Raw genomic sequence first — 114091 nt, forward strand, 5'->3', positions numbered from 1 at the left:
GATCATGCCGTTTAAGGGAAACCAGCCCACGTGATAGGCAAAAATCCAGATAAACAGCAGGGCGATCCAGGGAAGAAACAGGGTGTGGCAGACCAGGGCCAGGATCGTGACCCAGGTGTCAATGGGCCGGCCCTTGTACCATGCCACGAGTTTGCCCCAGAATACCCCGGCTGCGGCCGACAGGATCACTGACGTGGTAAACAGCAGGATGGTGTTGGGCAGGCGGCGGCCGATGATATGGATCACGGGCTGGCCGTAGTGAAAGGAGATTCCGAAATTGCCGGTAAAAAAATTTTTCACGTAATATAGATACTGCAGCCACAAGGGCTGGTCAAGCCCGAGCTGGGAGATGAGCATGCTGGCGTCTTCTGCGCTCATGCCCGGCTGAACCATCCTGGAGACCGGATCACCCGGAGACAGGTGAAACAGGAGAAACAGCCCGGTGAGAATCAAAAAGAATATGGCCATCACCTCAATAATGCGGCGGAAGATCAGCTTGCGAAAGTGCATACGGGTCCCGGGCTTATCCTGTTATTGGGGTCTGACGCTGCAAAACGACCAGATATTGCCGATTCCTTCCACCATGGGAACCCATCCGCTAAAGGTTCTGGTGTCCACGGCCTCGATGGCGGCCGGGTTGTAGAGGGGGATGTAGGGCACGTCTTCCATGATGATTTCCTGCATTTGATAAAGCCGTTTCCGCCGTTTTTTTGTATCCATTTCCGCAATGGAGGCTTCTGCCAGTTTGTCGAATTCCGGGTTGTGATAGCCGCTCATGTTCCATCCACCGGGCTTGTCGTTGCCGGAATGGAAAAAACTGCGCAAATAATCCGGATCCAGGGCCAGCCGGCCGTAGCCCAGGATAAAGGCGTCAAAATCATGATTTTTTTTCACGGTTTCCAGCAAAGCGCCAAAGGACATGGGCCGTGCGGATGCGGGAATGCCCAGTTCCTTTAGCCATTCCTGGATCAGGATGCCGCAGGTGGCCCGGTTGGGGTCATAATCGGCCGGCGGGGTCAGGATGGTGAATTTCTCCATCTGATTGCCGTCAGGCCGCACAATTGTGGATGGCGAAACCATTCGGCCGTTTTCATCCACAGGCGGCCGTTTCCAGCTGTAGCCGGCTTGAGCCAGGATTTTCCAGGCTTTTTTGGTCCGTTGCTCCCGGTCCAGTCCCCTGCCGTATTCGGGCATGTCCGGGGCGCACCAGAACCGGTTTTCAGACGGAACAATGGAATCCATCCTGGCGCCGTAACCCTGCAGGACCCGTTTGACAATAAAATCGCGGTCAATGATCACAGCTGCGGCCCGACGCAGGGCCGGGTCGGAAAAGGGTTTTTTTCTCACATTAAAGCCCATGTAGTACAGGGCGCTTTTTTCATTGATCATCACCCGGATGTTTTTGTTTTGTTCCAGATCCTTGAGATAGCCGGGCTGAATGGACCACCAGAGAAAATCAATGTCGCCTTTTTTCAAAGAAAGGATGGCCACATCGGCTGTTCCGTATACCTTGAAAAGCACGGCATCCACATGGGGGCCCAGTTGGTGGCCCTGGATTGTCTGCCCCCGGCCGAAAAAATGGGGATTTTCCGTGAGATAGACGAAATTTCCCTCCTGCCAGCGCTCCAGCACAAACGGGCCGCACCCCAGGGGTTTTTCCACCCGGGCGTTTAACAGCGCACCCAGGGGTTTTTCCTGCTCTTTTGCCTGTTTGACAATGGGCGCCCATTGTTTTTTTGGCATGACATAGTTGATCAGGCTTCGGGTGAGAAACGTGGCCCGGGGTTCTTCCAGATAGAACCGTACTGTCTGCTTGTCCACGGCTTCGGCCTTTTCCACGAACTGCCATTCCGAGTGATATTTGGGCACTTTAAAGGATTTGATGGTATTGACCGTAAACACCACATCTTCTGCGGTCACAGGGGAGCCGTCCGACCATTTGGCTTCCCTGAGTTCCATGGTGTAGGTGTTTGTATCCGCGTCCCACTCGGGCATGGCCTTTGCCAGCCAGGGGGTAAGTTCCAGGGTTTCCGGGTGCTCGGTGTAAAGGGGCTGATAGATCAGAGACAGAATCTTGTTGGAATTGGCATCGGTTGCCATCCAGACATTCAGTGTTCGCGGCTCTTCGGCAATTCCCACCCGAAGCGTGCTTCCCGCGGCATGGCCGGAGGCGGGGGGCCAGAGCAAAACCATGGCGGCTGCCATAAAAATTAGAGACGAAACAAACAGTTTGGGAAAAAAGCGCATTTGCATTTCCTTTTTATTTGAGCGCCGCCTGCCGGGATTGTTTTCGGGCAAGGGCCATTTGTTCCACAAAGTCTATGACACGGGTTTCCATGCGGATATTTTCCAGCCGGTTGATCCGGGGAATACCCCCGGGACTGACGCAGTTGACCTCGATTAATTTTTCATCTATCAGATCAAGGCCCACAAAATAAAGACCGTCGGCAAGAAGGCGGGGCCGGATCTGCTCGCATATCTGCCGTTCCCTGGCGGTGATGGCATGGGCGAAGGCCTTGCCGCCGGCATGAATGTTGGTCCGGAAGCTGCCGTCCGGGGGTTTTCTGCACATGGCCCCCAGAATTTCCCCGTTTAGCATTAAAATGCGGACATCCCCCTTTTCCTTGACCCCTTTTAGGTATTCCTGGACCATGATCTGTTCGCGATCGGCATAGGGCTTGTGAGCGCCTACGTAATAGTGAATCAGGGAGTTGAGGTTTTCCGGGTCCCGGGTGCTGACCTTGATAATGCCCTGGCCCCCGAAGCGGCCCAGGGGCTTGATGACCATGTCACCGCCGAAGTTATCGATGATTTTGCGCAGCCGGGACGGGTCACGGGAAATGTGGGTTTCCGGGGTCAGGTCCGGAAAATTCAGGGTATAGAGCTTGCTGTTGCCCAGAACCATACCGAAGGGATCATTTACCATAAAGACCTGGTTGCGGATCGGGGCCAGAAATTCAACCGAGCTGTAGTTCAGGGGCGGATCTTTGCGAAGGAAAAGGGCGTCGAGTTCCGTGAGTTCCTCAAAGCTGATCGACTCCTCCTGCTGCCGGGCGACGGCTTTGTCCCAGTATTGTTTTATGGAAAGATCCCGGGCCACTGTGACATCTTTCATCCGGGCCACGATATGCTGTCGGCGCACATAGATGTCATGGGGTTCGAGAAACAACACCGAATGTCCCCGCTGGTTGCATTCATACATAAGGGCCGCAGTGGTTTCAAAAACCGGATCAATGCCTTCCAGCCGATCCATGACAAAAGCTATTTGCATGGCGTGTCCTTTTGCGAACCGGTTCTTGTCTCAGCCTCTGCCACCATGGACTGTAAATGGCGCAGGCGCTGGCTCAGTGCCGTGCAGATCTGAAGGGCGATGCCCGGGTACTCGCGTACCAGTTCGTTGAACTCCGGTTTGTCAAGAAGCAGAAACCGCGCGGGTTTTAGTGTGCGAATGGTGGCGGACCGCTCGGTCTCCTCGAAAAGGGCCATTTCACCAAAATAATCCCCCGGACCCATGGTGTCGAGGCGGATCTGCTTTTCCGCCTCCCGGCCTTTGCAAACAGCCACCTCACCGTCGATGATCAGATAGATCCGGTCGCCCGGGTCGCCTTCGGCAATCACTACCTGATCGGGAGGATAGGCCACTTCCCTTGTCACAGCAGCGATGGCGCCGAGTTCGCTGACGGTCAGGCCGGAAAAAATGGCAATGTTTTTCAGCAGCAGAATTTTTTCCGGAACTGTGAGTTCAGTATCCATGATTTGCTCCTTTGGGTCAAGCGCTCCGGACGCACCGGAAATAATTTTTTGGGCCATCTGCCGGATATAGGGATTTTGAGCGTTTTTGAGCTGTAAGATAACGGTTTTTTGCCGGTCTGCGGCTTCGGCGTGATATTCCAGGACATAAAGCGCCAGCACGGGCTCCAGCCAATCATCGGCTTCTTTGAGCAGTTCCGGGAAAAGATCCCTGGCAACAGATGAAAACCGGGGCAATTTGAAGTATTTTTTGCCCTGGTCAAGGCTCTGGGAGATGGAGGCGCTTTCGAGCAGTGGGCTGACCATCTTAAAGAGCTTATGATCCATGATATCGCTCAGCAGTTCGATGCTGTTTGCCCGGTGGCGGGAGCTGGTGGAAAAAAGGCCCCTGAAAACAGTCCACATGCGGCCCTTGCGGTCGTGGATGGCCAGCACCCGGAAAGTGTTTTCCAGGATAAGTTCCTTTTTTTCAAGCAGGTGTTCCACTAGCAGGTTCTTGGCCCGGCTTTCCGGAAGCTTTTCAAGGGCCTCGGCCCTGGCCAGGCAGGTATAGGCGTGAAAAAGTCCCTGCCGGGTAAAGCGCGTAATGTCCAGGTCTTTGATTTTCAGCTCTTCCAGCAGCTCAAAAATCGCTTCGCGCATCCGGCGGTCAGGCCGGTTTAATGCTTCGATGAGAATTCTGCCGTTGATGTAGCCGGCGTTTTTGATCTTCTCCCGTGCCATATGGGCAATGTCCGTATCTGAATCCCCCAGGTGCCCGATAATTTCGGACAATGATGTGTCATCGGTGATTTCCATGCTCTCTATGGCCGCGCGCCGAAGGCCGGCATCCGGGTCATTGAGAAAAGGGGCGGCAATGTCATTTAAATTGCCCGGCGACAGCCGCGACAGGCAACGCAGGATATCGCTCCGGATGGGCTTGTTGTCAGCATCTGAAAGCATTTCTGTCAAAATCCCGGCATAGCCCTTTTCCCCTGTCTGAGCTGCGGCGATAACACCCGCCCTGCGGTGATCGATGTCCTTGGCGTAAAGCCAGGTATCAATTTTGGGTTTGAGCTTGCCCGGGCTTTTCATGTACAGGCATCCTGCCGCGTTTCCCCGGACCTCGGGGTGGGGGTGCTGGATCAGGGTTTCGAGCCGGTCCCGGATTGCAGGGTTTGCAACGCCTGTTCTTCGTATGGTGTTGATCACGGCAACTGTGAGTTCGGGCGCATTGGGGAGAAAAAGCATCCTTTGCAGCATCTCTGCGGCCCCGGGGCCGGGGTTGTCTGAAAGCATTTCCAGCAGCCGGATCCGGGTGGCTGTATCCTGCCGGTCAATGGCTTTGGCCACAAGATCGTTAAAGTTATTCACATCCAGGGTCTTGAGCAGCCGGGCATACCAGAGCGCGTCTTCGCCCCGGGCGTTTAAAAAGGCTTCTGTCAGTCCCGGATCCGCCTGGTCCCTTTTTAAGAGCTTGCCCAGATTCTGCTGTTCCATGCTTTTTAAATCCAGCATGTTTTTCGAAATGAGGTCCATGAGAATAGCGGCATATCTGCGTTTGAGCACAAACGGGGCCGCCAGCCAGACCAGCACAAAAGGCAGGGCCACCAGGGAGAGATAGCGCGGATGAAACAGGTTTGCAGAGGCCAGAATCAGACCCGAGCCGACAAACAGAGCCACGCGGACCACGGTTCCCCGCAGGAAGGGCCGGACCATGGCCCTGTAGGATTCGGGAAACAGCCCGATTAAAATGGAGTTGGCCGGCATGTTGACGGTGGTGCGGATGATGTTTGTGGACATGCGGGCATATACGGCGGAAAAGATGTCAAAGCGCGCCAGAAAAGCGATAAATGCAATAATGTAATTAAAGGGGTGAAACATCAGGGCCACGGGCAGGCCGAAGCGGCCGTATAGCCGGCCCACAAACAGCAGCAGCACCAGGCTGATAATATTGAGCACTCCCCGGAAATAGGAAAAAAAGCCCAGTAGTCCGGATTCGCTGGCAAAATAGGCATCTGCGGCAAAATTGAACTGATAGTTCATGATGGTGATCACCACATTGGGCATGAAGGTGAGCACCAATACGATTTTTACCAGGGTCGACTGCCGGATTAAGGGCAGCACCTGCTGGAACTGCTCCCGCATGGGCGGCTGGTGCTTGACCTTTTTGCCCCTTTTATCCCCTGGCAGGGCCATGCGCATGTGCATGCCCATGGCCTTGACCAAAACCGCCCCCAGCAGGCTGATGCCCAGGTAGACCAGCAACAGGTTGTCAAAATGCAGGACTGCGGCCATGTAGGGAGTGGTAAAGCTGCCGGCAATCAGGCCGATGACCCCGCCCGCAGTCAGAAGCGGAAAAATGCGCTTGGACTGCCGGGTATTGTAGAGATCATTGGCCAGGTTCCAGAAAAGCAGGGCTTCGAGCAGTTCAAACTGGCTTTTTAGCATAAACAGCAGGGGATAGATCAAATCCAGACCCATGGGGATCAGCAGCCGGATGCCGCCCACTGAAAGCCCGCAGAATACAAAGAGCATGCCCAGCAGCCGGGTGCTTTGCAGGCGGGTCATAAACAGGGCCAGAATGCCGGTGAGGGCAAAGGTGGCAATGGAGTTGAGCATGTTGACAATGGGCAGGTACTGGACCCCGTAGCGCTTGAGAAAGGCGGTTTCCGCGTAGTTGTTGAGTACCATGCCGGAACTGCGCAGCAGAAACAAAAGTGCGGCGGTCCATAAAAACAGGGCAACCTCGTCTTCGTGGAGTTTAAGCCAGTTTAAAAGGACCCTGCGCATTAATTAATCCGCCTCTTTGACCAGCCGGAAGCCGGTGGTTTTAAACTTGGCAGCCGGGTGGGCGTAGGCGCGGTTGGCACTTCTCAGGCTGTGGGGGTCGCTGTACCAGGACCCCCCCCTGCGTATCCGCCGCACGCATTCAAACGTGCCGGGGGCTTCGGGCAGGGGGTATTGATCAAAGCAATCCCGGCACCATTCCCAGACATTGCCGTGCATGTCGTAAAGCCCCCAGTCATTGGGTTCATAGCTTTTCACCGGTGCCGGTCGGTTTGCCTTCAGTCCAAGGGATCTGACGGTTTCCACGCACTGGTCGGATTTTATAGGGGAATTGGCGTACATGGCCCGTGTGCATTCAATATTATCGCCCCAGAAAAAGGCAGTTTGTGTGCCGGCCCGGCATGCGTATTCCCATTGGGTTTCTGTGGGCAGGCGGTAGGTTTGACCGGTACGGCGGTTTAGTTTCTTTATGAATTTTTTGCAGTCATGCCATGAAACGTCGGTCACGGGCAGATTCTTTGGTCCCTTTCTGGGGAAAAGCCATTTTTTGCCCATGACTTGCTGCCACTGGCCGATGGTCACCTCGGTGGTTTGCATGTAAAAGGGCTCTGAAATAAGGGCCTTGTGGGGTTTTTCGCTTTTACCCCGAAGGGGCGCATCCGGGGGACTGCCCATCATGAATCGGCCCGGTTCGATTCTGATAAATTCCATGCCCAGTCGATTTTGATAAACATTTTCCGCTCCCCGGACGGACGGGGACAGACTCAGCAATGCAAAGACCGCAGTCAGGGAAATGAGAAAATAGAGGTTTCGCATGAACCATATCCTTGATATATAGAAGATACATATAAAGGCACTTGGTGTCTCCGGGTCCTGGTTGAAAATTTTAAGAATATTGCTGTTTAGATGTTTTAAGGGGTTTTTGGGAAACTGTCAAATTCAACTGTAGTGCCGGGGAGGCACGGGATTGATGGAAACTGAAACCATAGAAGGCATTGATTATCATTTTGCTCCCCCGGAGGAGCTGGCAAGAGAAGATATGGAGCGCATCATCTCCCTGGTGGAGGCCGGCGGCTCGGTGGATCCGGGCCGGGTGCGGGAAAACCTGTCCCATGCCTTTTTAATCGGCTATGTCAGAGATGACAAAGGCGAGATCGCGGCCTGCTCGAGTCTCAAACATCCCCGCACTGAATTTACGCAAATGGTCCGGGAACAGACCGGCCTGGATTTGTCAGGTTTTCTGGAACGGGGCTATACATCGGTTCTGCCGGAATTGCGGGGCAGAAAAATGGCCAGCAACCTGCTGGCGGGGCTGACGGCCCGGGTGGGCAGCCGGAAGCTTTATTCCGTGATCGGAGAAGACAACATCGGAGGGCAGAAGATTGCCATCAACAATAACACCCGGAAAATGGCTGTTTATAAAAGCCCTAAAACCGGAAAAAAAATGGGGATCTGGATTCCGGAATGGATGATTTGAAAAATAAAAATCCAGGTATGGAGCATCAGATAATGCACCGGGAAGATCAAAACGGGGTATGGGACAGCCGGTTCGCCGGCCTTTTGCTGGAAACCATGGGCGAAGGGGTTTTCACCCTGGATTCCGAAGGGCGCATTACATCCTGGAATCCGGCCATGGAAAGGCTTTCCGGATACCGGGCAGGGGAGGCCATTGGCTGTTATTGTTCATTACTGGCGTTCAGCCGGTGTTTCGGCCGGGAATGTCCAGCCAATATACATGAATGCCAGATTTATAAAAAAGGGGAAGTGCAGCCCTCTGAATGTCAGTTAAAGCATAAGGACGGTCACCGGGTTTCGGTCATCAAAAACGCCCGGGTTCTAAAAGACGAGGAAAATCGGATTATCGGGGTGGTTGAGACCCTGACGGATTTAACCGAGCTGACCGCTGCCCGGCGAAAGGCCGAGGAAGCCCAGCAGAAGCTTCTTGAAAAACACCAGTTCCACAACATTATTGGCAAAAGCCATGCCATGCGGGAGGTTTTCCAGGCCCTTCGCATGGCGGCCAAAAGTGATGCCTCGGTGCTGCTGCAGGGTGAAAGCGGCACAGGCAAGGAGCTGGCAGCCGGGGCGATTCATTACAACAGCGACCGGAGCAAGGGGCCTCTGGTGGTGGTCAATTGCAGCGCCCTTTCTGAGTCGCTTCTGGAAAGCGAGTTGTTCGGCCATGTCCGCGGCGCTTTTACCGGCGCCCACAGGGACCGGGTGGGGCGGTTTGAGGAAGCCCACGGGGGCACCATTCTGCTTGATGAGATCGGAGAGGTCAGTCCTCTGATCCAGCTCAAGCTGCTGCGGGTGCTTCAGGAACGACAAATCGAACGGGTCGGGGAGACCAGTTCCCGCCATCTGGATATCCGGGTGATTGCCGCCACCCACAAGGACCTCTACAGCCTGGTGCGCGAGGGGAATTTCCGGGAAGACCTGTTTTACCGGCTCAAGGTGTTTCCTGTGTTTCTGCCGCCGCTTCGCAGCCGCAGGGAGGATATCCCGCTGCTGGTACGCCATTTTATCGACAGTTTTAACACCAAAACCGGCAAGGGTATTTTCGGTCTGAGCCATGATGCCATGCAGCTGATGATGGATTATAATTGGCCCGGCAATGTCCGGGAACTGGAAAACGCCATTGAGCACGCCTTTGTCCTCTGCGAAACCGAATGGATTGACGTGTTTGATCTGCCGGTTGAAATCCGGCAGATGGAATTGGATACCCTGTCGGCCAACCCCCCTCACAGCGGTGCTGCCCATAAGCATAAAAAACTGACCCGTGAGTCTTTGATGGCGCTGCTGCAGGAATGCGGATGGAACAAGGCAGAGGCGGCCCGCCGGCTGGGAAAAAGCCGGACGTCTGTTTGGAAGTACATGAAAAAATTTGATATTCCTATGGAGCCGCCTGAAGCCGTCTGATTGAAACCTGGCATAGGCAACATCAAAAAGAGTTGCTGTTAATACTGATGGCGCCGTAAAGTTTAATATCTGCGGTACACGTAATTTCTCAGCATTTCACGTACAGCTAAGTACGCTGCATTCTTCAAAATTGCACAAGGCTTGGTCTTGGACTTTATACGGCGCCATTTGAAATCAGACTTCCAAGGAAGTCCAAGGACGGGGTCGGTTTGTAAGCGACATTGAGCGTTTACGGAAAAATTTAGCCAATGCCGAAGCCAAAAAAATTCAAACTGTTTGAGGCCGACAGGCCGAGTTTGTAAATTTTAAGCGAAGGCATTGGCTGAATCCGTAAACGGTCAGGAGCGAAAAAACTGATCCCGGCCGCAGGGCTTCCTTCCTGACAAACAGCGGACGCGGTAAAAAGCTTTTTACGGTGCCATCAATGCTGAGTTCTATAAATTTTTATGATTTTCGCATGATGCCGGCCCGGTGGCGGTTTGCTCCCTGCTGACCGCCTGCGCGCTCAATGCGACTCGCAAACCGCCCCCCGACCGGCATCATGGCCGGCTGTGTGCAAAGTTTCATTCCCGGGCTGCGATCCGGAAAAATAGTTTCAAGGAAGCCCAAGGTCCGGGTCTGTTTTTGAATCCGTAAAAACGGTCAGGAGCGAAAAAACTGACCCCGGCCGCAGGGCTTCCTTCCTGATAAGTATCAAACGATTTGAGCAGTTTTTACAAGAGTGGCAACATCAGGACTTTGAGCAAACGGATTGTGGCGAAGATAACGTTACTTCAGCGTTACAATAAACAAGGATGTGTTGCCGGACAGGCGCAAAAAACCTTTACCCCAATTGGCGCAAATTTTTGTTGCGGAATAATTGTTTGAATTTATAATTTTTTATGAATGCGCCCGGAATGGCAGAAAAAATGGCACAATTATTGATTGGATTATGGGAAAAACAAAGGGAGGCGCATTCATGGATCCGCAGAAGCTGGAAAGCAGTGAGGATTTCGGTCATGCTACGCAAAAGGGAGTTTGCCTGGTGGATTTCAATGCACCGTGGTGCGGACCGTGCAAGGCCCAGGCACCCATTGTCGGTCAGATTGCCGATGATTTTGCCGGCCGCGTACGGGTACTGGAAATCAATGTTTCTGAAAATCGGGAAGTGGCCAAACAATTTGGCATTTACAGCATCCCCACCCTGGTTGTTCTCAAAAATGGCCGGGAACAGGAACGCTTTGTGGGGTTGCAGCCCAGGGAGATCCTTGCGGGCGCTCTTGAACGTGCCGCGGAAAAAGGAGAGTAAAATATGAAAAAGTGGATTTTAGGACTCCTGGCAATGGTCATGTTATCGGGTCCGGCCATGGCGGTGGATCACAGCAATTATATCCATGACGATTTTGAATCCGGCCCGGAGGTAACGGAAACCTGCCTGCACTGCCACGCAGAGGAGGGAAAGGAAGTGCTGGAATCCGCCCATTGGTTGTGGAAAGGGCCTTCGCCCCATGTGGTGGGACTTGAAGAAGGCCGGCAGCTGGGCAAAAGGGATCTGATGAACAATTACTGAGTCAGCATTGAATCCAATTGGTGCAGGTGCACCAAATGTCACGCCGGGTACGGAAAAGAAGATGATACCTTTGATTTCATGGATGATGCGGCTGTGGACTGCCTGGTCTGCCACGACCAGACGGGCAAGTATGCCGGCAGCAAGGGGGAATGCGGGTACACGGATGGTTCCGTGGATCTGCTCAAAGTCGCCCAAAGCGTGGCCAAGCCCACCCGTTCCAATTGCGGTTCCTGTCATTGGTACGGCGGCGGTGGCAACAATGTAAAACACGGGGACATGGATGCGGCACTGGCCGACCCTTCCCGGGAGCATGATGTGCACATGGGCGGCATGGATTTTCAGTGCCAGGACTGTCACACCACAGAGAATCACAAAATTGCCGGCAGAAGCACCACTTCTTCTGTCAGCGAAGGACCCGTGGCGTGTACGGACTGCCATGACAGCCGCCCCCATGACAAGTCTTCTGCAATGCTTTCCAAGCTAAACGATCACACTGATGCGGTCTCCTGTGAGGCCTGCCATATTCCGGAATACGCAAAGGATGCACCCACCACCACACTCTGGGACTGGTCCCAGAGCGGCAGGGAAGACAAGGTCCTGGAAAACAACGGCAAGAAAAAAAGAATTCTGAGCAAGAAAAAAGGGCTGCTGATCCGGGAAAAAAATCTGACCCCGGAATATGAGTGGTACAATGGCACCCACAAGCGGTATCTCAAGGGAGATCCCATCAACCGGGAGGCCGGCACCCAGATCAATCCGCCCCAGGGAGATATCCATGACCCGGAAGCCAGGATTACGCCCTACAAGATCATGAAAGGCGTGGAGCCGGCTGATCCGGTCAACGGGCATTTGATCGTGCCCAAACTCTTTGGCGATGGCGGTTATTTTGAAACCTATGACTGGGTTGATGCCGCAGAAAAGGGCATGGCCGCGGCGGGACTGGATTTTTCCGGGGAAGTGGTTTTTGTGGAAACCATTATGCATTGGCGGCTGAATCATCAGGTAGCCCCCAAGGAGGAGGCCTTTTCCTGCCTGGACTGCCACGGCTGTGACAAAGTGATGGATTTCCGCGCCCTGGGATATGAAGGTGATCCGGCCGACGTGGGCGGCCGCTCCGCCGGGCGGCAGTGATTTTGGTCCGGCATTGGGGATACAAGCAAAACAAGTCCAAAGGAGATGGATATGACAAACAATGTGGTGATCAGCCTTTCGTGCGGCACAGACAATCCCAACCGGGCTACCCGGGCCGTGCACCTGGCAACGGTGGCCCACAAGGAAGGAAAGAATGTAACCCTGTTTTTGCTTGATGAAGCGGTCTATATCGCAAAAAAAGGCCTTGCCGACAATCTGCGGGCAGCCACAGGCGATGTGGCAGATGATCTGATCACCTATCTGCAGGCCCACGAAGTGCCAATTCTGGCCTGTACCCCATGTGCAAAAGCCAGGCGGATTGCCGGGGAGGATTTGATCGATGGCGCCCGCTTGGGTACGGCTGCGGAATTGATTCAATTGTCCTGTGATGCCGCAGTGATCAGTTTGTGACTTCGGTGCAGGACCCGACCCAAACCTCTCTGGAAAGCGCTGCCATGGACATCGGTGTTATCACGGTCAGAGACAGTGATTATCCGCCCAACCGGCGGCTTCTGGAAGCCGCGGAAAAGCGGGGTTGCGCCCTGGGCCTTGTTGATCCGTACCGGGCCGGCCCATGGATTTTCCGGGGACGGCCCGGTATGGGCGGGGCCCTGGCCGGATCTCTGCCGAGGCTGATTCTGCCCCGGCAGGGAGCGCAGATCGGGGCCTCGAGCCTGACCGTGCTCAGTCAGTTCATGGCCATGAATGTCCCTTTGGTCAACAGAGTGGCCGCCATCCGGACGGCGGCCAACAAGTTTCTGACCCTCCAGGCCCTTGCCGCCTGCGGGCTGCCGGTGCCCGACACGGTGTTTGCCCACAGTGCCCGGCTGTTTTATGCGGCAATGGAGCATTTGAACAGCTTTCCCCTGGTGGTCAAAAAACTCAGCAGCAGGCAGGGAAAAGACGTTTTTCTTCTGGAAAACAGCCGGGATGCAGATCAATTCATTATCGGGCACATGGAAACGGGCCAGGGGCTTTTGCTCCAGGAGTTTATCCCTCCGGCAGGACGCACGGATCTGCGGGTGCTGGTCATCGGGGAAAAAATCGCCGGGGCCATGGCCCTGGTGCCGGCAGAAGGGGATTTTCGGTCCAACTTTCACGTATCGGGCAGAAGCCGGGCCTTTGAATTGAGCCGGGAAATCGAGCAAATGGCCCTGGCCGCAGCCCGGGCGGTGGGCCTTGATATTGCGGGTGTGGATATTATTGTCGACAGCCGGGGCGGGGCCAGAGTCATTGAGGTGAATTACTCGCCGGGTTTCAGAGGGCTTGAGGCTGCAACCGGAGACGATATGGCCGGGCGGATCATTGATTTCTGCCTCACCCGCGCCCGGAAAACGGATAGCGTGTTTTGAAGATTCAAGATCTGGAACTGGAAAAAAAAGACAAGGGGCGCAGGGCCCGGGTCACCGTGGTGTGGGAGGACTGTGATCAGCCGGACAAAGAGATTTTTATCGAGACCCCGGATCCTTTGGGCAGCAGCCTGAAGGCTGATGCCAATGCCTTTGTCACGGGCTGCATCATACCGGCCCTGCATTTCGGGGAAAGGCGCATTGCCGTGGACGGCACTGTCTGCCCGTTTCTGATGGAAGGGCTGGCGGCTGTGATGGCCCTGATGCGGGTCTGGACCCGGCAACGGTACAAGCCACTGGCAATAGAGCCGGCCGCTATTTTAAAAAGCGCGGACAACGACGGCGAGCCCGGGCGTCACGCCGCAATGTTTTATTCCGGCGGTATTGACTCCATTGCCGCACTTTGGCGCAACATGGCCCAATACCCGAAATCCCATCCCGCAAGGGTGCGGGACTGTTTTTTTGTGCATGGATTTGATATCGGCGGGGTGCCGGCCCGGGGCATGAAATATCACGTGTTTGACCGGGGGGTTGCGGCCATGGAACGGGTTGCGGCCGCAGCCGGGGTCAACACCATTGCCGTGTATACCAATATTCGCCACTTGTGCGATGACCGGGAGCTGTGGCTTAACCGGTTTTTCGGGGCGGTGCTGGCGGCCGTGGCCCACGGATTTTCCTCCCGGGTCAATCTTTTCTACATTGCTTCGTCCTATGATTTTGACAATCTGGGTCCGTGCGGCAGCCATCCCATGCTTGATCCCGAGTATTCCAGTTATGCCCTGCGCATACGGCACCGGGACGCGGACTTGTCCCGGCTGGATAAGCTGCGCATGGTGACCCGGTGGAAACCGGGCTTTGATAACTTCCGTGTGTGTCTGGCCAATGTGGAGGACCGGCTCAACTGCGGCCGGTGTGAAAAATGCGTCCGGACCATGACCGGACTGGTGGCCCTTGGGGCCTTGCACAAGACCCGGGCATTTGTGCAAGACGATGTGGTCCCGGAGATGTTTGACGCTTTTAAGATCAATATCCGCCACAGGGAACCTTTTTACCTGGAACTGCTGCCCCTGCTCAGGCAGCAGGGCAGGTTCGACCTGGTGGAAACCATTGAACGCAAACTGGCGGAAAAATAGGGCTGCGCAATGCATCCGACATTATTTGTACAGTTTCTGAGCCGGTCGCGCCGGGGATGGTGGGACCTGGCCAACGGATTTTCCGACACCTATGATTTATGCCGCAACCAGGGCGATTTTCACTGGGTGGTCCATGAGCCGGAAGGCGATAAATGGTATCGCGAGGATACCTACACCTCCCGTCCCCTGCCTGTTGACAAGGGAACGGTTTACATGAGTGTTTCTTATATCAATCATCTTTACCAGGCTTACGTGTGGGCCCGGCAGCATCCCGGCTTAAAAGTGGTTGCGGGCGGACCGGTGGCTGCTGCCAGAGCCGGGGACCCGGGGGCATGGACACCGCTTTATTTTCAGCTGCGCCCGGATGTGGTTTTCCCGGATAATTTGACCATCACGGGGTTGAGCGTGGAGCAGTTTTTCGGTGTGCCGGATTTCTCCGGTACATGGAAACTCGATATTCCCCGGGAAATCGTTGATCCGGGTGCGCCGGTCTATATTTCTTATACCCTGGACAACGGCTGCTACTGGGGACGATGCATTTACTGCAACATCAAGGAGGCGCCAGAGGATCTGTTCCGCCGCAGAACGCATATGGCATATGAATTTGACCGGCTCGATCATACGGGAAAAAAAATTGTCCGGCTCAACACCGGCTCCATGACCCCGGGCTATATCCGGGAAGTGCTGCCCACCCTTCCGGTTGCCGATGACTTGGAATACCGCACTTTCATGCGATGTGCCAGGGCGGAAAACCGCGCTTTGCAAAAGGTGGTTTCCGGGCATGGCCCGGAACTGCCGGCTCTGACCCTGGGCATCGGGGTGGAGTTCCCCTCTGACCGGATGCTGGCATACATGGACAAGGGTATCACCTGCGCTGATATATTGGAAACCCTGCGCATCTGCGGGCAGGCCGGCATCCGGGTCAACGGCAACATGATTCTGGGATGGAATAACCTGGAAGAAGAAGATGTGGAAGCGCTGGAGTGGTTTTTGGCGGAAATGCCGGAAAATGCCATGTCATCGCTTCAGCTGCGCTGGCTCCATGCCCACCCCTATACTTTGATTCACCAGCAGTACGCAGGTAAGCCTGTTTTTTTGGGGCCCTTTTACCTGGGGTTTAAAGTGGAGATTTCCGGGGCGCAGAAACGTCTCAATCAGGCGGCTGTTGATCGGATACAGGCCTGGGCCCCCCGAAAAGGGTTTCGCATAGAAGGGCTCAACAACGTGATTGCGCAGTCCGGGAAGGCGGAAAATGCAGTATGAGCTGGCAAACGGGGAGTTCCCCCGCCTGAAAATTTATTTCCACCTATACTTGCGCAATATTTCGGCCAACCTGCTCGGGTTTGTCATTATCCTTGTACTCAATTTTTTTACCCCCATGACTTCGGGCTGGGTGGGCCGGACGCTTCTGGAAAACGGCGAGGGGCATTATCTGATCAGTCTGTTTCCCTTTATTCTGATTATTATTGCGCTGCTCCAGTACCAGGTACAGTGTCCGGTATGTCTTTATCTGACCGCCAGGGCGCAGGGCCAGCCCTGCGAGCAGTACAGCCGCCAATATGTGCAGCGGCGGATATTGAATCTGCCGCTGATCCTGGCGGCTGCGAACCTGGCGGTTTATATCCTGGTGCCCGCGGCCTTAATCGTTTATTTTCTATTTTTCGGCCACGGGGCCATGAACGGCAAAATCGCGGCCCTTTTGTTTTTCCGCTCCGTGATGATCGGTCTGATCACCGCAAGCCTTTCCTTTTTCATCGTGGAGAGCTATACCCGGCATATTTCCATTCCCCTGGTGTTTCCCGACGGCGGGCTCACAGAGGTGCCCGGTGCCTTCCGGGTCAATGTCATGCGCAGAATCCGGCTGCTGAACCTGGCCGGCACCCTGACACCCATGCTGATTCTGGTGGTGACACTGGCCTTTGTGGTATGGGATGTGATGGGCACCCCGGGGTTTTCCGCCCAACTGGTCCTGGATATCTTTTTTTTCACCATTGTGCTTTGTGTCATTTTTATTGCCATTGGTTTCCGGCTCAATGTGCTTGTGGGCCGCTCCGTGCGCGAGCCCATTGATGGCATGCTCAGGGTGGTGAAAAAGGTGGAGCAGGGCGATTTCTCCCAGCGCATCCGGGTGGTGTCCAATGATGAACTCGGTGAGCTGGCAGAAGCGGGCAACCGGATGATCCAGGGGCTAGCCGAGCGGGAGCGGGTGCGCGAATCCTTTGGCCGGTACGTGACCCCGGAAATCCGCGACAAGATCCTCTCCGGTGAAATTCCCCTTGACGGTGAAAGAAAGCAGGCCACCATGCTGTTTGCCGATCTGCGGGGATTTAGCAGTTACGTGGAATCCCATTCACCCGAGGAAGTCATTTTGAGCATGCGGGAATATTTTACCTTCATGGAAAAGGCGGTGCGGGATCACGGCGGACTGGTGCTGCAGTTTGTGGGAGATGAGATCGAGGCGGTGTTCGGAGTCCCCCTGGAGGTTGCCGATCATGCGGACAAAGCCGTGCATGCGGCCCTGCAGATGCGCCAAAGCCTTACCCGTTTCAATCAGGCCCGGCAGCAGGAAGGCAAATTGGTTTTCAGGCACGGGGTGGGCATCTGTTCCGGGCCGGTACTGGCGGGAAATACGGGCAGCAAGGATCATCCGGCCTACGGTCTTATCGGTGATACCGTCAACAAGGCGTCCCGAATCCAGGAACTGACCAAGGATTTTTCCTGTGACGTTTTGATTGCCCGGCAGACCCAGGAACTTCTCCAGGGCGGATTTGACCTCCGGGCACGCGGTGAACATGCGGTAGAGGGCCATTTTCACAAGGTAGAGGCCTTTGAAGTGATCGCTCATGCGTAACACCCTGAGAAAACGAATGGCCGTGTTTTTGATTCTGCCCACGGCCCTGCTGCTTTTTGCCATGGGTTTTGCCGGTTTCCTTTATGCCCGGAATCTGCTTGTGGATCAATGGCGGCAGACCGCGGTTTTAAGACTGGAACGGGCCGCCCATTACATGGACATGCGCCTTGCACGGGTGGCTGAATGGATTGATCTTTTCAATGAGGCGGTCAAATCCCCGGAAGGAAAGGAGGCTCGGGATTTTATCCTGTCCCGGTTAAAAAACCTCCAGGGCGTTACCGCGGTTGATCTGGTGCCGGCACCCCAATTGCCGGAAAGCCGGCCGGTGCGAAAACTGCGGCGGCCTGTCAAGGGCGGCCCCCTGACAAAGCTTTACAGCGGAACCCTGTCTGAGATCACCCTGCCCCGATATGACGCCGGCCGTGACCGGGAAACCGTTTCCCTGATTTCCGGGGTTCCGGATGCTGAAACCGGGAAAACCAAAAGACTGGAAGTCTCGGTGCGCTTTGATTACCTGATGAAAGATGTGGAAAGTCTGGGGTGGTGGCAGAGCCGGCAGGTTTGCCTGGTGGACAGCACCGGCCGGTATCTTGCCCATAGCGAGGCCATGGAAGGGGGCCGCAGCCGGCTCGGGGAAACCGGTGATCCGGTGGAACTGGCCGTTTTGGAGCAGATGCAGACAAATTCCCACGGTACATGGCTTGGCAGCGGCCGTCCCCCGGAGAGGGTGGCTGGTTTTTACTGGCTGGGCCAGGCGCCCTGGGTTTTGATCATGTATGCCCCGGGAAAGCAAATTCTGGCACCCATTATTGAATTTCGCTTTTATTTTGCCATTGCCGGGGGGTTTTGTATTGCGGTGATCCTGCTTTTGATCAATTTTGCGGGCGGCCGGATGGTGCGCCGGATCCAGGGGCTTTTGCAGGCTTTTCAGTGGGTGGCAAAAGGCTCTTACATGGTCCGTCTGCCGGTTTCTTCCACGGATGAAATCGGCCGGCTGGAGGCGGGGTTTAACGAGATGGTTGAGGGCTTAAAGGAACTGGATTTTATCCGGGATACCTTTGGCCGTTATGTGGATCATGAAGTGGCCCGGGAACTGCTGCAAAAACCCGAAGCCTCCCGGCTGGGCGGGCAGAAGCGGGAGGTCGCGATATTGATGTCCGACATCCGGGGCTTTACCGCTGTTGCCGAGGCCTTGAGCCCGGAAGAAACCATTGGCATCCTGAATCATTATTTCGGGCGCATGATCGATGTGATCCATGAGTACAGGGGCGTTATCGTGGATTTTTACGGCGACGGGGTCCTGGTGTTTTTTGATCCACAGGACGGCCCTGTTGTCCCGGCAGCGGCCCGGGCCGTGGACTGCAGCCTTGCCATGCAGCGCAGCATGGCGCAGCTAAACCGGGAAATGGAAAGCAGTCCCCTGCCTTCGGCCCTGGAAACCGGAATCGCCGTTCATGCCGGATCTGTGGTGGTGGGCAATATCGGCTCAGCAAGCCGGGCAAAATACGGCATTGTAGGCCTGGCGGTCAATATGACCCAGCGCATGCAGGGGCAGATACCGGGCGGCGGGATTGTGGTTTCCAAAAGGATTCAAGAACTGCTCCCGGACCGGCTGGTTGTCAGAAGTCCGTTTACGGCCAGATTCAAAGGATTCCAGGAACCGGTGGAGCTTTACATGCTCGAGGATTCCAGACCGAAATCATAAGGCCTGTCGTGCAGGCGCGCATCCCGGCCTTTTTTTACCCGGCCCGGTTTGCCGGGCAGTTGTCATTTATGCACCGGCAGCATTCGTATAACCTCATATGTCTGCTTGAGCTTGGATGCCTGCCGGGTCATGGGTTTTCTTTCTTTGTCGGGAAATATTTCTGAAGAATTTCTGTGATCTGCCGGTCTTTTTCATCCCACAGGGCGTTTAGCCAGTCCTGGAAATGCTGTCTGAATTCAGGGTCGGTTTCAGCGCCGGACTGCACAAATTCTTTTGGAATTTCAATACGTTTTGCTCGCATCACCACCCGGGGTATTTTTCCTTTTAGAAAGTCCCAGAAAGGCAGGGGCGCGCTGTTTTCCGGATAGACGATGGTGACATCGATAATGGCTTCAAGGTTTTCTCCCATGGCCGAAAGCACCGTTGCCACACCGCCGGCCCTGGGCTTTAACAGGTGTTGGTAGGGCGAGTTTTGGTATTGACGCTTTTTTTCGTCAAAACGGGTGCCTTCAACGAAATTGATCACTGATATGGGGGCCTTCTTGAATTTTTCGCAGTATTTGCGCGTGGTTTCCAGGTCCTTTCCCTTTAATTCCGGATGTTTTTCTATAAACTGTTTTGAATAGCGCTTCATGAACGGAAAATCCAGGGCCCACCAAGCTATGCCCAGAAGCGGAACCCATATAAGCTGGCGCTTGAGAAAAAATTTGAGAAAGGGAATCCGGCGTTTCCATATGTGTTGCAGAACCAGAATATCGGCCCAGGAGCGATGATTGGAAAGCAACAGGTAAGAGGCGGTTGCGTCAAATCCGTCCACTCCCTGCACGTCCCAGGCGATATCCTGGGTTATGCGCAGGATAAGGCTGTTGATGTAAATCCAGATCCATGCAATGCCTGTCAGTATCCGGGTGAGAAAATGGCGGGTGCCTTCATGGGGGATCAGGGTTTTGAGGATAACAAAGGGCAGCAGAGTTGTAAAAGCGCCCACGGTGTTGCCGGTATATAAAAGCAGGGCAATGGCGCCGCGGAGCGGGCCGGGCAGAAATCCCAACATATGTGCTCCTCTGTGACAGTTTCGATTGATATCAGTCGATATCAGAGGTTTCAAATATATTTTCCGATATCACAGACACGGAATAAAAATCAAGCCTGCGGTCCGCAGGACAGGTCACGCTGGCTTTTTTTCCCCGGGCGGATTTTCAAAGGACCGCATGGCCGAAAGCATGTCCGGCAGATGCCTGGCCATGCGCCACATGCTGTGGCGGTGCTGCCACAGCCGGCGGGTAAATTTTTTCCGCCAGCAGGGATCTGAGTAAAACCGTTTGACATGTTCGTTGTAGAGCCGGTCAAGCACTTGTCTGGAGCCGATTTCCGACGGGACAAAAACAAAATTCAGGCAGTTCATTTTGCGCCAGTCCTCTTCCATAGCTCCTTGGCCGGAAATGGTCTTCCAGACCGGGGCACCGTGAAACGGGGTAAACTTGGCCATGTTCATGTCATCTAAGCCCAAAGACATGACAAAATCACTGGTTTTGCGGATCGATTCAACGCTTTCCCCGGGCAGTCCCATCATGAACAGGCCTTTGGCCCGCAGCCCTGCGGCCTGAATCCGCCGGACCGTCTCTTTGACCGCATCAAGGTAAACCCCGGGTTTATGGACTTCCAGCAGATCCGGGTCACCGGTTTCAATGCCCAGAGACACCATGAGGCATCCGGCCGCCTTGAGCATTTCCAGCAGTTCGTCGTCTGTGTGGCCTACACGCACGGCGCAGTTAAACTGCATGCCCAGGGGCCTGGAAGCCAGCAGATCGCACAAACGGGCGATCCGGCCGCGTCGAAGCGTAAATAGATCGTCGTAGATGTTTAAATGACGAATCCCAAAGCGGGTGCGCATATAGCGCATATGCTCATAGATGTATTCTGCGGAATTGTACCGGAATTGGCTTTTGAAAACCGACCGGTCGCAGTAGGAGCACTGGTAAGGGCAGCCCCGGCTGGTGACCATGGTGGCGCCCGGGGCCTTGATGTAGCTGAAAAGCGGCAGATTGTAGCCTTTGGGAAATCCGGCCAGTTTTTCATAGGCCGGAAACGGCAGCGTGTCAAGATCCGGCAGAAAAGCCTGTCCCGGGTTTTCAACAACCCGGTTGTTTTCCCGCCAAATCAGGCCGGGAATTTGCCCGGGGTTTGTCCCGTTTGCCAGTTTCGCCAGGGTTTGTTCGCCTTCGTTCATGCACAGATAATCGATTTGGGCGAAATCCTCCAGCAGCCTGGCGCCCAGGGCGGATATATGCACACCGCCGAAAATGATCTCAACGCCCGGGGCCTGCTTTTTGATTCGGCAGGCCATGGCATAGGCGTCCGGAAACCCGGAGGTGGTGGCTGAAAATCCCACCAGATCGGGTTGTTGCTTTAGAATGGCATCGACGTTGACATCGGGTTTCGGCGATGCCTTCGGCCCCAGGCAGTCGTGGACAAACACCGTGTGTCCTTCCCGTTCCAGGTAGGCCGCCATGGAAAGCAGACCCAACGGAGCCATGCGGTTGGCCGTGGCGCTGACGTCTTTTTTGCCGGGCATCCAGTTGGAGCCAGCCGGATGAACCAGTACAATGCGCATTTATTATTCCTGACCGGTAGCTGTGTCATTTATGGATGAGAATATCATTGATCCATTCTCGTGGTTTATCCATATCAGACACAGAGGGATCAGGAAAGGGATAGATGGGAGGCAAAAGGTTTGCCCCCCATCATCTTTCTTGGAATCAGACCGTTTCGTGGACCGGGCCCCCGCCGGATTTGCGTTTGGCCGGATCACGCATGGTCCGGAGCAGGTCTATGCTTTGCTTCATGCCCTTGTAGTGGCGGGCCATATCAAGAGCCATTCCCGTGATGCTGCCCATGGCCTGGACAAAATTGACATCCTCCAGGGTAAACTCCCAGGGCTCGGCGGTGTATACCCGAAGCACCCCGATGGAGCGGCCGCCGATCATTACCGGAACCGAGAGGATGGATGAAATGCCTTCCTGCCGGGCTTCATCCGGATACTGAATCCGGGGGTCGTCAGATACGTCAAAGATGGCCACGGGCCCGTGCTCCAGGGACTCCGAAATGGATTTCAATGCGCTTAAAGGGCCCTTGTTGACATAATTGTCACTCAATCCAAAGGATGCGGCCAGTTCCAGCTCCCGGGTTTCCCGGTTGACCAGAAAAAGAGCGCATCCCTTGACTTCCAGCGCTCTGGCAATGCTTTCCACAGCCATGAGCACAACCTCCTCCGGGTCCTTGGAATGGGAAATGGCGCTGGTGACTTTCAGTAGAGTTTCGTAATTCATGAGTTGTTTTTTCATTTTCCCCCCTTGTGGTTTCAAAGATTGTATATAACACCGGTGTTGGTTTACACCGGATGTGAAAGCCCGGGGATAGAATACAAAACCGAAAAAGCAGCAACGCAGCTGTCAGATGAGCGGGAGCCGGAGAAGCGTGTTTGAAAAAAATCTGTTTGCATATAAAATAATGCCCCCCGGGCCCCAGGTCAAACAGAGGCCGGCGGGAATTTTGCGGTTTGACGCTGCCGGCTTTACAAAACCGGCTTTATGATTATTCTAAAAGAGCACAGATAACCATACACTACGGAGGAAAAGCATATGTATAACCAAGTCGTCATGGATCATTTTAAAAATCCGAGAAATGTGGGAGTCATTGAAGATCCCGACGGGGTGGGCGAAGTTGGCAACCCCCTGTGCGGGGACATGATGACCATTTATCTGAAAATCGATGAGAATGAGAAGCGGATTTCAGATATAAAGTTTCAGACCTTTGGCTGCGGTTCGGCCATTGCGGTATCGAGCATGCTAACGGAAATGGCAAAGGGAAAAACCCTGGATGAGGCCAGAAAGATCAGCAACAAGGATGTGGCTGAAGCTTTGGAGGGGCTGCCCAAAAACAAGCTGCACTGCTCCAACCTGGGGGCGGACGCCCTGCACATGGCCATTCAGGATTATGATGACAAAAAGGCCGGCATTGTGCGCCCCAGGGAGGAAAGAGAGGAGAAACACGAACATGGCGATGGTGAAACCTGCTATTGTCCGTATTGTGACGTGGAACTCGATGAGAAAGCCAGTTTCTGCGAAGCCTGTCAGCGGGATCTGACCGAGGAGCATTAAAAACACAGGAGATGCGGAAAAGATTTAACGCAGGAAAATTCACAGCGCAAGGAGAGTTTTTTGATGAATGTGATCAATCTCGACCATATCTCGTTTAATCCGCTTCTTCCGGAAGTCAGGGAGGCCATGATTGATGCGATCAATAACAAGGATCTGCACAATCCTTCAAGCCAGCACAAAGCCGGGGAAAAATCTGCGGAAATGCTGGCCCAGGCCAGGCAGAACGTGGCCGATCTGATCAATGCCGCCGATCCCAAAGAAGTCGTGTTTACCTCCGGCGGCACTGAATCGGTCAATCACGCGGTTAAGGGCGCGGCCATGGCCAACCGGGAGAAGGGCAATCATATCATTGCCACCAACATCGAGCACAACTCGGTAATCCGCAGCTTAAAGCGGCTTTCCGCCCAGGGCTTCAAGGTGACTTCCCTGTCGGTTGACGAATCGGGCCGGGTGGATCCGGCTGCCGTGGCAGATGCCATAACGGACCAGACCATCCTGATATCGGTGATGCACAGCAACAATGAAACCGGCACCATCCAGCCCATAGCCGAAATCGGCGCCATTGCCCGGGAAAACAAGGTGCTGTTTCACTGTGATGCAGTGGATTCCGTGGGGGTTGTGCCGGTGGATGTCCAGGCGTTAAACGCAGACCTGCTCAGCTTTGCCTCCAATCCTTTTTACGGGCCCACGGGGGCGGGCGGCCTGTATATTCGCCGGGGCACCCGGATTTTTCCCCTGCTCGACGGCGGCGTCCAGGAGCACAACAAGCGGGCGGGCACGGAAAATCTTATCGGCATCATTGGAATGGGAAAAGCCGCCCAGCTGGCTGCGGCCCATATGGAGGAGCGCAGGGCGCATCTGGCGGATCTGAAAAAATATCTGGTGGAGCAGCTGCCCCAATACGTTGATGAATATATTATCAACACCAATCCGGACCACAGTCTGCCCAACCTGCTCAATATTTCACTCAAATATATCGAGGGTGAAAGCGTGATGCTGATGCTCGATGAGGAAAACCTGGCCGTGTCCACCAAGTCGGCTTGTGCCACGGGTTCGCTGCGGGCCTCTCACGTATTGCTGTCTCTGGGGCTGAGTCATTCAGACGCCCAGGGCACCCTGGTGATTGCATGGGGCATTGACAATAGCAAAGATGATTTGCAAAAGCTGCTCTCCACGCTTTCCGGGGTGGTCAGCACACTGCGCAGCATGTCACCGCTGTATCAGAAATGATTGTTCAATAAAAAAATAACTTTTTGATTTTACTTAACACTTAATCACTTAACACTGCCTGAAAAAAAGCCCTTTCCCGAGCAGGAAAGGGCTTTTTTCGTCTTAGCTGGGCTGGTCGGTTTTGCCCGAGGCTTCAATGCTGCACTGGGTAAAGTCGATTGTCTTGTTGCATTTGTGGCACTTGTGGGGCCGGTCAAACTCATCGGAAAAAATTTCCACCTCCGCCCCGCATTCCGGGCATTTGCAGGTGAATGCGCTTAAATTCTTAAATTGCTGGAACCCGGGGCAATGTTGCGGGGTAGACTGTTCTGCCATTTGCACGCCTCCTTGTGATGCACGTTAAACTGAATTGTTTCCGCTGATTTCTCTTTTCTAACAGCAATATAAGCATCCGTGTCCGAAAAGACAAAAAATTCCGGCGATCCATGTCTGTCCGTGACAAATCCGTGTAAAGGATTATGTTTTGACATAAACCGGAAATGGAACATTTGCGAGCACAAGGAGGCATAAGTATGGAAATTCGGAAAGTGTTGTGGCCCACGGATTTTTCGGGCAGTGCGGAGGCGGCTTTGCCGCATGTGCAGTCCCTGAGTCAGAATTACGGAGCAGAGGTGCATGTGCTGCACGTGCTTGAAGATATCATTCATCATCAGGGATGGTACGGGGATTTTGAATCCCAGCACGTGGAAAAACTCATGGAAAAGGCACAGCAGAAGGCCAAACAGAATCTTGACCAGATTTGTACCAATCACCTGGAAGGCTGTCCTTTGTATATCAAACATGTGGCTGTAGGTGATCCGGCAGCAGAAATTTTAAAGCTCATTGACCAGGAAAAGGTGGACCTGGTGGTCATGGCCACCCGGGGCAAAAGCGGTGCATTTGATTACGGCAGTGTTGCCGAGCGGGTGACAAAGCACTCTCCTGTGCCGGTGACCACCATCCCGGTGGAAAATCCTGAAAAGGGGTGATGCCCTGGCGGAAAAAGGGTGTTGACATATTTGTTTTACATCAACATATTGGGTTTAACCGGTCAAATCCTTTTAATCTTTCACGCAAGGGGAGGTCAGTATGGCAAAGGTGGCAATCAACACGGATGAATGTGAGGGCTGTGAAACCTGTGTGGAACTGTGTCCCGAGGTCTTCGGCTTTGACGAGGACACAGAGAAGGCCTATGTGATCAAACCCGAAGGCGGTCCTGAAGACGAAATTCAGGAGGCCATTGATTCCTGTCCCACAGAGTGCATTTACTGGGAGGAATAAGCACTATTTGAACCCTAAAATTGACGGCTTCGTAAAAAGTGCAATATCTGCGTTGCGCTTCATCTCTCGTCATTCGACGTACGGACAAGTACGCCTCATTCCTCGAGATTCGCGCGCCTTGATCTTGAACTTTTTACTTTGCCGTCCCAAAATTGACTTTTTACGACGCCATCAAAATTGAACCCTAAAAAAGGCCGGCTTCTGCAAAGCGCCGGCCTTTTTATGGTTTCCGGTTGTTTTGCACGGTCAGGACGGCCGTTTTTCCATGGGAACAAATTCGCATTCCTCCGGGCCGCAGTATTCGCCCACATACTCGGATGCCGGCCGGTAAAGGGCCGGCTTGGGGGCTGCGCCCGCAAACTGCTCCTCGATAACATGGGCGCACCAGCCCGATATTCTGGATATGGCAAAAACAGGGGTAAACAAGTCGATGGGGATTCCCATGGCGTAATAGGTGGTGGCGGAGTAGAAATCCACGTTGGGATAGATCTCTGCGCCCTTGAGTTCCCGGAAGACTTCCGCGGCTTTTTTGCGCACGGCCTCGCCGAGTTCATACCATTTCAGATTTCCGGTTTTTTCGCCCATCTGCCGGGACATGGGCGCCAGGATCGCCGCACGGGGATCACCGTTTTTGTAAACCGCATGGCCCATGCCCATGACCTTTTCTCCGGCCTTTAGCCTGGATTCCACGTAGTTGTCCACCCGATCCAGGGCGCCGATATCGAGCAGCATCTGCATGACCCGGGCATTGGCCCCGCCGTGCAGTTCCCCGGAAAGCGAGCCGACGCCAGCCGCAGCGGCTGCATACATGTGTGCGCGGCTGGAGGCCACCTGCCGGGCGGAAAACGTGGATGCGTTAAAAGAGTGCTCTGCGTGAAGCACCAGGCAGGTATCCATGAATTTTGCGGTTTCCGGGTCCGGTGTTTCACCCGTGAGCATGAAAAGGAAATTGGCGGCATGCCCCAGTTCCGGTTTCGGGGCCAGGGGCTCCAGGCCGTTTCGGATCCGGTGCCAGGCCGCCATGATGGCCGGGAATCTGGCAATCAGACCGATGGCCGTATCCGTGGCTTTCTCCCGGCTCAGGTCCCCGGCCTCGGGATCATGGTTGGCCAGCATGGGCACGCAGGCCTGGAGGATATCCATTGGCAGTGCGTTTGCAGGCCGGGTTTTCAAAGCGGCCACAAGCTGCCCGGGAAGCGGGGTTTTTTGCGTGAGTTGCGCTTTGAAATCCGCCAGCTCTTTTTCCGGGGGCAGGTGTTCGAAGAGCAGCAGGTACGCCACTTCTTCAAAAGTGGCATTTTCGGCCAGTTCCGTGATGTTATAGCCCCGGTAAACAAGTTTTCCGGCTTTGCCGTCGACCAGGCAGATGCGGGTGCTGGCCACAGGCACTCCCCTTAAACCGGTGTTGATGATATCGCCGGGTTCAGTCATGCTTCCTCCTTGGTGGTTTCGGTGATCAAGGTTTGATGGCGCCGTAAAAAATCCAATATCTGCGTTACGCGCAATTTCTCAGCATTTCACGTATGGCTAAGTACGCTGCATTCTTCGAAATTGCGCAAGCCTTGATCTTGAACTTTTACGGCGCCATCTGAAATCAGACTTTTACGGTGCCATCAAGGTTTGATGCTGCCGTAAAGGGCCTGCTGCAGTTGGGCTGCCGGCAGAATGTTTTCTTCGCCGGCCACTTCCTCGATGGTCTTTCCGGTCTCATATGCCCGGGCAGCGATTTGGGCCGCCTTGTCATAGCCGGTATACGGAACCAGGCCGGTTACCACAGCAAGGCTTTTGCGGATGTTTTGTTCGCATTTTTCTTCATTGGCGACAATACCGGAAATGCATTTTTCCGCCAGTCCGCGGCCGGCATTGGCCAGGATCTTGATGGAATCAATGATGTTAAAGGCCGTCAGGGGCAGCATGAGATTGAGCTGAAAATAGCCCCCCTGGCCCGAAAGCGTAAGGGCTGTATCATTTGCGATCACCTGGGCGGATGCCTGGACAGCCGCTTCGCACATCACGGGATTGATCTTGCCGGGCATTATGGATGATCCCGGCAGCAAGGCGGGTAGCCGGATTTCTCCGAGTCCGCATCTGGGACCGGATGCCAGCCAGCGGATGTCATTGGCAATTTTGGCAATCCCTGCGGCAACGGCTTTGATTACTCCGCTGGTCTCCACAACCGTATCGCAGGCGGACTGGGCCTCGAAATGATTGGCGGTCTCGCTGAATTCAATCCCGGTTTCTTCTGAAATGGCGGCAATAACCCGCTTGGCCATTTCCGGGTGTGCATTTAATCCTGTGCCCACGGCCGTGCCCCCGAGGGCAAGCCGGCAAAGCCGCTGTCCGACACCTTCGAGTCGCTGGCGGCCCAGGCGCATTTGAGCGGCGTATCCGGAAAATTCCTGCCCCATGGTCATCACCACCGCATCCTGCAAATGAGTCCGCCCGATTTTTCGGATATGGGCAAATTCCCTGGATTTTTCCCATAGGGTCTGCTCCAGTTTTTCCATGGCCGGCAGGAGTTGGTCCCGAATCAGCAGCCGGGCGGAGATGTGGATGGCCGAAGGCATTACGTCATTGGTGGACTGTCCGCGGTTGACGTGATCATTGGGGTGAACCGGCATTTTGGTGCTTTTTCCCCCGGTCAGGAGTTCATTGGCCCGGGTGGCCACCACCTCGTTGACATTCATATTCGCAGACGTGCCGGACCCGGTTTGAAATACATCCACCAGAAACTGGTCATCAAGGCGGCCGGCCATGATTTCATCAGCCGCCCGGACAACCGGGGCCACATAATCGGCCGGGATTTCCCCGAGCTGCCCGTTAATCCGGGCGGCTGCCTTTTTGATCCGGGCCATGGCATAGATCAGCTCCATGGGCAGAACCCGGCCGCTGATGGCAAAGTGGTCCATGGCCCGCCGGGTCTGGGCGCCGTAATAGGCTTCGGCCGGCACCGACATGGTGCCGAGACTGTCTGTTTCTTTTCTGAGGTCCCTATCCATGGTATCTCATCCCAATCTTTGAGCGGATCTGCTTGCCCGCCGGGTTTGGCGCTGTAAGGCGGATGCTTTTAAAATATGGTCCCGAATCCCGGTTTTGTCCAATGCAAAACCTTGATGGCACCGGAGAAAGTCCAATATCTGCGTTACGCGCGATTTCTCAGAATTTCATGTGCGGATAAGTACTCTGCATTCTTAGAAATCGCGCAAGCCTTGATCTCGAACTTTTTACGGCGCCATCTGAAAACCGACTTTTACGAGTGTGTCAAAACTTTGATATCGAAATTTTTGCCGGATTTCCGATTATGTTAATATTTATATAAAACAAGGCATCAATCCGGCATTCAATTTAGACGGCTTCGCAAAAAGTCCAATATCTGCGTTACGCGCGATTTCTCAGAATTTCATGTGCGGATAAGTACTCTGCATTCTTAGAAATCGCGCAAGCCTTGATCTCGAACTTTTTACAAAGCCGTCTAAAAACCGACTTTTTACGAATGCAATAATTTTGGTCCTCAAACGGACAACGAAAATCAAAACAAGGGGGAGGCGCATGACGACCGGCAATACATTTGATACCATTGACAGTCTGAGTATTGGCAACAGGACTTATTCTTTCCGGAGTCTGCCTGCACTGGCCGGAAGGCTGGGCTTTGATCTCTCCGCCCTGCCGTTTTCCATCCGGGTTCTGCTGGAGAACCTGCTTCGCAATGAAGACGGCCGGCAGGTGACAGAAAATCACATCCGGTCTTTGGCCCAATGGTCCGCAAAAAACCTTCCCAAAGAGGATATTCCCTACAAGCCGGCCCGGGTGCTGATGCAGGATTTCACCGGCGTGCCTTCGGTGGTGGACCTGGCGGCCATGCGCGATGCCATCTCCGGTCTGGGTGGACGGGCAGGGCAGATCAATCCGCAGATTCCGGTTGAACTCGTCATTGATCATTCCGTGCAGGTGGATCGGTTCGGAGCAGAATCGGCCTTTGCCGTAAACGCACAAAAGGAGTTTGAGCGCAACCAGGAGCGCTATTCGTTTTTAAAATGGGGGCAGAACTCGTTTGAAAATTTCAATGTGGTGCCCCCGGCCACAGGCATCTGCCACCAGGTTAACCTGGAATATCTCGGGCGGGTCGTAATGTGTGATCAAACAGGGGACCAATCCCTGGTTTACCCCGATACCCTGGTGGGTCTGGATTCGCACACCACCATGATCAACGCAATCGGGGTTCTGGGCTGGGGCGTGGGCGGCATCGAGGCCGAAGCCGTGATGCTGGGCCAGCCCTATTACATGCTGGCCCCCCCGGTTCTGGGTTTTGAACTCACCGGGCAGCTCCAGCCCGGGGTCACGGCCACAGACCTTGTGCTGACCATCACCCAAATGCTGCGGCAAAAAGGCGTGGTGGGCCAATTTATCGAGTTTTTCGGACAGGGCCTGTCGCGGCTGACCGTTCCCGACCGGGCCACCATCGCCAATATGACCCCTGAGTTCGGGGCCACCACCACCTTTTTCCCGGTGGATGAACAAACCCTCAAATACCTGGCTTTTACCGGCCGGCCCCGGGAGCAGGTGGAACTGACCCGGCAGTATCTCAGGGCCCAGCATCTGTTTCTGGAAGACCAGGGTTCGGAACCCGGTTTTTCCGATGTTCTTCGCCTGGAACTCGATACTGTGGAGCCGTGTCTGGCCGGGCCCAGGCGCCCCCAGGACAAAATCGCCCTGTCTGCAATGAAACAGCAGTTTCAGAAAGATTTTGACGAGATTTTTTCAAAAAATACCCAGGGGGAAAAAGATCCCCGATGGGAGGCCGAGGGCGGGGCCGTGACCGGAGAGGATCCGCTGCAGGGTCGGATGGTTCACAGAAAACCCATAGACAGCCAGGGCATTTTTGTGAAACGACCGTTTCAGAGTTTTTTTCTGGATCACGGGTCCGTGGTGATCGCCGCTATTACCAGCTGTACCAACACCTCCAACCCGGCGGTGCTCCTCGGCGCCGGCCTGATGGCCAAAAAGGCTGTGGAGCAAGGACTTCAGGTCAGACCCTGGGTCAAAACCAGCCTGGCCCCGGGCTCCCGGGTGGTGACCGATTACCTGGAGGCTGCGGATCTGATGCCGTATCTTAAGGCCCTGCGGTTTCACCTGGCCGCCTACGGCTGCACCACCTGCATCGGCAACTCCGGTCCCCTGCAGGAGGACGTGGCCGGGGTGATCCGGGATCAGAACCTTGTGGCTGCCTCGGTGTTAAGCGGCAACCGCAATTACGAGGGGCGCATCAATCCCCTGACCCGGGCCAATTACCTGGCATCTCCCATGCTGGTGGTGGCCTACGCCCTTGCCGGCACGGTCAACATTGATTTGCAAAACGACCCCATCGGCCATGACGGAAACAATGAGCCGGTTTATCTCAGGGATATCTGGCCGTCTGATGCGGAAATCAATGCCGTAATGGACCATCTGGCACCGGAGATGTTCACAGGGCGGTATGCGGATGTTTATACCGGAGATGAAAACTGGAAACAGGTGAAAATCACAGATAGTGAAATCTATGCCTGGGATCCGGATTCCACCTATCTGCGAAAGCCGCCGTTTTTGGACAACATGACATCAGATCCCCCGGATCTCACAGACATTGAGTCCGCCCGGGTGCTGGCGGTGCTGGGCGATACCATCACCACCGATCACATCTCGCCTGCCGGGGCCATTGCCGAAGATTGCCCGGCAGGGAAATATCTGAAGGAAAACGGGGTGGAGAAAAAGGATTTCAATTCCTACGGCTCCAGGCGCGGCAACCATGAGGTGATGATGCGCGGCACATTTGCCAATGTGCGGCTGCAAAACCGAATGGTGCCGGATACCGAAGGCGGCTGGACCCGGCATCTGCCAACGGGTAAGACGCTTTCTGTTTATGATGCGGCCATGAAATACCAGCAGGAAAACACGCCCCTGATCATTCTGGCCGGCAAGGAATACGGATCCGGCAGCTCCCGGGACTGGGCCGCCAAGGGAACCCTGCTGCTGGGGGTGCGCGCGGTGATTGCCCAAAGTTTTGAGCGCATCCACCGAAGCAACCTGGTGGCCATGGGGGTTCTGCCCCTGCAGTTTATAGAGGGTCAAAACGCGGAAACCCTGGAGCTGACCGGCGAAGAAGTGTTATGCATCCGCGGGCTCAAAGACATTTCCGTGCCCAACCCTGGCCTTACCGTGGAGGCGAAAACCAACGGCGGCGAAAGGGCAAAAACATTTGAAGTCCGGGCGCGGCTGGATTCCGTCATGGAAATTGAATATTTCCGCCACGGCGGCATTCTGCCCTATGTGCTCCGGCAGATGTAGCAAAGTTTCCATCAGTTGTTGCAAGCCTGCGGTAATTCGGCTATGGTAGTTTTGCGATGTCCGGTAGAATGACTTTTTCCGGAAATATTGATAACGGCAGGATTCGGGCCTGCGGAAAAACAGAGGCCGGCGGAGAGTGTGTGCGTGTTTTGTTTAAACCGGTAAAGATCGGTGAGCTTGAAGTGCCCAATCGCTTTGTCCGGTCTGCCACGTATGACGGTTGTGCGGACAGGCAGGGCCGGGTCACAGCGGCCCAGGTGTGTTTGTTTGAAGATCTGGCCGCAGGCGGCACAGGTCTGATTGTCTCCGGAATTGCCTATGTGCACGAATCAGGCCGGATCTCGGCTTTTCAGAATTCCATTGCAGATGACGGCTGCATTGACGGATTGCAGCAACTGACTGCGGCGGTGCACGCAAAAGGGGCAAAAATTGCGGTTCAGTTGTTTCATGCCGGACGCGAGGCGGCCGGGTTTTTAAAAACCCGCAATCAGATTGCAGCCGGTCCTTCGGCAGCCGAAGATGACCCGTATTTCAAAAAGAAGTGCAGAAGCCTGACCCGGGACGAAATCGAGGAGATTGCCGTGGCCTTCGGCGCTGCCGCGGCGCGGGCAAAGGCCGCCGGGTTTGATGCAGTCCAGCTTCACGCGGCCCACGCCTATCTGCCCGCCCAGTTTCTTTCCCCCTGGTCCAACCGGCGGCAGGACAAGTGGGGCGGCAGTTTGGAAAATCGCTTGCGGTTTCACAGAAACGTCTATGAGCAGATGCGCGCTGCTGTTGGCCATGATTATCCCCTGATGGTAAAGCTCGGGGTCAGTGACGGATTCCAGGGAGGCCTGGGTTTTGACGAAGGCCGCAGGGCGGCGCAAATACTTGCCGGATGGGGCTTTGACGCCCTTGAAATCAGTTCCGGGCTGCGGGGAAGCAAATACCGTGAAACCGAGTTTAAAACAGGGATCAGCAGCCTCGCCCGGGAGGCCTACTTCCGTGACTGGTGCCGGCAGATCAAACAAGATGTGGACGTACCGGTAATGATGGTTGGCGGTCTGCGCAGCCCCGGGCTCATGGAAGAAATCATAGATAACGGCGAGGCCGATTTTATCGCTATTTCCCGCCCCCTGATCCGGGAACCGGATTTGATCCGCAGCTGGAAATCCGGCGATTTTCAACCCCCTGCCTGTATTTCCTGCAACAAGTGTCTTGAAGCCCTCTATCAGGGCCGGGCCCTGCATTGCGCTGCGCAAAAACGTCAATCCCGCGTTTGAACTGCTTTTTTTGTGCTTTTTCCTTGACGGGGCATGCGGCCTTTTATAGAAATGGGCAAACGTTTTTAAACCTTTTGAAATCATCACAGGAGTTTCATTCATGAACTGGGACTGGGAAAAGCTCCAGCAGCGACAGAAGGAGCGCAGCCGGACAAACGGCTCCGGCACCGGCGGGTCAGGCCCCCGGCCGCCGCAGGTAGACGATATTATTAACAAATTTAAAAACTTTAAATTCTCCGGGGTATGGATTCTCATTATTGTGGCTTTGTTGGTTCTCCTGGCGGGCTCCACAATGGTTTACACTGTGCAGACCAACGAAGTAGGGGTGATACAGCGGTTCGGTGAATTTTCCAAAACCACCCAGTCCGGACTCCACTTCAAGCTGCCCGCGGGTATTGAAAAAGTGACCAAAGTGAAAACCAAGCGGGTTTATACCGAAGAATTTGGCCTTAAGGCGGATGAACTGTCAGATTCCCGGAGTTTCGGGGTCAGCAATGACGAAATTGAGGTGGCCATGATGCTTACCGGTGACCTTAATGTCGGCCTGGTGCCCTGGATTGTGCAGTACCGGATCAAGGATCCCTATAATTACCTGTTTAAAGTTGCAGATGTACGCCAGTTGATCCGGGACATGGCAGAGGCCTCCATGCGGCTGGTGGTCGGTGACCGCAGCATCAACGAGGTAATCAGCAAGCGCCAGGAGATTGCCGTGGCCGCCAGTGTGCGGCTGCAGAAGGATTTAAACGAGGCGGAGACCGGCATTGAGATCGTTACCGTGGAACTGGGCAACACCAACGTTCCAGAACCGGTGCAGGATTCCTTCAACGAGGTCAACCGGGCGGTCCAGGAAAAAGAGGAAGTGATTTATAATGCCCGCAAGGACTACAATCAGGTCATCCCCAAAGCGCGGGGGCAGGCGGAAAAAACCATTGAGACCGCAAAGGGTTATGCCATCAACCGCATCAATGAGGCCGAGGGTGATGCCGCCCGGTTCCTGTCGCGCTATGAGGCCTATATGGAGGCCAAGGATGTCACCCGCCGCCGGCTTTACCTGGAAATGATGGAAAACGTGCTGCCGGAACTGGGCAACAAATACATCGTGGATTCACAGCAGGACAATTTGCTGCCCCTGCTTAATCTCGGACTGAAAAAAGGTGTCCCCAATGCAGGCCAATAAATATATCGCAATTGTTGTTGTTTTGATCATCGCCGGATTCGTGTTTCTGTCTTCGGCTTATACCGTGGATGAAACCGAACAGGTGGTGGTGACCCAGTTCGGCCGGGTCATCGGTGACCCGGTGGTCGAGCCGGGGCTCAAGTTTTTGATCCCCTTTATCCAGCAGGCCAATTATTTTCCCAGAAACATCCAGGCCTGGGACGGCCAGCCCGGCCAGATCCCGACACTGGACAAGACTTACATCTGGGTCGATACTTTTTCCAGATGGCGGATTGTGGATCCGGTGGCGTTTTTCAGAACCGTCACAGATACCCAAAGCGCCCTTGGCCGGTTGGATGATATTATCAATCCCGCGGTCAGAAACGTTGTCACCTCCCATGAACTCATTGAAACAGTGAGAAACAGCAACCGGGAAATGACCACCCTTGACCAGGAGGAACTCGATGATGTCAAAAGCGAGGCCATCAAGGAAGTGGTGGAGGAAACCGAGGAGAAAGACCGGCGGCAGTATAACATCAAGGTGGGCCGGGCCGCGCTCACCAAGAGGATGCTTGACGAAGCCCAGCCCAAGCTTGAAAAATTCGGCATTGAAATCATTGATGTAAAAATCAAGCGGGTCAATTATGTCAAGGGCGTGCGCAACTCGGTGTATAACCGGATGATTGCCGAGCGAAAGCAGATGGCGGAAAAAATCCGCTCCATCGGCCAGGGTGAGGCCAGAAAGATCGAGGGTGACAAGGAGCGTGATCTTCTGGAGATCCAGTCCGGGGCCTACCGGAAGGCCGAGCAGATCAAGGGCGAGGCTGATGCACAGGCTACAGAGATCTATGCCCGGGCCTTTGAAAAAGACGCGGAATTCTACACTTTTCTCCAGTCCCTGGAGGTGTACCAGAACTCCCTGGAGGGCGCAGATCTCGTGTTGTCCACGGATTCGGAATTTCTGCGATATTTAAATGATTTTAACCCCGTTTCCGAGTAGCCGGGCTTCTGCGGCCGGATAGCACATCCGGATAAAAGCAAAAAAAGCCGGGAACCGCCCAATCCGTTTAATGACTGGCGTTTCCCGGCTTTTTATACATGAACACGAACGCAGGTGAAATCATTGTTCTACTTCCCTTTGCGTCTCTGATGCCTTGTCCGTGCGAGTAGCTTGCGATGCTTGTGTTTTCGCATCTTTTTTCTGCGTTTTTTAATCACACTGCCCAATATCCCACCTCCTTTCTGCTCAAAAGTCTTATCCATCGGGCCTTTTTCAATTTTCAACAGCCCGGATGGCGAAATCGTACAGTTTATTGTACGGTTTAATTCAAAAGGATGAATTAAAATATACATCCTACTTGTGAATCTGCAAAAAATAACATATATTTCATACGATGTCCATATGTTTTCCAAATATCATGCCCTGTCTGCACAAACCCTTGTGGCGCAGGAGCGTCTATGGATGCCCTGAATGAATTCGAGCCTATGATGACTTTTGATTCAGAGCAAATGGCAGTGGTCAGCCAGGCTGTGGCCATGGCTGAAGATCTGGTCAGCGATTATTATAAGTTCTCGGCCAGCGAGCTCCGTCAGCTCAATTATGATGTGAAAACCGCAGCCGATCTCGGGGCCCGGGAGATCGTGGCCGATCATTTCGCACAGATCGTTCGTTACCGCGCGGAAAAGCAGAATGCCGTTCTCATCACCAGCGCACAGGATTTTTACAAAATCTGTGTCCAGGATCATTCCATCCTCGCTTGTTTGAAAAAGCATTCGGCAATGGCGCTTTATCCGTTCCTCGTCTACGTGATCTGCCATGAACTGGTCCATGTTGTCCGGTTTAACCGTTTTCAGCAGCGGTTTGATGTGCCGGAGGACCAAAAACAGACAGAGGAAACCCGGGTGCACCGGATTACCCATGAAATCCTTGCCCCCAGAAAGATAAAAGGCATGGCTCCGGTTTTTGCTTTTTACGGGAACTGGCTCACAGCCGCCGAAAAGAGCTGATGGTGATTTTTTGGTTTGCCGGCAAAGGGCTTATACAGGATCATTGGCGGCAAAAAAATTTCCATGCCTGTCTTGACAAGCAGGAAAAATGAACTATATTGATAACGATCATCAATCAAGCCTTGTAATCGAGGTATCATTCTGAAAACAGGAGAAATTTCAGCGATGCCAATCTATGAATACGAATGCGAATCCTGTGGGCGGGTGCATGAAATTCTGCAGAAGGTTTCAGAAAACCCACTTACCCAATGCCCGGACTGCTCGGGCATGTTACATAAGCGGATTTCCCAGTGTACATTTCATTTGAAGGGAACCGGCTGGTATGCCACCGATTATGCCAAGGGTACCAGTGCCTCTTCATCATCTTCCGGCAAAAAAGACGATTCTTCAACAAAAGAAGCGTCAGCCGATGCACAACCGAAAAACAGCAGCAGCGCAAGCGACGATTAAACCTGTTTGCGTATCCTTCGATTCAGAAAAAGAGCCGGAAGGGTTTGAAACCGATTCGAATCCTGTGAAAATGGACCGCATTGATAAGGTGGATATGGAAACTGTATCCCGCGGCGGCATGTGGTTCTATTGTATTGAATTTATTAAGTTTTACGTCTTTTCATCAACCAACCAATTGAAACTGGCAGAAGCAAAAAGGAGAAGTGGGCAATGAAAATCAAACCGTTAAATGATCGCATTCTGGTAAAGCGGCTGGAAGAAGAATCCAAAACCAAAGGCGGCATCATTATTCCGGACAGTGCAAAGGAAAAACCCGCCCAGGGCGAAGTGGTGGCCGTGGGCGATGGAAAGATCGGCGATGACGGCAAGCGAATCGCCCTTCAGGTCAAGCAGGGCGATCGCGTACTGTTTGCCAAGTATGCCGGTACGGAAGTCAAAATTGACGAAGAAGAGCATCTGGTCATGCGGGAAGACGACATTCTGGGCATTATTGAAAAGTAAGCTTTGCGTCTTTGAAGTGATTGTGGAAAAAAGGAATACAACAGAAACTGGAGGAGTAAAATATGACGGCAAAAGATATAAAGTACGGGTATAAAGCCCGTGAAAAGATGTTAAACGGTGTATGCAAGCTTGCTGATGCGGTGGCTGTAACCCTGGGACCCCGTGGCCGTAACGTGGTGATTGAAAAATCCTGGGGATCGCCCACAGTGACCAAAGACGGCGTGACCGTGGCCAAGGAGATCGAACTTGAGGACAAGTTTGAAAATATGGGCGCCCAGATGGTCAAGGAAGTGGCTTCCAAAACCAGTGACATGGCCGGTGACGGTACCACCACCGCAACCGTGCTCGCCCGCTCCATTTATTCCGAGGGCCAGAAGCTCGTGGCTGCCGGCAACAATCCCATGTCCATCAAGCGCGGCATTGAAAAAGCCGTGGAAGCCGCCACAAAAGAACTGGCCAGCCTGAGCCATCCGGCCAACGATCAGCGCGAAATCGCCCAGATCGGAACCATTTCTGCAAACAATGACGAGACCATCGGCAACATCATCGCCGAGGCCATGGAAAAGGTCGGCAAGGAAGGCGTGATTACCGTCGAAGAGGCCAAGTCCATGGAGACCACCCTGGAAGTGGTCGAGGGTATGCAGTTTGACCGGGGTTACACCTCTCCTTACTTTGTCACGGACACGGAAAAAATGACCGTTGATCTCGATGATGCTTATATCCTGATCAGCGAAAAGAAGATCGGCAACATGAAGGACCTGCTGCCGATTCTCGAACAGGTATCCAGGATGAGCAAGCCGCTTCTGATCATTGCAGAAGACGTTGAAGGCGAAGCCCTGGCCACCCTGGTGGTCAACAAGCTGCGCGGCACCCTGAATGTGGCCGCAGTCAAGGCGCCCGGTTTCGGCGACCGCAGAAAGGCCATGCTCCAGGACATTGCCATTCTCACCGGCGGTCAGGTGGTTTCCGAGGACGTGGGTATCAAGCTTGAAAGCATTACCGTGGATGATCTTGGCCGGGCCAAGCATGTCTCCATTGATAAGGACAATACCACCATTGTCGACGGCGCCGGCGCGAAGAAAGACATTGAAAAGCGCGTCAAGCAGCTTCGCACCCAGATCGACGACACCACCTCGGATTATGACCGTGAAAAACTCCAGGAGCGTCTGGCCAAACTCGTAGGCGGTGTTGCGGTGATCAACGTCGGAGCCGCCACTGAAACCGAGATGAAGGAAAAGAAGGCCCGGGTGGAAGACGCGTTGAATGCAACACGTGCGGCCGTGGAAGAAGGCATTGTTCCCGGCGGCGGCGTGGCGCTGGTGCGCTGCGTTGCGGCCCTGGAGAAGATCAAGCTGGATGTGGAAAAGCAGTTGGGCGTGCAGGTGGTGACCCGGGCTCTGGAAGAGCCACTGCGCCAGATTTCCAATAACGCCGGCCACGAAGGCTCTGTTGTCATCGACCGGGTCAAGAAGGAGAAAGGCTCCTTTGGCTATAATGCCGAAACAGGAGATTTCGAAGATCTGATCAAGGCCGGTGTCATTGATCCCACCAAGGTGGTGCGCTTTGCCCTGCAGAATGCGGCAAGCGTTGCCTCCCTCATGCTGACCACTGAAGCCATGATCGCCGAGATCCCCGATGAAAAGGGTGACGCCGGCGGCGGTATGGGCGGCGCCGGCATGGGCGGCATGGGCGGCATGGGCGGAATGGGCGGCATGATGTAGCCCTGATACCCCATGTAGCTTTGATACCCCAACGGATACCAAACAAAAACGCCTTCATGCATCAGGTGCATGAAGGCGTTTTTGTGTTCAACGTTGACGACTTCGCAAAAAATCCAATATCTGCGTTACGCGCAATTTCCGAAGAATTTCACGTATGGCCAAGTACGCTCAGTTCTTCAAAAATAGCGCAAGCCTTGATCTTGGACTTTTTTCAAAGTCGTCTGATCTCGACTTTTTACGGGTTTATCATTCAACGTTCAGGGTTCCTTATGTTCTGTCCCAAACCTTGGACCTTGAACCTTGAACCTTGAACCGTCATTATCCTTGACACCTATGCATAAACTTGGTTAAGGACGAGAGAAACGGATTGCAACAATTTATTCAGATGAACAGAAGAGGCGTACATGAGTCCTGATAAGCTCAATATTCTTTCCATGATGCTCAATGCCGGGTTGATGGTGCAGTTTGTCATCCTGTTGCTGCTGGCATTTTCCGTGGCCACCTGGGCCATTATTTTTGTGAAGTACGTACAGGTGCGCAAGGCCTATCAACAGTCTGCTGCATTCATTGATTATTTCTGGAAAACACGGGATTTTTCCAATGCCTTTGCCCAGGCCAAAAACATGCCGGCCAGTCCGGTTGCCCGGATGTTTCGAAACGCCTACATGGAACTCAAAAAGCTCAACCGGATCGCCAAAGCATCGGCTTCGTCCGGAGAAAGCAGCCATTCGCCGGGTGACAGGAAAACAATGGGCGTGGAAACCGTTCGCAGGAGCCTGAATCGTTCGGTAACCATGGAAAGCCTCCGGCTGATTCAGCTTGTCCCGTTTTTGGCCACTGCCGGCAATATTTCGCCTTTTATCGGTCTTTTCGGCACGGTCTGGGGTATTATGAACTCGTTTCACGGCATTGCCTACCAGCAGGGGGCCACCAGCCTGGCCGCGGTGGCGCCCGGCATCTCCGAGGCCCTGGTGGCCACGGCCGCCGGGCTGGCCGTGGCGATTCCCGCAGTGATCGGGTATAATTACTTTACCCAGAAAATCCGAATCCTGGAATCGGAAATGGAAAGCTTTGCCTCAGATTTTGTCAATATCGTTGAAAGCGATTATCTGGCCTACCGGGAGGCAGCCCGATGATGCAGCAGCACAATCGTGATTCGCTTTTGTCGGATATCAATGTGACTCCTTTTGTGGATGTCATGCTGGTGCTGTTGATTATTTTCATGGTGGCCGCCCCCATGATGGTCCAGGGAATCGATGTCTCCCTGCCCGAGACCCGAACGGTCCAGCAGCTGGATACCGATCAGGAGCCTCTGGTGGTGGTCATTGATAAAAGCGGGGCCGTGCATATCAATGATATGGAAGTGGGTGCGGAAAATCTGGGTGAAAAACTGGAGAAAATCTTTGAAAACCGCAGTTCCCCGGAAGTGTTTCTGCGGGCGGACCAAAACGTTTCCTACGGTCGGGTGGTCATGGTGATGAGTGAAATCAAAAGCGCAGGCGTACAGCGGCTGGGGGTGGTTGCCCAACAGTCAGACGATGCGCAAAAAATCGACCAGGATTGATGCAAGTCCACCATGTCCGGTAAAAATCCCCAATCCCAAAATGTGTCCGGTTACAGTCAGGATCTGCCGCCCTTTTTCTGGGCGACCTGTTTTGGCGTGTCCCTGCTGATTCATCTGGCGTTGCTGGGAGCCCTTGTGTTTTCTCCTTTTGGAGAGGCCTCGCCGCGGATCAATCCAACAGAAACGATTAACGTGGATCTGGTGGGGTTTAATCCTGAGATCCCGTCGCCCCCGGGGGAGGCTACTTTAGAAGACGCATCGTCCGGGCAGGACGCGGAGCCTTTGGATGATGCCGAATTTTCGGAGCAAACCAGGGCCTCAGAGGCCTCCGGGAAAAAAGAGACGCCGGAAGCCAGGGCGATTCCGGTAAAAACCGGGGCAAGGAAAAAAGTGGCGGCCGATTATGATTTGGTCGAGCCTGAGCCTTCTGTCAAAACCTCCCTGAAGAAAAAAACCCTGGATTCCCGTAAGGTGATCGAAGATGCGGTTCGCCGGATTTCGGAAAAATCCAGGGAGCAACGGCCCAAATCCCTGCAGGACAGGATCGCGGAAATGGAAAAACAGGTCGCCGATCTTGCCGGCGGCGGCCGGGTTTCGGGGGGGGATTCAGACCGGGAGGGCACAGGAACAGGGGTCAATAAAGATTACAGTCCCATGGAGATCTATCAGGCTGAGGTGGCAGTGAAAATGAAGCGGAACTGGGCGTTTTCTCCGGAACTTGCAGGAGGCGGCAAGGGGCTGGAAACCCGCCTGGTCATCAAGATTTTGCCTGAAGGCACCATAGCGGATGTTTGGTATGAAAAACGATCCGGCAATGCTTATCTTGATGAGTCCGCATATAAGACCGTGATGAAGGCCAATCCGCTGCCGCCTCTGCCCAAAGATTATCCGCATTATCATCTGGTGTTGGGCTTTACCCCCAGAGGCCTGGCGCAATAGCCTGCGGCTTGCCTGCGGCCGTCAGGTTTGATGCACTCGTAAAAAGTCGGTTTTTAGACGGCTTTGTAAAAAGTTTAAGATCAAGGCTTGCGCGATTTTGAGGAATGCAGCGTACTTAGCTGTACGTGAAATTCTGAAAAATCGCGCGTAACGCAGATATTGGACTTTTTACGAAGCCGTCAGGTTTAAAGAATGAACAAAAAAAGGGGTTTCATGAAAAGATCGTCCCGGGTTTTTTTCAAAATTATCGCATGTGCATGGATACTGGTGTTTGCCGCAATTTATCAGACCAGTGCCGCTGATTACGATTATATCAATATCAGCGAGCCGTTTTCCCAAAAGGTTCCCATTGCCGTGCCCGTTTTCAAGTCCATGTCGGTGGCCCCGGAAGAAGAGCAGATTGCCCGGGACGCTGCCGTGCAGCTCGCTGAAGCCCTGGCCTATACCGGTTATTTTAAACTCATTGACCATGGTGCGTTTCTGGAACGGCCGGCGGAAAAAGGCGTTACCATGGAAGCCCTGAATTTTAAAAACTGGCGGGATATCGGCGCTGAATTGCTGATTACCGGCGGTGTCCGGTATGAAGCCGGGGTGCTGCAAATGGAATTTCGGCTTTTTGACCCCTTCCGCTCGGAATTGCTTGTGGGCAAGCGCTACACCAGTCCTGCGGATGACGTCCGGCAGATGGTGCTGCGGTTTGCCGATCAGGTTATCGCCCGGTTAACCGGCCGGCAGGGGTTGTTTGAGAGCCGGATTGCTTTTGTCGGTGGTGATGCGGATGGAAAGGCGGTTTACACCTGCGATTTTGACGGCAGAAATCTCCGGCGCCTCACCAAGCAACAGCCCATAGTGGTCGGGCCCGCGTGGCATCCGGATTTTGGCTCCATTGCATACACGGCTTACACCGATGACCGGCCTGAGATTTACATGGTGGATACTTCATCACAGGAGGTCACCAAGCTGACCGCTTTTGAAGGGATCAACATTACCCCGGCCTGGCTGCCGGACGGCTCCGGCCTGGCTGCCACCCTTGCATTTGAGGGTGACGAGGAGATTTATCTTTTGACCCCTGAAGGAAAAGTTGATAAAAGACTTACCAACAGCTGGGGAGTGGATGTTTCTCCGTCGTTTTCGCCTGACGGTAAAAAAATGGTCTTTGTGTCAAGCCGCTCCGGCTCTCCCCAGCTTTATGTGAAGGAAATCTCGTCGGGCCGCATTCGCCGTCTTACCTATGAGGGGCGCTACAATACCCAGCCGGACTGGTGCCCGGATGGTGATCGGATTGTATATTCCGGGATGAAGGACGGCAGCATCGATATTTATGTGGTTGATGTCAATACCGGGGAAGTCTCCCGGTTAACCCGGCAGGCCGGTGATAACGAAGCGCCGAGCTGGTCGCCGGATGGCAGTATGATTGTATTTTCCTCAACCCGGACCGGGTCATCTGCGCTTTTTGTCATGACCGCCTCGGGAACGGATCAGCGGATGCTGCTGGATATGGACGCCAAGCAGCAGCTGCCGGACTGGTCCCCGGCCAAAGGAAACTGATGGGAGTTCGGGCTGCGGTATTGGTCGATATTTTCGGATTGGACCTTTGATTACACCCCAACAAGGAGGACAAGATGCTTAAAAAAAATCATATCCAATCATTGTTATTGTGCATTCTCGTATTGAGCCTGGTCATGGTGGTTTCTTGCGGCAAGCAGGCGCCCGGCCCCGGTGACGCCGCGGATCAGCCCGGCATGACTGAAAGCGAACTGAGTGATGCGGAAAGGGCCGCCAGGGAAGAAGCGCGGCAGGCCGCCATTGAAGAGCAGGAAATTGAAGCCAGGAGAAAGGCGCAACAGGAAGCCCGTCTAACCGAGGCTGAAGCCCGGCAACAGTTTGTCAATGAAAAGGTGTATTTCGGATTTGACGATTCCGCCCTGAGTCCGGAAGCCCGGGATGCGTTGCGTGACAAGATCCGATGGCTCCGGGCCAATCCGGATCAGTGCGTGATTCTCGAAGGGCACTGTGACGAGCGCGGCACTGACGAATACAACCTTGCCCTGGGATCCCGCCGGGCCGAGAGTGTTAAGAATTTTATTGTTAAGTCCGGCATTGATGCTTCCCGGTTGTCTACTATCAGCTACGGAGAGGAACGGCCGGCGGTTGAAGGCAGCAATGAGGAGGCCTGGGCCAAAAACCGGCGTGCAGAATTTCAGTTTACCCGCTGCCGGTAACGTCCGGAAAAGCCTTCGGGTTGCTCCGGGGAAACGCGCCAAGGGAGAGATCACTACATGAACCAGACCTTTATCCGTTTGACGGGTGCCCTGCTGTTTGCTGCGGTTATGGCTGCAGCAGGGTGCGCCACTGTTTCAGATGTCCAACGGCTTCAGTCCCAGATATCCGCCCTGGAAAAAAAGAACCGCCAGCTGAATGCCTCTGTTGGGCAATTGATGGAAGATCGGCAGAAACAGTCTGATTTAAATGAAATGCGGGAGCTTTTTGCCGGCCAGGATGCGGAGTTCTACGAGCTTCGTTCCGAACTTCAGGATCTAAAGGGCAGCTATGAGGAAACCGGCTATCAGTTCCAGCGGCAGTTTGATGCCCTTGAAGAGGACATGGGCATGCTTGACAAAAAACTGCAAAAGCATGCCGAATCCCTTGACGTTCATGATAAGCGGATCTCGCGTCTTGAAGAGTTTATGGGCATGGAGTCAACGGCCCGGTTTGAAGCGCTGGCGCAATCCAAGTTCCCGGAAAAAACCGAGTTGGGCAAGCTTAGCAAGGACGAACTCTATGCATCGGCCAAACAGGCATATGACAACGGGGATTTCCAGTCCGCCCTACAGGGGTTTGAGTTGTTTCTGGAAAAGTTCTCTGATTCTGATCGTGCGGATAATGCCAGATTTTGGATCGGCGAGATTTATTTTGCAGAGCAGTGGTATGAGCGCGCCATTCTGGAATATGAAAAAGTGATCAAGAATTATCCCGACGGCAACAAGGTGGCCGGTGCATATCTCAAACAGGGCTTTTCCTTTGAAAAAATCGGAGAGAATGCCAATGCAAGGCTGATTTTAAATGAGTTGCTTGAAAAGTTCCCGGACAGCAACGAAGCAAAAATTGCCAAAAAGAAGCTTGCAAACCTCTAATACAACCTGGAAGCCGGGAACCGGTCTGTTATGGCCACTTTTTTGGGAATAGACCCGGGCCTGGCTGCCACGGGCATTGCCGTGGTGGAAGGAACGGGCATGACGGTTGCCCGTTATTCTTACGGCACGATCCGCACGGAAGCAAAGGCGCTGCTTTCCGAACGGCTCAATGCGATATTTGAAGAGATCTCCACCATTCTGGCCCGGGTCAGCCCCGATGCCATGCTCCTTGAAGATGTATTTTCCCTGCCCAGATATCCCAAGTCGGGTATTTCTCTCGGGCAGGTGACAGGAGTGCTCATGCTGGCCGGGCATCGGGCTATGATTCCTGTGCATGCCATTGCGGTTCGGGAGGTCAAACAGATCCTCACCGGCAACGGCAATGCCGGGAAACGTCAGCTTGAGGCCACGGTCAGACGACGGCTTGAGCATCCGGAACCCATTTCCCCGTCCCATGCCTCAGATGCCCTGGCCCTGGCCCTGGTGGGCCTCTACCGGGTGGGTCCGGCGCCGGCCCAGACGGGCTGCCGGACCCGGAAAAAATGCTGAAAATTTTTATATTCCGGATTTGTCCATGATTGCATACCTGGAAGGAACCCTGTTAAAAAAAGAAGCCGACCGGATTCTGCTGCTGGCCGGCCAGGTGGGCTATGAGGTGCTGGTGCCCGGTTTTGTCATGGATACCATTGCATCCATGGCCCTTGGTGAGCACTTGTCCCTCTATATCTACTACTATCAGACAGAGCATCAGCCCAGGCCTGTGCTCATTGGCTTTCAACTGGAAGCCGAGCGGGAATTTTTCCAGGCCTTTATCAGCGTGGAGGCCATCGGACCCATGAAGGCGGTCAAGGCTCTGACCATACCGGTCAAGGAAATCGCCCGGGCCATTGAAAACCGCGATATCGGGCCCTTGAAGCGCCTAAACGGCATTGGCGAGCGAACTGCCCACAAGATCATTGCCACCTTGCAGGGCAAGATGGGCAAGTTCTCCCTGATCCGGGATTTGCCCGAGGCTCCGGCGGTGTCTGAAACCGAATCGGATGCCGCTGCCCAGGTCACGGAAGTCCTGGTGGAACAGCTCGGACACCGGCCGGGCGAGGCAAAGGAAATGGTGGATGCCGCCATGCATCGCAAACCCGGTATCTCGACTCCTGAGGAGCTGTTTGAAGAGGTTTACAGGGGGCAGGTAAGCAATGGACAGTAACAGTTTTTCATTTTCCTCGGACCGGCAGGGAATCGTTACCACTCAGTGCGTGCCCGCAGACCAGGAGCCCGACATTGTCTCTCTGCGCCCGGAGCGGCTGGCCGAATACATCGGTCAGCGCGAGACCATTGAAACCTTAAAGATCGCAATCGAGGCGGCAAAGCTGCGGGGTGAAGCCCTGGAGCATGTTTTGTTCCATGGCCCGCCCGGACTTGGCAAAACCACCCTGGCCCACATCATTGCCAATGAAATGGGCGGCCGCCTGGTGGTCACATCCGGGCCGGCCCTGGAAAAGGGCGGGGATTTGATCGGCATGCTCACCCAACTGGAAACCGGGGACGTGTTTTTTGTCGACGAAATCCACCGTCTGTCCAAGGCTGTGGAGGAGTTGCTGTATCCGGCGATGGAGGATTACTGCATTGATTTTATTTTTGACAAAGGGATTCACGCCCGCAGCCACCGGTTTCGCTTAAAACAGTTTGTCCTGGTGGGCGCCACCACGCGAGTGGGGCTTTTGTCATCTCCTTTGCGCCATCGTTTCGGCATTTTCCGGAGCCTTGATTTTTATGACAAGGCCGATCTGATCAAGATTGCGGGCCGGTCGGCCAGCCTGCTGAACCTGGAAATCAATGACCAGGGGGCAGGGGAACTGGCCAGCCGTTCCAGGGGCACCCCCAGGATCGTCAACCGCCTGCTCAAGCGGGTCCGGGATTACGCCCAGGTGCGGTGCGACGGAAAGATCACCCGCACGGCCGTATCAGATGCCCTGCAGCTCGAAGGCGTGGACAACCTCGGCCTGACCCCCCTGGACCGGCGTTATCTGCAAACCATCATCGAATATTACAAGGGCGGGCCTGTGGGCATCGAGGCCATTGCCGCCACGCTCCAGGAGGAAACCGATACTCTGGTGGACGTGGTTGAGCCGTATCTATTGAAAATCGGGCTGCTCATGCGCACTTCATCGGGCAGGAAGGCGTCTTCTGCAGCCTTTTCCCATCTGGGATACCCGGTTGATTGATGTCTGGATCAAAAGGCTCTGTCATGCCTGTTATCTCCCTGCTCACGGATTTCGGCCTAAGCGACCCATACGTGGGCATCATGAAGGCGGTCATCACCTCGCTCTGCCCGCAAGCCCGGGTCATTGATATCTCCCATGATGTGGCGCCTCAGGATGTTTATCAGGCCGCTTTTATGCTGGCTGCCGCCCATGGATTCTTTCCTCACAACAGTGTGCACGCGGTGGTTGTGGATCCGGGCGTGGGCAGCAGCCGGCGTTCTGTGGCGGTGCGCACATCAAAGGCCGTGTTTGTGGCCCCGGATAACGGGGTGTTGAGCCTGGTGCTCGACGATGCTGACAACGCGGATGTTTTCCTTGTCAACAACTCCGATCTTTATCTGCACCCGGTGAGCCGGACTTTTCATGGAAGAGACGTGTTTGCCCCGGTTGCAGCAAGGCTGGTCTGCGGGATGAAACCGGAGATGCTCGGGCCTGAAATTGCACTGCAAAGCCTGGTGCGCCTGGAGTTGGGGCCGGCCCCGCACATGGACGCCAGCGGCCGGCTGACCGGCACTGTTGTGTACGCAGACAGGTTCGGCAATCTCGTGTCCAATATTGGCCGCAGTCATTTGGAAAAACATTTTCGGGACTTGGATGCTGTTTGCGTCCAGGCCGGAAACCAGGTCATCTCAGGTCTGAGCCGCTGCTATGCAGATGCGGCCATAGGCCGCCTGCTGGCCATTACGGGTTCTTTTGACAGGCTGGAGATTTCGGTGAATCAGGACAGCGCAGCCCGGGTGCTGCAGATGGCAGTTGGCGATCCGGTTTATGTGTTTGTCCGGCCGGACCGGTGATATCAGGTTTCTGAGCCCGCTTCGAATTCCAGGATCAACGGGGCAAAGTCCATGTTTGAATCCCTGAACCCGGCAAAGGTCACGTCATTGAAGGCAAGGCCGCAGGCGGCCCGGATGCGATCGAAAATGGCCAGGTAGTTGGAAAGAATCCGCTTTTCCCACTGCAGCCCCAGGTCGGCCGCGGCCTTTTTGATATTTTCGGCCCGGCCCTCGATTTCCAGAAAACAGCCAAAGGGCATACAATCGATGCACAGCAGGGTGCCGTTATCCAGGGTCCAGGTCTGCCGGTATTTTTCATAGATTTGTTCGGCATGAAAGCCAAGGGCCTTGAGAATGGCGGCAGTGGTGTCAAAATCGCTGACTGCCACTTCCAGTTCCGTAAAGATTTTGAATTCCTTGCTGTTGCTGGCTTCCGGGGGCGGGCCCTTATAGGTGAGTTCTGTGCTGTCGCCGGCTTTCCTGAGCCGGAGCAGGGCCTTGCGGTTGAGCAGACCGAATTGGCGATCGTCGAAGCAGACATTGTATTCGTGGTGGCGGCCACTGGTTTCGGCGGCTGCGGCCGTGATCCGGGAGCGGATTTTTTCCGGATCTGCCAGATAAAACTTGACCTCTATTTCCAGGGAAGTCATATTACACCGTTTCATGGCATAGATGAAAAGACTTGTTGTTTTTTTCTTGACAGTCTTTGCGAATTTGGTTAATTATGTCAAATTAATTTTTGCGCGAAGGAGTGAAACCGTTGAAAAAATATACAAAGAGCGCCAAGCCGGGCGAAGTTGAAAGAAAATGGTACGTGGTGGATGCGGAAAACATGGTCCTGGGGCGCCTTGCCACTGAGGTGGCCGCCCGTTTGCGCGGAAAGCGCAATCCCATGTATACCCCCCACGTGGACTGCGGTGATTTTGTTATCGTGATCAATGCCGACAAGGTCCGGCTCACCGGCAGGAAATGGCAGCAGAAGACCTATTATCGTCACAGCGGCTATATCGGCGGCATCAAGTCCATTACCGCGGAAAAGCTCCGGGAAAAACGGCCCGAGGATCTGGTTCGCAATGCCGTGCGCGGCATGCTGCCCAAAAATCCGCTGGGCCGGGACATCAACAGCAAGCTCAAAGTTTATGCCGGAAGCGAACATCCGCATCACGCCCAGCAGCCCGAGCCGCTGGAAATTTAAAACATTGCCGTACAATATTGATAGAATCGATTTTTTACGAAACCATCAGTATTGGATATAAAAACCATTCGGGGGATTGATGGAACAGCAGAACGTTTTTTATGCCACAGGCAAACGGAAAATGGCCGTTGCCCGCACCTGGCTGAAGCCCGGAAAGGGCGAGATCATCATTAACAACAAGCCGGTTGAAGAGTTTTTTGCACAGGACGCTGCCCGCCAGATGCTCATGCAGCCCTTTGAACTCACCAATACCACCGGTGAATACGATATCAAGGTCAACGTTCGCGGCGGCGGCGCCATGGGCCAGGCCGGTGCCATCCGGCACGGAATCACCAAGGCGCTTTTCCAGTCCAACCCGGATTTCCGGCAGATGCTGAAAAAAGCCGGTCTTGTCAAGCGCGACCCCAGAACCAAGGAACGGAAAAAATACGGTCAGCGCGGCGCCCGGGCCCGGTTCCAGTTCTCCAAACGGTAAAATTTGATGGTGCCGTAAAAAGTCCAATATCTGCGTTACGCGCAATTTCTCAGAATTTCACGTACGGCTAAGTACGCTGCATTCTTCGAAATTGCGCAAGCCTTGATCTTGAACTTTTTACGGCACCATCTGAAATCAGACTTTTTACGAAGGCATCAAATTCTACCCTTTTAAAAAACCGTTTTCAAAAATATTGTCTTTCCCAACAGGGAACAGGATATATACGTCCTGTTCCCTGTGTTTTTTTCTGGCATTTGATAATCGAAAAGCTTTTTTTACATCGCTTGGTGTTTCTCAGGAAGGAAAGCCCTGCGGCCGGGGGCAGTTTTTTCGCTCCTGACCGTTTTTGCGGATTCTTCCACTGAATTTGCTGAAATTTACAAATTCGCCCTGCCGGCCTTAAACAGTTTCCAATTTTCGCGCAAAAACGCTCAATGTCGCTTCAAAAACAGCCCCCGTCCTTGGACTTCCTTGGAAATGTTCTTGCCGGCCCGGTGGTGGTTTGCGAGTCGCATTGAGCGCGCAAGCGGTCAGCAGGGAGCAAACCGCCACCGGGTCGGCATCATGCGAAAATCACTGATGTGGAGCAATAGTCCGCTATGCACAAAACATCGGCTGACCCGGCAGATGCGGATAAATCGGGCGGCGTAAGAATTGCTCTATAGCCTTGAAAAACGGCTTGGGATGCGGTATTGATGAGCCTGGATGCATTACCGTATCTTGGGCGGCGGCATGCCGCCTGTTTGCAAACACCTTCTGAAACCGGCAATTCATGGAACGGCTGGATTATTTTGTCAAACGCCTGCTGCTGATCATTCCGACGTTTCTCGGCATTACAGTGCTTTGTTTTGCCCTTATCCAGTTTGTACCCGGCGGCCCCGTGGAGCAGGCCATCATGCAGATGCGGGGCATGGGCACCGGCGAGACCACTTCCGGAGAAGGGGCTTCAGCCAGCATTTCCGAAAAACAACGCAGGCAGATCGAGTCCTATTACGGCTTTGACAAGCCAGTGTATGCACGGTACTGGAACTGGCTGATACATGACAAAGTGGGCATGCAAATGCATTCCTACCGGTTCCCGGAAAAAACCGCCTGGGAGCTGATCCAACAAAGGTTCCAGGTGTCGTTGGTTTTCGGGGTCACCGGGTTTGTGCTGTCCTACCTGGTTTGCATTCCTTTGGGCATTGCCAAGGCCCTGCGGCATAACAGCACATTTGATCTGGCCTCCAGTGTTGCAGTGTTTGTGGGCTATGCCATCCCGCCGTTCGCATTGGGCATGGTGCTGAAAATGCTGTTTTGCGGCACCGTGGATACCTTCTGGAATGTCTTTCCCATGGCCGGGTTTCACTCGGAAAATTACGCCGGTTTAAGTTTTTTCGGCAAAATCCAAGATGTTTTCATGCACATGTTTCTGCCCGTGCTGTGCTATGTCATCGGCAATTTCGCCATTTTGACCCTGCTGATGAAAAATTCGCTTATCGAGCAGATCAGCCGGGATTACGTGCGCACCGTGCTGGCCAAGGGCGGCAGCTTTGGCCGGGCGGTTTGGGGCCATGCGGTGAGAAACTCCCTGATTCCCATTGCCACAGGCATCAGCGGGATTTTAACCGTGATGTTTGCCGGCTCGGTGATCATCGAGCAGGTCTTTGAAATCCCGGGCATGGGCCGGCTGAGTCTGGAATCCATCGTTGGCCGGGATTATCCGGTATTCATGGGCATTCTGGCCCTGACCTCGATTCTTGGGCTTTTGGGAAACGTGCTGGCGGATTTTCTCTACGTGATTATTGATCCGCGGATCAATTTCCGGAAACAGTGAGGTTATGATTCTCCGAAACCCGGTTGCACGAAAACGCCTGGCGCGCTTCCGGACCATGAAACGGGCCTGGATTTCCCTTTGGCTGCTGGTGATTCTCTACGGTGCAAGCCTTGCAGCCGAAGTTTTGTGCAATGCCACGCCCCTGTATGTCCGATTTGAGGGCCGCTCTTTTTTTCCGGTGTTTTCCTATTATGCCGAAGACGTGTTTACCGGAAGCGGCCGCCATACACGACCGGATTACAAGGCCCTGGACCAATCGCCGGCATTTGCCGAAAATGACGACAATTTCATGCTGTTTGCCCCGCACCCCCACGGCCCCTACCAGAGTGTTGATCCCAACAGCATTGACGTGGCCGATCAGGTCACCCTCCGGTTTGCCCCAGAGCCCAGGGCGGCCAGCGCGGATATCGGCTCGGATCTTGAAATTGCCGACAGCCGCCTGCTATCATTTTTCACCCGAACAGAGCCGGACAAAACACCCCCCGGCCGCCTCAACGATTATTTTGATCTGCCGGAAAAACTGATCCGGGCCCTGGCCAGGCGGTTTGCCAATCAGGCCGCACCCTTTGTCTCCTTTGCCCTGGAAAACAAGCACGGCCAAACCTATACCGGAGTTTTGGCCGAATACGAACCCAGAAACAGCGCCCCGGACACCGTGCGCATGCTGATCTATGAGCCGGCCATGAAAGACGCCCGGGATATAACCGTTTCCCTGACACCGGATTTGCGGCCCGCCGGCCAATGGCCCGGGCTGTGGGAAAAAATCAGCCAGGCCGAGCAGGAAGTGATCAAAAGTCTGGCTGCAGAGCGCTTTGATGCGCCCGTGGCTGATTACCGGGTGGTGGCAGACGGCCGGCAGTACATAGCCGGGTTTGAAAAAGAGGATGTGCGTTTTCCCTATCCGCCGGTGGCCGGCCATCCCCTGGGCTTGGATGCCGCGGGCCGGGATGTGCTGGCAAGGATTGTTTACGGCATGCGCATTGCCATGAGCTTTGGGCTTCTTCTGGTTGGGGCCTCCATGTCCCTGGGGGTGGCCGCCGGCGCGGTCCAGGGCTATTACGGCGGAAAACTCGATATTACGGCCCAGCGGTTTGTGGAGATTTGGAACGCATTGCCGTTTTTATATGTTATGATTCTCATGGGGTCGATCTACGGCAGAAGCTTTGAACTCCTGCTGGTCTGCTACGGCCTGTTTAACTGGATCGGGATATCCTATTACATCCGGGCCGAGTTTCTGAGCCTGAGAACGCGCCCGTTTGTGGAGGCTGCCCGGTGCATGGGGGTTTCGTCCCGAAAAATTATTTTCAGACATATCCTGCCCAATGCCCTGGTGCCGGTGATTACGTTTTTCCCGTTTTCCCTGGTGGGGGCCATCGGTGCACTTGCGGCCCTGGATTACCTGGGCTTCGGCATGCCCCCGCCCACGGCCTCCTGGGGGGAGATGCTGTTTGAGGCCCAGCAGTACAGATGGGCCTGGTGGCTGATTGTCTATCCCTCCATTGCCTTGTTTGCGGTGATGCTGCTGGGGGTGTTTATTGGCGAAGGTGTTCGCAATGCCTATGATCCAAAGCAATATACCAGGATGGAGTGAAAAGCGGTGACGGGTGACAGGTGACGGGTGATCCGGGAGGAATGAAAATGAAAGCGCTGCTTTCCGTAGACAATCTGGCGATTGAATTTGCCACAGATGAGGGCGTGATCCGGGCCGTGGACGGGGTGTCATTTGCCATCCGCGCAGGGGAAAGCCTCGGGCTGGTGGGGGAATCCGGGTGCGGCAAATCCGTGACCGCCCTGGGATTGATCCGGCTGATTGCCTCCCCGCCGGGCCGGATTGTGTCCGGGTCTGTTCATTTTGACGGCAGGGAGTTGCTGCAGATCAACACCCGGGATCTGCGGGCGGTGCGCGGAAATGAAATCAGCATGATTTTCCAGGAACCGCTTTCCGCGCTTTCCCCCCTCCACCGCATCGGCCGGCAGCTCACAGAGGCCATTGGTTTCCACCACCGGATGTCCAAAAAAGCCGCCCGGGAATATGCCGTATCCTGGCTGCAAAAGGTGGGTATACCGGATGCGCAGTCCCGGATGGATGCCTACCCCTTTCAGCTTTCCGGGGGCATGCAGCAACGGGTGATGATCGCCATGGCCCTGATGCTGTCGCCCAAACTCGTGATCGCAGACGAGCCCACCACCGCCCTGGATGTGACCACCCAGGCCCAGATTTTTGCCAAGATCCGGGAGATGAAGGAAAACCGCACATCGCTTTTGCTCATCACTCATGACATGGGTGTTGTCTGGGAAATGTGCGACCGGGTCATTGTGATGTATGCCTCGCGCATCGTGGAAACCGCAGACATTGAAACCCTTTTTGCCGCACCCGCCCATCCCTATACCCGGGGACTGATGGCTGCCATTCCGAAACTGGCCGGCGGCCGAAATCATTTGACTGACATACCCGGCCAGGTCCCGTCACCGCTGGATTATCCGGCCGGATGCCGGTTTCAGGACCGCTGCCCGGATGTGTTTGAGCGGTGCCGCACCCAGGATCCCGACCTGGTGACCTGCGGCAAAGACCATCTGGCGGCTTGCTTTCTGGTCTATCCGGACAAGGGGGCCTGATGAGAAAAAAAACCGCCCCAAATCCGGCCGACGCATGGGATCCGGCCCGGGAGTTTCTGCTGGAGGTCTTGGATCTGAGAACCTGGTTTGAGACGAAAAAGGGATTGCTTTCGGGAAAATCCCAGCGCATCCGGGCTGTGGACGGGGTGAGTTTCTGCCTGGAGCAGAATCAGACACTGGGCCTGGTGGGCGAGTCTGGCTGCGGCAAGACCACCCTGGGCCGAACCCTGCTGGGGCTGGAAGCGGCTTCGGCCGGTGATGTGCGCTTCCGGGGCCGGCCTCTGCTTCACCTGTCCCGCAAGCAGATGGATCAGATGCGCCGCCACCTGCAGGTGGTGTTCCAGGATCCGGTTTCCTCGCTGAATCCGCGCATGAATGTCATGGATATTATCACCGAAGGGCTGGAGAGATTCGGCATGCTCGAAGGCACCAAACAGGAGCACGCCCGCAGGCTGCTGGCGGAAGTGGGACTTGACAAGGCCATGATTTATCGTTTTCCCCACGAGTTTTCCGGCGGTCAGCGCCAGCGGATCAATATCGCCCGGGCGGTTTCCCTGCGGCCGGACCTGGTGATCTGTGATGAGGCGGTCAGCGCCCTGGATGTTTCTATCCAGGCCCAGGTGATCAACTTGCTGCTGAACCTGCAGGAAACCCACCATCTCTCCTATTTGTTTATTTCCCATGATCTGGGCGTGGTCAGCAATATTGCCGACCAGGTGGCGGTGATGTATCTGGGCCGGATTGTGGAAATCGGCGCCACGGCGCAGATCATCGGAGAACCCTGCCATCCTTACACGCAAATGCTCATTGCCGCACTTCCGGTGGCCGGGCAAAAGCGGGCTGAATCCGCACAGGTCAAAGGCGAGACCCCGTCGCCGGCTGATCCCCCGCCGGGCTGCCATTTTCATCCCCGCTGCCCGAAAGCAATAGCGGTGTGCCGGGACACCGCGCCCGATCAGATCCGGTTGCGGGATCGCACCGTGTGCTGCCATTTGTATGCATGACCTTTGATGGCGCCGTAAAAGTCCAATATCTGCGTTATGCGCAATTTCTCAGAATTTCACGTACGGATAAGTACGCTGCATTCTTCGAAATTGCGCAGGCCTTGATCTTGAACTTTTTACGGCGCCATCTAAAATCTGACTTTTTACGGGTGTATTAACTTTGGATACAAAAAAAGCGGGCGCTCTGGGAGCCCGCTTTTTTTGCGGTTGTGGTTTTGGATCAGTATATCTACTGCTGCTCGGATTCGGACTGGGCTCCGGGGTCATCGGAGTCCTGGGAAGAGTCTTTGGAGTTTTGTCCGGATTGTTTGTCAGAATCTTTATCCGCTTCCTTGCCTGTTGTTTCAGCCGCATCCCCGTTTGGTTCCGGGGCGGGTTGGCCATCTTGCTGCTGATCTTCTCCGGCTTGTTTTGCCTCTGATGTTGTTTCTGTTTCCGCTGCTTTTTCTGCATCCGCAGTTTCTTCTGCTTCGGCGGCTTGTTCGGCTTCGGCCGCTTTTTCTGCTGCCGCCTCTTCTTCCAGCTCACTGGCGGACTCCTGGATTGCTGTCATTCGATCCTCCAGGGACCGACGGGCCCGCTCGCTGATGTCAAGGGCGGCTGCCCGTTCCAGAAACTCCATGGCGTTTTCAAGGCTTTCCAGGGTCTGTTTTTCAGACGCCACATTGGCCTTGTAGAGCAGCATTAGAAAATCCATGGTTTCCAGCCGTTGGTTGACGCGTTGTTTCTGTTGGTCGGTGGAGGCGTATTTTTTGGCTTTTTCCAGGTTTTCACGGATGCTTTGAAAGTCGATGAGGTCTTCGGCCTCGCTCAGGGCATCTGCCCGGTCCATGAAATGGTTAAATGCCAGGCTCAGGGCTTCTTTCCTGGCATAAATCGCTTTTTCCGTTTCCGGTGCCTGCTGGCCGGGCAAGGTCACGATTTTTTCCTGGCCCCGGGGCGAAAACTTGCCTTTCCAGATCTCTATTGCCCTATCGGTCTGCTTGAGATAGTAGTTGTCCGCGTTCCTAAAGCTCGCCCCGATGATCAGCAGAAAAAGCAGCCCCACAATTGCGATAAGCCCTATGAGTTTCGGGTCCAGGGGCGGCTCTTTTTTCTCTGCCACAGGCGGTTTGGGCGGCTCCGGCGGGCCGCCCGGAGGGCCGGCTGCGCCGCCGCTGTCGGAATCTTTTTTAGAAGAAGCCGGTTTTTCAGAAGCTTTGGCTTTTTCGGATTTTTCCGGCTTGGCTGCGGCTTCCGGCTTTTGCTTTTTTTCGGCCTTTTCAGGCTTTTTCTCCGGAGCCGGCTGGGCTTCGGTTGCTTGTTTTTCCTCCGGTTCGGGCGTTTTTTCGGCCTTGGATTCGGCTTCGGCCTCAGCCGCGGTTTCTGCGTCGGCTGGTTTTTCCTCTGCTTTGCTTGGGTCAGTCTTTTTGCTTTCCGCCTCAGGCTCGGCCTTGGTTTCGGCTTCGGGCGGTTTTTCCTTTGGCGGTTCAGGCTTTTGAGCAGCAGGTTCCTGCGCTTTTTCAGCTTCGGGTTCCGGGGCCTTGGCCACGGGGGAGGGCTCATTGAGGTCCCACAGCAGAAGGGCCCGGATGGTTTCTGCCTGCTCTTTTCCGTAATCGCCGGTTACCGGCGGGGCGGTAAAAGCGTTTTTTGCTGCCGGATCCGGTTCAGGTACAAACGGCTTTTCCGGGCGCCAGGCGTCAAACTGTTTTTTTCTCAGGGATTTTAATGTTGGCTTTTTGGTTTTGGTTGTATTTTTCTGGGTTTTGCCTTTTTTGGCAGAAGCGGCTGCAGTTTTTTTCTCAGGGCTTTTTTTCTTGGCGGAAGTGGTTGTTTTTTTCTTGGCAGTGGATTTGGTTAAGCTTTTTTTGCCCATATCAGCTCCTATGTGGATCGGGTAAAAGAATTGGCATATATGCTAAAAAACCCTTATAATCCTCTAAATATCAATCAATTTTATACCGGAACCTTTGATTTTTGTAAACATTTTTTTATGATACATAAGGAAGCCCTGCGGTCAGGGTCGGTTTTTGAAGTTGCTTACAGGAAAATGACAAATCACAAGGATTGCAAAACAGTGGCGGATCATAACCCATTAAATCGCAAGAAAAAGCGGGTTCAGCAGCAGTTCCAGGACGTTGACAGCCTTGCCGTGGCATTTTCAGGCGGGGTGGACAGCAGCCTTTTGCTCGCCCTGGCCAGGGAAGTGCTCGGCGACCGGGTGGTGGCCATGACTGCGGTCTCTTCGCTGATGCCCCGGCGGGAAGTGGATGAAGCGGTCAAGCTCGCAGGCATGCTCGGGGTTTCCCATCGCCTGGTGCGCGTGGAGGGGCTGTTTGTTGTTGATTTTACACAAAATTCAGCCAATCGTTGCTACATATGCAAAAAGATCCTGTTTTCCAAAATGTTTGAATTCATGCGCGAACAAAGCGTGACTTGTATGGCACACGGGGCCAATGCCGATGACATGGCCGATTTTCGGCCGGGCATGCAGGCAGCCGAGGAAATGGGGGTTTTGGCCCCCCTGCGGGATGCGGGCCTGACCAAGGCGGAAATTCGGGAGATGGCCCGGCAGGCCGGGCTTTCCAACTGGGACCGGCCGGCCGCTGCCTGTCTGGCATCCCGGATTCCCTATGGTATGGAAATCACGCACAAACGACTGGAAATGATCGAGATTGCGGAAAATACGCTGACCGCCCTGGGGTTTTCCGGTTTCCGGGTCCGGCATCTGGGCGATACGGCAAAGCTTGAACTGCGCCCGGCGGAATTTGACCGCCTGCTCAACCCGGAGCGGCGCTTAAAGATTGTCAGCGCCCTTCGCAGGGCCGGGTTTGATTATGTGACAATGGACCTGGAAGGCTACGGCAGCGGCCGCATGAACCGAAGCCTTTCCTGAGCGCGCTACCATTCCGTCCCCATGCCGGGATCCAGCAGATTTTCTGCAAAAAAGCCTGCCGGTTTTCGTATGGGTCGGGTGTGGTTTGTTTGTCTGCGGCGTGCTTTCGGCGATCGTTCCGGGACTTTGGCTGGAATTTTAAAAACTCGGGCTGATCGCCCTCAGACAGTTTAAAATTCCGGTCGCCAAAGCCCCGGTCCGATCTTATTCCGAAACCGCGCCAATGCAGCCAAACAAACCGCACCCCGCCCCGCCCCATGGCCAGGGCTCTGGAAATAGATGACGCCGATTGTTTCTTTATCAAGATGTTTCCTGCTTTGGATCTGAATTTGGTGGATCTTGAAGGGTGTTGCCAATATGTTTTACAGCGTTATCGGATTTGGGAATGGTCCCCAAGGAAGCCCGAAGGGCGGGGGCGGGTTTTTGAAGCGACATTGAGCCTTTTCCCGCAAAAAGGCTCAGGAGCGGAAAAACACGGCCCCGGCCGCAGGGCTTCCTTCCTGACAACCTTTGATGATGAAAATTGACTTTTTGGGCAACCATCAAAGTTGACAAACACGTTAATTCCTTTTATGGATAACACCAAATAAAAACCAAAACCGCAAAGGGACTTCTCGCAGGTGCCTTGCGGCATTCGGACCTGATATGAACCATGACAACAAAGGGTACTGTCTGCAGCGGCTGGAAAACTTGTCCGGGCAACGGATTTCTGCGACTGTCCGGGCGCCGGCATCCTCGGTGTGGTTTTCCGGCCATTTCCCGCAGGATCCCGTGCTTCCGGGCATTGCCCAGCTTTTTATCGTGCTGCAGGTAATTGAGGAGGCAACAAAACGGGCCGTTGTGCTGCAAAAAGTCCACCGGACCAAGTACCGGCGGGTGATCCGCCCTGAAGAGGAAATCGAGATCAGTGTGTCGCCGGCAGACAATGCTGCCGGCCAATGGCGGTTTGAGCTCACTGTTGAAAAACAACTTGCCTGCAGGGGACGCCTGCAGGCACAGTTTGTGGAATAAAGACAAGCAAGGGGAACACAGGCATATGAATCATGAATCAAACTTTGAACAAATTGTTCGCGGGGTGGCCGGCATTGTCATCGAGGAGCTCAAGCTCGAAGACGTGACCCCGGAAACATTTGATCCGGACCTGGATCTGGTCGACGAGGTGGGAGTGGACAGCATGGATCTGGCCACAGTAGCGCTGGTGCTCCAGGATGAATACGGCATCCGCATTGATGAGGAAGATTACCCCAAATTAAAAACCCTCCGTCTGATCGCCGAATACATCCTTGAAAATTCGCCGGTGAAAATATAGCCGGCATGATACCGGGACGGCAAGATTTTATGAAGGCAGCAAGCAATCCTATCCAGGTGCCGGCCGGCGCAGGCAGGCCGGCAAAAGAGTGGAAATTCTCCGATATCCTGGCCTCTGATCCCCGGATCCGGCAAAAGTGGGAGAAGGTCAGAAAATATTTTTTTCTCCGGGAATCCACCTATGACATGACCCGCAAGTGCAATATCCGGTGCGAGGGCTGTTATTATTACCAGGGTGAAAAGGCCGGCGCTACGGGCATAGAGGACCCGGAGCAGTGGCGGCGGCTCATGGAAAAAGAAAAACAGCGGGGCATTACCTATGTGGTGCTCGCGGGGGCCGAACCTTCGCTGGTGCCGGAACTGCTGGATGTCTGCCACGATCGAATCCCCCTGGGCTGCATCGCCACAAACGGGCTGATCCCCATTGATAAGAAGGTGGATTACCGGATTCATGTATCGGTATGGGGAAACGATGCGACCAGTCAACAGGTCAGAAACGCCGAAAACATGCTTTCCCGGCAGATTCAAAATTACGGAAACGATCCCAGGGCCGTTTTTGTTTATACCTTTACCCGGCACAATATCGGCGAGGCGGGAGAGGTCATGGATCAGCTGGCGCAAAACAACTGCCGGGCGACATTTAACATGTTCTCCGCCCCTGCGGGCTATGCAGGCGGACTGGCCCATGATGCGCAGTCTTTGGAAAAGACCCGCCAGACCATGGAAGAAATCGGCCGGCAGTATCCGGATCATGTGATTTTCTCGCCTTATCACCGGGTGGTGCACACCCACCGGCTGGGCTTGCATGACCTGTTTTCCTGTCCGTATCCCAGGGCCAACCCGTCAACCGATATCGGCCTGGGACGCAGTTTTCGGCAGTACCGGGCGGATTTGACCTGGAAACGTGATACCGCCTGCTGCGTGCCGGATACTGACTGCGCCGACTGCCGCCATTATGCCGCAGGCAGCGCGGTTGTGACCGCCAGGATGTTCCGGCACGCCGCATGTCCGGAAACGTTTGCGGCCTGGCTGGATTACGTGGATGTTTACCTGGCCGTGTGGGTGAGAGGGTATGAAAAAAGTCCGGATCTGTGTGACCAGCACACGGCCCCGCCCGCACATCATCTATTCTGAGCGGCAAGCCGCATTTGAGGTTGATTTTATGAAAACCGTGAGTTCTCTTCTTGATTCCCACTGGTATCAGCGATACCAGAACATATCCAAACTCAATATCCGCAGTTCCATCTATGATGTGACCAACCAGTGCAACCTGCGGTGCAAGGGGTGCTTTTTTTTCTCCTCCGGAGAGGACAAGGCCGCCCGGGAGGAAACCGATCCGGAGAAATGGGCGGCTTTTGTGGATTCGGAAAAGCAGCGGGGTGTGAACCTGGCCATTTTGATCGGCGGCGAGCCCACCCTCTGCCTGGACCGGGTGGCGGCGTTTTACGCCCGCATGCCCACATACTGCGCCACAAACGGGCTGATCAAGGTGCCCCGGGACCGGTTTGCCGACATGATGGTGGGCATCTCCCTGTGGGGCGATGAAGACGATGAAAAGCGCCTGCGCGGAAAAGATACATTCCGCATTTCCAGCAAAAATTATGAAGGCGATCCCTACACCTATTACCTCTATACCATTACCCCCAACCAGGTGGGGCGCACTGAGCGCATTATAAAAAAAATCCGGGATGTGGGCCTCAAAGTCCATATGCAGCTGCTTTCCAACGATGAAGGCGTGGACGGATTTTACTGGCGCGACGGGGAACTGGCCGACCTTCGGGCGGAAATGGATGAAATGCTCGATGCCTATCCGGACACGGTGATTTCATCCAAATATTATCACAAGGTCATCACCACCGGAAAAATGCTGGACAGGACGTTTGGCTGGGCCGAGTGCCCGTCGGTAACCGAGCCCATGGACACCCGAAACCACCAGCCCCGCCGTCTGATCCGGTTTATCCGCTGGGCCTCGGACCTTGAAACCATGCACCGGTGCTGCACTTCGGCCACCCGGGATTGTTCCACCTGCAAGGACGGGGCTGCGCATATGAGCTGGATCATGGTTAACAAGCGCGCACACATGCGCTCCACAGAGGATTTGCAGAACTGGATCGAGGTGTATGAGATGTTTGCCAAACTCTATCAGTTTATCCCCTGGTAAAAACGGGCCGGTTCATGCATCCTCGCAGCAGCGTCATTGTCGGCTATGATATGGTCTCGCCCCTGGGCACGGATCCGCACGCCCAATGGGAGACGGCCTGTGCCGGCCAAAGCGGCATCGGTCCTTTGACCCGCTTTGAGATCAACACGGAGTTTCCGGTGCGCATCGCCGGGCAGGTGCCGGAATTTGATGCCGGGCCGTATCCTTTTTTAAGCCCCAGGAAAATGGCCAACTGGCGCTCGCCTGTTTTCCGGCATGCCCTGCTGGTGGTCAGCCGGGCCCTGGAAAAAAGCGGCCTGGAAATCACCTCCGAACTTGCCCCGCGCACAGCCGTGACATTCAGTTCAGCCGTGGGGGGCCAGGACGCGGTGCTGGAGGCGGACCGGCGCATGCGCGAGGCCGGCAAGCTGCCGCACCCCTACACCAATCCCAATTCGTGCATCAACATGGTCACCGGCAAGGTGGCCATTCTTACAGGCGCCACCGGCCCGATCATGTCCACGATTACGGCCTGTGCCACAGGGGCGGCCTCTTTGATCACCGGGGCCATGCTCATTGAATCCGGGCGCGCGGATCTGGCCATTTGCGGGGCTGTGGATTTTGCCCTGGTTGAACCCATTGTGGCCGGGTTTGCCACCATGAACGGGGCGTTCCGGCACAAGCCCCAAAGCCCCGTGGCCCCGGAAGCCGCCAGTCAACCGTTTTCAAAAGACCGGCGGGGTTTTGTGATCTCAGAGGGTGCGGGTGCGGTGATCCTGGCCTCCAGCCAGTTTGCACAAGCCCACGGACTGGGATTTGACGTCGGGCTTGCGGGCTGGTCCATGACCGCAGACGCCCATCATTTCGTGGCCCCGTATGCGCCCACAGTGCGGCGGTGCATCAAAGAAAGCATTGACAATGCCGGCATTGCACCGGCCGATATTGATTCAGTAAACGCCCATGCCGCCTCCACCCGCACGGGCGATGCAGTGGAACATGAGGCGCTGTTGTCGGTGTTTGGCGCAAAACTGCCGCCGGTAACCGCCAACAAATCCATGACCGGCCATGCCATGGGCGCATCCTCGGCGATTGAATCCATCCTGGCGGTTTCGGGCATGCTGGCCGGAAAAATCACACCCACCATCAATTATGTGCCGGATCCGGAAATGCCGGTGGATGAGATGGTCACGCACCTGCAGGCCGCAGACCAGACCTTTGTGCTCAAAAACGCATTTGGTTTCGGCGGATGCAATGCCTGCCTGGTGTTTCAACGATTCAGCTAAAGGCGGTTTTTTTCTGTTATGAAAGCACCTTTGAACAGACGGGTCTTTGTTATTGGTTATGCAGCGGCAACGCCTTTGGGCAGGACCTTTGACAGGACCTGGAACAATGCGGCCGCTGGTCTGGCCGGGTTTGGCCAGGTTACCCGGTGCAGCGTACAGAGTTTAAGCCGTGTGGTGGGCGAAATTCCGGACTGGGATCCGGCGGCGTGCGATTTCGTGGACCCCAAAGAGGCCCATAACTGGAACGCGGATTTTGTGATCCTGACCATGGATGTCTGCCGGGCGGCCCTGGCAGACAGTGGCCTTGAAATCAATGATCAGACAGCACCCAAAACCGCCTGTATGGTAGGATCGGCCCTAAACGGTACGGATGCATTCCGCAAGGCCGCAGAAACCCTGCGTGTCAAAGGCGCCCTGCGGGTCAGCCCTTATCTTTTGCCCAACCTGTGCGCCAATCTGCCCGCGGGCAAGGCGGGCATGATGCTCGGGTTTACCGGCCCGGTTTTCTCCCCCCAGGGGGCCTGCGCTTCGGGAAATTTCGCCATCGGCCTGGGCGCCCGCATGATCCGGGACGGGGACTGTGATTTTGTGCTTGCAGGCGGCGTTGACACCTGTATCATGCCTGAGATCATCCACGGTTTTGCCAACATGAACGCCACCATCAAGGTGGGCAAAAACGACAGAGCCTGCAATGACCCCTCTCTGGCGTCAAGGCCTTTTTCCGTTGACCGAAAGGGCATGGTCCTCTCTGAGGGCTGCGGGGTCCTGGTGCTGGCCGCAGAAGAGGCCATAACGGCACACGGGCTTGTGCCACGGGCCGAGGTGGCCGGGGTGGGCTGGAGTTCGGATGCCTGCCATTTCACGCTGCCAAGCGGGCCAACCATTGTTCGGGCCATTTCAGCGGCCATAGACGATGCCGGGCTGGCCCCGGCAGATATCGGCTATGTCAACGCCCACGGTACATCGACCCGAAAGGGCGATTTTACGGAAATCCAATGCCTGAGGGCCGTGTTCGGCAATTACCTGGAGTCCCTGCCCGTGTCCTCCAACAAGTCCCAGATCGGCCACACCCTGGGCGCATCTGCGGCCATTGAGGCGGCGCTGGGCATCGAGGGCATGTGCCGGGGTGTGATTTTGCCAACCATTAACCATATTCCGGACCCGGAACTCGGAGATATTGATGTGGTGCCCGATTCTGCCCGGGCCGGCGGGTATGAATGCTTTTTGTCCAATGCATTCGGGTTCGGGGGAACCAATTGCTGTATTGTTTTTAAAGGAGTTTGATTATGCGCCCCAAACCGTTTCATCCGGAAGTCTACAACGGTGATCCGCGTTTTGTGAAAAACCGGCACGACGGCTGCATCTGGCACAGGTGCGAAAACCGGACCCTGTATGCGGACACGGACCGCTCCGCGGTTGTGTATCACGCCAATTACCTGCGTTATTTTGAATTCGGCCGGGCCTCGCTCATGCGGGATCTGGCGTATCCATACGTGGATATTGAGGCCAGCGGATATGTTTATCCCATCATTGAACTGGGAATCAAGTACCACAGCCCGCTTTATTATGATGATGCCATGTGGGTGCACACACGGCCCGGAAACCTGGGCAAGGTGAAGCTGAATTTTGATTATGTCATCACCCACGCCCAAACCGGCGGGATCGTATGTACCGGATTTACCGAGCACTGCGCCCTGAATTCCGCGGGCAGGCCCGTTGGGATTGATGAAAACACGCAGAACTTATGGGACATTTTTCCGAAATAAAAACCCTCCCGCCCATGGCGCAAAAAATTGTCCTGCCGGCGTATCTGCAGGATCACGCCTTTGAAGGCAGGGCCCTGTATCCGGCAGTGGAGTCAATGCAGCAGCTGGCAGCAGCCGCTGCCGGGACAAATATCACCGGGCGGATCATGGGGCAGGCCGCGTTTTCAAAGTTTCTGGAGATTGCCCAGGGCCAGGAAGAGATAGATGCTATTTTCGAGCTTGCGCCCGCAGACGGTCAAAGTTTGACGGCCCGGCTGCTGACCCGCCAAAAAATGGCCGCATCGGGTATTACCCGTACAAGGGAGCATGCCCGGCTTTGTTTTTTTTCGGATCACAAAGCCGCGGCCATCCCTGATGCGCCCGCAGTTCAAACCGGGGAGCCGGTTTTTCGTGTGCGTACAGAGGCTGTTTATCATGAGCTGGTGCCTTTTGGCCCGGCGTATCAAAATCTTTCCGGAAACCTGCATCTGGAAACCGGCGGTGTAAAAGCGCTGATCCGCGCCCCGCAACTGCCGGAGTCCGGCGGCCCACTGGGTTCGGTGTTTGTCCTGGATGCGGCATTTCACGCCGCCTGCGTGTGGACACAGCGGTACAGGGGATTTGTGGGGTTTCCGGTGGGATTTGATTTCCGCTCGGTGACGCGGCCCGCAGTCCCAGGGGGCCGGTACACGGCCCTTGCAGAGGCCGGATCCGGGGCCATGGGCAGCCATGATTTTGATGTGTGGATTTTTGCCGCAGACGGCCGTGTCTGCGAATACGTCCGGGGCCTGCACATGCGTGATGTGTTTGCCGGCCGCAGAAAACCGCCTGCCTGGATTTGCGCCGGAAAACAAAAGGCGAAAGGCAAGATTTGATGATGTTTGTTGTTGTGGCCGCAACGGCCTATTTGCTGGGTTCTGTCAATTTTTCCATTGTGTTTTTCCGGGTCACCGGGCGGGGTGATCCCAGAACCCAATACAGCGGCAATCCCGGGGCCACAAATGTTTATCGCCAGGCCGGCCCGGCAGCCGCGGCTCTGGTGCTGGTCCTGGACATGGGACGGGCTGCGGCTGTTGCCGCGCTGGCCGTGTATCTTTTGGATCCCGCAGGTGTTGCATGGACCGGGCTGGCCCTTGTTGCCGGAAATCGGTATCCCTGTTTTCATCAGTTTAAAGGCGGCAAGGGGGTGGCCAATTATCTTGGGTTTTCGGCCGTGATCGTTCCCTGGGGGGTGCTGGCTTCGGCCCTGGCTTGGGCTGCGGGCTATTTTGCCTTCCGGATTCCCTTTATCGCCTCTTTTTGCATGGTGGCCGTGCTTGGCGGGGCCACAGTGTATAAGTGGATGCATGTTGCCCCGGCTGTTTTGGGGGGCCTGGCCACCATTGCCTTTATTGTTTTTAATCACCGCAGCAACCTGGCTGAGCTGCCGGGAAAGGACAGGTAGCCGGCTATGGGGTTGTGGGGGTTCGGGCTGTGGGTAAAAGCCCGGGTTGTGGTAAAAACAACGCATATCTGGTTGTTTTCGCATGATGCCGGCCCGGTGGCGGTTTGCTCCCTGCTGACCGCTTGCGCGCTCAATGCGACTCGCAAACCGTCGCCGGGCCGGCATCATGGAAAGTCGTGTGCAAAAATTTGCGGCCAAAAAAACAAAGCCCCTGAGTTTTCCACTGGTATGGCTCTGCGGGTTTCTCATGTCTTCGCAGTAAACTGATCCAAGGCTTTGCAGGGCAAGAGGTCTATTCTGCGTCCAGGAGTTTGCGGATTTGGGTGCTGTCGTATTTGCCGGCCGGCGATACCGGGATCTGGTCGGTGAGCCGGATTTTTCGGGGCAGGGCATAGCCGGGCAGGCGGTCTGCCAGATGGCGGCGGATTTGGCCTGCAGATGCCTGTGCTGCGGCAAGGGCGCGGATTTCGTTTCCCCGGCGGCCGCTGTCGGCCACGCTCAACACCGCCGCATCCGATACTTCCGGCATCTCCAGTAAGACCATCCGGATTTCATCCAGGTCCACCCGCTTTCCTCCCACCTTGACAATCCGGTCGGCCCGGCCTTCCAGGGAAAATGCATTGGGGCCCACAACGCGGATGCGGTCACTGGTGACGAAAAAACCGTCTGCATCCAGGGCAATCTCCGGGGATATGAAATCCGAGCAAATGGCCAGAGATCCGTTTGTCTGTTTCCATTGAATGCAGTCAAAGGGTGTAAAATGTGGTTGGATGGTTGTGCACACCCGTGTGGCGATTCCCCCTGTCTCGGTGGAGCCGTAAATTTCTGTGATGCCAAGGCCGGTTTTTTCATAAAAGGCCCGGCTGTCTTCAGGCTCCAGCCGGGCTGCAGAGCAAAGAACGCGTGCCAGGCTCGAAGCCGGCAGATCCATGCCTGCGGCCATCCTGTAATGAAGCGGGATACTCACAAGGTAGGTGGCCCGGTGTTTTTCTATGGCGGTCTGGATTTCATGGGGGTAGGTCGGTATCCCCTCAATGACCCCGGCACCGGCCACCAGCGGGGTGAGCACGGAAAACAGCAGACCGTAGATGTGGCAGGGCGGAACTGTGGCCACAAATCGGTCCTGTTGGGTCACCTGCATTTTTTGTGCGTGATAAATGGCTTCAAAAAACAGGTTGCCGATGGTTTTGCTCCAGGTGCGGGGGGCGGCTGTGGAGCCGCCGGTAAAAAGTTTGACAAAGACTTCCCCGAAATCCCGCATCAAAGAAGCGTCAAAAGCCCTATGCCCGCCGGAAGGCGGCACAGGGTCCACCGCCGCAACCCCCCCGGGCAGGTCTGCCGGGGCATCTGTGACAGCCTTTGAAAAACCTTGCTCCTGCCGGATCCGGGCCAGAACGGTTTTTTCACATGAATAGGGCAAAATCAGGATGGCCGGGCGGGTAAGCGCTGCAAGCAGGGCCGCTGCCATTTTCCCGCGGTCGGTTGTGCAAAGACACAAGCTGACCGGACGGTCTTTGGCAAACACATGTTGCTGAAATCCGGCGGCCATTGCATAGACGTCTTTGTAGGTGTACCTGCCGGGTACAAAGTCATCATCGGGCCGGGCCGGGCCTGCGGCCACATTTTTCAGAATTGTGAAAGGCGGCATCATGTCTTTTCGGATCAATAAACGGGTAAACAAAATCAAAAACAGATGAAAATTATCCCTTGCGGGCGGCTTTGATATAATATATTGCATTTTGACTTGCAAGCGGTTATTTCCGGAATCATTAAACCCCGTAAGGAGGCGGTTGTGAGCCTTTCCAGAATGCTGGCCGTACAATTGATCAAAACACGCTTTGTCCGTCGCGCCGTGCGGGAAAACGCCGGCCTGGAGATTTTCAGGAAAAAACCCACTCCCCGGGTTATTGCCGGCCTGGTTTTGATTGGGGCCAGCTATGTGCTTTGCTGGCCTGTTATCAGTGCCCTGGGAGTTTTTGCCGCCTACGTGCGCCAGCCCCTGTGGGTGGTGGCCGGCGCCCCCTTGGTTTGGACCATGACCCATTTTTTGTGCATGTTCGGCGCATATCTGGCCGGAAAGGAGCATTCCAGGGCTTTTTTGAAATGGGCCCTGCGCCTCTTTGTTGAAAAACACGCCCCTGACTGCCTTCCGGACAAAATCTGCTGATTTGCCGCCCCCTGTCATTGTGATTTTCTTTTAATATCCTGTTTTTATTTGATTATATTTTGTGTTCGACATTCCGTGTACCCGGCTTGTACACAAAATGCTTGATTGGATGGCTTTGACTCGGGTCTGCTCATGGCGGGATAATTCTTTTTATTTTTAAAATTCAAATAGTTGTCCTGAAAACCCATGTTTTGGTATGGTTCTTGTATGCAATATGGCGAACAAGACGCAACCATTTATCTATTATTCAAGCGGTTCGCATATGGAGGGTAAAATGAGCAGCAATACGAAAACAGCAGTGGTCTTTCCGGGGCAGGGCAGCCAGAGGCCGGGCATGGGCAGGGATTTTTATGACAACGTGTCTGCCAGTCGCCTGGCTTACGAGGAAGCATCTGACGTGTTGGGTTGGGACGTGGGCGCCATGTGCTTTGGGGAAAATGAAAAAATGAATCTCACCGAGTACGCGCAGCCCTGTATCCTGGCAACCGAAATCGCGATGCTACGGGGCCTGCAGGAACTATATGGCTTTCGTCCGGATTATTTCGGCGGCCACAGCCTGGGGGAATACACGGCCTTGGTGGCCGCCGGCGCCATGCCTTTTTCAGACGCCTTAAAAACCGTGGAAACCCGCGGCCACCTGATGCAGGAGGCCACGCCCCCCGGCATCGGCGCCATGGCAGCAGTGATCGCCAAAAACATTGATATTGAAAAACTGCGCAGAATGCTCGAAGATCTGCCCGTGGATGTGGCCAATATCAACTCCACCGACCAGGTGGTGATCAGCGGTCATGCCGGCAGCATGGACAAGGCAAAAGAGCGTATCAGCGGGGCAATGGAAAATCCGGAGGATATGCGCTTTGTGCCCTTAAATGTCAGCGCGCCCTTCCACAGCCGCTTCATGAACGCCATGAAGGAGGCCTTCCGGGATGTGCTGGCCGCCATTTCCGTAAGGATCAATTTTAAAAACGCCGCCCGGGTGACTTCCAATTATACGGGCCTGTTCCATGCCGCCACTTCCGACAGGGTCATTGAGGCATTGGTGGCCCAGTTGAGTGGTTCGGTGAAATGGCGCGACAACATGCAGGCCCTGGCGGCCAAATCCCGGCAGATTTACGAGATCGGGCCGAACCGTCCCCTGAAGAATTTTTTTCGCAGTCTGGATATCCAGTGCAAGTCCATTACCAGTCTTTCGGCAGCAAAAAGGGAATTTAGTGCATGATGGCATTTGACAGCAACTACTGGGCGGTCATTATCGGCGGTTCCAGCGGCTTTGGCCTGGCTGCGGCCAAAAAACTGGCCGCCCATGGTATGAATCTTTGTATTGTGCACCGGGACCGGCGCAGTGCAATGAAGAAAATTGAGCCGGAATTTGACAAATTGCGCCAGACCGGTGTGAATCTGCTGGCTTTCAATCTTGACGGGCTCTCTGATGAGGGACGGACCCGGGTTCTTGACGAGCTTTCCGGTGCCCTGGCCGATCAGGGACGCATCCGCCTTGTGCTCCACAGCGTGGCTTTTGGCAATCTTAAGCTGCTGGGTCCTTACCCGGGCTCGCCTGTACCAAGCCAGACCCGGAACCTGCTGGCCAATGAGGCCGGAGTGTCTGCCGAGCGCATGGACGAGATTGTGCAAAGCGCGTTTTCACAAGGCTACAATGCTGTCTATCCCCTGGTTGATGACAAGGGGGATTACAGCAACCGCCAGTTTCTCGGGGCAGAGGATTTCAACCGCACCCTCCAGGCCATGGGATACAATATTGTGGAATGGGTCCAGGATATCCTGTCCAGAAACCTTTTTGCAAAAGACGCCCGGGTGCTTGGCCTGACAAGCGAGGGAAACACCGTGGCCTGGAAGGGGTATGCAGCCATTTCCGCGGCCAAGGCTGTGCTTGAATCCGTCAGCCGCGCCATGGCTGTAGAATTCGCACCCAGCGGGATCCGCTCCAATATCATCCAGGCCGGTATCACCGATACTCCGGCGCTCCGGGCCATTCCCGGAAGTGACCGGATCCGCGCCCAGGCTGTCTTGCGCAATCCCTTCGGCCGCCTGACCACCCCCGGGGACGTGGCGGATGTGATTTATCTGTTGTGCACGGACGAGGCCGCATGGATCAATGGTGCGCTTATCTGCGCAGACGGCGGGGAGAGGGTCGGATAACACATGCTTTACCTGCATGGCCTGGGCCATTTTTACCCGGACAATGTCATTGACAATCAGTTTTTAAGGGATTTGGATATCGGCAGCGATGAGCAGTGGATTCTGGAACGCGTGGGCATTGCCGCCCGCCGCACTTCCCTGCCGCTGGATTATATCCGGCAGACCAAAAACCGCGATCCCAGGGCGGCAACCGAGGCAAGCCTGTATACCCGGGCCGGGGCCGGAGCGTCTGCTGCGCAAATGGCCCTTGACCGGGCGGGAATCGGAACCGAAGATATCGGCATGGTGATTTCCGGGACCTCTACGCCCAGATACACCATTCCCGCAGAAGCCTCTGTAATTGCAGCAGAAATTGGCATTGATGCCCCGTGCATGGACATGAACGCGGCCTGCTCAACTTTTCTGGTACAACTGGCCTTTCTTGATGCCATGGCCCCGGGAAAGGCCCCGGGTTTTATCCTGGTGGTCAATCCGGAAAACTACACCCACGTGGTGGATTATTCTGACCGCAGAGTGGCGCCTTTATTTGGCGACGGCACCAGCGCGGCCGTGGTTTCGGCCCGGCACCCGTCTTGTTACTGCTTTGAATCCTTGCAGTACGGATCTGATCCGGCCTCCTGGGACAGGGTGCAGATTCCCAGCGGCGGCCATTTCCAACAGGACGGCAGCCAGGTTCAGCGCTTTGCCATCCGTAAGGCCACAGAAGGCGTGCGCCGCCTTCAGGACGAGTACCCGGAAAACCGGGACCAATTTCGGTTTGTAGGCCATCAGGCCAACCTGATGATGCTTCAAACCGTCTGCCGCAGGTGCGGAATTGATGAAGCCCGGAATCTGCACAATGTTGTGGAATACGGAAATACGGGGTGTTCAAGCGCTCCGGCCGTACTCAGTCAGAACTGGGAGGATCTGCAGCCGGGCGATCACATTGCCGTGGCAGTGGTGGGATCCGGTCTGACCTGGGGCCACGGAATGCTTAGCGTCAAAGATGCGGAATAACATATGCGATACCAGCAGTTTTTACAGCAGCAGCAATTTGATCTGGCCCAGCTCATCGCCTTTTCCTACGGCCGCCTGGTCAGTGACCCGCCGGCGGATTTTGATGCCCGGCTGCCGGCGCCGCCTTTTTTGATGATCGACCGGATCGTATCCCTTGAGGCCAACGGCAACAAGGGCGTGATCACGGCTGAACAGGACATCCGCCTGGACGCCTGGTATTTTCAGTGCCATTTTCCGGATGATCCGGTACAGCCCGGATGCCTGGGCGTGGATGCGGTCTGGCAGCTGCTTGGTTTCTACGGAGTGTGGCGCGGTGCATTGGGCGCGGGGCGGGCCCTGGGATGCGAGGAAGTGGTTTTCAACGGTCAGATCCGCCCGTACAATGAGGTGGTGCGCTTTGAGATCGAAGTGCTCCGGTTCAGGGAGATGAAAAGCAATGGTTCCGCCATTGTCATGGCCAATGCGCAGATTCTGGCCGACAACACTCCGGTTGCCACAGTGAAAAAGGCCCGGGCCGGGATTTTTAAAAATATCGCTGACAGCCATTATCCGAGAATTGAAGAATAAGTGTTAAGTTTTAAGTGTTAAGTTTTAAGATAAAAAACGGATTTTTAACACTTAACACTTAACACTTAAAACTTTTCCGAACCGAGGTATATATGACCGATATAGAAAAGACATGCGCTGACAAGCCTGTGGCCCTTGTCACCGGCGGGGCCGGGGGCATTGGCGCGGCCTGCTGCCGTGCGCTTTGCGACAAAGGCTTTTGCGTAGCCATTCATTTCCGCAAAAGCGCAGAACCCGCTCAAAAACTGCTGGCAGAACTTCAGGCCGGGGGCGGGGCCGGTTTTCTGCTTCAGGCGGATCTGGCCTCTGCCGAACAGATCGATGCAATGGTCAATGAGATCAAAAAACAGGCCGGCCGTGTGGACGTGCTGGTCAACAATGCGGGTTTTACCTTAAATGACATGATCCTGACCATGAAACTCGATGATTTTGACGCCCAGCGAAGCGTGGGGCGCGGGGCCTGGTATCTGACCAAGCGGGTGTTGCGGGTATTTATGTTCCGGCGGGCATCCGGACGGATCATCAATATTTCCAGTGTAGTGGGACATACCGGCAACGCCGGCCAGATCCCTTATACCATGGAAAAGGCGGCCACCGATGCCATGACCAAATCTCTTGCCAAGGAACTGGCCGGGAAAAACATCCTGATCAATTCCGTTGCTCCGGGTTTTATTGACACGGACATGACAGAAGCTCTGCCCGAAGACATCCGCGGGCAGATCCTTTCGGCAGTGCCCCTGGGACGGATGGGCCGCCCCGAAGAAGTCGCCGAGGTGGTGGGGTTTCTGGCCACGGGCGCATCCTATATTCAGGGCAGCGTGGTCCATGTCAACGGAGGCATGTATGGGGGCTGATGCGCAGATGATCCAACAGGTCATGGATCTGATCCCCCAGCAGCGGCCCTTCCGTTTCATCGACGATATTCTGGAAGTTGATGACAATCACATCAGGGCCGTCTACCGGTTCCGGGATGATGAGTTTTTTTATCAAGGCCATTTCCCCGGCCATCCGGTCACTCCGGGGGTGATTTTGATTGAGACCATGGCCCAGGCCGGGGTCGTGGCCCTGGGGATCGCCATTTTGCTGCACCAGAACCGGCCGGTATCCGAGATCCGTGAGTTAAAGACGCTTTTTACATTTGCCGAATCCGTGGAGTTCACCGGCATGGTGGCACCCGGGGAAAAAGTCACGGTGGTTGGAGAAAAGATTTATTTTCGCAGGGGCAGTATTAAAACAAAGGTCAGCATAGAACGGCAAAACAAGCAAAGCGTTTGTACGGGCGTGCTGATGGGAACAGGAGTGAAACTCGATGCATAAAAGGGTTGTTGTTACGGGAATGGGCGTTGTCAGCCCCAACGGCATAGGACTGGACAATTTTGAAACCGGACTGCGCCGGGGGGCCTCTGGGATTCGTTTTATACCCCGGCTCGAAGAGCTGAAATTCGGATGCCGGATCGGCGCCGTACCCGAAGGTTTTGACGAGGCCTGCAGCCGGTATTTTGAAAATTTTCGGCAGCAGTCGTTTTTGAGCGAAACCATTCGGTATGCGGCTGTATCCGCCATGGATGCCTGGAAAGATGCCGGTTTTCCCATTCCCGGAGACGAAGATTCCCCGGACTGGGATTCGGGCACGGTGTTTGGCTGCGGTATATCGGATATGGAGGTGATCGCAACAGAAGTGGTGCCTACGGTCAATGAGGGAAGAGTCAAAAGATTGGGCACCCGGGTGGTGGAACGGGTCATGGGCAGCGGCACAAGTGCGCGCATCGGCGGATTGCTGGCTTTGGGAAACCAGGTGACCTCCAATTCATCGGCCTGCAGCACGGGTTCAGAGGCTGTGGTGGAGGCAGTCTGGAAGATTCGCACAGGTCTTGCCAAACGAATGGTGGCCGGCGGCGCTGAAGGCGCTTCGCCCTACACCTGGAGCGGCTTTGATTCCATGCGCGTTCTGGCCAGGAAATTCAACGATGATCCTGAAAAAGGCTCCCGGCCCATGAGCGCATCCGCATGCGGGTTTGTGCCCGGCGCCGGGGCAGCGGCCCTGGTGCTCGAAGACCTGGAAACCGCTCTGGATCGGGGTGCACGGATTTATGCCGAGGTCAGGGGCGTTATGACCAATTCCGGCGGTCACAGAAACGGCGGGTCCATGACCGCGCCCAATCCCGAAGGGGTCCAGCGCTGTATCCGCGGGGCAATGAAGGATGCCGGGGTCGGCCCGGAGCAGATCGATGCCATCAACGGCCATCTCACTGCTACATTTGCCGATCCCCATGAGGTGAAAAACTGGTCAGCCGCCCTGGACCGCCAGGCGGAGGATTTTCCGTGGATCAATTCCACCAAGTCCATGATCGGCCACTGCCTGGGCGCCGCAGGTGCCATTGAAACCGTGGCGGCCGTGCTGGAACTTGATCGGGGTTTTCTGCACCCGTCGATAAACTGCGAGGATCCGCACCCGGAGATTGCATCCTTTGCCGACCGGTTTGTCACCCGGTGCCTGGAAATGCCGGCACTTAAAACCATTGCCAAGGCCTGTTTCGGATTCGGGGATGTCAATTCCTGTCTGATTCTGCAAAAATGGGAAAATGATGCAACATGACAGCATGGTAAAAACTTTTATGAAATTATCAAAAATACGGAGGTAATAAAAATGGACAAACAACAGATTTTCAACGATGTGGTGGGCATTATCAAAGACTATGTCAAGGATGAATCAAAACTGGAAAACGTGAGTATGGAGACCTCCATTCTCGATGATCTCAAGGTCAATTCCGCCCGGCTCGTGGATATCATCATCCAGTTTGAAGACACCTTTGACATTGAAATCGACGATGATGACGCAGACAACATCCGCTCCATCGGCGATGCGGTCAATTATATCGCAGGCCGGGTGGGTGCAGACCAGGGCGCTGAATAACTGATCTCATGAATGACCGGATAAAACGTTCCTTAAACACCCAGGAAATGCTGGGCCGGTTTGCCGTGTGGCTCACCGCGCCCCTCATTGTCCTGGCCATTCGCCTGGCCGGCTGGCGGATCCGGGATTTGACAGCGGTACGCCGCCGGATCCGGGACCTGATGCGCCAGCACAGCGGACCATGGCTGATCTGCGCCAATCATCTGACACTGATCGATTCTTTTATCCTGGCCTATGCCATGTTTCCCACCTGGCGGTACATGACTGATTTTCATCTGGTGCCCTGGAACATGCCGGAGTACATGAATTTTAACCGCAACCGCCTGGTGGGGGGATTTTGCTATCTTACCAAGTGCATTCCGGTGGTCCGGGGCGGCGACCGGGAAGGGGTCAAGCAGAGCCTGGAAAAATGCGTGCAAATCCTTCAAAAGGGCCAGAACCTCATGATTTTTCCCGAAGGCACCCGTTCGCGAACCGGGCGGGTCAATACCCGGGATTTTACCTATAACGTGGGCCGGTGGATGTGCCAGATGTCTGAGGTCCGGGTGCTGTGCATGTATCTGCGCGGCGACAGCCAGCATACCTACAGCGATTTTCCCGCCCGGGGCGAAACCTTTACCCTCATGGTGGAGCCGTGCCGCCCGGAAACCCAACTCAAAGGGCTGCGAGCCCACAGGGACTGCGCCGGACAAATCATCGGGCATCTTGCTGAAATGGAGAAGCGTTATTTTGCCGGCCGTGGGAAATGATGTGGTGGATTTGTGGGCAGATGGTGCATGCGGAAAAAGCCGGGACAAACGCTTTGTCTGCCGGGTGCTCACGGCATCCGAGCAAAACCGGCTTGCAGAAAGCCAAAACCCCGATGCCTGTCTGTGGGCGATGTGGGCTGCCAAGGAGGCCGCCTACAAGGCCGTATCCAGGATATTTCCGGATATTTCTGCATGGCCCGGACGCTACGAGACGGTTTTTGACCAAGCGGGCCCGGCCCGGCAGTGCGCCGGCACGGTCAGCACCCCTCAAGGAGCTGTGCGCATGCATCTTGATTGGGATGAAAACCGTGTCCATTGCCTTGGGTTAATCGGTTCTGCGGGGTTATGGCAAGACGTGACAGCGGATGTGCTCGAACCCGCTGTCGATGTCCATCCGGAAATACAGCCTTCAGCAAAACAACTTTCCGCCGCTGCCCGCACCGCAGCCGCCGCAGCCATTGCTCTGCATACGGGCCTGCCCCATGCCCTGGTAAAAATTGAGCGCAGCCGCGTTTGCCAACGCTCGGCCCCGCCTGTTGTTCAAATCAACGGGATCGAAGAAAAAATTCCCGTCAGCCTCAGCCATCACGGCCGGTTTGCGGCTTTTGCCTTCCTTGCACCCCTGCAGGCCCAATTTGCTGCAATGTGTTCTTGACTATTTCCGCTGTATTTTTTACAAATAAACTTTTGCAAAAATCCGGGCAGGCCTGGATGTGGTCCTGTGCGGGTATTTTTCAAACAATTGGGCAGATACCGACTATGCGCAGTAACCGACAGGACATTGAGGCCGAAATATACAGAATCTTCCGGGAGCAGTTTGAAATCGAGGATCCGGGTCCGGATGAGGATCTGCGGGAAGTCCACGGTTTTGACAGCATTGACGCCATTGAACTGCTCATGGAAATCGAAAAGCTTTTTCAGGTGGAAATGGACCAGGAAACCAAAAAGGATGCCTTGTCCTATATCCGGACCATAAATGGTATCTGCGATTACATAGAGCAGGTTCTGCCCGATGCCGGTGCCCATGTATCAAGGGTGGCCAACAGCTGATGGATCGAAGAGTCGTCATCACCGCCGCATCTGCCATTACGCCCATCGGCAATTCAAAGCAGAAGGTTGTCCACAGCCTTCAAAACGGGATATCCGGGGTACAGCCCCTGCGCCGTGACGACCTGCTGGCCGATTATCTGCACTGCCGGGTTTTTGGCACCGTGCAGGAGCCCATAGAGTACGGTTTTGAGAGAAAATACCGCAAAACCATGGGGCCGGTGTCCTATTACGCCTGCCACGTGGTTGGACAGCTGCTGGAGCAATCCGGGCTGAGCCGGGAGTTTGTCTCCTCTGGCCGCATGGGCGTGGCGTTTGGCTCCACCCACGGCAGCCCCTCGGTGCAGCGCCACATTTATAAGGCCCTCTACCACAAGGAAAACAGTCATTCCGGTTCCCTTGGTGCGGTGGACTACCTGAAGTCCATGGTTCATACCACGGCGGTGAACATCACCAAAATGTTTGAGATCACAGGCCGGGTGATCTGTTCCTCCACTGCCTGCACCACAAGCAGTCAATCCATCGGCTACGGCTATGAAATGGTGAAATACGGAATGCAGGACGCCATGGTGTGCGGCGGTGCTGATGAATATGATACCACCACCGTGGCGGTGTTTGACAACCTGCTGGCCTGCTCCACTGCCTACAATGACCGGCCCGGGCAGACCCCCCGCCCCTTTGACACCGACCGCGACGGTCTGGTGGTGGCCGAAGGCGCCGGCGCAGTGTTGCTGGAAGAATACGAAGCTGCCAGAAAACGGGGGGCCCCGATTCTGGGTGAAGTCATCGGCTTTTCCTGCAACAACAACGGCGGGGATCTGATTTTTCCCAATCTTGAAGGCATCACCCGCACCATCCAACTGGGCCTGGAAAGCGCCGGGATCGGGCCGGAGGCGATGGATTTTATCAGCGCCCATGCCACGGGAACCAAAATGGGCGATGTTATTGAAGCCCGGGCCATTGAGCAGGTTTACGGAAACTCGCCCATGGTCACCGGACTGAAAGGATACACCGGCCACACCATGGCCTCCTGCGGTGTGATTGAAACCATCATGACCCTTTACATGATGGAAAAAGGCTTTGTTGCCCCCACCCTGCACCTGGAAAATATTGATTCCAGATGCAGCGGAATTGGCCATGTCACGCAATTGACAGATAAAGTCATTGATATTGCCTCTGTGCAGAATTTCGCATTCGGCGGGGTCAATACCAGCCTTGTACTAAAAGCCCCTGCGCTCTGATATGAGCCGGTGTGTCCGATTTTTCAAGCTCTTGGTGGACGCCGGGGTGACCCTGATGCTTTGGTTTTATTTTATTTTCGGGTTTCTTTTTTTCTTCTCACCTGTTTACGCCTGTGCGTTTTTTTTTGCCGCAGACCGGAGCCGGGCTTTTCAAAGGCTCAATCACCTGTTTTTCAAAAGTTTTGTCCGTTTGGTGCGCATTGTTGGGCCTGGTTTGAAAATCCGCCTGGATAAAAGCCTTGACCGGCTTGCCGGCTGCGTGGTGGTGGCCAATCACCGCTCCTATCTGGACCCGGTTTTACTGACCGCAGCCTTTGAAAAACACAGCACCATCGTCAAAAGCGCCTTTTTCCGCACGCCCGTGTTTGGCCGGGTCATCCGCACGGCCGGATATATTCCCTCAGATGCCGCCAACGGATTTTCGGATTTGCTGATCTACCGCATGCAGCAGTTTCCTGTTTTCTTCCAAAAAGGGGGGGTGGTGTTTATTTTTCCCGAAGGCACCCGAACCCGAACCGGCCGCCTGGGTGAATTCAATCCCGGGGCGTTTAAAATCGCCCGCCGGTTTGAAGTCCCTGTTGAAGTGCTTTGCATCAGCGGCACGGACCGGCTGTTTGCCCCGGGCAGATTTTTGTTTCACACCTGCATTCAAAATCACATCACGATCCGCCGGGCCGGAGTCATCCCTGCAGATCAGGTCCGGCAGCTTTCCTTAAAGGAGCTGATGCAAAAAAGCCGGGAAATCATGGAAGCCGGTCTTTCTGATTCGTGACTTGCCGGAGTTTCCGGCAAAAGGTTACTTTAACCGTTTTCGCATGGGGCCGGGCCGGTGACGGTTTGCTCCCTGCTGACCGCCTGCGCGCTCAATGCGACTCACAAACCGTCACCTGCCCGGCCCCATGGCCCGCCTTCAGTTTAGAGCCGTGATTTTCGGATTTCTATATAAAAACAACGCGTGTTTGAGTCCGATTGTTTTTCGTATCGCCCGGCCATCCCTGGATACGTTGCCCGGGGTTCTGTTGTTTGGCTTCCGGAGGCGGTTGTGGTAATAATACAGGTTCATATTGACAATAAAACCGCAGGATGTTTTTCCAGGAAATGGACATGACAGAAAACAACCATTCCGGCCGGTCCCTCCGTCAGCGTCTGCTTGAGCTGGAAGCCGAGAAAAAATCCCTTGAGACCATTATTGAGACCATTGAGGACGGTTTTATTGAAACTGACCTGCGGGGCAATATTACCCGGTTTAACCGGGCCTTTTGCCATATCAGCGGCTATGGGCCCAAAGAAGCCGAGGGGCTTTCCTACCGGAAATACATGGATGCGCAGACCGCTTTGAGCGTTTACCGGGCGTTTAACAAGGTATACAAGACCGGGGTGTCCAACAAGGCCTTTGATTATGAGATCATCCGCAAAGACGGCCAGTGCCGCAATCTGGAAATCTCCATAGCCCCCATCCAGGGCGAGGACGGGCGGGTCAGCGGGTTTCGGTGTGTGATGCGGGATGTGACCAAGCGCAAAAGGGCTGAAACCGCGCTCATGGGCCAGCGCCGACGGCTGGAGGCCATTTTCCGGAGTGTGGATGACGCCATTGTCACCGTGGATACGGATCTCAACGTGGTTGAGGCCAATGACGCGGCAGCCAAAATCTGCGGCATCCGCACAGAAAAACTGCCGGGCACGTTTACGTGCGGCCAGGACGGGCAATGCGGCTGCGCATGTTTGGATATTGTCAAAGAAACCCTTGCCAGAAGAAGGGCCATGCGCGATTATCAGGTCACCTGTGGCCGGCAAAGCTCTCCCATGCAGAAAGTCAGCCTTTCCTGTACCCCCCTGGAGGACCCCGCAGGCCGTTTTCTGGGCGCGGTCCTGGTGATCCGCGACATCACCCGCCTCACGGATCTGGAAAGAGAGCTGGAACAGCGGCACCAGTTTCACCGGATCATCGGCAAAAGCCACCAGATGCAGAAGATTTATCGCCTGGTGGAAGATATCTCCGATTACGAGGCAACGGTTTTGATCCGGGGAGAAAGCGGCACCGGCAAGGAACTGGTGGCAAGGGCCATCCATGACAGCGGCAGCCGGCGTTTTAAGCCCTTTGTCACGGTCAACTGCTCGGCTCTGGCCGAACAGCTGCTGGAAAGCGAATTGTTCGGCCATGTCAAGGGCGCGTTCACCGGCGCGATCCGGGATCATATCGGCCGGTTCCAGGCCGCAGACAGCGGCACCCTGCTGCTTGACGAAATCGGGGAAATCTCGCCGCTGATCCAGCTCAAGCTGCTGCGGGTGCTTCAGGAAAAAGAATTCGAACGCGTGGGCGATTCCTGTTCTGTGCGGGTGGATGCCCGGGTAATTGCCTGCACCCACCAGGATTTAAAGGAAAAGGTCCGGCGCGGGGAGTTTCGCGAAGATCTTTATTACCGGTTAAATGTGCTGGAAATCCGGATACCGCCCTTGCGGGAACGACCTGAGGATTTGCCCCTGCTGGTGGAGCATTTTGTGCGCCGGTTTGAGAAAAAATTCCGCATGTGCATCGACGGCGTCAGCCCCGAGGTGATGGATGTGTTTATGAACTATCACTGGCCCGGCAATGTCCGGGAGGTGGAGCACTGCATTGAACGGGCCGTGATCTTAAGCCGGGGCGGCACAATCGGCATTGAACATATCTCCGGCGAAATTCTGGGCGGCATCCGGTCGGGCAGACCGGCAAAGGCCATGAAAAAGGAAGATGAAATCCGCCGCATTGTCCAGGTCCTGGAGCAGACCGACTGGAACAAGGCCAAATCGGCCCGGCTTTTGGGTATCAGCCGCAAAACCTTGTATCAGAAAATTTCCAAATATAAGATTTCTCCTGAAAAACCGACCCATGTGTAACCGGTTTCACATGTGTGGGGTTACACTGTTGTTTCCTTTGCTTACGAATTCGACTGCAATGGCTGGATGAAATTCCGTAAACCTTTCTCTTTTTTTACTTCTTTCAAGAGGTTATCCCCCGCCTAAAAGATGCCGCACCAACCGTGTTATATGGCATGGATTTTGATTGTCTGATGTGAAGGCATGTTCCCTGTATCAGGCAGGAATAAAATCATACGAGAGGTTTAACCATGAAGGAAGTGGTCATTGCAGCAGCGGTCAGAACGCCTGTGGGCAAATTCGGAGGGGCGTTTCAATCCCTGGGCGCCCTGGATCTGACCATACCGGTGATCCGGTCGCTGGTGAAAACAACCGGCATTGATGCCGGTATTGTCGAGGATGTGATCTGGGGCTGCAATTATCAGAAAACCTACCGGGAAAACAACCTGGCCCGGGTAGCCGCAGTTAAGGCGGGTCTTCCGGTGAGCGTGGCCGGTATTACCCTCCATCGCAACTGCACATCCTCCATGTCAGCCATCCAGATGGCCTATTACCAGATCAAGTGCGGGGAGGCGGATGTGATTATGGCCGGGGGAACCGATTCCATGAGCAATGCCGCCTACACCATCGAGAAAATGAGAAACGGCGCCCGCATGGGCCACACCGAGGTGCGTGATTCCATGTGGGATTCTCTGACAGAGCTCGGTATTGGCCCGGCCATGGGCATTACGGCTGAAAACCTGGCTGAAAAATATGATATCAGCCGCCAGGCCCAGGACCAACTGGCCCTGACCAGTCATCAGCGGGCAGTGGCGGCAATGGATCAGGGCCGGTTTAAAGACGAGATTCTGCCCCTGGAGGTCAGGGCCAAAAAAGAGACTCGCACGGTGGATACAGATGAACATCCCCGCAGGGATGTTTCCCTGGAGGGCCTTGCCAGGCTCAAGCCGGCTTTTAAGCCGGACGGAACAGTGACGGCCGGCAATGCCTCGGGGATCAACGACGGTGCCGCAGGAATACTTCTGATGTCTGCGGAAAAAGCCAGAGAGCTCAACCTGCCGGTGCTGGCGGTTGTCTCGGCCACGGCCACCGTCGGGGTGGATCCGGAGATCATGGGTATCGGACCTGTTGAGGCCATTCCAAAGGCCCTGAAAAAAGCAGGGTTTTCCCTTGCCGACATTGACCTTTTTGAGATCAACGAGGCCTTTGCCGCCCAGTATCTGGCCTGTGAAAAGGCTCTGGAGCTTAACCGGGAGATCACCAATGTCAACGGCAGCGGCATCAGCCTGGGCCATCCCGTGGGTGCCACGGGCGCCCGGATTACCACCACACTGCTTTTTGAAATGAAGCGCCGCAACCTCAATAAAGGTGTTGCCTCCCTTTGCGCCGGCGGCGGCATGGGAGCCGCCCTGGTTGTTGAGCGGGCATAACCGTTTTGACTCCATACCAACCAAAAGAAGAGAAAAATCATGGCCCAGATTCTTGCAGACCGCAGAGATATCGATTTTGTGCTCTATGAGCAGTTTGATGCAGAGCAGCTGACCCGCTACCACAAGTTTGCCGATCAGAACAAAAAACTTTTCGACATGCTGGTCACAGAGGCCCGCAACCTTTCTGTCAAAGAGATTCTGCCAACAAACGCGGAAGGCGATGAGCAGGGCGTTGTTTTTGAAAACGGGCAAGTGCGGGTGCCGGAATGCTTTCATCGTCCTTTCCGGCTGCTGCTCGACGGGGAATGGACCTCCATGACCGAAAGTCCGGAATACGGCGGTCAGGGAATTCCCAACATGATCAACACCGCGGTGCTCGAATATATCTGGGGCGCCAACTATTGCCTGGCCAATTACGGCATGATGGGACACGGCACCGGAAAGATGATCGAGCTGTTTGGCACACCCGAACAAAAGGCGCTTTTTGTCAAAAAGCTCTACAAGGGCCAGTGGGGCGGCACAATGCTGCTGACCGAACCCGAGGCCGGATCCGATGTGGGTGCACTGACCACATCAGCGCGCAAAAACACCGACGGCACCTACTCGATTACCGGAAACAAGATATTTATCACCAACGGCGATCATGATCTCACCGAAAATATCATCCATCCGGTCCTGGCCCGGGTGGAGGGCGCGCCTGCGGGCACCCGGGGGATTTCCATTTTCATTGTGCCAAAGATCTGGGTCAATGAGGACGGCTCGCCTGGGGAGCCAAATGATGTGGTCTGCACCGGAGTGGAAAAAAAGCTGGGTATCCACGCCAGTGCCACCTGCAGCATCGCACTTGGCCAGAAAGGACAGTGCCGGGGCCTTTTGCTTGGCGAGGAAAACCAGGGCATGCCCATTATGTTTCACATGATGAACGAGGCCCGGTTAAACGTGGGTTTCCAGGGCTTTACCTACGCTTCTGCGGCGTATTTGTATGCAGCCAATTATGCCAAACAGCGCATCCAGGGAAGAGATATTGCCGCGGGAAAGGATCCCGAGGCGCCAAACGTGCCCATTGTGGTCCATCCGGATGTCCGCCGGATGCTGATGTGGATGAAAGCTCATGTGGACGGCATGCGAAGCTTTATTTACTATGTATCGCTTCTCATGGACCGAAAAAACGCCGACCCGGAGGGCAGCCGGTCAGAAACCGATCAGGATCTCATTGATTTTTTCATCCCCCTGGCAAAGGCTTACTGCAGTCAGCGCAGCTTTGACGTTTGTGCAACCGCCATGCAGGTCTACGGCGGATACGGATATACCCGGGAATTTCCTGTTGAACAGCTTATGCGCGACTGCCGGATCACCTCCATTTACGAGGGCACAGACGGGATTCAGGCCATGGATCTTATCGGGCGCAAGCTTCGGCTTAAAAACGGGCGTTTGTTTGCCTGTTTTGTTGAAGACGTGGGAAAAACCATTTCCCGGGCAAGAGATATCCCGGCGCTCAAAGACATGGCTGATGTTCTGGCCAGGGCTTTGGCCCGGCTGGAGCAGGCAGCGGGCAAAGTGTCCCGGCAGGGGCCGGCAGATCAGGTCAGAACCGCCTATGCTTATGCATTTCCGTTTCTGGAGGTCACCGGGGATGTGATTGTTGCATGGATGCTCTTGTGGCGCGCCTGCGTGGCCTCGGAAAAACTGGCAGCCAAAGTGCGCAAAAAGGATAAAACCTATTATCAGGGAATAATGTATACGGCTGAATTTTTCATCTGCAATCTGCTGCCCCCGGCCATGGGGAAGATGGATTGCATTGTTTCCCCTAACAGTGCGGCCATTGACATCGCCGATGAATGTTTTGGCGGGTAAAGACGAATAAGTCCGCCGCCGGGGGTATTTTTGCAGGAGAGCCCATGAAGGTTGCCATCAGCAGGGAGATCTGTTTATTTGAAGTGGATGCGGACTTTGTCCTGCGGCCCAGGGTCTTGCTCAACTGCCTGCAGCAGGCTGCTGCCCTGCATTCCCAACAGGCCGGGTATGCAACCCCGGACATGCTAAAGCAGCAGAAAGCCTGGGTACTTTACCGCCTTGTTTTGCAGGTGCACAATCAGCCGGTTTTCGGCGCTCCTTTGGAAATTGTGACTTGGCACAAGGGGACTCGTGGTTTTCGGTCATATCGGGATTTTGAAATCTATCAGCAGGGGCGCAAAAGTATGTCCGCCGCCAGTCTGTGGCTCTACATTGATCTGGTCCGCAAAAAAATCCTCAAGGTTCCCGGGGATGTGGCCCAAAGTTATACCGTGGAGTCAGATGACGCCATAGACGCTGACCTGGACCGGTGGAAGCCGCCGGTAATCCATGAACCCGACATCACACGGACCATCGCGGTCCGCGCCTCGGATTATGATCCCCTGGGGCATGTCAACAATGCCCTGTACTTTGACTATCTTGAAACCCTGGCTGCACACCTGATGGAAAACCGCCGGAAGTTCGGCGCTATTTCCATCCAGTACAACAGGGAGATCCCCGGACAAACCCCGGAGATCTGCGCAGTCTTGAAAAAGGAGGAAAACGGCTTTACTTTTGAAATCAGATCTGCAGCAGACGTGCATGCAGCAGGGGAATTTGTTTTGCACCCCCGCAAATAAAACAATTGCGCATATAGAGGTGCCGCCATGATGACAGCCCGGCAATACGAAGAAAGCCTGCGTAAGCTAAACATAGTGGTTTACATGTTTGGCGAACGCATTTCCAATCCTGTGGATCATCCCATTATCCGCCCGTCCATGAACGCGGTGGCCAAGACCTATGAACTGGCCCATCAGCCGGAACACGAAGACCTGATGACCGCGACCTCGCATTTGACCGGAAAGAAGATCAACCGGTTTACCCATATCCATCAAAGCGTTTCCGACCTGGTGAAAAAAACCAAGATGGGCCGGCTGCTCGGGGCCCACACCGGGTGCTGCTTTCAACGGTGCGTGGGCATGGATGCCTTAAATGCCATTTCCATTGTCAGTCATGACATTGACGCCGAATATGATACCGACTATAAAGACCGGTTTTTGAAATACCTTAAATATGTGCAGGAAAATGACCTGACCTGTGACGGGGCCATGACCGATCCGAAGGGGGACCGCTCCCTTCCGCCCCACAAGCAGCCGGATTCGGACATGTACGTGCATGTGGTAAAGGAGACCGAAGAGGGCATGGTGGTGCGCGGGGCCAAGGCTCATCAGACCGGGGCGGTCAACTCCCATGAAATCATTGTTATGCCCACCATTGCCATGCGCGAGCAAGACCGGGACTATGCCGTCTGCTTTGCCCTGCCCAGCGATGCCGAGGGCATTACCTATATCATGGGGCGCCAGTCCTGTGATACCCGCAAGACCGAGCAGACCCGGCTGGATACCGGAAACCCCGCATTCGGGGGACATGAGGCCCTGGTGATTTTCGATGATGTGTTTGTCCCATGGGACCGGGTTTTCATGTTCCGGGAACACGAGTTTGCCGGCGTTCTCGTGGAAAAGTTTGCCGGCTATCACCGCCAGAGTTATGCCTGCAAGTCCGGGGTGGGCGATGTGCTCATCGGGGCCACCCAGACCGTGGCCGAATACAACGGCACCCAGGGGGCCTCCCATGTAAAGGACAAAATCATTGAGATGAACCATCTCAATGAAACCCTTTTCTGCGGATCTTTGTCATGTGCCGCAGAAGGCCGCAGGGAACCCAGCGGCACCTACAGCGTCAACACCCTGCTGGCCAACGTGTCCAAGCAAAACGTGACCCGTTTTCCCTATGAAATCGCCAGGCTGGCCCAGGACGTGGCCGGCGGGCTCATGGTGACCCTGCCGTCGGCTGCTGATTTTGCATCTTCGGAAACCGCCCACTGGCTGGAAAAATATTACGGTGCCAGTGCGAATGTGCCAACTGAAAACCGACGCCGCATTCTGCGGCTTATTGAGAACCTGACTTTGGGAACTGCTGCAGTGGGTTATCTCACCGAGTCCATGCACGGGGCTGGCTCGCCCCAGGCTCAGCGGATCATGATTGCCCGTCAGGTGAACATGCAGCAGAAACAGCAGATGGCCAAAAACCTCTGCGGCATTGAGGAATAAGGATCTTTTGGACCGGAAACTTGATGGCGCCGTAAAAAGTCCAATATCTGCGTTACGCGCAATTTCTCAGAATTTCAGCTACGGCTAAGTACGCTGCATTCTTCGAAATTGCGCAAGCCTTGATCTTGAACTTTTTACGGCGCCATCTGAAATCAGACTTTTTACGGTGCCATCAAACTTTATTCGGATCGGCTCATGTGGACGTTGATGTGGACCGGGGGTTGCTCGGGGGTGGCGCGGATGCCGATGAAAAGAGTGTTAAAGAGCGTTTCTGTAAGATCTGTGAGGCTTGCGGGTTTGCCCAGCAGGCTTTTGCGGGTGACCAGGTGCTCGATGCTGCCCCAGATCATGGCCCGGATCACATACGGATCCATGTCCGGCCGGAATTCATTGCTTTCGATGCCTTCTTCCAGCACCTGGATGTAGTTTTGCGCTGAGGACTGAACAACACGGTAGGCCTCGGTTTTCAAAAAATTGGGATTGCCCTTTAAAATCAGCATCACCACATTGGCGTAATCGGGATTGTCCTCGTAAAGGGCCAGGTGCCGGTGGATCAAAAAGCGCAGTTTGTTTGCGGCACCGTGTATGTAGGGCAGAATCTCGCGGTTTTTTTCCTGGTAATGCTGGATGATTTCCCCGGGAATGGCAAACAGCAGCTCTTCTTTGGAGGAGAAATATTCATAAATGGTGGCTTCCGATACCTTGGCCTTTTTGGCGATATCGGAAATCGTGGCGGTCTGAAACCCCTTTCTGGCAAATATGTGCTCCGCGGCCTTTAAGATGGCTGCGGCTTTTTTGGGATTTTTCAGATTTTTTTGACTGCTTTTGGGAGCTTTGTTTGCCATTGTACACACCGGTTACTGGGTTGATCCATTTTTATTTTATTAAAATTCAAACATACTAAAATTTATTTTTAACTGTCAAGCCCTATTTTTAGTTGTATAATAAAAAACATGGTTTTTTTTTAATGCAACTATGATTTTTTGAAAAAGAATATTGACAGACTTGGTTTTCTCGACTAATTTTTCTCCTTATACAATTACCGCAGAAGGCTCGTCGATCAGGGCGGTCCTTGCTGCCGCACGGATCCGGTAAAGACAGGATCGGTACAGAGGAAATGGGAGATGCGGACATGTCCAGTCCATTCAGCGATGTGGTGGTAGTCGATGCCGTGCGGACCGCTTTTGGCCGCGCCGGTGAAAAAGGAATTTTCTGGAACACACGGGCCGAGGATCTGTGCATTCCCTTGTTAAAAGCGCTTGTTGACCGAAATAGCGGCTTCTCCCCGGAGATGGTGGAAGACAGCATCTGGGGGGTTACCAACCAGGTCAAGGAGCAGGGAGGGACCATCGGCCGCCTGATCCCGATTCTGGCAGACTGGGGATGGGATGTTCCTGGCTGCTCCATTGACCGCATGTGTGCAAGCGGGCTGACCGCCGTGGGTTTTGGTTCCAGCCACATTGCCTGCGGAATGGCAGATTGCCTTCTGGCCGGCGGGGTGGAGCACATGGGCCATCTGCCCATGGGATTTATGCGCGATCCCCACCCGGATGCCGAGCAGATGCTGGGCGGCCCTTCGGCCTTTAATATGGGCGTGACTGCTGAAAACATCCATGACCGGTTCCCGGAGTTCACCCGGCAGATGGCAGATGAATACGCCTGGCGCTGCCAGTGCAAAACCGCCGAAGCCGTGGCTGCGGCAAAAATGGACCACATGATCGTGCCCATTGAAGTGCAGCTGGAAGACGGTACAAAAACCGTTGCAGATAAGGATCAGCATCCCCGCCCCGAAACCACACTGGAAGGCCTGTCCAGGTTAAAAACCCCGTTTCGGGAGCAGGGCGGCCGTGTGACCGCAGGCAATTCTTCGGGATTAAATGACGGGGCGGCCGTGGTGCTGCTCATGAGCCGGGCCATGGCGGAAAAACAGGGTTTTGTTCCGAAAATGCGGTGGGTGGCCACCGGCGTTGCCGGCGTGGATCCTACAATTATGGGCACCGCACCGGTGCCGGCCACCCAAAAAGCTCTGGAAAAAGCCGGGCTGACCATGGATGACATGGATATCATTGAAATAAATGAAGCCTTTGCTGTCCAGGCCCTTTACTGTCTGGACCGCCTTGGCGTGGCCGCAGATGACCCTCGTGTGAACAAGTGGGGCGGGGCCATTGCCTACGGACATCCCCTGGCCGCCTCCGGACCCAGGCTGGTGGCTTTCATGAAGGGCCTGTTTGCCGAAAATCCGGATTTCCGCTATGGCCTGACCACCATGTGCGTAGGAAGAGGGCAGGGCTACTCCATCATATGGGAAAATCTCAGCCGGGCATCATCGTAAGGGGTGCATTTTATGGTAACCACAGGTTCCATACCCGAAATTGGCGTCGTACACAAAAACGGTGTTCGCCGTATTGAAATCCGCAGACCGGAGAAAAAAAACGCCCTGACGCGAAACATGTATGCGGCCATGTCCGAAGCCATGGAAGCCGCTGACAAGGATGCAGCAACACGGGTGATATTTCTGCACGCAAAAGGCGACTGCTTCTGCGCCGGAAACGATCTCAAAGAGTTTCAGCAGGCCGGTGAAGACTCGAAACTGCGGGCCGGGCGGGAAAACCCCTTCCTCAAAACCATCAGCCGGCTTGAAAAACCCATGGTGGCGGCCGTAAACGGCCAGGCCATCGGCGTGGGCACAACCCTGCTGCTGCATTTTGATCTGGTCTATGCCGGCTGCAGCGCCACTTTTTCCATGCCCTTTGTCCGGCTCGGGCTCTGCCCGGAGGCCGGATCCAGCTTTTTGCTGCCCAGGCTCGTGGGCCATCAGCGGGCATCGGAGATCCTTTTGCTCTCCCGCAGCCTTTCTGCCCGGGAGGCCGTGGACCTGGGCATGGTCAACGCCCTGTTTGCCGATAACCGGGTGGTTGAGCAGTCCCTGGTCATTGCTGAAAAGCTGGCCCAGCAGCCGCCGGAATCGGTTCGTCTGACCAAGGCCCTGCTGAAAAAGTCCGCCAGATCAACGCTTTTTGAGACCATGGACGACGAGATCGATCATTTCTCCCGGCGCCTGGCCTCCGGGGAATGCAGAGAAGCCCTGGCTGCGTTTTTTCAGCACCGGCCCCCGGATTTCTCTTCGTTTACCTAACCCATCTAAGGATTTGTCCGAGGATTTGTTATGACGCATTTTAAAATCAACCAAAAAGACATCTTTTTCATATTAAAGGAACAGCTCGGCTATGGCAGTCTCTGCAGCCTTAAGCGCTACCGGTCACTGACCGAAGAAACCCTGGACCTGATGGTCACAGAGGCCATCCGGTTTGCCAAAAAGGCCGTGGCTCCTTTAAACGAGATTGGCGAGGAGCAGGGCATCCGCTACGAGAAGGGACAGGTGTTGTGCCCCCCGGAGTTTGCCGAGGTTTTCCGCACCTACGGACAGGACGGCTGGACAGCAGCGGCCCGGGATCCCGAGTACGGCGGCCAGGGTTTTCCCCACATGATGCGCATTGTGGTCAATGATTTCATGTACGGGGCCTGTCAGTCCTTTAACATGGCCCCAAGCCTGACCCATGGCGCCGCCCACCTGATTGAAAGCTTCGGCACCGGGGAGCTTAAAAAGGCTTTTGTGCCCCGGATGTATAACGGCACATTTTCCGGCACCATGTGTTTGACAGAGCCCGATGCCGGCTCCAACCTGGCCGCCACCCAGACAGTCGCATATCCGGAAGGCGATGGTTATAAAATCAAGGGCAGCAAGATTTTTATCTCCTGGGGGGATCATGACATTGCCGACAACATTGTGCACCTGGTGCTTGCCCGCATTGACGGCGCCCCTGAGGGGGTTGGCGGCATATCCCTGTTTGTGGTGCCCAAGTACCGGTTAGATGACCACGGGGGTGTGGGGCCATTCAATGACGTGGTCTGCACCGGTATTGAGGACAAGCTGGGTCTGCACGCCTCTCCCACAGCCGCCCTGAGCTTTGGCGCAAAAGACGGGTGTGTGGGGTATTTGTGCGGCGAGCCCAACCGCGGCCTGGCCCACATGTTTCAGATGATGAATTCCGCGCGGATCAATACGGGGGTGTCCGGGATGACCCTGGCCAGTACGGCCTATCAGAACGCCCTGGAATACACTCGTCAGCGGGTACAGGGCAAGGATCCGGCCAAACGAAAAGACGGCTATGTGCTCATTATCCATCATCCGGATGTGCGCCGGATGCTGTTGTGGATGAAGGCCTCGGTGGACGGCATGCGCTCGATGATCTATACGGCGGCTTTTTGGGCGGACCTGGCCGCTGAAGGCCAAGATGAACAGAGCCGGCAGCATTACCAGGCCCTTACTGATTTCATGACCCCCATTGTCAAGGCCTATTGCTCTGATGCGGGTTTCCGGGTCTGTGAAACCGCCATGCAGTGCCTGGGCGGCTACGGCTACTGTCGGGATTACCCCATTGAACAGTACCTGCGCGATGCCAAGATCATGAGCCTTTATGAGGGCACCAACGGGATTCAGGCCATTGATCTGATGGGACGCAAGATGCGGATCAATGACGGGGCCATGTTTGCCGCATTTGCCAAAGAGATGGAAAATTTCATTGATGCCCATCGGGATCATGACCACTTGGGCGGCCATGTGCGGGATCTGGAAAACGCCTTTGCCAGGGTGCGGGAAATGGCCGATGAGATGCGCCGCCGCAGCAAGGATGATCCGCTCCAGTGGGCTTCTTATACCTACCCGGCCCTATTGTGCTTCGGGGATCTGGTGATGGTGTGGCGGCTTTTGGACATGGCCTGCATCGCCTGGGACCGCGCACAGAAAAAGGGCCGGAAAAATGACTTTTTTCGCGGCAAGGTGGCCCAGGCCACGTTTTTTGCCGACATGGTTCTGCCCCATACCATCCAGCGAGCCGGCACCTGTACGCGCCAGGGCCGGGAGATTGTCGAACTTGCCGATACGGCATTTTAATAAATTGAACATTTCAAGGAGCAAGTGATGTCTGATGACCGCATTGTGATCGCAAGCGGCGTGCGAACGCCTGTGGGTGCATATATGGGGGGGCTGCGCACGGTGGAGGCCTATGACCTGGCCGCAATGGTGCTAAACGGAGCCGTAGTCAGGGCCGGCATCGAGCCCGGTCAGGTGGATGAAGTGATCATGGGCCAGGCCTATCAGAACGGCGAGTATGTCAATATCGCCCGCATGGCCCTTCTTAATGCCAACTGGCCCGAGGAGATCCCCGGCTTTACAATTGACCGGCGCTGCTGCACCGGGCTGGAAGTCATCCGTCTGGCAGCCTCTTTGATTAAAAGCGGGGATGCGGAAATTGTCGTGGCCGGGGGCGTGGAAAGCATGTCCCATGCCGAGTTTTACCTGCCCGGGGATATCAAGTGGGGAATCGGCGGACAAAAGGGAATGCCCCGGGGCCACGGGGATCTGTCCATCTGGGGGCTGCCGTTTTATGACAGAATCCAGCGGGCCCGGGTCATGAGCCAGCCCGAGCACCGCTACGGAAAACTGCCCTCCATGATGTCCTGGGCGGAAACCGCTGCTGTGGAGGAAAATGTCACCCGGGAGGAATGCGACCAGTGGGCCTTTGAAAGCCAGAAAAAGGCATGCGCTGCATGGGATCAGGGAAAATTCGACCAGGAGGTGATCCCTGTTTCTGTCCCTCAGAAAAAAGGAGATCCCCTGGTGGTTGACAAAGATGAAACCCCGCGCAGGGATACGAGCATGGAAAAACTGGCCCGGCTGACCCCGGTGCTCGGGGGGGTGTGCACGGCCGGCAATTCCTCGACTGAAAACGATGGTGCTGCGGCCGTGGTGCTCATGTCTGAAAAAAAGGCCAGGGAATTGGGAATCGAGCCCTTTGCCGCAGTCAAATCCGTTGCTGCAGCCGGAGCCGATCCCACCCGTACCCACCTGACTCTCAATGCCGCGGTGAAAAAAGCCATGGGCCTGGCCGGTGCCCGGCTGGAGGACATGGAACTCATCGAGATCCAGGAAGCCTTTGCCGCCCAGGTGCTTGCGGATTTAAAGGATATGGGCGTTTCGCCCGATAATTACACCAAGGTCAACGTCAACGGTTCGGGCATTTCCCTGGGCCATCCCATCGGCGCCACCGGCGTGCGGGTTCTGGTGACCCTGATGCACGAGATGCGCAGAACCGGTGCCAAAACCGGACTGGAATGCATCTGCGGGGGCGGTGGGCTGGGAATTGCCGCCATATTTGAGAGAAATCAATTCTAGTAAGGAGATATCTGGATGCAATTTGAACTTTCCAAAGAACATAAAATGCTCCAAAAAGCCGTACGGGAATTTGCAGACAAGAAAATTGCCCCCAATGCCGACCAATGGGATGCGGACAACTATTTGCCGGTCAAAGAGGCCATCAAGCCCATGGCCGAACTGGGCTTTATCGGCACTGTGATTCCGGAGGAATACGGCGGCGAGGACGCCGGCTGGATGGCCGCGGCCATTATCACCGAGGAAATCGCCAGGGCTTCTAGTTCCCTGCGGGTTCAGATCAATCTGATCGGTATCGGATGCGCCTACCCCATCTATCTTTACGGCACAGAAGAAGCCAGAAAAAAGTATGTCCCAAAATTGTGCGCCGGAGAGATGCTGGGCGCCTTTGGCATCACCGAGCCCAATGCGGGATCTGATGTCATGTCCATGGAGACAGTGGCCGAGGACAAGGGGGATCATTTTGTGTTAAACGGCTCCAAGACCTGGATTTCCAATGCCAACCAGGCCGATGTGGCTGTGATTTACTGCTATACCGACCGGGAGGCCAAGACCAAGGGCCTGTCTGCACTGGCCGTGGAATTAAAGAATTTCCCGGGCATTACCACCTCGGATATTGATAAGCTGGGGTCTCACTCCTCGCCCACAGGTGAAATCTTTTTCAACAACACGCCCGTGCCCAAAGAAAACCTGTTGGGCCGGCCCGGTGACGGGGCCAAAATCGTTTTCAGCTCCCTTGCCAACACAAGGCTGTCTGCGGCGGCCGGTGCCGTCGGATGTGCCCAGGCATGCTATGAAATGGCCCTGAAATACTGCAACCAGCGCGTTCAGTTTGGGCAGCAGATCGGCAAGTTTCAGATGAACCAGGAACTGATCGCAAAGATGGCAACCGATATCGAGGCCGCACGCCTGCTGGTATACAAGGCGGCCTGGCAGAAGGATCAGGGCAAGGTTAACAACGGATTTGAAGTGGCCCAGGCCAAGTATATGGCCGGAGAGGTGGCCATGCGTTGCGCTGAATCAACCATGCGCATCATGGGCGCCTACGGGTATTCCACGGAATACCCCCTGTCCCGGTATTACCGCGATATCCCCACCTATGTGCTGGTTGAGGGATCGGCCAATATCTGCAAGCACATTATCGCCATGGATCGTCTGGGATACCGGAAAGCCAACCGGTAGGCTCAAGGATCTTATAAACGGACAGTGTGGTCCTGCAGCCTGAACGTGCCAGCGGACGGCGCCGTTTTTGCAGCCCTTGTCCCATCATAAACCCAAAGGAGGGGAACAAGATGCGAAGGTGGAAACATTTTCCATGGATTTTCGTGACAGCAATACTGGCAATGGTGCTTTTGGCCTCCGGTGCCTGGGCCGGGGAAGTGGTCATCGGGTTTACCGGCCCGCTTAGCGGACCGGCCGCCCAGTATGGCCGTGACAATGTGGCAGGCCTGGAAATGGCCATCAAAGACATCAACGAGACCGGCGGGATCACGGTGGACGGTGAAAAATACAGCTTCAGACTCAAAACCTATGACGATCACATTGATCCCACCGCAGCGGTCAACAACGCCAGAAGGCTTAAATCCAGGGACGGCGCCAATGTGATCTTCAATCCCGTGTTCAATACCCTGGCCCCCCTGATGGAAATCAATGAAATGCGCGGCTCCGAGTTTCTGCTCATGGCCTATACCAGCACCCCGGCAATTGATTTCATTGACAATAATCTGACCATTTCCATTCCTCCGCCGTTTAAGGCCTATGCCTGGGCATACGCAGACATCGCCTGGGAAAAGGGCTGGCGCAGGGGCGCCATGGTGGTGACCCTGGGCGCCTACGGAGATGAATGGCGGGAAACCTTTGCCGGGCATTGGGAGGATATCGGCGGAGAGATCGTGGCCGACAAGCCGGCCAACTATTATGCGGAAACCGATTTTTCATCCCAGTTGGCTGCAGTTTTGGCCAAAAATCCGGATTTTCTGCTTATTGGCGGTCCTTCGGACACCACGGCCCTTGTCATTGAACAGGCCAGGAACATGGGTTTTGATGGCGGAATGATCATGGTGGACCAGGCCAAGATGGATTATATCGCCAATGTCGCATTTGACGGGGATCTTTCCCTTATGAACAACGTCATCGGCGTGGCCCGGACCCTGGATATCGCGCCCAGGCCCATCATGGAAAAATTTCATGAGCGTTATGTGAGCCAATACGGCGGCGAGGATACCTCGGAGAATGTGTTAAACTATGCTGCCATGCGCATGGTGGCCGCGGCCATGGAAGAGGCCGGCACCGTGGATGACCCAAAGGCCGTCAAGGCAGCCTTTTCCGGGATTCTGCCCATGGAGCCGGAAAAAAGCCTGGTCGCCTACATGGGCATCCGGGGCACGCGGCTTCTGGTGCCCGGCACCGTGCAGGTGATCAAAGACGGTGAGTATCAGATGCCCAATCAGAACATCTGGTGGCCCAAAACCGAGGCGGAATACGAAAACGTCCTGAAGAAAATCCCTGAACGGAAGGTGACCAGCCGGTATCTGCCCATAGAAGAGTATATAAAATAAAACGCATGTTCATCACATCAGAAACAATGTCAAAAGCAGATTTGTTTTTTATCACCGGGTGTGTCCGCTCGTGGATGCATCCGGTGCGCGCGTGATCCTTTTGGCAATGCCCCTTGTTTATCGGGGCATCTGCGGAGTCCGGGGATCTTTGAGATATCTCAAACCAACAAGAGGGGGAAGTGATGAAAAGTGTCAAGCGTTTTTCGTTGAGCCTGGTATTCGGGCTTCTGGCAGCTGCGTTGATGGTTTCAGGCGCATGGGCGGCAGAAGCGGTGATCGGATTTACCGGCCCTTTGAGCGGTCCCGGTTCCGGTTATGGACGGGATAATGTAAACGGCCTTAAAATGGCGGTCCAGGACATCAATGCAAAAGGCGGTATCACCATTGACGGTGAAAATTACACATTTACGCTCGAAACCTATGACGACATGATTGATCCCACCGCGGCGGTTAACAATGCCCGCCGCATGCGCTCAAGGGCGGGTGCCCGGGTGATTTTCAATCCGGTGTTCAACACCATTGCGCCGCTGATGGAGGTAAACGAGCAGCCCGGCTCCGAGTTTCTGCTCATGGCCTATTCCAGTACTCCCAAAATTGATCAGATGGACAATGACCTGACCGCATCCATTCCGCCCCCGTTTACCGCGTATGTAAAGGCCTTCTCTGACATTGCCTGGGAAAAGGGCTGGCGCAAGGCGGCCATGGTGGTGACCCTGGGGGCTTACGGGGACGAATGGCGCGAGACATTCAGGCATCACTGGACCGAACTCGGCGGGGAAATCACGGCTGACAAGCCGGCCAATTATTACACGGACACGGATTTCTCCTCCCAGCTGAGTGCGGCTTTGGCAACAGAGCCGGATTTTCTGCTCATCGGGGGGCCGTCGGAGCCCACGGGGCTGGTTATTGAACAGGCCCGGAATCTCGGGTTTGACGGCGGATTCATTCTCGTTGATCAGGCAAAAATGGACTATATCGCAAACGTGGTCTTTGACGGCGATCTTTCATTGATGAACAATGTTATCGGCATCGCACAGGTGCTTGATGTGCCGTCGCCCGTGGTAAAGGAATTCAACGCGCGTTACCAGGAAGAATTCAGCGTGCACAACACCTTTGAGGCCATGCTTAATTATTCGGCACTCAACATTGTTTTTGACGCCATGGAAGAGGCGGGCACTGTGGACGACCCCAAAGCAATCAAGGCCGCCATGGCCAAAGTCCTGCCCCAGAGCGCCGAAGAAGTACCCACCCCGTATCTCGGAACCCGGGAAACCAAGCTCCTGGTGCCGGCAACAACGGGTGTGATCGCAGACGGGGAATATGCCGAGGCCTATCAGTATCTCTGGTGGCCCGGGGATGAAAAATCTTTTGAAAAGTATAAGGAAATGGCGCCAAGCGGCATTGAGACGCGCTGGATACCACTTGAAGGATATATTGAGTAAACTGTATTTTTTTTCTGACAGACCGATGGCCGCCGGAAAGCTTTCCGGCGGCCATCGGCTTGATTTGACAACAAAGGGTGAGAGTTGATGGAACTTTTCCTGCAGCAGGTTTTCAACGGCATCATGTTCGGCAGCACCTATGCGATTGTCGCTCTGGGGCTGACCCTGGTGATGGGGATTTTAAACATCCCCAACTTTGCTCACGGTCATCTTTACATGCTGGGCGGGTATCTGCTTTACTATTTTGGCGTCACCATGGGCCTGGGTTACTGGTTCGGCTTGATTTTTTCCGTGATTTGCCTTGGGCTGGTGGGTGTTCTCATGGAACGTTTTATTTACAGGCCGTTAAACAATCAGCCGCATATCAATGCCTTTATCGCAGCCATTGGTGCGCTTTTGTTCCTCGAAGCCCTGGCCCTGGTGGTATGGGGACCCCAGGGATTGCGGGTGCCCAATCCGCATCCGCAGATCCTTCATTTTCTGGGTATCACCATCGGAATCCAGCGGCTGCTGGTTATTGCCGGTGCTGTGGCCCTTATTGTGGGACTGCATTTGTTCATGAAAAAGACCATCATGGGCACAACAATCGAAGCGGTTGCCCAGAACCGTGAAGGCGCAATGCTGACAGGAATTAACGTCAACCGGGTTTCCGCCATGACTTTTGCCATTTCCGCGGCCACGGCAGCGGTGGCTGCCAGTCTGATTTCGCCGATTTTCATGCTTTCACCGGCCATGGGCGCCATCCTTGGGATGAAAGCCTTTGTCATTGTTATCTTAGGCGGCATGGGAAGCATACCCGGCGCTATTCTGGGCGGATACATCCTTGGACTCATTGAGGCGCTGGGCGGCGGATATATTTCTGCGGCCTATAAGGACGTGTTTGCCTTTGGTGCGCTGATTCTGATTTTATCCATCAAGCCAACCGGTTTATTCGGCAAAAGGGAGGTTTAAACTGTGTTTACAAAACCCGTTCACACCCGGCTTCTTTATGCAGCCATACTCATCGCAGCCCTGACTTTACCCTGGTATGTGCCGGATGCCTATATTTTTCAGATCGTGACCATGAGCCTGCTTTTTGCCATTGCCGTATCCGGCATGAACCTCATCATCGGGTTTACGGGTCAGGCTTCTTTGGCCCACGGGGCGTTTTTCGGCATAGGCGCCTACGGGGTGGCCATCATGACCAAGGCGGGCATCTCCTTCTGGCTTGCGCTTCCGGCCGCAGCCCTTGTTTCCGCTTTCATTGGTTTTCTTGTGGGCCTGCCTTCCCTGCGGACCCGGGGCTCTTATTTCGCCATTGTCACCCTTTGCTTCGGGGTGATTCTGTGGATTGTGGCCGGCAACTGGATCGAGTTGACAGGCGGGCACAACGGGATTTTCGGCATACCCCGGCCTTCTCCCATACCGGTGCCTGTTTTCGGCTCCATTGAATTTTTCACCCAGACGCCCTTGTATTACCTGGCACTGGCAGCGCTTTTGCTGACGATTTTTGTTCTTCGCCGGCTGGTTTACTCCGTTTTCGGGCTGAGCCTGATGGCCGTGCGCAACAATGAACCCCTGGCCGATGCCGTTGGCATCAATCCCTTTGCCACGAAGCTGATTTCCTTTGTGATCGCCAATTTTATCGCCGGTCTGGCCGGCGGCATGTATGCCGCTATTATCGGTGCGGTCAGTCCGAGTGCTGCTGGTTATATGATGACTTTTAATTTTTTGATTTATTTGATCCTCGGCGGCATGGCCACTTTGAGCGGACCTGTTGTGGGCGCCTTTGCCATTCCTGTTGTCATGGAATTCATGCAGTTTCTGGGGGATTTCCGAATGCTGATTTTCGGTGCCCTGCTGGTTTTTGTGATCATTTATTTCCCCCAGGGGTTTGTGGGCGGTCTGCGCCAGTTAAACCAAAAAGTCGCCGCCTGGCGTCAACAATAAACATCAGGAGTGCACATGCTTCGTGTTGAATCTCTGACCAAGCGTTTTGAGGGCCTGGTAGCCGTCCAGGACCTGAATTTTGAAATCATCAAGGGCGAAATTCTGGCGATCATCGGCCCTAACGGGGCCGGAAAATCAACGGTTTTCAATCTGATCACCGGAACCCTGCCACCGACTTCCGGAAATGTGTTTATTCACGAACAGGATATCACCGGTTTGAAACCTTATAAAATCGCCAGCAAAGGGGTTGCCAGAACTTTTCAGACCACCAGCCTTTTTGATCAGCTCAGGGTGATCGACAATCTCATGATCGCCTATAAGTGGCGCACCCGGCTGGGCTTCTGGAATACCCTTTTACATACCCGGACATGGAAAACCGATCAGGCCGAGGCTTACAAGCACTCCATGGAAACCCTGGAGTTTCTCGGGCTTGCCGAAAAAAGCGATCAGTTTGTCCCTGTATTGTCCCAGGAGGAGCAGAAGCGTCTGGCAATGGGCATCGCCCTGGTCAGCCAGCCCAAGATTCTTTTGCTCGACGAGCCCACCGGCGGTTTGATCCAGGAGGAAACCGACCGGATTACCGATCTGATCAACAAGATCCGGGATCACGGAACCACAGTCTGCATCATCGAGCACAAGATGCAGATGATCATGGGAATGGCTGATCGGATTGTTGTTTTAAATTACGGAAAAAAAATCGCCGAGGGAACGCCTGACCATGTGAAATCGGATCAGGCAGTGATCACGGCCTACCTGGGAGGGGAAGTCAAATAATGCTGAAGCTCAAACAGGTGCACACGCAAATCAGTGGACTCCATATTATCCATGATGTCTCCCTGGAAATCAAGCGGGGGGAATTCGTGGCATTGCTGGGCAACAACGGAGCCGGCAAAACCACCTTGTTTCGGACCATTGCCGGGGTATTAAAGCCCGGCTCCGGAGCCGTTGAGTTCAACGGGATTCCCATCTATCAGATGCCGGTGCATAAAATTGTGGATCTGGGCCTGGTCCTGTGTCCCCAGGGACGCCAGTTGTTTCCCCAGCTGTCCGTGCAAAAAAATCTCATGATGGGGGCCTATCCCCTGCGCAAAGACAAAATGCGGATTCAGAAAAACCTGGATCGCGTATATGAGCTGTTTCCGGTGTTAAAGGAACGCAGCCATCAGCAGGCCGGTACGTTCAGCGGCGGTGAGCAGCAGATGCTGGCCATTGCCCGGGCGCTGATGAGCGAACCCCAGATGCTGCTTCTCGATGAACCGTCAGTGGGGCTGGCGCCTCTGATTGTGCAGCAGATGGCAGATGTGATTTCCAATATCAATCATGAAATGGATACCACCATCTTTCTTTCCGAGCAGAACGCCAACATGGCGCTGAATATCACGGACCGGGGATATGTGCTGGAAAGCGGGGCCTGTGTGCTGGAAGGTGAATGTCAACAGCTCAAAAACGATGAAATGGTGAGAAAAGCATATATCGGTGCCTGACAGGGTTGATCTGTTTTCGGCAATGGTATATATAATCTGTGGAAAAGGCATCTTCCATATATATTGATTCCAGCAGCGAGGTTGATCATGAAAATAATGCTTTGTTACACCGGTTCCCGGTCTTCTCACTCCGCCTTAAGCGAAACCGTTAAAAGGGCCAGGGCCATGGATGCGCAGGTTTACCTGGTGGCATCCATGGAAAAGGGTACAGAAGATGAGCAGAAAACAATCGGACAGCTTGAGGCGGCTTTAAAGGATGCCGAAGAACAGCTGAAAAAAGAGGATATTGCGTGTGAAACCCATCTTTTGGTCCGGGGCATGACCCCGGATGAGGATCTGCTGGCATATGCCAGGGAACAAAACGTGGATGAAATTGTCATCGGCATCCGCAAGCGATCCAGGATGGGAAAACTTCTGTTTGGCTCCACGGCCCAGTTTCTGATTTTAAATGCCCATTGCCCGGTTCTGACCGTAAAGTAAACCGGTTGGGTTCTCTATGGGAAAAAAATCTTACCGCCCTGCCGCCCCGGGTTCCCAAAAGGGCGTCAGGGCAGATCTGATGCCGCGTTTTGCCTATATTTTGACTTCCAGATGCCGTTTTTTGATTTTTTCCAGCAGGGTGGTGCGCTTCATGTTCAGCAGGCGGGCCGCCTCTTTTTTATTCCCCTCTGCCATGTGAAGTGCTTTGAGGATAAGCTGGTTTTCAAATTCCTGTGTCATGGCATGAAAATCAAGATCTTCACTGATATTGTTTTGTTTTTCAGTCTCTGAGTTGCCCGCAGGGTCGCATAAGTCCTGGAATCTCTGGGGCAGGGAGCCCACATCAACCGTGTCTCCCCCGTGGAGGATGCACATACGCTGAACCAGGTTCTGCAGTTCCCGGACATTTCCGGGCCATTCATAGGCTTTTAGCCGCTGAAGGGCCTGGTCCGTGAATCCGAGAGGGACATTTTTCCTGCCCCGGTTGTACATGAGCAGAAATTTCTGGACCAGGTGCGGGATGTCTTCGGTGCGCTTGCGCAGCGGCGGCAAGGTGATGGGGACAACGCTTAAGCGGTAGTACAGATCTTCCCGAAACGTCCCGTCGGCCACGGCCTTCTCCAGATTGCGGTTGGTGGCGGCAATCACCCGCACGTCAATCTGTGTGCTTTTTACCGATCCCACCGCCTCAAAGTTTTGCTCCTGGAGGACCCGGAGCAGTTTTGCCTGCAGGTTGGCCTTCATATCACCGATTTCATCAAGAAACAGCGTCCCCTTGTCCGCGTGTGCCAGGCGGCCCTTTTTGGCCCGGTTGGCGCCGGTGAAAGCGCCTTTTTCATATCCGAACAATTCGCTTTCCAGCAGTTCCTCGGGAATGGCCGCACAATTTAAGGGGACAAAGTTATATTGATTGCGCTCCGGTGTCAGATCATGAATGGCCCGGGCCACCAGTTCCTTTCCAGTGCCGCTTTCGCCTTTGAGCAACACATTGCCTTCACTGTTGCCGGCAATGCGTTCAATAATTTCAAAGAGTTTTTTCATGGGCCGGGATTCGCCGATGATACCGGCGAATCCGTCGCTTTTGCGCAGGCGCGGTTTGTGCTGAAGGCTTTGGGCCAGCAGTTTCTGGTATTCCAGGGCGTTTTTTACCACTTCCAGGATTTCCTGCTGATAAATGGGCGTGTGGATATAAAAGTATGCCCCGGCCTGTAAGGATTCCACCACATGCTGACGTCCCCCTGGCGGCATGACCACGATGGGGACCATTGCCGGGTTGATGGCAATGCCTTTTTGGATGAGTTCCAGCCCGGATTTGTCCGGAAAGAATAAATCAGTGACCAGAAGCTCCACAGATCTCTTGTTGTTGATAAACTCCAGGGCCTCTGTCGAGTTTTTGGCTTGAAAAATATTGGCTTCGGTCTGCTCGTTGAAAAAACCGGCCACTTCACTGGCGGCATTGTCTCCTGGTTCAACCACCAGGACGGAAATATTTTTGAGCATGTTTTACCCTTGTTCAAACAGGCGGTTTATCAAATGGGTGTCAGTTGGAAACTGCTTGAAAACAGGAAATATAATATATTTCATGTCAAAATACTGACATGGTGAGGGCGATGTCAAGAATTCTTTTGGTTCATTTGACTTAGAAATCGCTGCAAGCAATTGAGATTCGTAAAATTATATTTAATTACAGGATGTTGCAAGTTTTTAAAAAATTTGGCCCCAGTTTTGCATGCATGCCCTGCAGGAGGCGCATATGAACGAGATTTCCCGGGCGGCCGGTATTGCTTGCATATTGATCTTTTTGTCAACGGGTTTGTGTCTGGCCGGCAGTGCCAACCTGCTGGGTATGTCCAGCGGCCGGCAGGAAAATGTGAATCAGGTGGATCTTGTTTTTGACAGGATCCCGGAAATCCATGTCAGCCGTTCCGGGCAGCGCGTCCGGGTGCAAATGGAAAATACCCGGGTTTCCGATTCGGTTCACAAGATTGCCGGCAAGGACCTGGCGCCCCCTTTGGTAAGGGTCAAGCTCAATTCTGAAGGAGCAAAAACGATAGTGGATTTCTATTTCCGGCAGATTCCCCGATCCGTGGATATCACAAGGGATAAAGGCAGTGCCCGGCTCACGCTCAATATCTTCTGGGACCGCAAGCAGGCCGGCAGTCGGCCCGCAATTCAGGATCAGCGGGTGGGCCGGCTTCAGCCGATTCGCCACGGGGCCGCGGCCCGGCAGATGATTTCTTCGGATTATACTGGTCGATGGACTGATTTTTTCGCCCGATTTGAATGGCCGCCGCAATGGGATCTGCCGGTAAAGTTTTCTCTCCCCCGGTTTCCGGGGCCACTGGTGAATGAAAACCGGGCTTTTCTGCCGGATGCCCTCGTGGAACTGCTCAACGGCGGGATGTGGCAGGCAGTGGAAAACAAAACAGCAGAACTGCTCACCGGCGATATCGGCGGCCGGCAGGCGGATTTGTACCAGCTGGTGCTGGCTGAATCCCTGATTCGGCAAAATCGGAATCAAAAGGCCCTGTCCGTGCTGGAAAATATGGAGCCGGGTGCTGAAAGGCCTCAGATTCGGGCCTGGCAGATTTATTTTCAGGTCCGTGCCATAGCCGGGACGGGGGAATATTACCAGGCCGCCCGCATTGCCGAAACTCAAAGGAAAAGGGTTTTGCAGGAAACTTCCGCAGCCGGCTGGTTTGCCATTTTGGAAGCGGAAACGGATATGGCCATGGGAGAGCCGGAGCAGGCACTTGCCGGGTTGGCACGGGATCTGGGTTATTCCGGGGCCGCCGGAGGCATTGCTTTGCTTCGCAAGGGCGATGCCCGGTATGATATCGGGGATATGGAGGCTGCATCTGATTTCTATGACAAGGCTGTTTTTGATTTGCGCCTTGTCCAGCAGTACCCCGGTTCCCTTGCCAGGTATACTTCGCTGCTTTACCGGAATCAGAAATATGAAACCGCCTATCGCCACTGGTTTCTGCTGTCTGAAATACTTGCCAAAAGATCGCCCCCGCACAAGCCCCTGGCGGATTATTGGGCGGCCATGGCGCTGTTTCATTCAGGCGAGCCCGACCGGGCGCGGCTGATGCTCTGGGAAATCGAGGAAAAAGCCGGAGATTCAGAGGCCGCCCTCCGGGCAAGGCTGAAATTAATGGATCTGGATGTGATGGAAAAGCCGGATCCGGATTTCAACGCCTTGCTGCCGCGGTATGATTCGATCATTGAGGCCGGAGATAAACGACAGATCCGGGAGGAGGCCTTTTTCAAGCAAATTCTGGCCTGCCATCTGGGCGGAAATGAGCTTGCAGCCGTCCGGCAGCTGGGTCGGTTTTTTGATGATTACTGGGCCGGAGAATTGCTGGCTGAAGCCCAGGCCCTGTTTGTGGAAATTTTTCCGGATGCCATAGGCGCCATGCTAAAGCAAGAAGCTTATTTCGAGGCGCTCACCCTGGTTTCCAAGCATCGGGATTTGCTCGCACAGGCTCCGATCACTTACGGATTTTTATATGACCTGGCGGAAAGCTACACCCGCTCCGGGCTTCTGGACCAGGCCGCCACCACCTACCGCTATCTCATGGATTTTGAAAAGGATGAAAAAAAACAGGCCCGGATCTTTTTGCCCCTGATCCGGATTTGTGATCAGCAGGGCAATCACGGCCAGGTGATGCGTTATGCCCCGGATTACGTAAACCGGTTTCCGGACGGCTCTGATCGAAGGGAGGTGTTTTACTATTATGTCCGGGCGCTGGCCAAAACCGGCCAATCCCGGGAGGCGGCACGAATGCTGAGGGAAAATAAGCGCCCCGTTCATGAAAAAATCGATCTTCTGGCGGGAGAGCTTTTTTTTGAACAAAAGCAATACAGGCTGGCTGCGTGTTATCTGGGCCGGGCCTCGGCCATGGCCGGGCAAAGCGGTTTGCCGGCAACGGATTTGAAACGGGCTGAAGCCCTGTTTTACTGCAATAAATGGCGGCAGGCCGCATCTGTTTATCAATCCCTTCTTGATGAGGATGGATACAGGGGACAGGCGGCATTCAGATTGATCCGGACTTATCTGAACATGGGAAGCCGGAATAAGGCCCTTAACCTTTACCGGCAAATGTCCGAAATGGAAATAGAGGCGTCCTGGCTGGCTCTGTCAGCCCAGGAAATCGAGATTGAAAACCCGATGAACTAGGGAGGTTTTATGCCAGTCAACGGCATTTTTGACAGCAATATCCAGCTGCTTGATCAGGCCCTTTCATTGAGAAGCCGCAAGCATGAAGCCATTTCCGCCAATATCGCAAATGCCGAGACGCCCGGTTATGCACGGCTGCGCATGGATTTTGAAGATGCCATGGCCGCAGCTGCCGGCAAATCGGATGACACGCAGGCGGTCACCCATCCCAGGCATATGCAGGCCGGTGCAGGCCAGGCCGAAGGGCTTGTCTATCGTCAGCAGGACCCAAATGTTATCGGAGATGGCAACAATGTGGTGATGGAGCAGGAAATGATGGAGCTGGCCGAAAACCAGATCCGGTACGAGGCAGCCATTCAGATGCTGAACAAAAAATTTGGTATGCTCAAATTCGTGATTCAGGAAAGAGCATAAATTCAGGGAGACACGCAATGGATATTTTCGGCGCAATGGACATCGGTTATTCGGCTTTACGGGCGCAGAGCCTGCGGTTAAACGTCATCGGCAGCAATCTGGCCAATATGGAGACCACCCGTACTCCGGAAGGCGGCGCTTACCGCAAAAAATCCGTAATTTTTACAAGCGAGCAAAACAGTTTTGCCCGGGAGCTTGAAAACAGCACCCAACAGCAAGCCCGGGGGGTGCGGGTAGAGCGGATCATAACAGATCAGGGAGAAGGCAAAATGGTCTATGAACCTTCTCATCCGGATGCAAATGACGAAGGTTATGTGGAAAAGCCCGATATCAGCCTGGTGGAGCAGATGACGGACATGATGAAGGCCAGGGGGAGTTATGAAGCCAACGTGACTTCCATCAAGGCCGCCCAGCGAATGGCCATGAAGGCACTGGAAATCGGGAGGTAAAAGCAATGGCAGACTCAGTTATGGCAGCTGCAGGCAGTATTTCTGCAAACCCCGGGCCCAATGCGGCGCAGAAAGCAGATGAATCCGGGCCGGGCGGCGGTTTTGAAAAAATGTTAAACGAAACGGCTCAAAATCTGAAAAAGGCTGATCAGGCCATTCTGGAGGCCAACACCGGTGGTCCCACCGACCTTCATGATGTCATGATCGCCATGGAAAAGGCCGATATTTCAATGCGCCTTGCAGTGCAGGTGCGCAACAAGGCTGTGGATGCTTATCAGGAAATAATGCGCATGCAGGTATAGTACGGCCTTGTTTTTGCATGGGGCCTTAACCGGGGATCATGCATTGAATACATCATGAGATTGCGCTGGCCGATTTGATTCGCTGTAATTGCAATACGGGATAAAAAGCAATGGAAGAAACAAAGCCTTATCAAAAATTCATGGAAAATATCCGCAACTGGCCCCTTTCCAGAAAGCTGTCTTTGGCCGGTGTCGGCCTGCTGTCGCTGATTTTGTTCGGGGTGCTGATTTTCCAGGCCGGCAAGGCGGATTTCCGGCCTTTGTATACGGATCTGCCCCGGCAGGAGGCCGCTTCGGTAACCCAATGGCTCAAGGAGGAAGGGGTTGCCTACCGGCTGGAAAACAACGGTCGATCCATTCATGTGCCGGCCGACCTGGTGTATGAAACCCGCCTGAACCTGGCCGGCCAGGGACTTCCCCGGCAGGGCGGGGTGGGATTTGAGATTTTTGATAAGCAGGATTTCGGGGTGACCAAATTTACCCAGAAAGTCAATTTCCAGCGGGCCATGCAGGGCGAACTGGCCCGGACCATTGCGGCCATGGAACCTGTGAAATCCGCCCGGGTCCATCTGGTGCTGCCCGAGGATCGTCTGCTCCGGGAGCAGCAAAAGCCCGCCAAGGCATCCGTGGTCCTGGACATAGAGCCGGGCCGGAGCCTGGATGCCACCCAGACCCGGTCGATTGTTCATTTGGTTTCCGGCAGTATCGAGGGGCTGGATAAAAACCGGGTCACGGTTCTCGATACCGGGGGTCGGCTTTTGAGCGAAAACCGCGCCAATGATCCCGGCCTGGTAATGCTGCCGGATAAGCTGAAATTTAAAAATACCCTTGAAAGCCGTCTGGAACAAAGGGTGCAGTCACTTCTGGACCGGGCCCTGGGTCGGGGCAATTCACAGGTCCGCGTCACCGCAGGCCTGGATTTTACAAAGGAAGACATTACGACCGAGGAATATGATCCGGACAGCCTCGTGCCCAGAAGCGAGAAAATCACTGAAAGCCGCTCCGGGCGCGAGCGGGGCGGCGGGGTTCCGGGGACGGAATCCAACCTGGGAGACAACCAGGAAGCCGGCGGCAGTATGATGACCGAATCCAGAAATTCCGAGGTGATCAATTACGAAATCAGCAAGACGGTCAAGCAGATTCAACGTCCGGTGGGCGATATCAAGCAGATTTCGGCAGCCGTGCTGGTGGCTGACACCTTTGATCCCGCAGCCAATGACGGCGAGGGCCAATGGGTGCCCATGGCGCCTGAAAAGCGTGATTCCATCCGCACAATGGTGTCATCCGCCCTGGGCCTGGACGCCGACCGGGGCGATCGTGTGGAGGTGGTTTCCATGCCCTTTCAAAAGGAAATGGCAGAAGCCGGAACCCGGGAGACATCGTCGGGTGTGTATGATTATCTGCCTTATGCCAAGTACATCTTGCTCCTGATTTGCGCTCTTCTGGTTTATCTGGCACTGGTGCGGCCCATGATCCGGACCTTGCGGGGGCAGGTTGTAGCGCAGCAACAGCAATATGCGGCTGAGCTGCCGGATGCATACGGCCATCAGCAGACAAAGGCGCTGGACGCGCCCACGGCCCTGCGGGGAGAGCTGGACAGTTTTTCCGTAACACCGGCCCAGGTGGTCAAGGCCTGGCTCAAGGAGGGGTAAGCAGCAATGAACAAGGATTTTTCAAAAATGAGCGGGGCTGAAAAAGCAGCCTACCTTCTGCTTTGTCTCGGCGAGGAAACAACTTCTGAAGTGTTTAAGGAATTAAAGGACGACGAGGTCCGCTGGATCAGCAGTTACATGAAAAACGTCGATCATGTGCCCGCAGATCTGGCCAAACAGGTGGTGGATCAATACCGCAAAACCCAGCAGGACTATGCCGGATTGTTTGTGGACGGCAGCGAGTTTATCAGCAACGCCCTGACCTCCACCGGTGACCAGAAGCGGGTAGAATCGCTTCTGGAAGATCTGAATTCGGGTTTTGACGGCAAGCCTCTGGAAACCATTTCCATGATGGAACCCCGGATGGTGGCTGATCTGCTGAAAAACGAACATCCCCAGACCGTAGCCCTGATCCTGTCAACCCAAAAGGCCGAGCATACCGGCAATGTTTTGCAATACCTGCCCGAGGAACTGCGTTCTGATGTGGTCTACCGGATCGCACGGATTGAAAAGGTCTCCCCGGAGGTCATCCAGCAGATTGAAGAAGCCCTGCAAAGGGAAATCGGGGGATTTGTCAAAAAGGATCAGCATCACGTGGGCGGTGTGGATAAAGTTGTCGAAATTTTGACACGAATGGAGAAAAACCTGGAACAGCAGATTTTATCCGGCATTGAGGAGGTCGACGCGGAAACCGCGGAAACCATCCGCAATTCCCTGGTGACCTTTGAGGACCTGAGCAATATTGATAACCGCGGCATGCAGAAAATCCTGCGTGAGGTCAAAAATGAAACCCTCACCCTGGCATTGAAAACCTCGCCTGAAGGCATCAAGGAAAAGATTTACCACAACATCAGTGAACGGGCGGCTGAAATTATCGCAGAAGACCTGGAAGCCCTGGGTCCGGTGCGGCTGTCAGACGTGGAGCGGGCCCAGCAAAGTATCGTCAAAATCGCCCTGCGGCTCGAAGAGGAAGGTCAGCTGGTCTTGCCGGGGAAAGGACAGGAAACCCTTGTCTAGAATATTTCATGCAGGAAGCGATGTTGCGTGTCAGCCGGTTCGTTTTGCCGATCTGGAACAGGCCGGGGGCATGGGAGAGGGCCTTTTTGTTCCCCTGTGGCCTGCAGCCGAAGCAACGGATAAAAGCGAACCCAAACCCGGCGATGCCAAACCGGCTGAAAAACCGCGCCGGGATCAAGGCCCGGCCATGACCGAAACAGCCCCTGAATTGTCTGAACCCGATGATGTAAAGAACCCGGAATCTGCCGTTGATCTGGAGGCGGTAAAAAAGGAAGCCTATACCCGGGGCAAAAAAGAGGGCCGGGCCGAAGCGGAAAAAAAACTGCACACAAGCGCCCAGGCCCTTGCCGAAGCTCTGGAGCAGATCAGCCGGCTGCGCGAGTCTCTGCTTTTAAAAAGCCGCGAAGACATGGTCCGGCTGATCATGGGCGTGGCCCGGCAGGTGATCCACAGGGAGATTTCGGAAAAAAAGGACATTATTGTCAGCACTGTGGCCGGTGCTTTGGAGGCGGCGGTGGCAGATGACGAATATTATATCCGTGTGCATCCCGATGATCTGGAAATGGTCAAAGACCATGAACCCCTTTTTCTGGCGGCCATGAAGGGGCTGCGCAACATTTATTTCATCTCTGATGAAAATATTTCCCCTGGCGGGTGTAAGGCTGAATCCCGGGGCGGGGATGTGGATGCCACAATCGAGTCCCAGCTCGGGGAAATCGAGCAGCATCTCAAAAGGGCGGTTGTCTGATCATGGATCGTGTTGTCAGCTCCCTTAAGCAGTTTAATCCCATGCGGGTTCGGGGAAAAGTCACCCGGATTGTGGGCATGGTCATAGAAGGCCATTGCCCCAGTGCGACCATTGGTTCGTTGTGCGAGATCATGCCCCTCAACGGCGGCCAGTGCATATGGGCCGAGGTGGTTGGGTTCAGGGACCAGTCGGCCCTTCTCATGCCCCTGGGGGAAATGCACGGTCTGGGTTCCGGAAGCCTGATCCGGGTGATGGATGCCAGCGCCCATATCCAGGTGGGCCCGGATATGCTGGGTCGGGTGGTGGATGCCATGGCAAACCCTGTGGACGGCAAAGGGGCCATTGAATATACGGATTATCGCCGGCTCTATCAGGCTCCGCCGAGTCCCATGGAACGAAGCCCCATTAATGACCCCCTGGACCTGGGGGTCCGGAGTATCAATGGTCTGCTGACCTGCGGTACAGGCCAGAGAATGGGCATCATGGCCGGCTCGGGCGTGGGCAAAAGCGTTCTGCTCGGAATGATGGCCCGCAACACCCGGGCGGATGTCAATGTGATTGCCCTGATCGGTGAACGGGGCCGGGAAGTGCGGGAGTTTATCGAAGACGATTTGGGCGAGGACGGGCTTGCCCGCTCCGTGGTGGTGACAGCCACCTCGGATCAGTCCCCGCTTCTGCGCATGCGCGGGGCGTTTATTGCCATGTCCGTGGCGGAATATTTTTGTGCCCAGGGCAAGCACGTGCTGCTGCTGATGGATTCAGTGACTCGTTTTGCCATGGCCATGCGCGAAATCGGGCTGGCTGTGGGCGAGCCGCCCACCACCAAGGGATATACACCCTCGGTTTTTTCGCGCCTGCCCAAGCTGCTGGAACGCGCGGGCAATTTTTCAGACATGGGCAGTATCACGGGCCTTTTTACAGTGCTCGTGGAAGGCGACGACATGAATGAGCCCGTGGCAGACGCGGTACGCTCCATACTCGACGGTCATATTGTCCTGTCAAGGGATATCGCGGCCAGAAACCACTACCCGGCCATTGATGTGCTGCATTCCACCAGCCGGGTCATGAACCGGCTGGTGGATGAGCCGCATGCGCGGCACAGCGCCCGGATCCGGGAAATCCTGGCCGTATATGCCGAACAGGAGGACCTGATCAATATCGGCGCCTACCAGCCCGGCAGCAACCCGAAAATCGACAATGCCCTGAAATTCATCGAGCCGGTAAACCATTTTCTGCGTCAGGATTTGTCCGAACAAGCCACCATGGAGCAGACCCGGAAGCAGATGAAAAAACTGTTTGAAAAGGAGACTTGATGAAATCGTTTAAACTCCAGTCCCTGCTGGATTACCGGAAACGGCTTTCCGATCAGGCACATCAGGCGGTTGTGGTTGCCATGGAGCATAAAAACGCGGTGGCCGAAGCGCGCAGGCAGGCGGAAAAGGAAAGACAGCGCCTCTGCCTGGAGCTTGAATCAGCCAAGGCCGGCCATTTTCGTATGGAAGAGGTGCTTTTGTACCAACAGTGTATATGTGCAAAACAGGATCAGTTGCGCCGGCTGGAGGAAAAACAGGCCCGGGCCGAGGCAGCGGTGGCCGAAAAGCAGCAGAAATTGGTAAAGGCCAGGCAGAAAAAGCGAATTCTGGAAAAGCTCAGGCAAAAACGCAGCGATGCGGAAGAGAAAAATCAGGCCCGCCAGGAGCGCCTGATAACAGATGAGGTGGCAATTCTGGGATTCGGAGGGGGAAAATGAAGCTCGGTCTGCAGGTGATTGTCTGTATGGCGGCAGTGGCCCTGGCTGGCCTGGCTGCACCAGATGCCCGGGCCCAGGAGCCGGAGGTAATTTTTGAGTGCGAAGACATCGGCACCGAGGCCCGCAGGATGTTGGACCGGCTCCAGCAGGAGCGGAGGAAATTCGCTGAGCGGGAAAGGCAGCTGGATCGGCGCGAAAATGAATTAAAGATTTTGCAGGAGGAGGTCGATAAGAAAATCGAGCAGCTAAAGACACTTCGTTCAAAACTTGACCAAATGCTGGCTGAAAAAGAGCAGACGGAAAATGAAAAAGTCAAACAGCTCAGCAAAATCTATCAGAAACGCAATCCCGCCGGCGCAGCAGCAAGTCTGGCGGCCATGGACAAGGATCTGGCGGTATCGGTTCTCTCCATGATGCGGGATAAATACGCAGGCGAGATATTAGACAACATGGAACAGGAAACAGCCGTGGCCTACAGTACCTCCCTGGGCCGGCTCAATCCGTAAGCACAAAAAACCGGATTCTTGGATAGACAGGGATAAAACAGCATGATCTTTTCGCAGCTTGGTTTAATGCACGCAAACACCGCTACCTCCCGGGATTGCCTCCAGGGCCCTGGCACTGAGGGCGGATGCGCCGGCAAGGATGCCCACAACGCAGCCAATTTTTGGCAAATGCTTGTACGGACGGCGGGGTCAGAGGGCGGCAAGGTCATGGAGACCGCCGGAACCGGGGGGCAATCCCAGGTGATTTCAGATCGGGAGATGGAGCAATTGCTGGGACAGATCCTTGACTTTCTGGAAAAGAACGGGCTTTCGGCCGGCATTCTGAATTCTGCTTTTGACCCCGACGGGCGGGTTGATATGCCGGGCCGCGGGAACAGTTCAGGCCAGGCCCGGGTTCTGGAAAATCTGCTTGTCAACGGCGGTTTTGGCCAAAGCGCCGGGCAGAACGGCGATTTAACGGCCGTGTTTGAAGATGCCATGAATTCAGGACCGGACAGCGAGATTCGCCGGATCGTGGCACAAATAGCAGGTGGACCGGCCGGACACGACAGCCGGTCTGAAACGGGTCAATCCATGCGCGTGCTGCTGCAGTCCCTGGTGGACAATTTAAAGAACGGGCAGAAAAACGTTCCGGAATCCGGGGGCCGGGCGGGCCGCATCGATTCTCAGGGAGGCAGCCAGGCAACTGCAGAGCGCTCTTATCATTTGATGCCGGAAACCCCGGTAGTATTGAAAAATTCCGTTCAGGGACAAGGTGCGGCAGGTGCTGCCAATGCCGGTCTGTCCGCGGATACGGCCATGCAGGCCCTGCAGGAATTGGCAGCCAAAACCGCCCGGGGAAACGAACTGCCCGAAGACACGAATTCCCTGCAGGTCCGGCTTCAGGCATCAGAGAAATCCGATGAATTTCAATTGATTGAAAATTCCGCCAAGACCGGGCGAACCGCCCGGCCTCAACAGGAATCCGGTTCTGATAATCTCCGGGCCATGCTCGACTCCCTGGTCTCCGGCAACATGGAAAAAGCCGTGGCCGCGGAAAGGACGGAAAACCGACAGAACCTGTTAAAGGACGGCGGCGGCCCGACTGGTGTGAACATGAATACGTCGGCCACGACCACCGGGTTGCTTGAGCGGGTGGAAAATGCCGCCAATGTGGTTCAGCCCGGGGGGGCTTCGTTTGACAGCCAGGTAAAGGCAGCGGAAAATCAGGTGGTCAACCAGGTTTCCGTGCGCCTGTTTACCGGTGTGCGCCAGGGATCGGGCAATATGACCATTCAGATTCACCCCCCGGAGCTCGGCAGCGTGAAGGTCAAACTCGTTTCTGAGCAGGGGAGCCTGCACGTTCACCTTCATCCCCAGAACCAGCAGGTGGCCGCCATTCTGGAGCGGCACCTGCCGGCCCTGCATCAGTCACTGGCCGATCAGGGCATTGATCTTTCGGGCCTTCAGGTCAGCGTGGATTCCGGCACGGATCAGAATGCTTCCGGCTTTGAGGACCAGGAAGGGGATTTTCCGGCCGATCGGAGAACTTTCAACGGTGAAGCGGAATCCGATGAAAACCGTTTGGCCCAATCAGCGGAATCTGAGAACCCGGCGGCTTACAATCAGGCTTCGGGTCTGAGCCTGCGGGTATAAGTCAAGGAGGAAAAAAGCAAATGAACGCCATTGAAACGCTCCAGCAGTCAACCGGGTCAGCAGGTGCAGCCGAGGCATCCAAGCTGGCGGCCAAGGATCTGGGCAAAGACGATTTTTTAAAACTCCTGGTTTCCCAGCTGGAACACCAGGATCCGCTCAATCCCAGCGACCCCACTGAATTTACCGCCCAACTGGCCCAGTTTAGTTCACTGGAGCAGCTCACCAACATCAGTGAAAGCATGGCGTCCATCAACACCCTGTCCTCGGAATTCGGACGGCTCTCTGCGCTCTCGCTTATTGACCGGAATGTGGTGGTCAATGACAATGCTTTTGTTTTTGACGGCGAGCAGGCCCAACTGGGTTTTTCCTTCCAGGATTCCGTGGAGTCAGCCACCCTTTATATTCAAAATGAAAACGGCCAGACCGTGGGCAGGGTCGAAGCGCCTGCCCCGGGAAGCGAAGAGAACTGGGTGACCTGGGATGGCACCAGCAGTTCGGGCCAACCCCTTGACCCGGGGAAATACAGTTTTTCGGCTGTGGGCAAAAACGCCGATGGCGAGGAAACCGAGGGCCGGGCTCTGGTGGAAAGCCGGATTACCGGTGCGGATTTCTCGGATTCAGATCAGACTCTGCTGACCGACAACGGGCCGGTGCAGGTTTCGGAAATCACCCGGGTGCGGTAACACGACACGGGATATCCGGGCATGTCATAATTTTGACGCGCCCGGGCAATGAACGCAAAAAATGAATTTACCCTTATAAAACAGGAGATACGACCATGAGTTTAGGCGGTGCAATGAACAGCGGCATTTCCGGGCTTCGATCCTTTTCCAGCGCCATGGGCGTGATCGGAAACAACCTGGCAAACTCCAACACCGCAGGTTTCAAGGCCAGCAGAACGCTATTTGCAGACCTGATCCCGGACACGGTATCGGGCTCGGGCGGAACCAGCCAGGTGGGAAGAGGCTCGGGGCTGTCCACTGTGGATGATATTTTCACCCAGGGCTCCATTGAAAGCACCAGTTCCAGCCTGGACCTGGCCATCGAGGGCACCGGCTTTTTCATGGTCCGCAACCCGGATGCCCAGGCCAGCAGCTTTACCCGCTCCGGGGCTTTCCGGCTAAACGAGGAAGGCTACATGGTCAACCCCGAAAATTATGTGGTGCAGGGCTATGACCATATTGGAGGCGGCGAGTTCCAGGACCTGGCCGGTGATATCCAGATCAATACCCGCTCCTCTGTGCCCGGAGAAGCATCTTCCATGGTGGAGTTGACAACCAACCTCAA

Annotated in this window: 111 protein-coding genes (2 of these 111 running past the window's edge); 94 read left to right on the forward strand and 17 right to left on the reverse strand. The window is 54.9% G+C overall.

What is annotated here, in order from left to right; translation table 11 throughout:
* The 5 genes in view from HNR65_RS07460 to HNR65_RS07480 are tightly spaced (at most 21 nt apart) and all read right to left on the reverse strand, a layout consistent with a single transcriptional unit that may run on beyond the window.
* Positions 1 to 510, reverse strand: partial view of an ABC transporter permease gene (locus tag HNR65_RS07460; RefSeq protein WP_181550847.1) — the 5' portion only. 468 nt of this gene lie to the left of the window's left edge; the window shows 510 of its 978 coding nt (coding positions 1–510); its start codon is at positions 508 to 510; its stop codon lies beyond the left edge, outside the window.
* 21 nt (positions 511 to 531) lie between these two features.
* Positions 532 to 2247, reverse strand: coding sequence for an ABC transporter substrate-binding protein (locus tag HNR65_RS07465; RefSeq protein WP_181550848.1), 1716 nt, complete (start codon positions 2245 to 2247; stop codon positions 532 to 534).
* 13 nt (positions 2248 to 2260) lie between these two features.
* Positions 2261 to 3271 carry a glutathione synthase gene (gshB, locus tag HNR65_RS07470; RefSeq protein ID WP_181550849.1) on the reverse strand — a complete coding sequence of 337 codons (1011 nt, stop codon included), beginning with the start codon at positions 3269 to 3271 and terminating at the stop codon, positions 2261 to 2263.
* The gene (locus HNR65_RS07475) at positions 3262 to 6522 is read right to left on the reverse strand and encodes an Npt1/Npt2 family nucleotide transporter (RefSeq protein WP_181550850.1); all 3261 of its coding nucleotides are present in this window, start codon (positions 6520 to 6522) and stop codon (positions 3262 to 3264) included. The genes gshB and HNR65_RS07475 overlap by 10 nt, the downstream gene beginning before the upstream one ends.
* 3 nt (positions 6523 to 6525) lie before the next feature.
* Entirely contained in the window at positions 6526 to 7335 is an 810-nt protein-coding gene (locus HNR65_RS07480) for a formylglycine-generating enzyme family protein (protein ID WP_181550851.1), read from the reverse strand.
* 154 nt (positions 7336 to 7489) lie between these two features.
* On the opposite strand from HNR65_RS07480, the gene HNR65_RS07485 reads away from it, so the two are divergent.
* The 10 genes from HNR65_RS07485 to HNR65_RS07535 all read left to right on the forward strand — a co-directional run bounded on the left by HNR65_RS07485 (position 7490) and on the right by HNR65_RS07535 (position 19156).
* Entirely contained in the window at positions 7490 to 7996 is a 507-nt protein-coding gene (locus HNR65_RS07485) for a hypothetical protein (RefSeq protein WP_181550852.1), read from the forward strand.
* A gap of 32 nt (positions 7997 to 8028) precedes the next feature.
* Positions 8029 to 9438 (forward strand): sigma-54 interaction domain-containing protein, encoded by a 1410-nt coding sequence (locus tag HNR65_RS07490; protein ID WP_181550853.1) that lies wholly within the window; start codon positions 8029 to 8031, stop codon positions 9436 to 9438.
* A gap of 958 nt (positions 9439 to 10396) precedes the next feature.
* The gene (locus tag HNR65_RS07495; RefSeq protein ID WP_181550854.1) at positions 10397 to 10726 is read left to right on the forward strand and encodes a thioredoxin family protein; all 330 of its coding nucleotides are present in this window, start codon (positions 10397 to 10399) and stop codon (positions 10724 to 10726) included.
* A gap of 3 nt (positions 10727 to 10729) precedes the next feature.
* Positions 10730 to 12118, forward strand: a complete 1389-nt coding sequence (locus HNR65_RS07505; protein WP_492207454.1) for a tetrathionate reductase family octaheme c-type cytochrome — start codon at positions 10730 to 10732, stop codon at positions 12116 to 12118.
* Between the two features lie 51 nt (positions 12119 to 12169).
* Complete coding sequence (locus HNR65_RS07510) at positions 12170 to 12529, forward strand: DsrE family protein (protein WP_181550856.1); 360 nt, start codon at positions 12170 to 12172, stop codon at positions 12527 to 12529.
* Positions 12526 to 13470: an ATP-grasp domain-containing protein gene (locus HNR65_RS07515; RefSeq protein ID WP_181550857.1), complete on the forward strand. Its 945-nt coding sequence runs from the start codon at positions 12526 to 12528 to the stop codon at positions 13468 to 13470. The genes HNR65_RS07510 and HNR65_RS07515 overlap by 4 nt, the downstream gene beginning before the upstream one ends.
* Complete coding sequence (locus HNR65_RS07520; RefSeq protein WP_181550858.1) at positions 13467 to 14600, forward strand: hypothetical protein; 1134 nt, start codon at positions 13467 to 13469, stop codon at positions 14598 to 14600. The genes HNR65_RS07515 and HNR65_RS07520 overlap by 4 nt, the downstream gene beginning before the upstream one ends.
* A 9-nt stretch (positions 14601 to 14609) precedes the next feature.
* Positions 14610 to 15863: a radical SAM protein gene (locus tag HNR65_RS07525; RefSeq protein WP_181550859.1), complete on the forward strand. Its 1254-nt coding sequence runs from the start codon at positions 14610 to 14612 to the stop codon at positions 15861 to 15863.
* A complete protein-coding gene (locus HNR65_RS07530) occupies positions 15853 to 17451 on the forward strand; it encodes an adenylate/guanylate cyclase domain-containing protein (protein ID WP_181550860.1) in 1599 nt (532 codons plus the stop codon). The genes HNR65_RS07525 and HNR65_RS07530 overlap by 11 nt, the downstream gene beginning before the upstream one ends.
* Positions 17444 to 19156: an adenylate/guanylate cyclase domain-containing protein gene (locus tag HNR65_RS07535; protein ID WP_181550861.1), complete on the forward strand. Its 1713-nt coding sequence runs from the start codon at positions 17444 to 17446 to the stop codon at positions 19154 to 19156. The genes HNR65_RS07530 and HNR65_RS07535 overlap by 8 nt, the downstream gene beginning before the upstream one ends.
* A 127-nt stretch (positions 19157 to 19283) precedes the next feature.
* On the opposite strand, the gene yihG is transcribed toward HNR65_RS07535, so the two are convergent.
* The 3 genes from yihG to HNR65_RS07550 form a co-directional block, all read right to left on the reverse strand.
* Positions 19284 to 20210: a 1-acylglycerol-3-phosphate O-acyltransferase, YihG family gene (gene yihG / locus HNR65_RS07540; protein WP_181550862.1), complete on the reverse strand. Its 927-nt coding sequence runs from the start codon at positions 20208 to 20210 to the stop codon at positions 19284 to 19286.
* Positions 20211 to 20324: 114 nt separating this feature from the next.
* Positions 20325 to 21770 (reverse strand): B12-binding domain-containing radical SAM protein, encoded by a 1446-nt coding sequence (locus HNR65_RS07545; protein WP_181550863.1) that lies wholly within the window; start codon positions 21768 to 21770, stop codon positions 20325 to 20327.
* A 145-nt stretch (positions 21771 to 21915) separates the two neighbouring features.
* On the reverse strand, positions 21916 to 22500 hold the full coding sequence (locus HNR65_RS07550; protein WP_181550864.1) for a GAF domain-containing protein: 585 nt from the start codon (positions 22498 to 22500) through the stop codon (positions 21916 to 21918).
* A gap of 297 nt (positions 22501 to 22797) precedes the next feature.
* On the opposite strand from HNR65_RS07550, the gene nifU reads away from it, so the two are divergent.
* Together nifU and HNR65_RS07560 are read left to right on the forward strand one after the other, a co-directional pair.
* A complete protein-coding gene (gene nifU / locus HNR65_RS07555) occupies positions 22798 to 23316 on the forward strand; it encodes a Fe-S cluster assembly scaffold protein NifU (RefSeq protein WP_181551014.1) in 519 nt (172 codons plus the stop codon).
* A 63-nt stretch (positions 23317 to 23379) separates the two neighbouring features.
* Entirely contained in the window at positions 23380 to 24546 is a 1167-nt protein-coding gene (locus HNR65_RS07560; RefSeq protein WP_181550865.1) for a cysteine desulfurase family protein, read from the forward strand.
* 102 nt (positions 24547 to 24648) lie between these two features.
* Here HNR65_RS07560 and HNR65_RS07565 read toward each other — a convergent pair whose 3' ends face one another.
* Positions 24649 to 24861, reverse strand: a complete 213-nt coding sequence (locus tag HNR65_RS07565) for a hypothetical protein (protein ID WP_181550866.1) — start codon at positions 24859 to 24861, stop codon at positions 24649 to 24651.
* Positions 24862 to 25058: 197 nt separating this feature from the next.
* Here HNR65_RS07565 and HNR65_RS07570 point away from each other — a divergent pair, with 197 nt between their 5' ends.
* Together HNR65_RS07570 and HNR65_RS07575 are read left to right on the forward strand one after the other, a co-directional pair.
* Positions 25059 to 25514: a universal stress protein gene (locus HNR65_RS07570; protein WP_181550867.1), complete on the forward strand. Its 456-nt coding sequence runs from the start codon at positions 25059 to 25061 to the stop codon at positions 25512 to 25514.
* 100 nt (positions 25515 to 25614) lie between these two features.
* Positions 25615 to 25806, forward strand: coding sequence for a ferredoxin (locus tag HNR65_RS07575; protein WP_181550868.1), 192 nt, complete (start codon positions 25615 to 25617; stop codon positions 25804 to 25806).
* A gap of 246 nt (positions 25807 to 26052) precedes the next feature.
* Here HNR65_RS07575 and HNR65_RS07580 read toward each other — a convergent pair whose 3' ends face one another.
* Both HNR65_RS07580 and HNR65_RS07585 read right to left on the reverse strand, forming a co-directional pair.
* The gene (locus HNR65_RS07580; RefSeq protein ID WP_181550869.1) at positions 26053 to 27237 is read right to left on the reverse strand and encodes a citrate/2-methylcitrate synthase; all 1185 of its coding nucleotides are present in this window, start codon (positions 27235 to 27237) and stop codon (positions 26053 to 26055) included.
* 182 nt (positions 27238 to 27419) lie between these two features.
* Positions 27420 to 28805 (reverse strand): class II fumarate hydratase, encoded by a 1386-nt coding sequence (locus tag HNR65_RS07585; RefSeq protein ID WP_181550870.1) that lies wholly within the window; start codon positions 28803 to 28805, stop codon positions 27420 to 27422.
* Positions 28806 to 29355: 550 nt separating this feature from the next.
* Between HNR65_RS07585 and acnA the strand changes: the two genes are divergently transcribed.
* The 4 genes from acnA (at position 29356) to hflC (ending at position 35545) form a co-directional block, all read left to right on the forward strand.
* On the forward strand, positions 29356 to 32127 hold the full coding sequence (gene acnA / locus HNR65_RS07590) for an aconitate hydratase AcnA (protein WP_181550871.1): 2772 nt from the start codon (positions 29356 to 29358) through the stop codon (positions 32125 to 32127).
* Between the two features lie 140 nt (positions 32128 to 32267).
* Positions 32268 to 33389: an NADH:flavin oxidoreductase gene (locus HNR65_RS07595; RefSeq protein ID WP_181550872.1), complete on the forward strand. Its 1122-nt coding sequence runs from the start codon at positions 32268 to 32270 to the stop codon at positions 33387 to 33389.
* 100 nt (positions 33390 to 33489) lie between these two features.
* Complete coding sequence (gene hflK / locus HNR65_RS07600; RefSeq protein ID WP_181550873.1) at positions 33490 to 34566, forward strand: FtsH protease activity modulator HflK; 1077 nt, start codon at positions 33490 to 33492, stop codon at positions 34564 to 34566.
* On the forward strand, positions 34553 to 35545 hold the full coding sequence (hflC, locus tag HNR65_RS07605) for a protease modulator HflC (protein ID WP_181550874.1): 993 nt from the start codon (positions 34553 to 34555) through the stop codon (positions 35543 to 35545). The genes hflK and hflC overlap by 14 nt, the downstream gene beginning before the upstream one ends.
* A 128-nt stretch (positions 35546 to 35673) precedes the next feature.
* On the opposite strand, the gene HNR65_RS07610 is transcribed toward hflC, so the two are convergent.
* A complete protein-coding gene (locus tag HNR65_RS07610; RefSeq protein WP_073474648.1) occupies positions 35674 to 35772 on the reverse strand; it encodes a 30S ribosomal protein bS22 in 99 nt (32 codons plus the stop codon).
* 231 nt (positions 35773 to 36003) lie between these two features.
* On the opposite strand from HNR65_RS07610, the gene HNR65_RS07615 reads away from it, so the two are divergent.
* The 15 genes from HNR65_RS07615 (at position 36004) to HNR65_RS07685 (ending at position 47916) form a co-directional block, all read left to right on the forward strand.
* Complete coding sequence (locus tag HNR65_RS07615; protein ID WP_181550875.1) at positions 36004 to 36552, forward strand: hypothetical protein; 549 nt, start codon at positions 36004 to 36006, stop codon at positions 36550 to 36552.
* Positions 36553 to 36717: 165 nt separating this feature from the next.
* Positions 36718 to 37002 carry an FmdB family zinc ribbon protein gene (locus HNR65_RS18205; RefSeq protein WP_181550876.1) on the forward strand — a complete coding sequence of 95 codons (285 nt, stop codon included), beginning with the start codon at positions 36718 to 36720 and terminating at the stop codon, positions 37000 to 37002.
* Positions 36962 to 37216, forward strand: a complete 255-nt coding sequence (locus HNR65_RS07625) for a hypothetical protein (protein ID WP_181550877.1) — start codon at positions 36962 to 36964, stop codon at positions 37214 to 37216. The genes HNR65_RS18205 and HNR65_RS07625 overlap by 41 nt, the downstream gene beginning before the upstream one ends.
* Complete coding sequence (groES, locus tag HNR65_RS07630) at positions 37213 to 37503, forward strand: co-chaperone GroES (RefSeq protein WP_181550878.1); 291 nt, start codon at positions 37213 to 37215, stop codon at positions 37501 to 37503. Before HNR65_RS07625 ends, groES begins: the two co-directional genes overlap by 4 nt.
* Positions 37504 to 37565: 62 nt before the next feature.
* Positions 37566 to 39224, forward strand: a complete 1659-nt coding sequence (gene groL / locus HNR65_RS07635; RefSeq protein ID WP_181550879.1) for a chaperonin GroEL — start codon at positions 37566 to 37568, stop codon at positions 39222 to 39224.
* 404 nt (positions 39225 to 39628) lie between these two features.
* A complete protein-coding gene (tolQ, locus tag HNR65_RS07640; protein WP_181550880.1) occupies positions 39629 to 40360 on the forward strand; it encodes a protein TolQ in 732 nt (243 codons plus the stop codon).
* Positions 40357 to 40788 carry a protein TolR gene (tolR, locus tag HNR65_RS07645; RefSeq protein ID WP_181550881.1) on the forward strand — a complete coding sequence of 144 codons (432 nt, stop codon included), beginning with the start codon at positions 40357 to 40359 and terminating at the stop codon, positions 40786 to 40788. The genes tolQ and tolR overlap by 4 nt, the downstream gene beginning before the upstream one ends.
* A 12-nt stretch (positions 40789 to 40800) precedes the next feature.
* Positions 40801 to 41727, forward strand: coding sequence for a cell envelope integrity protein TolA (gene tolA / locus HNR65_RS07650; RefSeq protein ID WP_181550882.1), 927 nt, complete (start codon positions 40801 to 40803; stop codon positions 41725 to 41727).
* 213 nt (positions 41728 to 41940) lie between these two features.
* Positions 41941 to 43275, forward strand: coding sequence for a Tol-Pal system beta propeller repeat protein TolB (tolB, locus tag HNR65_RS07655; RefSeq protein ID WP_181550883.1), 1335 nt, complete (start codon positions 41941 to 41943; stop codon positions 43273 to 43275).
* A 74-nt stretch (positions 43276 to 43349) separates the two neighbouring features.
* Positions 43350 to 43949: a peptidoglycan-associated lipoprotein Pal gene (gene pal / locus HNR65_RS07660; RefSeq protein ID WP_232364690.1), complete on the forward strand. Its 600-nt coding sequence runs from the start codon at positions 43350 to 43352 to the stop codon at positions 43947 to 43949.
* A 57-nt stretch (positions 43950 to 44006) separates the two neighbouring features.
* Positions 44007 to 44861 (forward strand): tol-pal system protein YbgF, encoded by an 855-nt coding sequence (ybgF, locus tag HNR65_RS07665; protein ID WP_181550884.1) that lies wholly within the window; start codon positions 44007 to 44009, stop codon positions 44859 to 44861.
* Positions 44862 to 44891: 30 nt separating this feature from the next.
* Positions 44892 to 45410: a crossover junction endodeoxyribonuclease RuvC gene (locus tag HNR65_RS07670; RefSeq protein WP_181550885.1), complete on the forward strand. Its 519-nt coding sequence runs from the start codon at positions 44892 to 44894 to the stop codon at positions 45408 to 45410.
* 25 nt (positions 45411 to 45435) lie between these two features.
* Complete coding sequence (gene ruvA / locus HNR65_RS07675; protein WP_181550886.1) at positions 45436 to 46065, forward strand: Holliday junction branch migration protein RuvA; 630 nt, start codon at positions 45436 to 45438, stop codon at positions 46063 to 46065.
* Positions 46055 to 47083 carry a Holliday junction branch migration DNA helicase RuvB gene (gene ruvB, locus HNR65_RS07680; protein ID WP_181550887.1) on the forward strand — a complete coding sequence of 343 codons (1029 nt, stop codon included), beginning with the start codon at positions 46055 to 46057 and terminating at the stop codon, positions 47081 to 47083. Before ruvA ends, ruvB begins: the two co-directional genes overlap by 11 nt.
* Before the next feature lie 23 nt (positions 47084 to 47106).
* Positions 47107 to 47916: an SAM hydrolase/SAM-dependent halogenase family protein gene (locus HNR65_RS07685; protein WP_181550888.1), complete on the forward strand. Its 810-nt coding sequence runs from the start codon at positions 47107 to 47109 to the stop codon at positions 47914 to 47916.
* A gap of 2 nt (positions 47917 to 47918) precedes the next feature.
* On the opposite strand, the gene HNR65_RS07690 is transcribed toward HNR65_RS07685, so the two are convergent.
* Positions 47919 to 48545 (reverse strand): class IV adenylate cyclase, encoded by a 627-nt coding sequence (locus HNR65_RS07690; protein ID WP_181550889.1) that lies wholly within the window; start codon positions 48543 to 48545, stop codon positions 47919 to 47921.
* 110 nt (positions 48546 to 48655) lie between these two features.
* Between HNR65_RS07690 and rplM the strand changes: the two genes are divergently transcribed.
* From rplM to HNR65_RS07720, 6 genes are all read left to right on the forward strand, one after another.
* Positions 48656 to 49090: a 50S ribosomal protein L13 gene (rplM, locus tag HNR65_RS07695; RefSeq protein ID WP_181550890.1), complete on the forward strand. Its 435-nt coding sequence runs from the start codon at positions 48656 to 48658 to the stop codon at positions 49088 to 49090.
* Positions 49091 to 49169: 79 nt separating this feature from the next.
* Positions 49170 to 49565 carry a 30S ribosomal protein S9 gene (gene rpsI, locus HNR65_RS07700; RefSeq protein WP_181550891.1) on the forward strand — a complete coding sequence of 132 codons (396 nt, stop codon included), beginning with the start codon at positions 49170 to 49172 and terminating at the stop codon, positions 49563 to 49565.
* A 772-nt stretch (positions 49566 to 50337) separates the two neighbouring features.
* Entirely contained in the window at positions 50338 to 51381 is a 1044-nt protein-coding gene (locus tag HNR65_RS07705) for an ABC transporter permease subunit (RefSeq protein WP_181550892.1), read from the forward strand.
* 4 nt (positions 51382 to 51385) lie between these two features.
* Entirely contained in the window at positions 51386 to 52972 is a 1587-nt protein-coding gene (locus tag HNR65_RS17800; RefSeq protein ID WP_220128315.1) for an ABC transporter permease subunit, read from the forward strand.
* Between the two features lie 47 nt (positions 52973 to 53019).
* Complete coding sequence (locus HNR65_RS07715; protein WP_181550893.1) at positions 53020 to 53997, forward strand: ABC transporter ATP-binding protein; 978 nt, start codon at positions 53020 to 53022, stop codon at positions 53995 to 53997.
* Positions 53997 to 55001, forward strand: a complete 1005-nt coding sequence (locus HNR65_RS07720; RefSeq protein ID WP_181550894.1) for an ABC transporter ATP-binding protein — start codon at positions 53997 to 53999, stop codon at positions 54999 to 55001. The genes HNR65_RS07715 and HNR65_RS07720 overlap by 1 nt, the downstream gene beginning before the upstream one ends.
* A 229-nt stretch (positions 55002 to 55230) precedes the next feature.
* On the opposite strand, the gene HNR65_RS07725 is transcribed toward HNR65_RS07720, so the two are convergent.
* Complete coding sequence (locus HNR65_RS07725) at positions 55231 to 56859, reverse strand: hypothetical protein (protein WP_181550895.1); 1629 nt, start codon at positions 56857 to 56859, stop codon at positions 55231 to 55233.
* Positions 56860 to 57060: 201 nt separating this feature from the next.
* Between HNR65_RS07725 and larE the strand changes: the two genes are divergently transcribed.
* The 11 genes from larE to HNR65_RS07780 all read left to right on the forward strand — a co-directional run bounded on the left by larE (position 57061) and on the right by HNR65_RS07780 (position 65799).
* Positions 57061 to 57879 (forward strand): ATP-dependent sacrificial sulfur transferase LarE, encoded by an 819-nt coding sequence (gene larE / locus HNR65_RS07730; protein WP_181550896.1) that lies wholly within the window; start codon positions 57061 to 57063, stop codon positions 57877 to 57879.
* A gap of 257 nt (positions 57880 to 58136) precedes the next feature.
* Positions 58137 to 58406, forward strand: a complete 270-nt coding sequence (locus HNR65_RS07735; protein ID WP_181550897.1) for a hypothetical protein — start codon at positions 58137 to 58139, stop codon at positions 58404 to 58406.
* Between the two features lie 118 nt (positions 58407 to 58524).
* Complete coding sequence (locus HNR65_RS07740; protein WP_181550898.1) at positions 58525 to 58890, forward strand: ApeI family dehydratase; 366 nt, start codon at positions 58525 to 58527, stop codon at positions 58888 to 58890.
* Between the two features lie 25 nt (positions 58891 to 58915).
* Positions 58916 to 59188, forward strand: a complete 273-nt coding sequence (locus HNR65_RS07745) for a phosphopantetheine-binding protein (protein ID WP_181550899.1) — start codon at positions 58916 to 58918, stop codon at positions 59186 to 59188.
* A 29-nt stretch (positions 59189 to 59217) separates the two neighbouring features.
* Positions 59218 to 60321 (forward strand): radical SAM protein, encoded by a 1104-nt coding sequence (locus HNR65_RS07750; protein WP_181550900.1) that lies wholly within the window; start codon positions 59218 to 59220, stop codon positions 60319 to 60321.
* 28 nt (positions 60322 to 60349) lie between these two features.
* On the forward strand, positions 60350 to 61348 hold the full coding sequence (locus HNR65_RS07755) for a radical SAM protein (protein WP_181550901.1): 999 nt from the start codon (positions 60350 to 60352) through the stop codon (positions 61346 to 61348).
* Between the two features lie 14 nt (positions 61349 to 61362).
* Positions 61363 to 62610: a beta-ketoacyl-[acyl-carrier-protein] synthase family protein gene (locus tag HNR65_RS07760; RefSeq protein WP_181550902.1), complete on the forward strand. Its 1248-nt coding sequence runs from the start codon at positions 61363 to 61365 to the stop codon at positions 62608 to 62610.
* Positions 62611 to 62628: 18 nt separating this feature from the next.
* Complete coding sequence (locus HNR65_RS07765) at positions 62629 to 63894, forward strand: beta-ketoacyl-[acyl-carrier-protein] synthase family protein (protein WP_181550903.1); 1266 nt, start codon at positions 62629 to 62631, stop codon at positions 63892 to 63894.
* Positions 63895 to 63896: 2 nt separating this feature from the next.
* On the forward strand, positions 63897 to 64376 hold the full coding sequence (locus HNR65_RS07770; RefSeq protein WP_181550904.1) for an acyl-CoA thioesterase: 480 nt from the start codon (positions 63897 to 63899) through the stop codon (positions 64374 to 64376).
* Positions 64355 to 65230 carry a polyketide synthase dehydratase domain-containing protein gene (locus HNR65_RS07775; protein WP_181550905.1) on the forward strand — a complete coding sequence of 292 codons (876 nt, stop codon included), beginning with the start codon at positions 64355 to 64357 and terminating at the stop codon, positions 65228 to 65230. Before HNR65_RS07770 ends, HNR65_RS07775 begins: the two co-directional genes overlap by 22 nt.
* Positions 65230 to 65799 (forward strand): glycerol-3-phosphate acyltransferase, encoded by a 570-nt coding sequence (locus tag HNR65_RS07780; protein WP_181550906.1) that lies wholly within the window; start codon positions 65230 to 65232, stop codon positions 65797 to 65799. Before HNR65_RS07775 ends, HNR65_RS07780 begins: the two co-directional genes overlap by 1 nt.
* Positions 65800 to 66091: 292 nt before the next feature.
* Here HNR65_RS07780 and HNR65_RS07785 read toward each other — a convergent pair whose 3' ends face one another.
* Positions 66092 to 67450: an ANL family adenylate-forming protein gene (locus HNR65_RS07785; RefSeq protein WP_181550907.1), complete on the reverse strand. Its 1359-nt coding sequence runs from the start codon at positions 67448 to 67450 to the stop codon at positions 66092 to 66094.
* 141 nt (positions 67451 to 67591) lie between these two features.
* On the opposite strand from HNR65_RS07785, the gene HNR65_RS07790 reads away from it, so the two are divergent.
* The 19 genes from HNR65_RS07790 (at position 67592) to HNR65_RS07880 (ending at position 86023) form a co-directional block, all read left to right on the forward strand.
* A complete protein-coding gene (locus HNR65_RS07790) occupies positions 67592 to 67966 on the forward strand; it encodes a hypothetical protein (RefSeq protein WP_181550908.1) in 375 nt (124 codons plus the stop codon).
* A 274-nt stretch (positions 67967 to 68240) separates the two neighbouring features.
* Positions 68241 to 69185, forward strand: coding sequence for an ACP S-malonyltransferase (locus HNR65_RS07795; protein ID WP_181550909.1), 945 nt, complete (start codon positions 68241 to 68243; stop codon positions 69183 to 69185).
* Complete coding sequence (locus HNR65_RS07800; protein WP_232364692.1) at positions 69182 to 70123, forward strand: SDR family oxidoreductase; 942 nt, start codon at positions 69182 to 69184, stop codon at positions 70121 to 70123. The genes HNR65_RS07795 and HNR65_RS07800 overlap by 4 nt, the downstream gene beginning before the upstream one ends.
* Before the next feature lie 3 nt (positions 70124 to 70126).
* Positions 70127 to 71119, forward strand: coding sequence for a 3-oxoacyl-ACP synthase III family protein (locus HNR65_RS07805; RefSeq protein ID WP_181550910.1), 993 nt, complete (start codon positions 70127 to 70129; stop codon positions 71117 to 71119).
* Positions 71120 to 71122: 3 nt separating this feature from the next.
* Positions 71123 to 71686, forward strand: coding sequence for a bifunctional 3-hydroxydecanoyl-ACP dehydratase/trans-2-decenoyl-ACP isomerase (gene fabA / locus HNR65_RS07810; protein ID WP_181550911.1), 564 nt, complete (start codon positions 71123 to 71125; stop codon positions 71684 to 71686).
* A 92-nt stretch (positions 71687 to 71778) separates the two neighbouring features.
* On the forward strand, positions 71779 to 72540 hold the full coding sequence (locus tag HNR65_RS07815; protein WP_181550912.1) for a 3-oxoacyl-ACP reductase family protein: 762 nt from the start codon (positions 71779 to 71781) through the stop codon (positions 72538 to 72540).
* Positions 72530 to 73003 (forward strand): 3-hydroxyacyl-ACP dehydratase FabZ family protein, encoded by a 474-nt coding sequence (locus HNR65_RS07820; protein WP_181550913.1) that lies wholly within the window; start codon positions 72530 to 72532, stop codon positions 73001 to 73003. Before HNR65_RS07815 ends, HNR65_RS07820 begins: the two co-directional genes overlap by 11 nt.
* Complete coding sequence (locus HNR65_RS07825) at positions 72996 to 74282, forward strand: beta-ketoacyl-[acyl-carrier-protein] synthase family protein (RefSeq protein ID WP_181550914.1); 1287 nt, start codon at positions 72996 to 72998, stop codon at positions 74280 to 74282. The genes HNR65_RS07820 and HNR65_RS07825 overlap by 8 nt, the downstream gene beginning before the upstream one ends.
* A gap of 51 nt (positions 74283 to 74333) precedes the next feature.
* Entirely contained in the window at positions 74334 to 74600 is a 267-nt protein-coding gene (locus HNR65_RS07830; RefSeq protein WP_181550915.1) for a phosphopantetheine-binding protein, read from the forward strand.
* Between the two features lie 8 nt (positions 74601 to 74608).
* A complete protein-coding gene (locus HNR65_RS07835; RefSeq protein WP_181550916.1) occupies positions 74609 to 75349 on the forward strand; it encodes a lysophospholipid acyltransferase family protein in 741 nt (246 codons plus the stop codon).
* Positions 75339 to 76004 (forward strand): 4'-phosphopantetheinyl transferase superfamily protein, encoded by a 666-nt coding sequence (locus HNR65_RS07840; protein WP_332309020.1) that lies wholly within the window; start codon positions 75339 to 75341, stop codon positions 76002 to 76004. The genes HNR65_RS07835 and HNR65_RS07840 overlap by 11 nt, the downstream gene beginning before the upstream one ends.
* Before the next feature lie 104 nt (positions 76005 to 76108).
* Entirely contained in the window at positions 76109 to 76399 is a 291-nt protein-coding gene (locus HNR65_RS07845; protein WP_181550918.1) for an acyl carrier protein, read from the forward strand.
* Positions 76399 to 77637, forward strand: coding sequence for a beta-ketoacyl-[acyl-carrier-protein] synthase family protein (locus HNR65_RS07850; RefSeq protein ID WP_181550919.1), 1239 nt, complete (start codon positions 76399 to 76401; stop codon positions 77635 to 77637). The genes HNR65_RS07845 and HNR65_RS07850 overlap by 1 nt, the downstream gene beginning before the upstream one ends.
* 1 nt (position 77638) lies before the next feature.
* Positions 77639 to 78409: a lysophospholipid acyltransferase family protein gene (locus tag HNR65_RS07855; protein ID WP_181550920.1), complete on the forward strand. Its 771-nt coding sequence runs from the start codon at positions 77639 to 77641 to the stop codon at positions 78407 to 78409.
* A 332-nt stretch (positions 78410 to 78741) separates the two neighbouring features.
* A complete protein-coding gene (locus HNR65_RS07860) occupies positions 78742 to 80511 on the forward strand; it encodes a sigma 54-interacting transcriptional regulator (protein WP_181550921.1) in 1770 nt (589 codons plus the stop codon).
* A gap of 230 nt (positions 80512 to 80741) precedes the next feature.
* Positions 80742 to 81920 carry a thiolase family protein gene (locus HNR65_RS07865; RefSeq protein WP_181550922.1) on the forward strand — a complete coding sequence of 393 codons (1179 nt, stop codon included), beginning with the start codon at positions 80742 to 80744 and terminating at the stop codon, positions 81918 to 81920.
* 39 nt (positions 81921 to 81959) lie between these two features.
* Positions 81960 to 83774, forward strand: a complete 1815-nt coding sequence (locus tag HNR65_RS07870; protein ID WP_181550923.1) for an acyl-CoA dehydrogenase — start codon at positions 81960 to 81962, stop codon at positions 83772 to 83774.
* Between the two features lie 44 nt (positions 83775 to 83818).
* Positions 83819 to 84553 (forward strand): acyl-[acyl-carrier-protein] thioesterase, encoded by a 735-nt coding sequence (locus tag HNR65_RS07875; protein ID WP_181550924.1) that lies wholly within the window; start codon positions 83819 to 83821, stop codon positions 84551 to 84553.
* Positions 84554 to 84580: 27 nt separating this feature from the next.
* Positions 84581 to 86023 (forward strand): 4-hydroxyphenylacetate 3-hydroxylase family protein, encoded by a 1443-nt coding sequence (locus HNR65_RS07880; protein WP_181550925.1) that lies wholly within the window; start codon positions 84581 to 84583, stop codon positions 86021 to 86023.
* Between the two features lie 179 nt (positions 86024 to 86202).
* Here the strand turns inward: HNR65_RS07880 and HNR65_RS07885 are convergent, their stop codons facing one another.
* A complete protein-coding gene (locus HNR65_RS07885) occupies positions 86203 to 86868 on the reverse strand; it encodes a TetR/AcrR family transcriptional regulator (RefSeq protein WP_181550926.1) in 666 nt (221 codons plus the stop codon).
* 287 nt (positions 86869 to 87155) lie between these two features.
* Between HNR65_RS07885 and HNR65_RS07890 the strand changes: the two genes are divergently transcribed.
* The 12 genes from HNR65_RS07890 (at position 87156) to HNR65_RS07945 (ending at position 100148) form a co-directional block, all read left to right on the forward strand.
* Positions 87156 to 88355 (forward strand): thiolase family protein, encoded by a 1200-nt coding sequence (locus HNR65_RS07890; RefSeq protein ID WP_181550927.1) that lies wholly within the window; start codon positions 87156 to 87158, stop codon positions 88353 to 88355.
* Positions 88356 to 88367: 12 nt separating this feature from the next.
* Entirely contained in the window at positions 88368 to 89159 is a 792-nt protein-coding gene (locus HNR65_RS07895; protein ID WP_181550928.1) for an enoyl-CoA hydratase, read from the forward strand.
* A gap of 30 nt (positions 89160 to 89189) precedes the next feature.
* Positions 89190 to 90977, forward strand: coding sequence for an acyl-CoA dehydrogenase family protein (locus HNR65_RS07900; RefSeq protein WP_181550929.1), 1788 nt, complete (start codon positions 89190 to 89192; stop codon positions 90975 to 90977).
* A gap of 27 nt (positions 90978 to 91004) precedes the next feature.
* Positions 91005 to 92258 carry a thiolase family protein gene (locus tag HNR65_RS07905; RefSeq protein ID WP_181550930.1) on the forward strand — a complete coding sequence of 418 codons (1254 nt, stop codon included), beginning with the start codon at positions 91005 to 91007 and terminating at the stop codon, positions 92256 to 92258.
* 15 nt (positions 92259 to 92273) lie between these two features.
* Positions 92274 to 93437 carry a glutaryl-CoA dehydrogenase Acd gene (gene acd, locus HNR65_RS07910; RefSeq protein ID WP_181550931.1) on the forward strand — a complete coding sequence of 388 codons (1164 nt, stop codon included), beginning with the start codon at positions 92274 to 92276 and terminating at the stop codon, positions 93435 to 93437.
* A 110-nt stretch (positions 93438 to 93547) separates the two neighbouring features.
* A complete protein-coding gene (locus HNR65_RS07915) occupies positions 93548 to 94813 on the forward strand; it encodes an ABC transporter substrate-binding protein (protein WP_181550932.1) in 1266 nt (421 codons plus the stop codon).
* Positions 94814 to 94995: 182 nt separating this feature from the next.
* Positions 94996 to 96255 carry an ABC transporter substrate-binding protein gene (locus HNR65_RS07920; protein WP_181550933.1) on the forward strand — a complete coding sequence of 420 codons (1260 nt, stop codon included), beginning with the start codon at positions 94996 to 94998 and terminating at the stop codon, positions 96253 to 96255.
* 87 nt (positions 96256 to 96342) lie between these two features.
* Positions 96343 to 97206, forward strand: coding sequence for a branched-chain amino acid ABC transporter permease (locus HNR65_RS07925; RefSeq protein ID WP_181550934.1), 864 nt, complete (start codon positions 96343 to 96345; stop codon positions 97204 to 97206).
* Positions 97207 to 97209: 3 nt separating this feature from the next.
* Positions 97210 to 98184, forward strand: a complete 975-nt coding sequence (locus HNR65_RS07930; RefSeq protein WP_181550935.1) for a branched-chain amino acid ABC transporter permease — start codon at positions 97210 to 97212, stop codon at positions 98182 to 98184.
* Positions 98185 to 98199: 15 nt separating this feature from the next.
* Positions 98200 to 98958 (forward strand): ABC transporter ATP-binding protein, encoded by a 759-nt coding sequence (locus HNR65_RS07935; RefSeq protein WP_181550936.1) that lies wholly within the window; start codon positions 98200 to 98202, stop codon positions 98956 to 98958.
* Positions 98958 to 99668, forward strand: a complete 711-nt coding sequence (locus HNR65_RS07940; protein ID WP_181550937.1) for an ABC transporter ATP-binding protein — start codon at positions 98958 to 98960, stop codon at positions 99666 to 99668. Before HNR65_RS07935 ends, HNR65_RS07940 begins: the two co-directional genes overlap by 1 nt.
* A gap of 87 nt (positions 99669 to 99755) precedes the next feature.
* The gene (locus tag HNR65_RS07945; RefSeq protein ID WP_181550938.1) at positions 99756 to 100148 is read left to right on the forward strand and encodes a universal stress protein; all 393 of its coding nucleotides are present in this window, start codon (positions 99756 to 99758) and stop codon (positions 100146 to 100148) included.
* Positions 100149 to 100241: 93 nt separating this feature from the next.
* Here the strand turns inward: HNR65_RS07945 and HNR65_RS07950 are convergent, their stop codons facing one another.
* Complete coding sequence (locus HNR65_RS07950; protein WP_181550939.1) at positions 100242 to 101648, reverse strand: sigma-54-dependent transcriptional regulator; 1407 nt, start codon at positions 101646 to 101648, stop codon at positions 100242 to 100244.
* Positions 101649 to 101901: 253 nt separating this feature from the next.
* Here HNR65_RS07950 and HNR65_RS07955 point away from each other — a divergent pair, with 253 nt between their 5' ends.
* The 13 genes from HNR65_RS07955 to HNR65_RS08015 form a co-directional block, all read left to right on the forward strand.
* Entirely contained in the window at positions 101902 to 104331 is a 2430-nt protein-coding gene (locus tag HNR65_RS07955; protein WP_181550940.1) for a tetratricopeptide repeat protein, read from the forward strand.
* A 9-nt stretch (positions 104332 to 104340) separates the two neighbouring features.
* Positions 104341 to 104745: a flagellar basal body rod protein FlgB gene (gene flgB / locus HNR65_RS07960; protein ID WP_181550941.1), complete on the forward strand. Its 405-nt coding sequence runs from the start codon at positions 104341 to 104343 to the stop codon at positions 104743 to 104745.
* A 17-nt stretch (positions 104746 to 104762) separates the two neighbouring features.
* Entirely contained in the window at positions 104763 to 105194 is a 432-nt protein-coding gene (gene flgC, locus HNR65_RS07965) for a flagellar basal body rod protein FlgC (protein WP_181550942.1), read from the forward strand.
* A gap of 5 nt (positions 105195 to 105199) precedes the next feature.
* Positions 105200 to 105496 carry a flagellar hook-basal body complex protein FliE gene (gene fliE, locus HNR65_RS07970; RefSeq protein ID WP_181550943.1) on the forward strand — a complete coding sequence of 99 codons (297 nt, stop codon included), beginning with the start codon at positions 105200 to 105202 and terminating at the stop codon, positions 105494 to 105496.
* A 110-nt stretch (positions 105497 to 105606) separates the two neighbouring features.
* Positions 105607 to 107148 carry a flagellar basal-body MS-ring/collar protein FliF gene (fliF, locus tag HNR65_RS07975; RefSeq protein ID WP_181550944.1) on the forward strand — a complete coding sequence of 514 codons (1542 nt, stop codon included), beginning with the start codon at positions 105607 to 105609 and terminating at the stop codon, positions 107146 to 107148.
* A gap of 6 nt (positions 107149 to 107154) precedes the next feature.
* Positions 107155 to 108165, forward strand: coding sequence for a flagellar motor switch protein FliG (gene fliG / locus HNR65_RS07980; protein ID WP_181550945.1), 1011 nt, complete (start codon positions 107155 to 107157; stop codon positions 108163 to 108165).
* Complete coding sequence (locus tag HNR65_RS07985) at positions 108158 to 108913, forward strand: FliH/SctL family protein (RefSeq protein ID WP_181550946.1); 756 nt, start codon at positions 108158 to 108160, stop codon at positions 108911 to 108913. Before fliG ends, HNR65_RS07985 begins: the two co-directional genes overlap by 8 nt.
* A gap of 2 nt (positions 108914 to 108915) precedes the next feature.
* Positions 108916 to 110226 carry a flagellar protein export ATPase FliI gene (gene fliI, locus HNR65_RS07990; protein WP_181550947.1) on the forward strand — a complete coding sequence of 437 codons (1311 nt, stop codon included), beginning with the start codon at positions 108916 to 108918 and terminating at the stop codon, positions 110224 to 110226.
* Complete coding sequence (gene fliJ / locus HNR65_RS07995; RefSeq protein WP_181550948.1) at positions 110226 to 110663, forward strand: flagellar export protein FliJ; 438 nt, start codon at positions 110226 to 110228, stop codon at positions 110661 to 110663. The genes fliI and fliJ overlap by 1 nt, the downstream gene beginning before the upstream one ends.
* The gene (locus HNR65_RS08000) at positions 110660 to 111169 is read left to right on the forward strand and encodes a MotE family protein (RefSeq protein WP_181550949.1); all 510 of its coding nucleotides are present in this window, start codon (positions 110660 to 110662) and stop codon (positions 111167 to 111169) included. Before fliJ ends, HNR65_RS08000 begins: the two co-directional genes overlap by 4 nt.
* Before the next feature lie 66 nt (positions 111170 to 111235).
* Positions 111236 to 112804, forward strand: coding sequence for a flagellar hook-length control protein FliK (locus HNR65_RS08005; protein ID WP_181550950.1), 1569 nt, complete (start codon positions 111236 to 111238; stop codon positions 112802 to 112804).
* Between the two features lie 20 nt (positions 112805 to 112824).
* On the forward strand, positions 112825 to 113487 hold the full coding sequence (locus HNR65_RS08010) for a flagellar hook assembly protein FlgD (RefSeq protein ID WP_181550951.1): 663 nt from the start codon (positions 112825 to 112827) through the stop codon (positions 113485 to 113487).
* Positions 113488 to 113582: 95 nt separating this feature from the next.
* Positions 113583 to 114091, forward strand: partial view of a flagellar hook protein FlgE gene (locus tag HNR65_RS08015; protein ID WP_181550952.1) — the start only. 1159 nt of this gene lie beyond the right edge of the window; the window shows 509 of its 1668 coding nt (coding positions 1–509); its start codon is at positions 113583 to 113585; its stop codon lies beyond the right edge, outside the window.

This window comes from Desulfosalsimonas propionicica (assembly GCF_013761005.1).
In the GTDB taxonomy this organism is placed as follows: Bacteria; Desulfobacterota; Desulfobacteria; order Desulfobacterales; family Desulfosalsimonadaceae; genus Desulfosalsimonas; species Desulfosalsimonas propionicica.

What these genes read in the sequence shown, in the direction of transcription:
- HNR65_RS07685 (WP_181550888.1), top strand. Translation starts at nt 47,107, where the DNA reads ATGCCTGTTATCTCCCTGCTCACGGATTTCGGCCTAAGCGACCCATAC.
- HNR65_RS07510 (WP_181550856.1), top strand. Translation starts at nt 12,170, where the DNA reads ATGACAAACAATGTGGTGATCAGCCTTTCGTGCGGCACAGACAATCCC.
- HNR65_RS07525 (WP_181550859.1), top strand. Translation starts at nt 14,610, where the DNA reads ATGCATCCGACATTATTTGTACAGTTTCTGAGCCGGTCGCGCCGGGGA.
- rpsI (WP_181550891.1), top strand. Translation starts at nt 49,170, where the DNA reads ATGGAACAGCAGAACGTTTTTTATGCCACAGGCAAACGGAAAATGGCC.
- HNR65_RS07545 (WP_181550863.1), bottom strand. Translation starts at nt 21,770, where the DNA reads ATGCGCATTGTACTGGTTCATCCGGCTGGCTCCAACTGGATGCCCGGC.
- yihG (WP_181550862.1), bottom strand. Translation starts at nt 20,210, where the DNA reads ATGTTGGGATTTCTGCCCGGCCCGCTCCGCGGCGCCATTGCCCTGCTT.
- HNR65_RS07860 (WP_181550921.1), top strand. Translation starts at nt 78,742, where the DNA reads ATGACAGAAAACAACCATTCCGGCCGGTCCCTCCGTCAGCGTCTGCTT.
- flgC (WP_181550942.1), top strand. Translation starts at nt 104,763, where the DNA reads ATGGATATTTTCGGCGCAATGGACATCGGTTATTCGGCTTTACGGGCG.
- HNR65_RS07750 (WP_181550900.1), top strand. Translation starts at nt 59,218, where the DNA reads ATGAAGGCAGCAAGCAATCCTATCCAGGTGCCGGCCGGCGCAGGCAGG.
- HNR65_RS07950 (WP_181550939.1), bottom strand. Translation starts at nt 101,648, where the DNA reads ATGCTCAAAAATATTTCCGTCCTGGTGGTTGAACCAGGAGACAATGCC.
- HNR65_RS07885 (WP_181550926.1), bottom strand. Translation starts at nt 86,868, where the DNA reads ATGGCAAACAAAGCTCCCAAAAGCAGTCAAAAAAATCTGAAAAATCCC.
- HNR65_RS07940 (WP_181550937.1), top strand. Translation starts at nt 98,958, where the DNA reads ATGCTGAAGCTCAAACAGGTGCACACGCAAATCAGTGGACTCCATATT.
- groES (WP_181550878.1), top strand. Translation starts at nt 37,213, where the DNA reads ATGAAAATCAAACCGTTAAATGATCGCATTCTGGTAAAGCGGCTGGAA.
- fabA (WP_181550911.1), top strand. Translation starts at nt 71,123, where the DNA reads ATGCGATACCAGCAGTTTTTACAGCAGCAGCAATTTGATCTGGCCCAG.
- HNR65_RS07765 (WP_181550903.1), top strand. Translation starts at nt 62,629, where the DNA reads ATGAAAGCACCTTTGAACAGACGGGTCTTTGTTATTGGTTATGCAGCG.
- hflC (WP_181550874.1), top strand. Translation starts at nt 34,553, where the DNA reads ATGCAGGCCAATAAATATATCGCAATTGTTGTTGTTTTGATCATCGCC.
- flgB (WP_181550941.1), top strand. Translation starts at nt 104,341, where the DNA reads ATGCCAGTCAACGGCATTTTTGACAGCAATATCCAGCTGCTTGATCAG.
- HNR65_RS17800 (WP_220128315.1), top strand. Translation starts at nt 51,386, where the DNA reads ATGATTCTCCGAAACCCGGTTGCACGAAAACGCCTGGCGCGCTTCCGG.
- HNR65_RS07800 (WP_232364692.1), top strand. Translation starts at nt 69,182, where the DNA reads ATGATGGCATTTGACAGCAACTACTGGGCGGTCATTATCGGCGGTTCC.
- HNR65_RS07565 (WP_181550866.1), bottom strand. Translation starts at nt 24,861, where the DNA reads ATGGCAGAACAGTCTACCCCGCAACATTGCCCCGGGTTCCAGCAATTT.
- HNR65_RS07585 (WP_181550870.1), bottom strand. Translation starts at nt 28,805, where the DNA reads ATGGATAGGGACCTCAGAAAAGAAACAGACAGTCTCGGCACCATGTCG.
- HNR65_RS07575 (WP_181550868.1), top strand. Translation starts at nt 25,615, where the DNA reads ATGGCAAAGGTGGCAATCAACACGGATGAATGTGAGGGCTGTGAAACC.
- HNR65_RS07485 (WP_181550852.1), top strand. Translation starts at nt 7,490, where the DNA reads ATGGAAACTGAAACCATAGAAGGCATTGATTATCATTTTGCTCCCCCG.
- pal (WP_232364690.1), top strand. Translation starts at nt 43,350, where the DNA reads ATGCTTAAAAAAAATCATATCCAATCATTGTTATTGTGCATTCTCGTA.
- HNR65_RS07820 (WP_181550913.1), top strand. Translation starts at nt 72,530, where the DNA reads ATGGGGGCTGATGCGCAGATGATCCAACAGGTCATGGATCTGATCCCC.
- HNR65_RS07905 (WP_181550930.1), top strand. Translation starts at nt 91,005, where the DNA reads ATGTCTGATGACCGCATTGTGATCGCAAGCGGCGTGCGAACGCCTGTG.
- acd (WP_181550931.1), top strand. Translation starts at nt 92,274, where the DNA reads ATGCAATTTGAACTTTCCAAAGAACATAAAATGCTCCAAAAAGCCGTA.
- fliE (WP_181550943.1), top strand. Translation starts at nt 105,200, where the DNA reads ATGGCAGACTCAGTTATGGCAGCTGCAGGCAGTATTTCTGCAAACCCC.
- HNR65_RS07825 (WP_181550914.1), top strand. Translation starts at nt 72,996, where the DNA reads ATGCATAAAAGGGTTGTTGTTACGGGAATGGGCGTTGTCAGCCCCAAC.
- HNR65_RS07900 (WP_181550929.1), top strand. Translation starts at nt 89,190, where the DNA reads ATGACGCATTTTAAAATCAACCAAAAAGACATCTTTTTCATATTAAAG.
- HNR65_RS07740 (WP_181550898.1), top strand. Translation starts at nt 58,525, where the DNA reads ATGAACCATGACAACAAAGGGTACTGTCTGCAGCGGCTGGAAAACTTG.
- HNR65_RS07775 (WP_181550905.1), top strand. Translation starts at nt 64,355, where the DNA reads ATGGGACATTTTTCCGAAATAAAAACCCTCCCGCCCATGGCGCAAAAA.
- HNR65_RS07570 (WP_181550867.1), top strand. Translation starts at nt 25,059, where the DNA reads ATGGAAATTCGGAAAGTGTTGTGGCCCACGGATTTTTCGGGCAGTGCG.
- ybgF (WP_181550884.1), top strand. Translation starts at nt 44,007, where the DNA reads ATGAACCAGACCTTTATCCGTTTGACGGGTGCCCTGCTGTTTGCTGCG.
- HNR65_RS07530 (WP_181550860.1), top strand. Translation starts at nt 15,853, where the DNA reads ATGCAGTATGAGCTGGCAAACGGGGAGTTCCCCCGCCTGAAAATTTAT.
- ruvB (WP_181550887.1), top strand. Translation starts at nt 46,055, where the DNA reads ATGGACAGTAACAGTTTTTCATTTTCCTCGGACCGGCAGGGAATCGTT.
- HNR65_RS08000 (WP_181550949.1), top strand. Translation starts at nt 110,660, where the DNA reads ATGAAGCTCGGTCTGCAGGTGATTGTCTGTATGGCGGCAGTGGCCCTG.
- acnA (WP_181550871.1), top strand. Translation starts at nt 29,356, where the DNA reads ATGACGACCGGCAATACATTTGATACCATTGACAGTCTGAGTATTGGC.
- fliI (WP_181550947.1), top strand. Translation starts at nt 108,916, where the DNA reads ATGGATCGTGTTGTCAGCTCCCTTAAGCAGTTTAATCCCATGCGGGTT.
- HNR65_RS07795 (WP_181550909.1), top strand. Translation starts at nt 68,241, where the DNA reads ATGAGCAGCAATACGAAAACAGCAGTGGTCTTTCCGGGGCAGGGCAGC.
- HNR65_RS07935 (WP_181550936.1), top strand. Translation starts at nt 98,200, where the DNA reads ATGCTTCGTGTTGAATCTCTGACCAAGCGTTTTGAGGGCCTGGTAGCC.
- HNR65_RS07670 (WP_181550885.1), top strand. Translation starts at nt 44,892, where the DNA reads ATGGCCACTTTTTTGGGAATAGACCCGGGCCTGGCTGCCACGGGCATT.
- HNR65_RS07625 (WP_181550877.1), top strand. Translation starts at nt 36,962, where the DNA reads ATGCACAACCGAAAAACAGCAGCAGCGCAAGCGACGATTAAACCTGTT.
- HNR65_RS07560 (WP_181550865.1), top strand. Translation starts at nt 23,380, where the DNA reads ATGAATGTGATCAATCTCGACCATATCTCGTTTAATCCGCTTCTTCCG.
- HNR65_RS07850 (WP_181550919.1), top strand. Translation starts at nt 76,399, where the DNA reads ATGGATCGAAGAGTCGTCATCACCGCCGCATCTGCCATTACGCCCATC.
- HNR65_RS07845 (WP_181550918.1), top strand. Translation starts at nt 76,109, where the DNA reads ATGCGCAGTAACCGACAGGACATTGAGGCCGAAATATACAGAATCTTC.
- tolB (WP_181550883.1), top strand. Translation starts at nt 41,941, where the DNA reads ATGAAAAGATCGTCCCGGGTTTTTTTCAAAATTATCGCATGTGCATGG.
- HNR65_RS08010 (WP_181550951.1), top strand. Translation starts at nt 112,825, where the DNA reads ATGAACGCCATTGAAACGCTCCAGCAGTCAACCGGGTCAGCAGGTGCA.
- fliF (WP_181550944.1), top strand. Translation starts at nt 105,607, where the DNA reads ATGGAAGAAACAAAGCCTTATCAAAAATTCATGGAAAATATCCGCAAC.
- HNR65_RS07535 (WP_181550861.1), top strand. Translation starts at nt 17,444, where the DNA reads ATGCGTAACACCCTGAGAAAACGAATGGCCGTGTTTTTGATTCTGCCC.
- HNR65_RS07735 (WP_181550897.1), top strand. Translation starts at nt 58,137, where the DNA reads ATGGCCAGGGCTCTGGAAATAGATGACGCCGATTGTTTCTTTATCAAG.
- nifU (WP_181551014.1), top strand. Translation starts at nt 22,798, where the DNA reads ATGTATAACCAAGTCGTCATGGATCATTTTAAAAATCCGAGAAATGTG.
- fliG (WP_181550945.1), top strand. Translation starts at nt 107,155, where the DNA reads ATGAACAAGGATTTTTCAAAAATGAGCGGGGCTGAAAAAGCAGCCTAC.
- HNR65_RS07955 (WP_181550940.1), top strand. Translation starts at nt 101,902, where the DNA reads ATGAACGAGATTTCCCGGGCGGCCGGTATTGCTTGCATATTGATCTTT.
- HNR65_RS07785 (WP_181550907.1), bottom strand. Translation starts at nt 67,450, where the DNA reads ATGATGCCGCCTTTCACAATTCTGAAAAATGTGGCCGCAGGCCCGGCC.
- HNR65_RS07495 (WP_181550854.1), top strand. Translation starts at nt 10,397, where the DNA reads ATGGATCCGCAGAAGCTGGAAAGCAGTGAGGATTTCGGTCATGCTACG.
- HNR65_RS07760 (WP_181550902.1), top strand. Translation starts at nt 61,363, where the DNA reads ATGCATCCTCGCAGCAGCGTCATTGTCGGCTATGATATGGTCTCGCCC.
- HNR65_RS07720 (WP_181550894.1), top strand. Translation starts at nt 53,997, where the DNA reads ATGAGAAAAAAAACCGCCCCAAATCCGGCCGACGCATGGGATCCGGCC.
- HNR65_RS07755 (WP_181550901.1), top strand. Translation starts at nt 60,350, where the DNA reads ATGAAAACCGTGAGTTCTCTTCTTGATTCCCACTGGTATCAGCGATAC.
- HNR65_RS07815 (WP_181550912.1), top strand. Translation starts at nt 71,779, where the DNA reads ATGACCGATATAGAAAAGACATGCGCTGACAAGCCTGTGGCCCTTGTC.
- gshB (WP_181550849.1), bottom strand. Translation starts at nt 3,271, where the DNA reads ATGCAAATAGCTTTTGTCATGGATCGGCTGGAAGGCATTGATCCGGTT.
- HNR65_RS18205 (WP_181550876.1), top strand. Translation starts at nt 36,718, where the DNA reads ATGCCAATCTATGAATACGAATGCGAATCCTGTGGGCGGGTGCATGAA.
- tolR (WP_181550881.1), top strand. Translation starts at nt 40,357, where the DNA reads ATGATGCAGCAGCACAATCGTGATTCGCTTTTGTCGGATATCAATGTG.
- HNR65_RS07925 (WP_181550934.1), top strand. Translation starts at nt 96,343, where the DNA reads ATGGAACTTTTCCTGCAGCAGGTTTTCAACGGCATCATGTTCGGCAGC.
- HNR65_RS07890 (WP_181550927.1), top strand. Translation starts at nt 87,156, where the DNA reads ATGTCCAGTCCATTCAGCGATGTGGTGGTAGTCGATGCCGTGCGGACC.
- HNR65_RS07875 (WP_181550924.1), top strand. Translation starts at nt 83,819, where the DNA reads ATGAAGGTTGCCATCAGCAGGGAGATCTGTTTATTTGAAGTGGATGCG.
- HNR65_RS07915 (WP_181550932.1), top strand. Translation starts at nt 93,548, where the DNA reads ATGCGAAGGTGGAAACATTTTCCATGGATTTTCGTGACAGCAATACTG.
- HNR65_RS08005 (WP_181550950.1), top strand. Translation starts at nt 111,236, where the DNA reads ATGCACGCAAACACCGCTACCTCCCGGGATTGCCTCCAGGGCCCTGGC.
- hflK (WP_181550873.1), top strand. Translation starts at nt 33,490, where the DNA reads ATGAACTGGGACTGGGAAAAGCTCCAGCAGCGACAGAAGGAGCGCAGC.
- HNR65_RS07490 (WP_181550853.1), top strand. Translation starts at nt 8,029, where the DNA reads ATGCACCGGGAAGATCAAAACGGGGTATGGGACAGCCGGTTCGCCGGC.
- fliJ (WP_181550948.1), top strand. Translation starts at nt 110,226, where the DNA reads ATGAAATCGTTTAAACTCCAGTCCCTGCTGGATTACCGGAAACGGCTT.
- HNR65_RS07865 (WP_181550922.1), top strand. Translation starts at nt 80,742, where the DNA reads ATGAAGGAAGTGGTCATTGCAGCAGCGGTCAGAACGCCTGTGGGCAAA.
- HNR65_RS07895 (WP_181550928.1), top strand. Translation starts at nt 88,368, where the DNA reads ATGGTAACCACAGGTTCCATACCCGAAATTGGCGTCGTACACAAAAAC.
- HNR65_RS07705 (WP_181550892.1), top strand. Translation starts at nt 50,338, where the DNA reads ATGGAACGGCTGGATTATTTTGTCAAACGCCTGCTGCTGATCATTCCG.
- HNR65_RS07465 (WP_181550848.1), bottom strand. Translation starts at nt 2,247, where the DNA reads ATGCGCTTTTTTCCCAAACTGTTTGTTTCGTCTCTAATTTTTATGGCA.
- HNR65_RS07725 (WP_181550895.1), bottom strand. Translation starts at nt 56,859, where the DNA reads ATGGGCAAAAAAAGCTTAACCAAATCCACTGCCAAGAAAAAAACAACC.
- HNR65_RS07830 (WP_181550915.1), top strand. Translation starts at nt 74,334, where the DNA reads ATGGACAAACAACAGATTTTCAACGATGTGGTGGGCATTATCAAAGAC.
- HNR65_RS07945 (WP_181550938.1), top strand. Translation starts at nt 99,756, where the DNA reads ATGAAAATAATGCTTTGTTACACCGGTTCCCGGTCTTCTCACTCCGCC.
- HNR65_RS07880 (WP_181550925.1), top strand. Translation starts at nt 84,581, where the DNA reads ATGATGACAGCCCGGCAATACGAAGAAAGCCTGCGTAAGCTAAACATA.
- ruvA (WP_181550886.1), top strand. Translation starts at nt 45,436, where the DNA reads ATGATTGCATACCTGGAAGGAACCCTGTTAAAAAAAGAAGCCGACCGG.
- HNR65_RS07805 (WP_181550910.1), top strand. Translation starts at nt 70,127, where the DNA reads ATGCTTTACCTGCATGGCCTGGGCCATTTTTACCCGGACAATGTCATT.
- HNR65_RS07550 (WP_181550864.1), bottom strand. Translation starts at nt 22,500, where the DNA reads ATGAAAAAACAACTCATGAATTACGAAACTCTACTGAAAGTCACCAGC.
- HNR65_RS07920 (WP_181550933.1), top strand. Translation starts at nt 94,996, where the DNA reads ATGAAAAGTGTCAAGCGTTTTTCGTTGAGCCTGGTATTCGGGCTTCTG.
- tolQ (WP_181550880.1), top strand. Translation starts at nt 39,629, where the DNA reads ATGAGTCCTGATAAGCTCAATATTCTTTCCATGATGCTCAATGCCGGG.
- HNR65_RS07745 (WP_181550899.1), top strand. Translation starts at nt 58,916, where the DNA reads ATGAATCATGAATCAAACTTTGAACAAATTGTTCGCGGGGTGGCCGGC.
- HNR65_RS07780 (WP_181550906.1), top strand. Translation starts at nt 65,230, where the DNA reads ATGATGTTTGTTGTTGTGGCCGCAACGGCCTATTTGCTGGGTTCTGTC.
- HNR65_RS07475 (WP_181550850.1), bottom strand. Translation starts at nt 6,522, where the DNA reads ATGCGCAGGGTCCTTTTAAACTGGCTTAAACTCCACGAAGACGAGGTT.
- HNR65_RS07480 (WP_181550851.1), bottom strand. Translation starts at nt 7,335, where the DNA reads ATGCGAAACCTCTATTTTCTCATTTCCCTGACTGCGGTCTTTGCATTG.
- HNR65_RS07770 (WP_181550904.1), top strand. Translation starts at nt 63,897, where the DNA reads ATGCGCCCCAAACCGTTTCATCCGGAAGTCTACAACGGTGATCCGCGT.
- HNR65_RS07835 (WP_181550916.1), top strand. Translation starts at nt 74,609, where the DNA reads ATGAATGACCGGATAAAACGTTCCTTAAACACCCAGGAAATGCTGGGC.
- HNR65_RS07615 (WP_181550875.1), top strand. Translation starts at nt 36,004, where the DNA reads ATGGATGCCCTGAATGAATTCGAGCCTATGATGACTTTTGATTCAGAG.
- HNR65_RS07870 (WP_181550923.1), top strand. Translation starts at nt 81,960, where the DNA reads ATGGCCCAGATTCTTGCAGACCGCAGAGATATCGATTTTGTGCTCTAT.
- HNR65_RS07580 (WP_181550869.1), bottom strand. Translation starts at nt 27,237, where the DNA reads ATGACTGAACCCGGCGATATCATCAACACCGGTTTAAGGGGAGTGCCT.
- HNR65_RS07715 (WP_181550893.1), top strand. Translation starts at nt 53,020, where the DNA reads ATGAAAGCGCTGCTTTCCGTAGACAATCTGGCGATTGAATTTGCCACA.
- HNR65_RS07855 (WP_181550920.1), top strand. Translation starts at nt 77,639, where the DNA reads ATGAGCCGGTGTGTCCGATTTTTCAAGCTCTTGGTGGACGCCGGGGTG.
- groL (WP_181550879.1), top strand. Translation starts at nt 37,566, where the DNA reads ATGACGGCAAAAGATATAAAGTACGGGTATAAAGCCCGTGAAAAGATG.
- HNR65_RS07690 (WP_181550889.1), bottom strand. Translation starts at nt 48,545, where the DNA reads ATGACTTCCCTGGAAATAGAGGTCAAGTTTTATCTGGCAGATCCGGAA.
- tolA (WP_181550882.1), top strand. Translation starts at nt 40,801, where the DNA reads ATGTCCGGTAAAAATCCCCAATCCCAAAATGTGTCCGGTTACAGTCAG.